Here is a 114,654-nt window from a genome sequence, read left to right as displayed (position 1 = left end):
CCCTAGACCCGGCGACCAGGCGCCTGCCCATGGCCGTGCGCCCTGCGGCACCAGGGCGAAAACTTGCGCCATGTCATACGGCCGTCAAGCGGGCGGCACTAAGATGATTCCGATGTTTGGGTTCAGTCAAAGGAGAGTGTCATGCTGAAGAACAAGGTGGGTCTGGTCACGGGCGCGTCGTCGGGCATCGGCCGCGCGATTGCGCTGGTGTGGGCGCGCGAGGGCGCCAAGGTGGTGGTGTCGGACGTGGATACGACCGGCGGCGAGGAAACCGTGGCGCTGGTGCGGCTGCAGGGTGGCGATGCGATTTTTGTGGCGGCCGATGTGGGCAAACCGCAAGATAACGAGGCGCTGGTGGCCAAGGCAGTGGCGCACTACGGCCGGCTTGACATGGCCTGCAACAACGCCGGCATTGGCGGCCCGCAGGCGCCGCTGGCCGACTACCCGCTGGATGGCTGGGCGCAGGTGATCAACATCAACCTGTCGGGCGTGTTCTACGGCATGAAGTACCAGACCGCCGCCATGCTCAAGACCGGGGGCGGCGCCATCGTCAACATGGCGTCCATTCTGGGGGCGGTGGGTTTTTCCGGCTCGCCGGCCTATACCGCGGCCAAGCACGGCGTGCTGGGGCTGACCCAGACCGCCGCGCTGGACTACGGCCCGCAGGGCATTCGCGTGAACGCGGTGGGGCCGGGGTTCATCCACACGCCCATGATCGGCGCACTGGAGCAGAACGCCGCCGTGAACGCCATGCTGGTGGCGGCGCACCCCATCGGCCGCCTGGGCCGGCCGGAAGAGGTGGCCGAGCTGGTGGCCTGGTTGTGTTCGGACCGCGCGTCCTTCGTCACCGGTTCCTACTACCCGGTGGACGGCGGCTACCTGGCGCGCTGACGCCACAGACCCCTTGGCCGCGGGTGAGCGGCGGCTTGTTCCTACAATGGCTGGCATGAAGATGTCGCGTTGGATCGTCAAGGCCTGGCTGTCATGGTGGGTGTTGCCCGCGGGGCTGGTGGGCGCGCAGGGGGCAACCCCGGCGCCAGATCCCTGGCCGCAACAGCCGTTCTTGGGCATCGATTCAGCCGCCCATACCGATGAGGCTGGCTACATCGTGCTCACGCCGGACGAACGGCATGCGGTCACGGCCTCTTATGACGGTACTTTGCGGGTGTGGGACGTCCAGACCGGCGAGCTGCGTCAGCGTTTCTTTTTTCCCAAAACGTCGGCCAACGGCGCACGTTTGCGCGGGCTGGCCATGGCGCCGGACGGGCAGCGTGTGGCGGTGACGGGGTACGACCTGCGCCACATCATCATGATCCTGTCTTTGCAGACCGGGCGGGTGGAGCGGGTGATCCAGGCGCCTGAAGACACGGCGTCGTTGGCCTGGTCGCCGGACGGTCGTTTTCTGGCGGCGGGCAAACCGCGCGGGGTGTCGGCGCGTGGCATTCGTATCTACAACGTGGACAACGGCGCCGAGGTGTTTCGCGATACGGACTATGACGAATCCGACGTGACCGGCCTGGCGTTTCGCGCAGATGGCACCTTGTTTGCCGCCACCTCCAGTGGCCGGCGCAACAGCACCGTCAAGCTCTACCGGCCCGAGCGCGGGACGTGGCACCTGGCGGCCAGCAAGGTGCCGCGCTGGGGAGACGCCAGCAGCCGCTGGGACGCGGCTGGCAAAACGATTCTGGTAGGAGCGCGCACCCGGCTGGATGGCGAGACTTTGAATGAGCTGCCGCACGACCCCGACCGGCGCGGCACCCCGAGTTCCATGGGGTTCTCGCGCCTGGCGCAGTCGCCCGATGGCAAGTATTTTTTTGGCGCGACCTGGTCGTTCCATCACGCGCACGGTTTCATGCGCCGTTGGAGCGGCGGCGGGCGCAGCGACAGTTTTGTGCAGTTGCAATTGCCCGATCCTCGGGTGGCCGATCTGGCCGTGACGCGCAAGGGTGAGGTGGTGTATGTGTCCGACCGCGGTGCGGTGGGTCTGGTGGGCGGCGATTTCAAGCTGGCCTGGCGGGTGGCGCACGACACGCCCAACCTGGAAAACCGACCGCAGGCCTTGAAGGTCACCGATGCGGGTTGGGTGGCCTTGCCGGTGGCCACGGCTGAGGGCGACCGTGAGGTGGCCTTCAACCTGGCCTCGCCGGAATTCGCGCCGTTGTCACGTGTGCGCGAGCGCTGGAATGCCCCCGCCACCAGTGGGCGCGGCGTGAAGGTGCTGGCTTGGGAGGGCACCCGTGATGGCACGGTGAACGATGTCCGACTGCCTTTGAAGGGCAGCAACGAACGCTCTTTGTGCGTGGCCGTGCATTCCACCGATGGCACGGTGGCGGTGGGCAGCAACCGCGAACGTTTGTACCGGGTGTCGGCCAAGGGGGAGCGCCTGTGGGTGACCTACCTCGGTTCAGACGTGACGGCAGTGAACCTGATCGAGCCGCGAGATCTGGTGGTGGCCACCACGTCCAACGGCATGTTGTGGCTGTTCCGCTGGTCGACCGGTGCGCCGGTGATGGCCTATTACCTGCAGCCGTTGAGCCGGCGCTGGCTGGCCATCAGCAGCCAGGGCTATTACGAGGCCAGCACCGGTGCCGAAGACCTGGCCGGCTGGATCGTCAACCCCAGCGACAACCGTGTGGCCGATTTCATGCCCATGTCGCGTTTGCGCTCCACGTTGCTGCTCAGCGGCCTGGGCCGCCAGGCCTGGGAGAGCGGCAAAGAGGACGAGGCCATTCGCCTCTTGCTGGCCCAGCGCAGTACGGCGCAGGGTGATGCGGCATCGCCCAAGGCTGCGCCGGCGACCCGCCCGGACGCTCGCCCGAGTGTCCCGCCGCCGGTGGTGGCGGCCAGCCCCCGGCCCGCACCGCCTGCTGCGGCGCCGACGCAAGATAACGACGACGAGGCTGATGCCGTCAGCGCGTCCGAAGCGGGCGCCCCGCTCATTGCGGCTTCGGCCGTGCGCCTGGAGGCCTTGCCGCCACGCATCGAGGTGATCTCACCCGGTTTCGAGTTCAGCTCCGAGAAGCGGCAGGTGCGTGTGCGCTTCAAGGCCGTGTCGGCCGCGCAGGCGCCGGTCACGCATCTGCGCACCACGGTGGTCTCGGCTTCGGCCACCAGCAAGCGTGAGGAGGCGACCACCATGGCCGCAGGGGACGAGCGGGAGTTGGTGATCGATGTACCGGCCGAGGATGCCGAGATCCGTCTGGTGGCGGAGAACCGCTACGGCGCGTCGGTGCCCACGCTGATCCGTATGAACTACACCGGCCCCCGCCAACAGCTGGGCAAGGGCAATCTGTTCCTGCTGGCAGCGGGGGTGTCGCGTTATGACAATACGGCCTTCAACTTGGGTTTGCCGTCCAAGGATGCACGTGATTTTGTGGCGACCCTGCAGGGCCAGCGCGGCGCCAGGTACAACGAGGTGTATGTCAAGCAGTTGCTGGACAAGGACGCCTCCAAGAAGGGGGTGGAAGCCGGGTTCCAATGGCTCAAGCAGAACGTGACGGCGCAGGACACGGTGATGGTGTTTTTTGCCGGTCACGGTTTGAACGAGGGGTCGGCCTATTACTTCATGACGCATGAGGCAGATCTGGACCGCCTGCCCCATACGGCGGTGCCGTTCAACACCATACGCGACACGCTGGCGGGCCTGCCGGGACGCGTGGTGATTTTTGTCGACACCTGTCATTCGGGCAATGTGATCGGCAAGACGCTGCCGCGTCGCGCCAGTGATGCCACGAACGCCATCAACGATCTGGCCAGTTCGGAAAACGGCTTGGTGGTGTTCGCGTCGTCCACGGGGGAGCAACTGTCGCAGGAGAACCCGGCCTGGGGCAACGGTGCTTTTACAAAGGCCGTGGTAGAGGGGCTGCGTGGGGCGGCCGATTTCAAGCAGCGCGGACGTGTGACCTACAAGGGGTTGGATGCCTATGTGGCCGACCGTGTGGACGAGCTGACCCGGGGCGAACAGACCCCGGTGACCCCGGTGCTGCAGGGGGTGCCCGACTTCACGCTGGCCGAACTGCGGCGCTGAAGGCGGTATGCGGCCCGCCTGTACGCGGCCGGGCCTGTGTCGTCTCTTTACACACTGAAACGCAAGTCACATCTGGGTGGTCGGCCAAGCGGTCTGGCAGTCGTTGTAGGTAGCAGGGGCTTGTGACACGGCCCCGCTTGATCCCTGAAAGGAAATGCGATGAAAGCCAAAACGTCCGTCAAAACCCTTGCCGCGTTTGCATGCGCAGCCGCGCTGACACTGGGTGCCAGCGGCGCGGCGCACGCGCACGGCGACAACATCTACTGGTCCATCGGCGTGGCCTCGCCCGGTGTGCAGGTGGGTGTGGCCAGCGCACCGCCGGTGGTGGCCTACCCGCCCGTGGTGTACATGCCACCACCGCGCCCGGTGGTCTACATGCCGCCGGCCCCGGTGTACTACGGCCCGCCGCCCGGCTGGCGCCATCACCACCACCGTGGCTGGGACCGTGGCTACGCCTATGGTGGGCGCGAAGGCCGCTGGGAAGGGCGCCGCGGCTGGGACCGCGATTGAGCGCGTGACCGAGCCCCGCGGGCCAGGGTTGGCCCAATAAAAAAGCCCGCAGGAAAGGAGCACCTGCGGGCTTAAGACCAGACCCTGATAAAGCATGGCCGAGGAGACAAACCGGCACCACCCCGAGGAGTGGGCCACCGGGCAGTTCGCCAAAACCGGGCCCGATGTTTTTATTAACGGCAGCTGGCGCGAAGACTTGAGGCCGCGCTTGAAAAACGTGAGGCCTGGCTTGCTTACATGGCCTTGAACAGGTGCGCGTAGAGCCGGCTCACGGCCAGCCGCGCCGTGCTGCCGCGCAGGCGCAGCCAGAGCTTGCCGGCTTCGTCGCGCGCCACGGCTTCAATGGCAGCCGCGCGCACCACGGTGCCGCGGTGCACCTGCCAGAAGGCCTGCGGGTCGAGCTGCGGCAGCAACTCCTTGAGCGGGGTGCGTAGCAGGTACTCGTGCTCGGCCGTGAGCACGCGCACGTACTTGTCGGCGGCTTCAAAGTACAGCACCTCGTCCACCGGCACCATGCGGATGGCCGTGCCCACGCTGGCCTGCAGCAGGCGCAGCGGTGCCGCGGGTACCGGTGCGGTGCCCGCCTGCGCGCCAAGCAGGTGGCGCAGCTGTGCCAGCGTTGCTTCAAAATTCATAGCGGCTGGCGCATGGTTGGCAAGGGCCAACTGCACTTTGGCCACGGTTTTCTGCAGCCGCTCGGGTTGCACCGGCTTGAGCAGGTAGTCCACCGCCTGCGCTTCGAAGGCCTGCACGGCGTACTGGTCGTAGGCGGTGACGAACACCAGCGCCGGAAAAGGCTTGGTCTGCGGCCCATCTTGCGGCCAGGCATCGGCCAGCGCAGCGGCGGCTTCCAGCCCGCTGAGGGCCGGCATGCGGATGTCGAAGAACAAGACGTCGGGTTGCTGTGCCAGCGCTTGTGCCACCGCCGCTTCGCCGTTGCCGGCCACCCCCAGCACCTGCAGCGCCGGCCAGGCGCGCGCCAGCTCGGCCTGCAGGGCCTGGGCCAGCAGCGGTTCGTCTTCGGCAATCAGGGCGGTGGGGTGGTTGCTCATGGTTTGCAAGGAAATGTGATGGTAGCCCTTGTTCCGCCTTCGCCACCAGCTACAAAATTCAGAGCAGCCTGCGCGCCGTACTCGGTGGCCAGCCGTTCGCGCACCTGCGCCAGGCCGAAGCCGGTGCCGTCGGAGCTGCCTTGGCTGGCGTCCAGGCCCAGGCCGGTGTCGATGACCTCCAGCACCAGCTGCGCGCCGTCGCGCCGCGCCTGCACGGTGATGCTGCCGCCCTCCACCTTGGGCTCCAGCCCGTGCGCGATGCTGTTTTCCACCAGCGGCTGCAGCAGCAGCGCCGGCACCGGGCAGGTGGCCAGTTCGGGTGGCAGGTCCAGCGTGTAGTGCAGGCGCGGGCCCATGCGCACGGCCATGAGTTCCAGGTAGTCCTGCAGGCGCTCGAACTCGGCCGCCAGCGGGTGCGTGCCCTGGCGCGAGGCACTGAGCGTGGCGCGCAGGTAGGCAATCATGCGGTCGAGCATGGCGGTGGCGCGCGGCGGGTCGGTGGTGATGAGCGCGCGCAGGTTGGCCAGGGTGTTGAACAGCATGTGCGGCTCGAGCTGCGTTTCCAGCAGGCGCAGACGCGCTTCGTCAGCCTGGCGGCTGGTCTCGTCCATCTTGCGTTCGAGGTAGGCGCTCTTGTGGCTGCTGTAGAAGTAGTAGGTGCCTGCGATGCCGGCCAGCGCGGTGATGAGGATGGAACTGCGTGTGAGGTTCTCGCGCACGCCGATGTCGGACTGCTGCCAGCCGAACAGGAAGCACAGGCGGTCAGCAATGCCGCTGCCCAGCAGGTAGCCGACGGCGATGCCGCCCACCACCAGCGCGATGCCTGGCCAGCCGTGGGGCCAGCCGGTCTCGGCGCTGGAGGGGAAGAATTCGCGCCCGAGGTCAATGATGGCCCAGGTGATGGAGGCGATGAACAGCGAGTAGACCACCGGCGGGCCGTAAGGCCGCTCGGGCATGAAGGTGTATTGCAGGGTGGCCACGACCAGCGCGAAGGCCAGCACCTGCAGGTAGGTGCGGAGTTTTTCGAACCAGTCGATCTTCATGGCGGGCCGTTCAGCGCCGGTCGGTCGTGCCTTGCAGGCGTTCGCGCTCTTTCTGCACCATGCGCTCGCGCAGGCCGCTTCCTTTGCCCAGCAGGAAGACAGAAAGGCCATGCAGTGCCAGCCCGATGCCCCAGCCCAGCAGCGGTGCCACCGACCAGGGCCGCGTGCCAAAGGCGTAACGGGAGATGGCAAAAAGAAACAGGTTCACCAGCACATACACCGCCGCATGGGCGTACCAGCCGAGCTTGGCACTGGCGCGTCGTTGCGCCAGGCGCTCGATTTCTTCAGGGGAGAGTGGTGAGGACATGCGCAACGATTCTAGGGCAGCAGGTGTTTTTGGAAGAAGCTGCTGATGTGCTGGTAGAGCGCGGGCAGCTCCGCCCGGTCGAAACCCGGCGGGTCGGCCAGCAGGCGCGCGACGCGGGGCGGCAGTTTGTCAGCTGGCGGCAGGGGCGCGAGCAGCGCGCCGTGGCCGCCAGTGGGTAGCAGGGCCAGCCGGGTGCAGCTGCTGCAGGCGGCCAGCACGGGGCCGCTGTGGAATTGCGGCAGCAGCCAGCGGTCTTGCCCGGCTTCGATCAGGGCCAGTGGCACGACCGGATGGGCCAGGCTGTCCAGGTCGAAGTCCACCGCGAAGGGCACGGCCGCGACGACGGCGCGGATGCGCGGGTCGGTGTGGCCGTAGAGAGTGTCGTCCTGCAGTTTGCGATGGATGATGAAGCGGGCAACGCTTTGCTTGAGACTGTCGGTCCAGCCGCCGGTGAGTTCGCTGGCCGCGCCGGTGCAGCCCACGAAGTCTTCGGCCAGGTGCGCGTCGCAATGCGCACGCAGGCGCGCGGGGGACCAGCGCCCGCCGGCCAGGGTGAGCGCGGTGTGGCCGCCGGCCGACATGCCGTAGACACCGACGCGCTGCAGGTCCAACAGCGGGGCGAAGCGCGGGTCGTGGCCCAGTGCGTCGATGGCGCGCGTGACTTCGAGCGGGCGCAGCTTCCAGCTTTCGGGGCCGATCTTGCTGAGGTCGCGCCAGTTGTCGCCGGCGTGTTCGGGCAGGGCCACGACAAAACCGGCGCCAGCCAGGTGCAGGGCCAGGTCGCTTTGCGACCAGGGTTCACCACCGGATCCGTGCGAGAGCACGATGAGGCGTCCGTTGCCGCGTTCGGGCACGCCTTGTGGCGCGACGGACAGCGTGAGTCGGGCGCGTTGCACAGGCTGGGCCGGGCTGCTGGAGGGGTAGAAGACGGTGACGGGGCCGTCACCTTCGCGGCCAGGCAGTTCGTCCAAGCCCACGGCGGCCTGGGTGGCCAGGCTGATGAGCGCGCCTGCGCCCAGGGCGGCCAAGCGCAGCAGAGGGAGCCAGAGGGTGTTTGTCATGGGGAGCCCCTTATTTACCACGGGTCGCGTCGGGTTGCCAGGCGTTGGCGTTCGCGCTCCACCAGGCGCTCATGCAGCTGGTGGCCGTGGGTGGACAGCAGCACGGCCAGGCCGTGGATGGCCAGGCCCAGGCCCCAGCCCAGGGCGGGGTAGACGGCCCACGAGCGTTCTCCGAGGCTGGACAGGCCGGCGAGCAGCAGGTTGACGAGGATGTAGATGCAGGCGTGGAAGTACCAGCCGAGCTTGACCTTGGCGTGGCGGTGGGCCAGGCGTTCGATCTCGTCGTGGCTCAGGGTGTTGGATGGTGTGTTCATGGTGGGTGGTTTCAGGCCTGGGTGGCAGGCGTCAACGTGGGGGCGGGGCTACGGTGGGCGGCCAGGACCAGGCGCAGCAGGCGCAGGGCGCGACCGGCGAACAGACCGGTGAACAGGCCATAGAGCATGGCGATGGGCAGGGCAAAGGCCAGCTCCTGCTGCAGCGCGGGGCGCAGCGCGAGGCCGACGCCGACACTGTATTTGGTGAGAAAGATGCCGAGGATCAGCAACATCGGTACCCAACTGCCAGGCAACTCAATCATGCGTCGGATGGCGTCGTAATGGGTGCCGCCCGTAGCGGGCAAGCGGGCCATGCAGGCGACGGCCAGCACAGTGCTGAGCAGCCAGCCGGCCAGCACGGGGACGGAGGTGCCCAAGGCCGAGATCGTGCCGTAGAACGACAGCGCGCCCATGGCCAGGGGCATGGCCAGCGTGCGGGTCGGACTGGTTTGGCGCGGGCGCGTCTGCGAGTAGCCCAGGATCAGCAGGCCGGCCAGCAAGGCCCAGACCCAGAAGGGTGTGCTGCCGAGGATGCCGGCCAGCATGCCGGGCCTGGCTGCGCCGGGCGATAGCAGGCCCAGCCACTCGCCCCAGAGCACCTGTCCCAGGTAGCGGCTGGGCAGCAGGGTGAAGCCGCCGGCCACCACGCAGGAGGCGACGTAGGTGATCTGCATGGTGCGGCGGTGGCCGGCGATGTTGCCGCGCGCCAGGTACCAGAAGGCGCCGAACAGGGCGACGAAGACGATCGGGATCAGCAGGTGGATGGGGCCGTAGCCGTAGATGTGCGGCAGGTTGTTGCCATGGATGAAGAGGGCCGAGACGGCGGTGGCGATCATCAGCGTGACCCAGGCATAGCCAAGGGCGCGGTGCAGGCGCGGGCGCTGGGTGCGGCCGCGGCGCGCCCACAGGGCAAAGGGGCCGATGACGGTGGCCGCCAGGGCGGCGCTGAGATGGATGGCGATGACGGGTGTCAGTTGCATGGTGTCCTCCAGGGGTGGGTTGAACCGTGGAGCGGACTGTGCGCGCACGGTGCCGGCGGTGCCAGCGCCGTGCGACGGAATGCAGCCGGCGCGGCGTGAAATGCCATGGGCCGGCGTGAACGGCGGCCAAGGGAGGGCAAGAAGGCGGCCAGGTTTGCCGCGTCTTTACATGGCGGATACCTGACTTGACGCGGGGACAGGGGCGCCCTTTCTACAATGGCCGCATGAAGAAAACATATCTCGTGGCAGGTGTGGCGGCGGCGGTGGTGCTGGGTGCGGCCGGCTGGTGGTGGTTTCAGCGCGGCGGCGCCGACGACGTGCAGTACCGCACCGGCAAGATCGAACGCGGGCCGCTGCAGGCGGCGGTGGCGGCCACCGGGGCGGTGAGCCCGGTGACGCAGGTGACGGTGGGTACCCAGGTGTCGGGCCAGATCAAGGAGATCCTGGCCGACTTCAATTCCGAGGTGAAGGCCGGCCAACTGATTGCCGTGATCGACCCCGAGACCTTTGAATACCGCGTGCGCTCGGCCCAGGCCGATGTGGACGCCGCGCGTGCCGTGGTGATGACAGCGCAGGCCAATGTGGCGGCCAGCAAGGCGCAGGTGTCGCGCGCGCAGACCGACCTGGCCGAGGCGCGCCGCACGCACGAGCGCAACCTGATGCTGGTGAGCAAGGAGTTCATCGCGCGCAGCGAGGCCGACAAGTCGAACGCGCTGGTCAACACCTCGCTGGAGGCGGTGAAAGCGGCCGAGGCGCAACTGGGCGTGACCGAGGCGCAGGTGAAGAGCGCACAGGCTTCCGTGGCGCAGCGCGACGCGGCGCTGGCGCAGGCCCGTATCGACCTGGCGCGCACGCGCATCACCTCGCCGGTGGACGGCATTGTGATCAAGCGCGCCATCGAGAAAGGCCAGACCGTGGCCGCCAGCCTGCAGTCGCCCGAGCTGTTCATCATTGCGCAGAACCTGCGCGAGATGCAGGTGGAGGCCGCCATTGACGAGGCCGACGTGGGCCGCATCCGCGGCGGGCAGAAGGCCAGCTTCACGGTGGACGCCTACCCCGGCCAGACCTTCGAGGGCCAGATCAGCCAGGTGCGCAAGGCCGCGACCAACGTGGCCAATGTGGTGACCTATGTGGCGGTGGTGACCTTTGCCAACAACGACGGCCGCCTGCTGCCCGGCATGACGGCCAATGTGCGGGTGGTGACGGATGTGCGCGAGAGCGCGCTGAAGGTGCCGAACTCGGCGCTGCGTGTGCGCATCACCGGCGTGGAGCCGGCACCGCAAGCGCAGGATGCTACTAAAAATGCAGCGGCTGGCGCAGCAGGGACGGGGGCTTCAGCCCCAAATGCTACCGAGAAACCGGCGGCCGCAGCCCCTGCGGCACCGGCGGCCGGCGGTCCCGCCACCGAGTTCCGCAACCGGCTGGTGAAGGAGCTGCAACTGGATGCGGCGCAGACCGAGAAGGTGGACGCCATCTATGCCGACGCACGGCCGAAGTTCATGCAGCTGCGCGACGTGCCGGAAGCCGAGCGTGCGAAGGCGCGCGAGCGCATCACGGCCGACATCCGCGCCCGCATCGGTGAGCTGCTGACGCCGGAGCAGAAGACCCGCTACGCCGCGCTGGTGATGGAGGCCGCGGGCCGCACCGTGACGCGTGGCCGCATCTACGTGATGGACGCCAGTGGCAACCCGAAGGCGCTGAATGTGCGCCTGGGCATCACCGACGGCACCAGCACCGAACTGCTGGTGCTGCCGAACTCGCCCGATGCGGCTGAGCTGAAGGAAGGCGCAACGGTGATCACTGGCACTGTAAGTGCCGGTTCCGCTCAAACGACGACGCGCCCGGCCACCACCGGCCCGCGCATGATGTTCTAGATATGGCTCTGATCGAAGCGCGTCAACTGACCAAGACCTACCGCATGGGCACTGCCAAGCAGCAGGCGGCGGGTGGCGGCATGACGGTGCATGCGCTGCAAGGCGTGTCGCTCGACATCGAGGAAGGTGACTTCGTGGCCATCATGGGGGCGTCGGGTTCCGGCAAGTCCACCTTGATGAACATCCTGGGGTGCCTGGACCTGCCCACCAGCGGCGAGTACCGGCTGGCGGGTGAAGAGGTGGAGGCGATGGCGTCCGACCAGTTGGCCTCGATCCGCAACCGGCGCATCGGTTTCGTGTTCCAGCAGTTCAACCTGTTGCCGCGCACCAGTGCGCTGGAGAACGTGGAGCTGCCGATGGTCTATGCCGGCGTGACGGCGGTGCAGCGGCGCGAGCGCGCGCTGGCCGCGTTGCAGCGGGTGGGGCTGGGTGAGCGTTGGCAGCACACGCCGTCGGAGCTGTCGGGCGGGCAGCAGCAGCGTGTGGCGATTGCGCGCGCGCTGGTGAACAACCCGCAACTGATCCTGGCCGATGAGCCGACCGGCGCGCTGGACAGCAAGACCAGCGAAGACATCATGCACCTGCTCAACGAGCTGAACCACCAAGGCATGACGGTGGTGATCGTGACGCACGAGCCCGACATCGCGACCTGGGCGCGGCGCAAGCTGGTGTTTCGCGATGGCCAGATCGTGGAGGACAGCCAACGCAGCCCGCTGGCCGAATGGCGCCAGACGGAAAAACATGCGCGCGTGGCCGGCACGGTGAGCGCGGCCGATGTGGGGCAACTGGCCGGGGCGGTGCAACCATGAACCTGCTTGCTGCTTTGCGCAGCGCCTGGCGCGCTCTGGCCGCCAACACGCTGCGCAGCATCCTGACCATGTTGGGCATCATCATCGGCGTGGCCGCGGTGATCACCATGATTGCCGTGGGCAACGGCGCCACGGCGCGTGTGCAGGCGCAGATGAAGGGGCTGGGCTCCAACATCATGCTTGTGCTGCCCGGCGGCGTGTCGCAGGCCGGTGTGCGCCTGGGCGCCCAGACGCGCCAGCGTCTGACGGAGGAAGACGCGCAGGCCATCGCTTTCGAGATTCCCGAGGTGCAGGTGGCGGCACCGACCTCGCGCACCAGCGGCCAGGTGGTAGCCGGTAACAGCAACTGGGGCACCACCATCTTCGGCGTGACCAACGACTACCTGGAGGCGCGCGACTGGGGCCTGGTGTCGGGCCGCTTGTTCGACCCCGCCGAGCTGGCCGGTTCGGCCAAGGTGGCCTGGATTGGCGCCACCGTGGCGCGCGAGCTGTTCGGCGAGCAGGACCCGGTGGACCAGATGGTGCGCGTGCGCGGTGTGCCGATGAAGATCATCGGCGTGCTGGCCACCAAGGGCCAGAATTCGATGGGACAGGACCAGGACGATGTGCTGATGATCCCCATCAGCACGCTGCGCAACCGCATCTGGGGTGGTGATGCCACCAGCCGGCTCAAGCGTGTAGGTTCGATCTCGGTGAAGATCCGCGAAGGCCAGAGCATGAAGGTGGCGGAAGAAGGCATCAAGGACCTACTGCGTCAGCGCTTCAAGGTGCAGGCCGGCGGCGAGGACCCGTTCATGGTGCGCAACCTGACGGAAATCCTGCAGGCGCAGGAAGAGGCCAGCCGCATCATGACGCTGCTGCTGGCGGCGGTGGCCGGCATCAGCCTGATCATCGGCGGCATCGGCATCATGAACATCATGCTGGTGAGCGTGACCGAGCGCACGCGCGAGATCGGCCTGCGCATGGCGGTGGGCGCACGCGGCAAGGACATCCTGGCGCAGTTCCTCATCGAAGCGGTCACGCTGTCACTCATCGGCGGCGCCATCGGCGTGCTGCTGGGCGCGGTATCGACCTGGGCGGTGGGCCGTTTTGCCGGCTGGCAGGTCAGCATGTCGATTGGCGCCATCCTGCTGGCGGCCGGCTTCTCGGCGCTGGTGGGCGTGTTCTTCGGCTTCTACCCGGCGCGACGCGCCTCCAAGCTGCTGCCGATTCAGGCGCTGCGCTACGAGTGATCGCCGTGTGAGACAGATGGGGCGGTATGGCCTGCCGGCATGGCCGCGGGCTCAGGTTTCTTCGGTTTGGGGCGGCGTTGCCGGTTTTTCCGGCGCCTCCTTGCCCCAGTCTTCCCAGCCCTCGCCAAAAAGTTCGACAGGGTGCTGAGTCCGGTCTGATCCATTGCCGCAGCGCATGGAGCTGGCGGGGCAATACAGATCGCACCCCCAGCAGATTCGCTCTGGGTTGGCCGGATTCGAGGGAAATTTCTTCACCATGGCAGATCGTTCAAGCGGCATCCATATGGGGCCGTTGCCAACATGCAGGCTACCGTCTTGAACGGCTCCAATCTACAGGATATGGTCTCAAAGTCAACACGCTCCGGCCGGGACAGCGAGCGGGCGCCGGCATCGGGTCTCCCGCAGCGATAATCCAGCATCTTTTTTCGGGAGTTTCCGTGGATATTGCGTTGCTGATCAAGGCCGCCCTCATGGGTGTGGTCGAGGGCCTGACCGAATTCCTGCCGATCTCGTCGACCGGCCACCTGATTCTGGCCGGCGCGCTGCTGGGCTTCGACGACGACAAGGCCAAGGTGTTCGACATCGCGATCCAGACCGGCGCCATCCTGGCGGTGATCCTGGTGTACTGGCAGAAGATCCGCGACACGCTGGTGGCGCTGCCGACGCAAAAGCAGGCACAGCAGTTCGCACTGAATGTGCTGATCGCCTTCGTGCCGGCGGTGCTGCTGGGCCTGCTGTTCGGCAAGGCCATCAAGGCGCACCTGTTCACGCCGGTGGTGGTGGCCAGCACCTTCATCATCGGCGGCTTCATCATCCTGTGGGCCGAGAAGCGCCAGGCCAATGCGGCCACGGCGCCGCGCATCCTCGACGTGGATGCGATGGGCTGGAAGGATGCGGTGAAGGTGGGGCTGGTGCAATGCCTGGCCATGGTGCCGGGTACCAGCCGTAGTGGTGCCACCATCATCGGCGGCATGTTGTTGGGCCTGTCGCGCAAGGCGGCCACCGATTTTTCGTTTTACCTCGCCATCCCCACGTTGATCGGCGCCGGTGCCTACAGCCTGTACAAGGAACGCGCGCTGCTGTCGATGGCCGATCTGCCGCTGTTCGGCGTCGGGCTGCTGCTCTCCTTCATCAGCGCCTGGCTGTGTGTGCGTTGGCTCTTGCGTTTCATCTCGACACACAACTTCAACGGCTTTGCCTGGTACCGCATCGTGTTCGGCATCGTGGTGCTGGCCACGGCCTGGACGGGTGTGGTGCAGTGGACTGCCTGAGGCCGTACTGACGCACAAAAAAGGCCGCTGCATGCGGCCTTTTTTGGGCTGGCAACTCGCCGAGCGAAATGGCGATCAGCTGAAAATTTCTTTGACCAGGGTAATGCTGGACTTGTAGAGGTACAGGACAAAAAGAATCAGATCAAGCACCAGCAGGGCATGGGCCATTGTTTCGATCGCCAGGTAGGTGAAGTGGCTGACGCCGCCCAGACTGACGATGGCGTCTGCCCCGATGTCCAAGGCGACCGCAATGGAGGCCAGGCAGACAAAGAGCAATGAGCCGAACAGCATGTGTTGCAGTTGTTCCTTGACCAGTTGGTTGTGGTTTGCCATGGCTGAAGAGACGAAGTAGTTGAATGCGGTGAAGGTTTGCTGGGGTCAGTGCCCGCTGTGCTTGAGCTCGCACACGCGCTGCAGGTTCAGCAGCGAGGCCTCGATGGCCGCGGCGGTGGCCACCGGTTGCTCCATCGGAAAGAGGTGTGAGCCGTCGAGCATCATGATGCGGCCCTTGGTGACCTTCTCGGTCATGGTCATGCCGACCTGGCGCATCTCCACCGAATGGCGACCGCCAATGAAGGCCACCGGGCACTTGAGCGGGTGGCGCTTGAGCAGCTTGTCCAGGTTGTCGGGGATGGTGTTGTAGATGGCGGTTTCCACCTCGCGGTCGAAGCTCAGCACGCGCTTGCCGTCCTCGTCGTGCATGCCGTGCTCCACGTAGTCGCGCAGCACCTGCGCGTCCCAGTGGGCGAAAGCCTTCTTGTGGCGGAAGTGTTCGAAGGCGGTGTCGGTGTCGGGCCAGCTGTTGCGCCGCTGGCGGCTCACGGCGCCGGGCGACACCGCGCCGATGATCTGCGTGGTCTTGGCCACGCTGACGCCGGTGGCACGCCAGCCGCCCAGGATGGGCGAGTCGATCAGCAGCACCGCTTGGGCCAGGTCGGGGTGGCGTGCGGCCGCCATCAGGCTCAGGAAACCACCGAGCGAGTGGCCGACCAGAAAGACCTGTTCGCCGGTTTTCTGCTGGTGCTCGGCCGCGAAGTCGGCCAGCTGCTGCACCAGGTGCGGCCAGTTGCTGGTGACCGGATAGCGCTCGTCATGGCCGAACTTGTCCACCGCCTTGACCTTGAAGCCGCGCCGGCGCAGTTCGCCGAAGAGCATGCGATAGGTGCTGGCCGGAAAGCTGTTGCCGTGCGAGAAGATGATGGTGGGCAGGTGATTGTTCATTTTTTGTCTCCCAATTTTTTCAGGACGTACAAGGCGTCCAGCGCTTCGCGCGGGCTCAGGGCGTCGGGGTCGATCTCGGCCAGGCGTGCCTCCACGGCGCTGGGGGTGCCCACGGCCTCGGCCGGTGGCGGAGCGAAGAGATCGACCTGGGCCTGCGACTCCGAGGCATTGGCCTCCAGGTTTTCCAGCGCATGGCGTGCGTGGTTGACCACGGCCGCCGGCATGCCGGCCAGGCGCGCCACCTGGATGCCGTAGCTGCGGCTGGCCGGGCCCGGCTGGATCTCGTGCAGGAAGACGATGTCGTGGCCCGACTCGGTGGCACTCACGTGCACGTTCACCGCGGCGTGGTGTTTGGCCGGGAACTCGGTGAGTTCGAAGTAATGGGTGGCGAACAGGGTGAAGGCCTGGGTCTTGTCGTGCAGTTGCGTGGCGATGGCACCGGCCAGCGCCAGGCCGTCGAAGGTGGAGGTGCCGCGGCCGATCTCGTCCATCAGCACCAGCGAGTTGGGGCTGGCGGCGTGCAGGATCTGCGCTGCTTCGGTCATCTCCAGCATGAAGGTGGACTGGGCGTTGGCCAGGTCGTCGGCGGCGCCGATGCGGGTGTAGATGGCGTCGATCGGCCCCAGGCGGCAGCTGGCGGCCGGCACGTAGGAGCCGATGGAGGCCAGCAGCACGATGAGCGCGACCTGCCGCATGTAGGTGGATTTACCGCCCATGTTGGGGCCGGTGATGATCTGCATGCGCTGCTTGACGCCCAGCCGGGTGTCGTTGGCGATGAAGGCGCCGCTGCTCGTCTCGGCCAGCCGCGCCTGCACCACCGGGTGCCGGCCCTGCACGATGTCGATGCAGGGTTCCGTGGCGAACTGGGGGGCGTTCCAGTCGAGCGTGAACGAGCGTTCGGCCAGCGTACACAGCACGTCCAGCGCGGCCAGCGCGCGCGCCGTGCGCGTGAGTGCGGGTACATGCGGCTGCAACTGGTCGAGCAGCTGTTCGTACAGCCACTTCTCGCGCGCCAGCGCGCGTTCCTGCGCACTCAGGGCCTTGTCTTCGAAGGCTTTCAGCTCGGGCGTGATGAAACGCTCGGCGTTTTTCAGCGTCTGGCGGCGGCGGTAGTCATCCGGCACCTTGTCGATCTGGCCCTGCGTGACCTCGATGTAGAAGCCGTGCACCTTGTTGAACTGCACGCGCAGGTTGGCGATGCCGGTGCGTGCGCGTTCGCGCGTTTCGAGGTCGAGCAGGAAACCGTCGCAGTTGGTCTGGATGGCGCGCAGTTCGTCCAGGTCGGCATCAAAGCCGTCATTGATGACGCCGCCGTCGCGCACCAGCGCGGCCGGTTCGGCCAGGATGGCACGCTGCAGCAGTTCGGCGCAGCCCTGCGGCGGCAGAAGGTGCTGGGAAATTTGAGCCAAAAGTGCCGTCTGGCCAGACAGGACGGGCGCGAGAAGCTCCGTTTTTTGTAGCGTCTGTTGCAGGGCCACCAGCTCGCGCGGGCGCACCTGGCGCAGTGCGATACGGGCCGTGATGCGCTCCACGTCGCTGCAGCCCTTGAGCTGTTCGCGCAGTTTCTGCCAGGGACCGGTGCGCAAGGCGGAAATCGCCTCCAGCCGCTGCTGCGCCGGCGCGCGGTCGCGTTGCGGCGCCAGCAGCCAGTTTTTCAGCAGGCGGCTGCCCATGCCGGTCATGCAGGTGTCGAGCAGCGAGAACAGGGTGGGCGCGTCCTCGCCGCGCAGGGTCTGCACCAGCTCCAGGTTGCGCCGCGTGGTCTGCGGCAGGTCGATCAACTGGTCGTTGCGTTGCACCCGCACGCCGTGCACGTGGGTCAGCGCGCGGCCCTGGGTGTGTTCGGCATAGGCCAGCAGCGCGGCGGCAGCGGCATGGGCCAGGGGCAGGTCGTCGGCGCTCCAGGAGGCCAGGCTGGCCGCGCCCAGCAGCTCCAGCAGCTTGGCCTGGCCCAGGGTGGCATCGAACTGCCACTCGGGGCGCAGGCTCAGGGAGACGGGGCTGGCCTGGCGCAGGGCCTGCAGCCGCTGCTCGAAGGCGGGCGTGACGCCGGCGCTGTAGATGAGTTCGCCCGGCGCGATGCGGGCGATCCATTCCTCCAGCGCGTCGGGGCTGCATTCGGCCAGGAACACCTCGCCCTGCGTGACGCTGAGCCAGGCTAGGCCGCAGCCGTGGCGCGGCCCCTGGTGCACCGAGAGCAGGAAGGATTCGGACTTGTCGCTCAACAGGGCGCTGTCGGTCAGTGTGCCGGGCGTGACCACACGCACCACTTTGCGCTCTACCGGGCCTTTGGATGCACCAACTTCGCCCACCTGCTCGCAGATGGCGACCGATTCGCCCAGCTTGATGAGGCGGGCGAGGTAGGTCTCGACCGAGTGGAAGGGGACGCCAGCCATGATGACCGGCTTGCCGGCCGACTGGCCGCGCTGGGTGAGGGTGATGTCGAGCAGGCGGGCGGCGCGCTCGGCGTCTTCGTAGAAGAGCTCGTAGAAGTCGCCCATGCGGTAGAACACCAGCGTCTGGGGGTACCCGGCCTTGATGGCCAGGTACTGCTGCATCATGGGGGTGTGACTTTCGAGTTCTTTCATCCCTTCAGATGGAAGCTTGCTTACACCGCCATGATCGTCTTTTTTCTTTGTCATTCAATTACTTGTCGAGACCCTGCCGTCGTCGCTCACCTTCACTTACCGTCAATTGACCTCATCTGTCAGCAGCAGTGACGGGGACCAGATGGGGACGATTGTCTCTGACTGCCGGCTGTGATAGATTTTAATCCCCATTAAAATAATAAAGTCAATAAAATCAAAGACTTGGCTCAAAAAATCAGTCCCCAACCCAGCCTGCAGTCGATCTGAGTTTCATAGGCCATGCAGAAAGACCAAGAAACCTTCGTATCCGAACCCTCGGGTGTCCCACCCAGCCAGCACAAGGACAAGGATCGCAGCCCATCTTGGCGGGCAGAGTTGAACGACAACTACTGCAAGCTCAGGCGGCTGGAGCTGCCCCCTACCGGTTACGACGAAAAGGGCAAATTGGTCTTCGCGGCAAAGCCTGTCGCATCTTCGCAACCCTACATCTTATGGGACGTCTCCCGAGACGCTCCGCCCGGTTTTGGACTGAAGGTGGGCAGGAAGAAGGTCTACATCCTGCGCCGCAAGGTCATGGGCAGGTCGATGCTCGCCACCGTTGGTAACTTCGCTGACTTCAATCGCATCCAAGACGCCCGAGCAAAAGCGGCGGAGCTGGCCCGAGCGATGATCGAAACGGGCCAGAACCCCAACACTCTGGCTCGGCAGATCAATGCTGCTGAGGTAACACTGCGCCAAGTGATGGCCGCTTATCGTGAGCACTGGACCACGCGGACACAAAAGCCAGCTAGATCCGAGTCCCTAAGGGTCTTTGATCGAGTGGCACGCCGGCACGAGGCTTGGGGCTGGGCCGATCGAAAGGTGAGAGAGATCGACGACAAAGAGATCGCCAAGAAATTCTTGGAGACCCACAAGGCGACCCCGACTGCAACGGAGCAGGCCTTCCAGTGGCCTGCCCGGGCGATCGACTGGTTCATCGAGAACGAGAAAATTAGGGCTGAGGCGCAGGATCGCGAGCCCGCGCTCAAGGGCAATCCGTTCAAGACCCTGGCTCTCAACCGCTTCTACCGAACCAAAGAACAAATCGAGCAGGAGCGTCAGGAGAAAGGCAAGCGAAATCCCCTTCGACCCTCTGCGGACTTAGGGCCATTTCTCGAAGCGTGCTGGTCTAAGCGCCTTGTGAATGACAACATGACCGGCATCCACTACTTGATGCTCATGCTGCTTTGGGGGTGCCGCAAGAGCGAGCATGCGTGCCTTGTGTGGGGTGAGTTGCTGGATGAGATTGGCGAGACTGGTAAAGGGAGGAGCACAACCAGCCATGTCTGGCTCAAAGATCATCCGGATTGGGGGCCATACGTCTTTTTCTATAAGACAAAGAACGGCCGCTCTCATCGGTTGCCGATCACGCCGATGGTCTTGGAGTTGTTAAGGCAGCGCCAGCGCTGCGCTGCAGATGAGGTCATCCGCCGTGGCTTCCATGCAAAGTCCCGACCGTTCGTATTTCCTGCGCGCAGCAGGTTCTCGAAGACGGGGCATTACATGGACGCGACCGACCTGCTCGACGACCTGCGCGAAGAGATTGGCTTGGAAAAGCTCAACCGGCACGACCTGCGCCGCTCTTTCGGCGCGGTGATGACTTCGCTGGGCATCGACGAGGTGATCAAAAGTCGTTTCCTCAACCATGCCCGCGCAAACGTGACGGATACCTATACGCAAGCAGAGTGGCAGTTGCTGCGGGAATCGATGATGAAGATCGAACAAGCGATCCTCTCCAAAGCTCCGAACGTGTACAACGCCCTCAAGCCAGCGGATTGGCCGCCACTTCCTGCGCCCGCACCGCATGTCTGCCGTCCACCGAAACCCCGAACGGGACGACCGCGCAAGATCGGCAATCCTCAGTGATGATGCTGAGACTGATGGTCCCGATTAATCACCCCTCCGACTCAGGGCTCGGAGTGCGCCTATCATTTACATCGTACGAAATTCATGCAGCATGCCCGTGTAAGCAGACGATTCAAAACATGCTGCAAAAGCAGAAAGTTTCGGAGATTTGATCGTGGCTCGCAAAGATAAGGAAACGCTGATTCGAGATTTGGAAGTTCTCAGGGCACTTCATCTTTTGCCAGATCTTGCCGCTCTGACACCTGAGGAGGCCGCTGTTCTGTTGCGTGTGTCCTCAACGACGTTGGAGCGTCTGAGGAGGGACAAATCGGGCCCTGCTTACATACAGGGCGGCACGAAGGGAGCGAAAGGCACAAATCAGAAGATCACTTACTTCAAAGCAGATCTTATTGCATATCAGCAAAGCCTGAAAGTCCAAAGCAGTATGTCTGCCGCTGTACGAAAAGGACAGGCCTTCCTCCTTCCATACGCGAAGCCCATACCAAAGCGGTCAAATTTTGACCTCGTCACAAAGCGCCCCTTCTATATGATGAGTGGCGAATTGGAGGTTTTTCGATGCGTATTGAATGTGCCAATGTCCGAATTCATCGATAGCCTTGGGCAATTCAGGATTGCTTGGTTAAACCCGGTTCATGCTGCGATGTTGAGTTGGGGGGATTCGGGTTCAAAGGCGATTTACGTTGAAGAGATTCAGGGTGCTCTTGAGCAGACCATGAAAATCTTGAAGTCAATGTGACTTTTGTCCTCAGACGAACCCCATCGACAGTTTCGTCTGCGTGCGAAACAGTGTGGTCAGGTCGTCCAGCACGAGGTAGTTCCGGCCCGCTGACATGGCCGCTCCGACCGCCAACTCAAGCCGGACCTTCAACGTCCTTGGCGTCTGATCTCCGATCAGCGGCGCCAACTCCCGAGGTAGGCGTGTCTGGAAGTGGATTTCCAACTCCCGAACGGTCGATTCCAACATTCGTTGGGCGATGCTGAACATCGCATTCCCACTGGGTGGTTCAATCTCGTAAACCAGGACCCTGCTGAGAATGGGCTCCGGGATACGGCGGATGTCGTTCGCGGTCAGGATCCATCGAATCAGCGAAGCGTCGAAGACGATGCCTGGCAGTGACTGGTCCTCAAACACACGCGCGGTTTCCTCCTCAAGCAGGGTGTACAGCGGACCCATTGGGTCGTACCGGTCGGTCGAAACTTTGTCGATCTCGTCCAACACAATCACAGGGTCTGCAACGGGTGGACGCCCCGGGAGACCATACGCGATGGCGTTGAACAGCTGGGAGGGTTGTGAGTTGGACCAGAACGTGCTGCTGCCTGCCAAGGCGGCCCCGTTCGTCGCGCTGGCCATGTCAATGTTCAGACATCCCGTGCCCAGCATTTCCGCCAAGCGGCGCGCGAACGCGGTCTTGCCTACCCCTGGAGGCCCAACCAGCAAGATCGGAGGCATACGGACACGCCGGGCACCGGCGGCGATCAGGCTCAGATGCGGCTGCACCACCTGATCCAACACCGCGGTAAATCCTGGAAACTCACCCCGAAGTGTTTCCAAATCCTTGAGCCATGAATGATCCGGTTGGCTCCTCGGGCGCGTGGTCCCGTAGGCCAGGATCTTCTTCAGCGCCGTCTGCATCTTCTGGCGGGATTCGCCGTCGATCGGCAGTTGTTGAATCAGCGCAGCCGGATCGGTTAGCCCCGGATCAAACACTTGCACCGTCCTGCGATCCACATCCTCGTCGATTAGCGATCGCACAAACGCTTCCATTGATGCCTCTCCCTCCGCATTCGTCTCCGTCCCCGCTTCGGTACTTGGCTCCAACGGCTCGGCCTGGCGATACTCGTCTGGCTGCGCGGATTTCGGCATCCAAGGAAACATGAACTCGAGATTCCGAACCAATGGCAGCAGAGACTGCCTTTCGCGCCGGGACAGTGCTGGGGTCGTGTGCACTTTGACTCCCAGCCAGAGCGGACCCCTGCGCAGTTCCAAGGCGAATACAGCTCGTCGACCGCTCAGGTGAATGGCCAGACTGACGGCCAGCATCTGATAGGCCTCGAGCGTCAAAGCATCATCCCCATCCGGTAAGACCACCGACAGCTCCGGAAACCGAGGGATTGGCAGCTTCATTGTTGCGCTCCTTGCAGTGGTCCAACGACCAAGGGAACGCAAGCGCCGGCGAGCAGAATCAAAACGCTCGCCACCAGAACCTCCCGTGATCCGCCGGCCAGGGCGTAGATCACGGTGCCCAGGCAGGCGATCACGTTGAGGGCGTGAGACTGCCAAGGTAAATGCCGCAGCAAGGCGGTAAAAGTGGGGTAGCGAAGCCCCTCTTCAACGCAGAGAGCTGCGCGCAAAGCGCTGACGGCGCCAAGGCATACCGCCAAAGAATCAAGGATCGGGGACACAAAAACTCCTGAAGCTGATCTCAACCGGGAGAGCCATGCCGTGATAGCACAGATCCAAGTAACGAATTCAGTTCAGGGTCTTATGAAATGAAAAACGGCAAGCCCGACCAGGTCGACACGAATCAACCCCTGGTGTTGCTGAGACACCTTGGCTGGGTTGAAAGACGTGACGCTTAGATTCATGTCCGGAATCGTACGCAAGTGAAGGCTGGATGTCGAATGTCTTGTGGTGACCAGGCCGCGTTGTAATTTGCCCCGCCATCGAAATTCATGTAAGCCGCCTGCAATGACCATCTTCCGATGGGAAATGGTGGAGGTGTCGTCCGTCACAACGGTTACGCGACTCCATGGGCAGCCATCCAGTCCCTGGCGCCAACCCCAACCTCCCAGCTTCAGGAATCCACAGCTTGTTTCAGAAGTCGAAGCGCATCACGGAGTTGGGACTGGAGCTGGGCGGTCCTCTTTCGTTCGGCGACCAACGCATCCACCAGAGCGTTGTGCTCCACCACCAGTGCGTTGTACGAATCCACAGATACCCCTTGAGGGACTTCGGGTTGCCAGCGGTAGTAGCTCAACAGCGGACGCTGCGGCATGGTCAGTCGGTTCAACCCCGCCTGCAGACCCACCATTCCGAGCTCGACGCCCTGCATTGCATTCAAGTAGCCCATCGATGAATCTCCAGAATCTATTGGACGGCCAAAGTGGCCGAATGATCGGCCTGTTTGGTCATGTAATCGGTCCACCCGGCACAACGAAAGGACGAACCAATCCATTGATCGGCTGAAGGTGTACATCAATTGGCCACAAACGTCAAAAACTGACAGCTACAGTCGACTGGCTGTGATGTCCAGCTTCGGATAACAGCAAAGCGGGTCGGAAAAGGAGGGGTATTGACCGGTGAGGTATACGGTCAGATGCATGTGACGTACTGGTTCAACCGAATACGCCGTACCTCAAAACCCGAGGGGCTTGTACCCTGCCTGATGACTCGGCGGGGTAGTGGTGAACCCTACAATAACCACTCTGCCTGGGTACAGCCAAACCTCACAGTAACGTCACCATAGAGCAAAAGCGGATCGCTCAATCAGTCTGGTCGCGATTTTTGGGCGATTGAGCCGGGTGACCTGAGGTCAGCGGATGTAACCGTGCGCGATGATTCGGTTTCGTTCGCGAAATCACCTCGCATTGTGCACAGGTCACTTGCGCTGTGATTGGATCAGAAGCTTCAGGCCAAGGGCCCCGATGGCCACAGAGGGCGATGTGATGCCCCGCGGCGACGAGGTGTGTTTCGCTGTCGAATCCCGTCGCGACGTCGAAATCGCCTGTCTGTGTACGACGGGTCATACTGGCGCCAAAGCTTCGCATTTCGCGCACGGTGTCATCCGCCACCGCGAGGATCTCCCGCGAAAGCGTCAGAGTACCGGTTGCGTAGTCCTTCGACACCGAAGCCACCGGTACGTCCGCAGGTGTGATGTCGCGGATCACGAACCGGCGTCCCATCCAAGCGCCATGGAAGACGAAGCCGCCGATTCGGGACGGAAGTTCTTGGAGAAGGGCGGCAATCTTTGTCGCACCTTTGGCAGTCATCGCGTCAAAGGCCTTAGGCATGACTGTGTCCTCCGATTCCAGGCGCCTTCCGGGCCCGATGGTGAGCTTCGTGCGCGTGCTTGGCATCGATGTCGAGCGCTCGATCGTTAATGAAGCGGATTTCGTCTTCGGTGTAACCGAAGAGAAGCTTCGCGATGAGTCGACTGACCGTCAAAACCAGATCATTAAGGTGGGGCAGTCCCGTCGCATCCACCTCGACGTCGGCCAATCCATTCCTCTGTGGCAGTGCAGCCGGTTCTTGTGCCATGACCTCTTTGAGCTGGCCTCTCAATCTCATCAGATCAATAGCCAACTCACTGTTGTCTGAGCACGACTTCACGTTGTTGCTCAGGTCCTGGAAATCTTCGAACCCATGGCGCTGAGCCAGTTGATCGATATCTGCTTTTGTGATCCGTTTCATGAAACGCTCCCAAGAATCGCTGAGATCAGTCGTGGGACGGACCAGCTCAGCTGCAACTATTCTTGATCACCAAAGCAGTGTCCTCCTGCACAAGTTTCAGTTAAGGACGTTTTTCTTCAGGTGCCAGTTGTCGACAAAACGTCCTTAGATGCACACGTTGCTCAAAAAATGAAAAATCGGTTGGTAACATTTCTCCGTGGTTCGAAAGAAGTCGAATCAACCGTCAGGTTCATAGGTCAAGGAGCATCAAGCCATGCAAGAAGTGAAAGTTGAGGTCCATCGTTTTATTGCCAATGACGACTACGCTGCCAAAGTTGCCTTTGGAGGTGATGGTGGTGAATGTCTGATTTCTCCTGCTTGGCTGCGCGATCAATACCCCAGCTTCGATCAGCTGAAGGCGGACGGGGAAGTGAACGCCGACGGATCGGTGACCATTGGTTACGCGGTCGAGGTTGACGCTGAAATTCGTCAGCTCGTGTACAAAAATGGTACGGAGAATACGTATATCGACTTCGAGGTCGAGCGCGCAGGGAGGTTGGGCTTCGAAGAAGTGGATGTGTACGAAATCCGCGTTACTGAGTCGATGCACAACGAAGCGAAAAGGGCCGTGTGGAATGCACTTCGGGGATCAGCCGCTATCCGCAATCGCGGCGACGCCGATGTCCTTGAGGCAGCCATCCTCGCCTGGTACTGGAACCCCGATCGTGAAGAATGCGCCCGAATACTCGATGCGATTGAATACACTGTCGCCAACGACCGCGGAGCGATCGGTGAAGCTGATGTGTCTGGGTGGGAAGAGGCCACGGGCTATAGCGGCGCTGACTGACGAAGCAGCAAGAGATCACCGGTGCGACGCCAATACCAGCGGAATGAACTTCGGTGGCGAACCCCGCCTCGCCCAAAATAGTGGGGCTTGAAAAGGCGGCGTACCGATGTTCTGGCACGCCGCCCTTGGTCTGAGGATTCACTCCTAACTCTGGAGTTTGTCCGCGAGGTGACGCCATTGAGCGTAATACTTCTCGAGCATCGGTGTCCCAGTGGATAGATTGAAGGCGCTGGTGCAAGCCGCTGCCACGTCAAAAAGCTGTCTGCTTGAAAACCTGAAGACATCCCAGACATCGCCACCAAATACCGGTGTCGCAATCACTGCGTGCACATGGATGTGCTCCGTATCGCCGTGCGCGACAAAAACAGCCGGCTGAGTCCTGCCCCACCCCAGAAAATCCAAGGCATCACGCGCAATGCGGATCGCGTTGGTCGCTGAAGATGCGTTTCGTCGCGGAGACTGGTGGTAGTCCGCCGGGTTTCGAATCTCCGGTGATGCGATCGGCGCAAAGGCGAAGACGACATGCGCGTACCAGTCGCGCGGCCGAGGCCGTCCCACACATGCTTTAAGGCCTTTACACCCCTCAATGCCCGCACACCTTTTTTGGCACACGCCTGCTTCGCGGACATAGAAATCGAATTGGTTGGCTAGGTCATCGGCAGCGGCTTCAACATCATTGCCCCAGGGCATCTGATTGAGAACAAGGTGATCAAGCTGCGGGGGGCCGAGCAGTCGATTCGATGCCGCATCTGCATCCGCTTTGGGCGTAAACAGATACTTGAACAGCCGACGCAAATCAGCCGGCCGTCTGGGCGACTTTCGCTTGAACCTGATGATCTTGATCAGCACCCGTGGTCCTCGCGCAATTTGGCCAAGTGCAATCGAGCATCCAGATGAATCCGTGCAGCCTCTTCGATCAGTTTGGGGTCTGTCGGTGCCTTGATCAACTGCTCCAGAAGAAAACCGAGCGCCAACAGCTGATTGGAGATATCCACAAGCTCTGCGGGTGGGACGATGGTTCTGTTTCGTGAAACCGCATTGCGGGCCCTGGGGTCCCAGACGTCGTCTTTGAGGCACCTCTGAACCGCTCCTGTCAGGAGATCGGAAAGGCTCGAATCGTGACGCTGTGCGGCCATTTCGAGCTTTTTGCGCATCTGCTCTGCAACGTTGAAGTTCAGTTTGACCTTTCGCACACCCCTTTGACGGGGTTGGCTGACCCTTCTTTTTCTGGGTGATGCAGGTCCCTGCGGGCTGCCAGGTAACTCCTTTGCCGTTCGTTTTTTGGGTGTCTTGGGCTCAGTCATGGCGCTTTTTGGATTTTCTCTTGTCGTTCATTCTTGATCCTATATATCTTGCCATGTATCGACTCAGCGACCCCATTGCGGTGGAGTCGATGACATGGTTCAGATCGGATCTGTCTCATGCATGTCGATGAGCGCTGAGCAGGGAGGTTCGACCCGATGCACAGCTTCGCGGGGAGGTGGGTATGCATTGAAGACCTCGTGGGCCGCCCGCAGCGTTGAATCTGGGTCATGAATTAGGTTCACCGACTTGGCTACCTGCGCCGGCACGGGGTTGTGCGCAAATCAGCGTTTTGTTATGCTGCGCAGCACCCCGCCATTTTTGGGATATTCCATGGTCCGCTGTCACCTGTCGACCCTCATGGGGCGCGACAAGCTTCGAATCTCTGACGTTTCGCGCCTGACCGGCCTGAACCGCAGCACGGTCACGTCCCTGTACAAAGAGACGGTGACGCGTATCGATGTGGCCGCTATCGATGCTCTGTGCAGCCTGTTCCGTTGCTCCGTGGGCGAACTCTTTGAGCACGTGCCCGACCCTGATGGGAGTGCGCCATGACTCTCAGCGCATCCCGATGGCATGTGATCGCGGAATCCAGCTTTGCCTGGGAGCGTGAGGCGCTTGAGTGGCTGCGGGCCAATTTGCCCGACCGAGATTCCTGGCACGTCTGGACCAACTTTGAGTTCATCGACGACGAAGGCAAAGTCAACGAGGTCGATGCACTGGTGCTTTCGCCAGCAGGCCTGTTCCTGGTCGAGATCAAGAGCCGCCCAGGGGTACTGCGTGGTGATGCCCACAGTTGGACGTGGACCACGGACGGCCGCAGCTTTACCTACGACAACCCCCTGATCCTGGCCAACCGCAAGGCCAAACGTTTGGCCAGTTTGCTGCGGCGTCAACCAGCCATCGTGAAGGCCAAGGTCAGGTTGCCGTTTGTCGAGCCTGCCATCTTCTTGTCCTCGTCCAGCCTGGCCTGCCAGTTGGAGGGCCTTGCCAAGACGGCGGCATACCAGAGGGGGCGGCCAGGGGCGCTGGACGACCCGGGCATCGTCGGGGCCCTCAGCAATGGCATCACCTCGCGCGCCACAACCCCTGTTGACTCCACCCAGGCTCGCGCCATCGGCCGGGCGGTGATTGAGGCCGGCATTCGCCCCTCCAACAAGCATCGCCAGGTCGGTGATTACAAGCTCACCAAGCTCATGGCCGAAGGCGATGGCTTTCAGGATTGGGAAGCCAGTCACGTCAGCGTAGACACGATACAGCGTCGTGTGCGCATCTACACCGTCGCATCTGCGTCGTCGCCGGAGGCTCGTGCTGCCCGGCTTCGCCAGGCGCGTCGCGAATTCGAGGTGCTCGAGGGGATCGACCACCCCGGCATCCTGCGCGTCAATGACCTCAAGGAAACCGAACTCGGCCCAGCGCTGATCTTTGATCACGATCCCAAGGCCGTTCGGCTGGACCACCTGCTGCGGGAGAGAGGCAAGACCCTCACGATCACGCAGCGCCTACAGATGGTCCGCGACATCGCAGAGACCCTGAAGTACGCCCACTCCAAGCGCCTGTACCACCGTGCCCTCGGGCCGCAAAGCATCACGGTCCATGGCTTGGACAGCGGCGCCATGCAGCTGCGGCTCATGAACTGGCAAACCGCCTCTCGCAACGTCGGCGGCTCCAGTTCGCCCAACACCGTCCACCGAACGACCGGGACCCAACACGTTGAGGACTACGTCGAGGATCTGGGCCTGCTGTATCTGGCCCCCGAGACCACACGGGCCGACCCTGCCCAGGGGGCCAGCCTGGACGTCTTTTCCCTGGGCTGCATCGCTTTCTACATTTTCAGTGGCCAGCCACCGGCCGAGTCCACTCTGGAGCTGTCGGAAAAGCTGCGAGTAGGCCAGGGCCTGCGCTTGTCCGACACCATGGACGGCTGCGGCGCCAAGCAGCAGGATCTGATCCAGTTCGCCACTGCACCGGACCTGCTGGCACGGTACGACACGATCCAAGGCTTTTTGGACGATCTGGATGCGGTCGAAGATGAGCTGACCGCGCCTGATCCTGAGACGACGAAAGATCCGAGCATCGCCAGCACGGGTGACCGGCTGGAAGGCGGATTCACGGTTATCAAACGCATGGGGCGGGGGTCATCCAGCGACGTCTTGCTTGTCCGCCGCGACGACAGCGACGACGAATCCATCCTCAAGGTCGCGTGCGACATCGCTCACAACGACCGTCTGGTTGCTGAGGGCGAAGTCCTTGCCCGCCTGCACCACCAGAACATCGTTGCCCATCGCGAGACCCTCACCGTCTCTGGGCGTACTGCCCTGCTGCTCAAGAGCGCAGGTGCCAAGACGTTGGCCGAAAAGCTCAAGGAAGAAGGGCGCCTGTCCTTGGACATGCTGCAGCGCTTTGGTGAAGAGCTGATCGAAGCGGTGAACTACCTCGAGTCCGAAGGGGTGGCGCACCGGGACATCAAGCCCGAAAACATCGGGATCGCTGAGAGCCGCACGCGAAAACTGCAGCTCGTCCTGTTCGACTTCTCCCTGTGTCGCACGCCGGCGGAAAACATCACTGCCGGCACCCACCCCTATCTGGACCCCTTCCTGTCCCTGCGCCGGCCGCCGCGCTGGGACCTCTACGCCGAGCGTTTCGCGCTGGCTGTCACGCTGTACGAAATGGCCGTGGGCCAGCCGCCGGTGTGGGGTGACGGACAGACGTCTCCGGCCATGCTCGACGTTGAAGCCACCATCGAGCGCGATGTCTTTGATCCCGTGACGCGTGAAGGCTTTGCGAAGTTCTTCGAAAAGGCGTTGCGGCGCGATTTCCGCGAACGTTTCGACAACGCAGAGGAGATGCTCCGCGCCTGGCGGGACATCTTCGCCGCGCGAAGCACCGTTCACCCGAGTGATTCGCCAGCGGAAACGGGCCTGGCCGCCATCGCTCCTACGGCGACGCCTCAGACCACGATGGCCGAGCTGGGCTACAGCCTCGAAGCCCAGGATGTCCTGGAGCGCATGGGCGTTCACAACGCGCGCGAATTACTCGCTGTCGATCGTGTTCGATTTCGATACCTCAAGGGCGTCGGCGACAAGATTCGCAAAGAGATTCGGCTCACGGCGAAGGAGCTGGCCCGCCTGCGGCCTGACCTGACCCAGGGCCGCAGCGTTGCGCACGACGCCGACGAAGAAGTCGAAGGCGCAGTCAGCGTCAACGAATTGGCCGCCCAACTGTTGCCGCGCCGCCCGGCGGGTGATGACCGCCCCGAAGAGGCTGCCTTGGCGCATTACCTGGGTCTGGACGACACCGTGAAGGCCGGCACCTGGCCCAGCCTGGGTGATTCCGCTCAGGCCGGTGAAGTCGATCGGGCCACGTTGACCGCCACCCTGATCAAGGCGCGAGAGCGTTGGCTCAAGACCCCGGCTTTCACCGAGCTGCGGCAGCAGATGGACTCGCTGGTGCGCAGCCAGGGCCATGTGATGAGCGCGCAGGAAGCCGCTTTGGCCCTGCTGGCCTTGCGAGGCTGTGCCTCGCAAGACGACACCGAGCGGATGCGCCAGGCCACGGCTGTGCTGCGGGCAGCCATTGAGGCGGAGGCGCATCTCGATCAGCCCCGTTTCGAAGCCTTCGACCACCAGCCCTATTTGCTGATCGCCAGCGCCGCCCCTTGGGCCGAGTATGCGCGCCAACTGGGCACCGCGGCCGATGCCTGCGCGTTGGCAGACCCCTTGCTGCCGCCGGCCCGCGTGTTGGAGATGCTGGAAGGCGTAGCCATGCCGTCCCCGGACCAGTTGGATGGCGTCACCCCCATGCCACTCACGCCAACGCGCCTGCTGCGTCTGGCAGCGTCTGCCTCCCGCAAGGCGGCCGTCTCCAGCCGGCAGGAAATGTATGCCCGCGGCATGGCGCCCATTCAGGCGCTGCGACAGTCCTTGGGTGCTCTGGTGGGGGCTCCGGAGCTCAAGGTCAAGGACATTCAGGATCGGGTGCGTGGCCGCTACCCAGAGGCCTCCCCACTGCCTGATCGGCCTGCGCTGGATCGCCTGCTTGAAGAGGCCGGCGCACCGTTGACCTGGGACATCACCGCAGCGGGCGGCCGGGGCGCTTACCGCTTGGCCACCCTGGGCAGCGCCCAGACCGCCGGCACCACCACCCAGTTCTCTAGGCACGCCACGCTTCAAACCCTTCATGTGATGGGTGATGGCGACGCCGCCGAGGCCGCCGCAGTCGAAGAACGCTTGATTCGGTCGCTGGATCAGGGCGGGCTTTTGGTCCTGACGGTGCACCCGCGGATTGCGCGGCATGCCGAAGCTGAGTTGCTCCGCCGCTTCGGTGAATCCGACCCGCCATCGGCCAACCCCATCAAGCGGATCAACTTCGATGCCCTGCTGCTGTCGGCACTGCGCGAACAGGCCCAAGCCCTGAAGGTGGACTGGAATGTCGTGCTCCAGGCGGACGCCGCCGACCGAGGCAGCCGCCATTGGACGAACCTGCAGCGCCTGGTGCAGCGCACCCTGCCCACCTTGCGTGCAGCCTTGCTCAACAGCCCGTCACCCGTTCTGCTGGTCTGCGCAGGGCTCCTGGCGCGGTACGACCTGATGGCCCTCGTCACGGAGCTGGAGTCAAACGCAGGCCGCCCAGGGCAAACGCCCACTGTGTGGCTGCTGCTGCCCACCAGCAACCAAGGGCTGCCCGTGATCGACGGTGTGGCCGTGCCCCTGGTCAACAACATCAACAACACCCGCACCCTGGCCTTGCCGCAGGCGTGGGTGGAAAACAAACACAGAGCGAAAAACGGGCTGCTTGCGAGCAGCCTCGTTCGTTCGTCCGACTCCTGAAAGACCCTGACGTGATCAACGCCACCCCACTGCTTTCGGATCTGACCAAGCTGCTCAAGCGCCTGGAAGGTGATTTGCTGGAACGGATCGAGCAGACTCCAGAGCTGAAAACCAGCCTGCAGACCGAATGGCAGGCCGCGCGCGATGCAGACCGTTGCGCCGAAACCTTCGAAACCTGGGCTGACCAGGTCATCACCCAGGCCGGCGTGCACTGGCTGCTGAGCTGCGTGTTTCTGCGTTTCATCGAAGACAACCAACTGGTCGATCGGCCCTGGCTGGGGGGCACACCCGAGTCGGGGCGCCTGGAGCTGGCGCGAGACCGGCATCACGCTTACTTTCAGGCCTACCCGCAGGAAAGCGACCGCGAATACCTGCTGGCTGCCTTCCGTGAGGCCGGCACGCTTCCCGGCCTGCACACCTTCTTTGACGAGGCCCACAACCCGGTTTTCCGCTTGGGCATCAGTGGTGACGCGGCCATGGCCCTGCGCCAGTTCTGGCAGCAGGTGGACCCCAGTACGGGCCTGCTGGTGCACGACTTCACCGATCCGTCCTGGAACACCCGCTTCCTGGGTGACCTTTACCAGGATCTGTCGGAAGCCACGCGCAAGCGCTACGCCTTGCTGCAGACGCCCGAGTTTGTAGAGGAGTTCATCCTTGACCGCACGCTCACGCCCGCTATACGGGAGTTCGGCTACCGCGAGGTGCGGATGATCGACCCCACCTGCGGCTCTGGCCACTTCTTACTGGGTGGCTTTCACCGCATGTTGGCCGAGTGGCAGCGCAATGAGCCTGGCCGCAACCCGGTAGACCTGGCGCAGAAAGCGCTGGACGCTGTGGCGGGGGTGGACCTCAACCCCTTTGCCGTGGCCATTTCGCGCTTCCGGCTGTTCGTGGCTGCGTTGCAGGCCTCCGGTGTTCACCGCCTGGTCAACGCCCATGACTTCAAGGTGCATGTGGCCATCGGCGACAGCCTGCTGCACGGCACTCGTTTTGGGTTGACTCAAAGTCAGGAATTGTTTGATGCGGCCGAGAGCCATGCCGAAACTGGACTGGCCCACGCGTACGCCAGCGAAGACTTGGCCGAAGTGCAACGCATCCTGGGCCGTCAGTACCACGCGGTGGTGGGTAACCCGCCATACATCGTCGTAAAGGACGCGGCGTTGAACGGGGCCTACCGGCAACGCTACGCCAGCTGCCACCGACAGTATTCGTTAGGGTGTCCGTTTACTGAGCGTTTCTTTGAGCTGGCGGTCACGGGACGCGGCATCGGCAGGCAGGCAGGCTACGTCGGACTGATCACCGCGAACAGTTTTATGAAGCGCGAGTTCGGCAGCAAGCTTATCGAGCAGGTGCTGCCGAGGGTGGACTTAACGCACGTAATCGATACCTCGGGAGCTTATATCCCCGGCCACGGCACGCCCACTGTCATCCTTTTCGGCCGCCACCGTGCTCCAGTGGACGATGTGGTCCGGACAGTGATGGGCATCAAGGGCGAACCAAGCACGCCGGAAGACCCGGCGAGCGGATTGGTGTGGTCGTCCATCGTGGGGCAGGTCGATCATGCCGACTCCGAGAGCGAATTCATCAGTGTGGGAGACACACCACGGGCTACGTTTGCTCAACACCCGTGGAGCATCGGTGGCGGCGGTGCCGGGGAAATACGCGAGGAGATCGAGGCACGCGCGATCAGTCGCCTCGGGAACGTCGCAACTGAAATGGGGTTTGGCGTCGTTACCAGAGAGGACGATGCTTTTGTCATTGGGGAAGGTGCCTTACGGCGAATGAGGATACATGCCGAATTCGCGCAACCTGCTGTCGATGGAGAGAGCGTTCGCGATTGGTCGATTGGCAATGTTGCACACGCCTTGTGGCCGTATCGACAGGTAACCTTTGAAGCCTATCGGTCCCCCGAAGTTAATCGGGCACTTTGGCGTTACCGCACCGGACTGTCCGAGCGTGTCGCCTATGGAAAGACGCAGATCGAGCGCGGTCTGGAGTGGTTCGAATACTCAATGTTCTTCAAGAACCGCTTCGTGGTGCCCATGACCATTTCGTTCGCCGAAATCGCCACCCACAACCACTTCGTCCTCGACCGAGGCGGTAAGGTCTTCAAGCAGACGGCGCCTGTGATCAAGTTGCCTGCCGGCAGCAGCGAAGACGAGCATCTGGGCCTGCTCGGGTTGCTCAACTCATCTGTCGGATGCTTTTGGCTAAAGCAGGTGTGCTTTCCCAAAGATGGTCAGGGCCAGATGTGGGAGGAAAGGTTCGCATTTAACGCCACCAACGTCGCTGAGTTTCCTTTGTGTGAGGGGCGGCCTCTGACGATTGCGCGCCGCATGGACGGGTTGGTGCAACAGCTCAAGTCTCTGGAGCCCGCCGCTCTGTTGGCTGTAAGCCAACTGCCGACACGCGCCAGTCTGGATGCGGCGCGTGCGCGTACCCTCCAAGTGCGGCAACGCATGGTCTTCGAGCAAGAAGAGCTGGATTGGCATTGCTACCGTCTGTATGGGCTTTTACCGGCCGATGTGAATGTTGACCAGGCGGAGCACGGTACCGCTGTGGAGTTAGCGCTTGGCGAAAGAGCGTTTGAGATCGTGCTGGCCCGTCGAATGGCCGCTGGTAGAGAAACCAGCAATTGGTTCGAACGACACGGCTCAACGCCCATTACTGAGATTCCGGCGCGCTGGCCCGACTCTTACAAGCAGGTGGTTCAGCGCCGCATCGAACTGATTGAGCGTGATCCCACATTGCGGCTGTTGGAGCGGCCGCTTTACAAGCGGCGCTGGAGCTCTCCAGAGTGGGAAGAACTTGAGCAGACTGCTCTGCGCAGCTGGCTGCTGGACAGACTGGAAGCACCTGCTCTTTGGCCAGCTGGCGCAGAGCAACCGGCGCAGCTCACCAGCACCAGCCGGCTGGCCGAGGCCGTGGTGCGTGATGCGGATTTCATGCAGATCGCTGCCTTGTATGCCGGTCATGCGGACTTCGATGTGCCGCAATTGGTGGCTGAGTTGGTCAGCAGCGAAGTTGTTCCTGCCTTGCCTGTGCAGCGGTACACCGACACTGGCCTGCGCAAGCGTGCGCAGTGGGAAGACACCTGGGCATTGCAGCGGCGCGAAGACGCAGGTGAAAACGTCGGCAAGATTCCCGTGCCGCCCAAGTACCAGAACAAGGACTTCCTGAAGGCTGACTTCTGGCGCCTGCGGGGCGGTCTGGACGTACCCAAAGAGCGTTGGGTGAGCTACCCCGGCTGCGAACGCGGGTCAGACGGCAGCCTGGTCATCGCCTGGGCCGGCTGGAACCACCTGCAGCAAGCCACCGCCGTGGCCGGGTACTACATGGACATGAAGGACAGCGAAGGCTGGGAGCCAGCGCGCCTGCAACCCCTGCTGGCCAGCCTGCTGGAGCTGGTGCCATGGCTGGAGCAGTGGCACAACGAACTGGACCCCGTGTTCGGTGAGCGCATGGGCGACTACTACCGCGGCTTCGTGACCGAAGAGGCGCGTGGCTTGGGCTTCACGCTGGACGACCTGCGCGCATGGAAGCCAGCGATGACTGCGGCCAAGCGTGGGCGCAAAAAGGCTGCCGCATGAAAGTGACACCGATTTATCAACGCCGCACACCCGTGGCGGGACCGACTGACCTGCAGATGCAATGCGTCGAGACCAAGAGAAACAGGCCGCTGAAAAAACAATGGAGGAGCTGAAGAATGCCGCTGATTAAAGATCTCATCTCGATCCCGGAGCGGGTGCACCAAGGTGACTTCGTTCTCCAGCTGTCCAAAGGTGTCACCGAGCCAGAGCAGACCCTGCGGGACTACGTTGTCACACCGCAGTTGGTGGACGCGTTCGCCAACGCCCTGGGCTTCATCCAGCAGGCGGTGCAGACCGGGGGCAGCAAGGCCGCCTATCTGCATGGCAGCTTCGGCTCGGGTAAGAGCCACTTCATGGCGGTGCTAAACCTGCTGCTGGCTGGCAATGCGCAGGCCCGCGCAACCCCTGAGCTGGCTGATGTGGTGGCACGCCATGGATGGACCGAAGGGCGCAAGTTCCTGCTGGTGCCGTATCACATGATCGGTGCGCGCGACATGGAGTCGGCCATCCTGGGGCAGTACGCTGAGTTCGTCCGCAAGAAGCACCCGGACGCCCCGGTGCCGGGCTTCTATTTGGCCGAGGGAATGTTCAAGGATGCCCGTGACCTGCGCGAGCGCATGGGTGACGACGCCTTCTTTGCCAAGCTGAACGAAGGCGCCAGTGGCGGTGGCGATGGCGGCTGGGGTGCCTTTGAGAGCGGATGGGATGCTGTCTCTTTTGAGGCGGCCATGCTGGAGCCGCCCAACGGTGAAGAGCGCGCGCGTCTGGTGGGGGACTTGATCACGCAGTTCTTCTCGGCCTATCGCACTCTGGCGGGCAGTGGCGAATCGTACGTTTCGCTGGATGACGGCTTGAGCATCATGAGCCGGCATGCCAAGGCGCTGGGTTATGACGCAGTCATTCTGTTCCTAGACGAGCTCGTCTTGTGGTTGGCCAGCCATGCGGCAGACGTCAACTTCGTCAGCCGCGAAGGCACCAAGCTGGTCAAGCTGGTGGAGGCCACCAACGCTGACAGGCCTATTCCGCTGATCAGCTTTGTGGCTCGGCAGCGTGACTTGCGTGACCTGGTGGGTGAGAACCTGGCTGGCTCGGTGCAGGTTCAATTCAGCGACGTGCTGAAACACTGGGAGGCGCGCTTCCATCGCATCACCTTGGAAGACCGGAACCTGCCGGCCATTGCTGAGAAGCGTGTGCTACGGCCGGTGGACGAGGCCGCACGGCAGACCTTGCAGGGCACATTCGACGATCTGCTTCGGATGCGGCAAGACGTTCTTCAGACTTTGCTGACCACGACCGCTGACCGGGACATGTTCCGCAAGGTCTACCCGTTTTCTCCAGCACTGGTGCAGACCTTGATTGCCGTGTCGGCGGCTTTGCAGCGTGAGCGCACAGCACTGAAGTTGATGCTGCAGTTGCTGGTGGACCGTCGCGACGATCTGGAATTGGGGCAGCTCATCCCCGTGGGGGACCTGTACGACGCGATTGCCGAAGGAGACGAACCGTTCAGCGAAGGCATGCGTCTGCACTTTGAGAACGCCAAGCGCCTTTACAACCAGCGTCTGTTGCCCATGCTGGAGCGACAGCACAGCGTGACCTGGGAGGCGATTAAGCTGGGGCAGGCCGACCCGGCGGCGGCCAAGAACCTGCGCAACGATGCGCGGTTGCTGAAAACCTTGCTGCTGGGTGCCCTGGTGCCCGAGGTGGAGTCGCTCAAGGCGCTGACAGCCCAGCGTCTGGCGGCCCTGAACCACGGCACTTTCCGCTCCCCCATTCCGGGGCGGGAAGCGCAGGACGTGCTGCGCAAGTGCAGGGATTGGGCGAGCGAAATCGGCGAGATCAAGATCACCGAAGACCAGAACCCGATCATCTCCATCCAGGTGACGGGCGTTGACATCGAGCCGATCCTGCGTGCGGCTGAAGCCAACGACAACCCCGGCAACCGCCGAAAGCGCATCCGCGAGGCCTTGTTCAAGGAGCTCGGGATTGAGGACACGGGTGACCTGTTCAGCACCTACGAGTTCAACTGGCGCGGCACGCGGCGAGAGGTCGAGTTGCTGTATGAGAACGTGCGTGAGATGACGGACGACCGTCTGCGCGGACGCTCAGGCATTTGGACCGTGGTGCTGGACTTCCCATTTGATGAGGCCAACTTTGGCCCAGCTGATGACCTGGCCCGCCTTGCTGCGTATCGAGGTGGCGACACCAAGACACTGGTGTGGATCCCCTCGTTCCTGAGCAATAAAGCGATGGCGGACCTGGGGCGCCTTGTGGTGCTGGATTACATCCTTCAGGGCGAGCGCTTTGAAACTTACGCCGGACATCTGTCTTACGTAGACCGCGTGCAGGCGAAGGCGCTGGCACGCAACCAGTTGGACCAACTGCGCATCAAATTGCGTTCCCAGTTGGAGGTGGCGTACGGCATCAGCACCGAGCCGCGAGATGCGGTCAGCAACCCGCTGACCGCGGACCAGCAGTTCCGCTCGCTCGACCCTACCTTGTCACCGCGCCCGCCGGTCGGTGCTGACTTCAAGTCGGCCTTCGAGAGTCTGTTGGGCCAATTGTTTGCGCACCAGTATCCGGCCCACCCGGAGTTCGATACCGAAATCAAGCCGGTGGTGATCCGCAAGATCTGGCCGGAGGTTCAAAAGGCCATCGAATCGCCTGGCCAGCGCGGACTGGTTCAAGACGCCGGCCTGCGTAAGCTCGTTCGGTCCGTCGTCAACCCATGCCAGCTCGGGCAGATGGCGGAGACGCACCTGCTGATTGAGCCGCACTGGCAGTCGCGCTTTTCCCAGGCCCACGCGCGAGACGGGGGCGGCCCGATCACGGTGGCCAAGTTGCGCCAGTGGATCGACACCCCTGCACCGATGGGCCTGCCGCTGGAGTTGCAGAACCTCATCATCCTGGCCTTCGCGGCATCCACCAGCCGGCGTTTCACCATGCGTGGGGGGCCTTACGAGCCGTCAGTGGACAGCATGCCGGATGAGCTGGAGTTGCGGGAGCAGTCCTTGCCCTCTGCCGGCGACTGGCAGCTTGCGCTGCAACGTGCATCCAGCCTGTTTGGCTTGACGCTTGGTCAGACGCTCAACGCAGCCAATGTGGGCAAGCTGGTAGACGAGATCAAGCTGAAAGTTGGAGAAAATCGAGATGCGGTGACGCGCCTGGTGGTGCAGGTGCGTGATCGTGCAGTCCGATACGCAGGCGGCGCCGCTGGAGCGCGCCAACAAACGGCGGAGTCTGCCCAGTCGCTTCTGGCCGCTTTGGCGTCGGCTGCCGATTCGGAGTTTGTTGCTGTGCTGGCGGGGGCCGATTTGCAGACTTCCGAGGCTGCTGTTGGCCGCGCTCTGGGTCAGGCGAAGGCTTGTGCCGATGCGCTTGAGCTGGGGAGCTACTGGCAGTTGTTCGATGTGGTTTTGAAGCTCAGTGACAACCGGGCGGAGGCGGCCCAGGTGATCGGGCGGCGGCTGGCCGAGGTCCTCACCAGCGATGAGCATGTGCTCGCGCTCAAGGGTCGGCTGGAGGAATTGCACCGCGATGCGATGTCTTTGCTGGCCGCTGCTGCGCCCGCGCCAGCTCCGGCTGCGGTGCCTGCTCCGGTGCCTGGTGTGCCCGTACCTGCTCCGGCGCCGGTCACGATCCCACCCGTGCCTGCCAATCTGGCGCCCGAGGTGGTGGCGGAAAAGCAGCAGCTGAATCTGACCGCATCTGAAGCCGTTGCGGCCCTGGAGGAACTGAAGGCCCGCGTGACCAGTGAGCGAGATCTGGAGCTCACGCTGAGCTGGCGCCTGCAGCGCAAGGGCACGCAGCTATGAGTTTGTCCACGCCTCAGATCAAAGCGCAGCTGGAGCGCGTGCTGGACAGCGATCCGGCAGCGCAGGCGGTTGCGATCCGAGCGACGGCAAAACAGGCCTGGCCGGACTCGATCAGTCCGTTGGGAAGGCCGTTTGCGATTCGGTGGTGCGAATCGTCGCTGGCGATTCGCGAGGCTCTGTGCGAACTGGAACAGCATAAGCATCCGACCACCGGCATGGTGGTGATCACTCCACTGTCCACCCATGAAGTAGCCGAGGACATTGCAGCCCGTTTGGCCCGTGCCCGGGTGTTTCAGCCGGAAGGATGGGACATCGTCCGCGTGATGTTCCAGGCAAAGGAGACGGACGCGCGTTTGGGCCGGTTTGCCTGGATGCCTCAAGCCCTGATCGACGGCGCGGCCCAGGGTGATTACCAGCCAGTGGCCAACGGTTTTTTGGACTTGGAGACGGCCTGGCGTGAGGTTTTAGCCCGATTCCTGGGGATCGAGGTGGCTCGACCAGACGCAGTGAGTTTGCTTACCTGGTCATTGAGGCCCGAGGCTGAGGCCAGGCTGGGGCCTTTGCCGGCTGCGATGCGGGCATCCATCTTGAGCTGGCTTGCGGAGACATCCGGCGCTGCTGGCGCCATGGTGTTGGGGTGTATCCAGGCTGGACGTACAGGGGATGCACTGTCCCTGGGACTGGTCAGTGGTGTGATCTTCGCCCCCGACGGCGAAGGGCAAACGGCCTTGGGTCAGGCGGCCATTCGTCTGGAGCGGTTCGTCAATGACCAGCACGTGGGCGTCAAGGAAGGCCGTGAGTGGGCGGAGGCTGCGGAGCGGGTCGTGCGCAGTCTCGGTGTGGAGGGCTGTCGTGCGGCACTGGATCGCGCCGATGCCTTGCTCCAGGATCTTCGGATCTCGGAGTTTGCGCATTTGAGCGATGTCCTGCCGTTGGCGTTGGATCAACGCCTGACGGACTTTGCGGTGGCGCTGAGTACCCATGCAGCGGAGCCCACCGAAGCGAACCTGCAGCAGGTGGAGTTGCATGCTGACCGTGCCTTGAGGCACATGCTGATGAATAGCCAGCTTCCCCGCAAGGAGCGTGTCGAAATGGCGCGGCGCCTGGCTCGCTGGCTCATCAGTCCGATGCCTTCAGGGGCGGCGTTGCCGGATGCCGTTGAGTGGCAAGCGGACGAGGGGGCTTATGTGGATTGGGCCCGCTTCAGGTTGTTGGGTGGGGATGAACTCAGCGAATTGTCCGAGGCCTATGCTGCCTGTCGCCGGGCAGCGATTGCTCGGCGGGATGGATTCGCCAAGTCTTTTGCCCATGCGCTCGTGCAGTGGAACACTCAGCCCCCCGCTAACAGCGGTCGAGTTGTCCTGCTCGAGCAGGTTTTGGAGCGTGTGGTCGCCCCGATTGCGGCAGTTCAACCCACGTTGCTGTTGGTGATGGATGGTTTGAGCAACAGCATCTTCCGCGAACTGTTTGCACGGGCATCCACTCACGGCTGGACTGAATTGGTGCCGACCGCGCAGGGCATGCCGTTCGTTGGAATGGCGGCTATCCCGACGATCACCGAGGTCAGTCGGACCAGCTTGCTGTGTGGGCGGCTGACCACCGGTAACCAGGCGCAAGAGAAGCCCGGATTTGCGTCGCATCCGGCGCTGATGGCTGTCAGTCGAGCGGAACTTGCCCCCAAGCTCTTTCACAAGGGGGACTTGGCCGACGGCGGAAGTCTTGCATCGGAAGTTCGTTCGGCCATCGCTAACCCGAAGCAGCAGGTTGTCGGGGTGGTCTACAACGCGGTGGACGATCATCTCAGCGGGCCTGATCAACTGAACCAGCGATGGGCATTGGAGGATCTGCGACTGCTGTTGCCCTTGTTGCGCGAGGCGCGTGAAGCCCGTCGCGTGGTGATCATCACTGCGGACCACGGTCATCTGCTGGAAGATGGCACGACGCAGATTCCGGGCGGGGAGAGTGATCGCTGGCGCTTGGGACGTACCGCCGCCTCACCCCAAGAAATGGCCGTCAGCGGGGGGCGCGTGGTCACCAGCGATGGCTCGAATGCGGTGGTGTGCCTTTGGGGGGAAAGCAGCCGGTATGCGGGCCGCAAGAACGGCTACCACGGCGGCCTGTCACCGCAGGAGTTGACGGTGCCCTTAAGCCTGTTCGCTCCCCTGGGCTCGAACCTCCCGGGCTGGAATCCCGCTCCACCCACTCAACCGGATTGGTGGGAACTGCCGCCATTTCTACAGCCCAAAGGCGCAGTCGCTGTGGCAGCTCCGCAAGCCAAGCCCACACGCAAGAAGACGGTGCCGACAGAAGCGCAGCCAGGGCTGTTTGCCGCTGTCGATTTGCCGCCGTCAACAGCTGACAGCGCCCCCCAAGACTGGATTGGGCTCCTGCTGGCCAGTCCGATTTACGCCTCGCAGCGACAACTGGCAGCACGTGTCGCGTTGCCCGACGACAAGATGAGGCTGCTGCTCGAGGCGCTGTCGGAACGTGGTGGAAAGCTGTCTCGGACGGCCTTGGCAAATCGGCTGTCGCTGGCCGAGGTTCGGATGGGTGGGCTGCTGAGTGCCGTGCGACGGATGCTGAACGTAGACCAGGCACCGGTGCTCACCGTTGATGAGACCGCAGGATCAGTTGAACTCAACATGACCCTGCTGCGCCAGCAGTTCAGGTTGCCTACGCAGGGGGGATTGTCATGATCAGCGCAGCTCGACGGGAAGACATCGTCAGCGCTCTGCGCCGTGGCACTGTGCCCAACAGTGGCCTGGATGCGCTTGCCGTTGGGATTGAGACGTTTGCGTCCACCCTCAATGAAGAGCTCGATTTGGTGGCGACAGGCCGCGGAGGATTTAAGGCTGTCCGCGGCGAGTACGGCACTGGCAAGACCTTTTTCGGCCGCTGGCTGCAGGAGCGGGCGCGCAGCAAAGGGTTCGCCGCAACAGAGGTACAGATCAATGAAACCGAGACACCCCTGCATCGGCTGGAAACGGTCTATCGGCGCCTGGTAGAGCACCTCGGGACGGCCGACATGGCCAGCGGTGCTTTCAGAAGCGTGATTGACGGCTGGTTTTACGCGCTGGAGCAGGATGTTCTGGCGGACCCTTCGGTAGACCCGGACGATGCGCAAGACCTTCTGAAGCGGACGGATGCGCTCATGGAGGCGCGCCTGAGCACCATCAGCAAGACGGCACCGGCGTTCTCCGCTGTGCTTCGAACCTATCGCCAGGCTTTGGCGAGCAACGACGGCATGCTGGCCGAGGGTCTGATCAGCTGGCTGGCAGGTCAGCCTAACGTGGCGGCCAGCGTCAAGCGTGCCGCAGGTATCAAGGGCGATTTGGACCACTTTGGGGCCAGCAACTTCCTGGTTGGCCTGCTCACGATCCTGCGTGACAGCGGCTTCTCTGGGTTGGTGCTGGTTCTCGATGAAGTAGAGACCTTGCAGCGCATGCGTACCGACACTCGCGAAAAGGGGCTCAATGCTCTGCGGCAGTGGATCGATGAGATTGATGCGGGTCGCTACCCTGGGCTCTACCTGGTCATCACCGGTACACCTGCCTTCTATGACGGTCCACAGGGCGTACAGCGGTTGGCCCCCCTGGCGCAGAGACTGCATGTTGACTTTGGCACTGACCGGAGGTTCGACAACCCCCGCGCGGTGCAGATCCGACTGGCGCCGTTTGACCATGCAGCGCTCTTGTCCGTCGGGCGCCGCGTGCGTGACATCTACGCGGAGGGGCGGGCGAACGAAACTCGCCTGCGATCGGTTGTCGATGACGCATACCTGGACACCCTCGCCCGTGCCGTGGCGGGGGGGCTCGGAGGCAAGGTCGGCGTGGCACCGCGGCTGTTTTTGAAGAAGCTGGTGGCAGACGTTCTGGATCGAGTGGACTTGCATCCGGACTTTGATCCGCGGCAGCACTATTCGCTTACGCTTTCCGAGAGCGAAATGTCCGCGTCCGAGCGTGCGGCGGCCAGTGCGAATTCCGTGGACGACATCGAGCTGTGAGCGAATTCGAGCAGCTGCACCCATCCCTTCAGTACCACGTCGTCAACACGCTGGGCTGGAGTACCCTGCGTCCCACCCAGCTGGCGGCCATTGCGCCGATTCATGCCGGAGCACACTGCCTGTTGCTGGCACCTACGGCGGGCGGAAAGACGGAGGCGGCAGCCATCCCGATCCTGTCCAAAATGTTGAGAGAGTCTTGGGCGGGCACCAGTGTCTTGTACATCTGCCCCATCAAGGCGCTGCTCAACAATCTTGAGCAGAGACTGACCCATTACGCTGGACTGGTGGGTCGAACAGTAGCGGTTTGGCACGGCGACGTTTCGCAGTCGCGGAAGATGAAGGCGATGAAAGAGGCGCCCGACATTCTTCTGACGACGCCGGAGTCCATTGAGGCGATGCTGATTTCCGTGCGCGTGGATCGGCCAACCTGGTTTGGCAATCTGCGGGCCGTTGTGGTGGATGAGCTGCACGCCTTTGCCGCTGATGATCGGGGGTGGCACATGCGTTCGGTACTGCAGCGGCTAGAGCATTACCTGCCGCAACCGCTGCAACGAATCGGTCTGTCTGCAACGGTCAGCAACCCACAAGAGCTTTTGCAATGGTTCGCGCCAGTGGGGGCGCGGCAGGTTGTCGGTACCGCCACCGTAAGCACCGATGCCGATGTCACGATCGATCACGTAGGCAGCCTCGAAAACGCAGCAACGGTGATTTCGCGCCTCCACCGAGGTGAAAAAAGGCTGGTGTTTTGCGATTCACGCAGCAGCGCAGAACAGCTGAGCAGTATGTTGCGCGCCAAGGATGTCCGGACCTTCGTGAGCCATGCATCGCTGAGCGCGGCGGAGCGCAAGCAGGCCGAAGCGGCATTCGCTGAAGAAAAGGACTGCGTGATCGTTGCGACATCGACTCTGGAGTTGGGCATCGACGTCGGAGATTTGGATCGTGTGATTCAGATCGATTCGCCGTCCACGGTGTCGTCCTTCCTTCAGCGCATGGGGCGAACCGGGCGGAGGACGGGCGGTGTGAGGAACTGCTTGTTCCTCACGACGAACCAGGATGCTTTCATGTTGGCTTTGGGAGTCACTCAGCTGTGGTCCCAGTCTTGGGTCGAATCGGCGCGGCCTCCGGATGAGCCCTGGCCCATCGTTGGGCAACAAATCCTCGTTTCCACACTGGAGCACGGTGAGTGGCCAGCCAGCGATGTCATCGCACTTTTGTCGCGCTGCTTCCCTGAGTTGCCTGAAGACGGCTTTCAGTTGATGGTGACCCATATGGTGCAGCAGGGGTACCTGGATTCCAGCGAGGGGCTGTTGCGTATCGGTCCCCAGGCTGAGCGCGACTACGGCCGTGGGCATTACCGAGACCTGTTGGCGTCATTCAGTGGGGCGCAACTCCTGACTGGCCGGCATGGCAGTGCCGAGGTGGGCTACATCGACCCCACGGTACTTACTGGTGATGAACCTCAGCGGCTCTTGCTCTTGGCGGGTCGAAGCTGGACGGTCAAAGAAATCGAGTGGTCCAAAAAGATCGTCTGGCTGGAGCCGGCGAAAGAAGGCGGCAAGGCTCGGTGGATGGGCGGTGCCCGCAGCCTGAGCCGTGAGGTTTGCCAGGGCATTCGGGCTGCCCTCATTCACGGAGTGCCGCCCGCAGTCCACCTCTCGTTACGTGGCAAGTCCGAGCTTTCTGCGTTGCAGGAGGAACTGGCGTTGTCTCCAGACGCCGACTTCATGACCAGAGCTGAAGGCAATCAGGTTCGCACCTGGACCTTTGCCGGCACAAAGCAGAACCGGACCTATGCCCGTACCGCTTCGTCTGCGGGGAGGAAGGTCAAATTTGACGCGCTCAGCGTTCAGGCGCCGGCAGCCTTACTGGCTTCCCAGACCAGCAAGGAGTCAGGTGCCCAGCTGACCTTGGAGGATGTCGCGCAGCTGGCCGATGGAGTCAAGTTTGCAGACTGTGTGCCTGCAGACCTCCTCTCTCGCACTATTGCTGCTCGCTTGTTTGTGTCCACGCTCTAGTCAGTCGAAAAGCATCACCGTCACTGACCTTGGCGTCGTTAGTCAGTCTTGCTTTGATTTGTGGGATAATCATCTTAGTCCAAAGTGGACATGATTTTTATCTATATAAATCAACAAGTTACAGAAGTGATGGGCGAAATGAAAGAAGAGCAGGCGGATTTAGCCCAGATGGTGCGTCTGGCTCTGGCCGAGCAGACGGAAGATGTGCGCCTGTTCGCAGCACGGCTGGTCCGCAAGTACCGCGGAACGGCGCCCGACTTGGCTGAGCAACTCGAGCTGTTCCTGAAGTCGAAGCCGGCACGCAGCGTCTCACCCATGCGCAAGTTCTCGCCTTCGCAGCCGACAGCTCAAGCCCTGCCGGTCGATGATGAATCCCGCCTCTCGCTCTTGAAACTGTTTAAAGACGAACCGACGAGAGACGCGCCGCTGCTATCCAGTGACGTTGAGGAGACCTTGGGGCAGCTCGTTGCCGAGCGGCGACAGAGTGATCGGCTGCTTGCCATGGGACTGACCCCGACCCGCTCCGCCATCTTTGTCGGACCGCCCGGGGTCGGTAAGACGCTCACGGCACGTTGGTTAGCCACGCAGCTGAAGGTGCCGCTGTACGTGCTAGATCTGACTGCCGTAATGAGCAGTCTGCTGGGTAAAAGCGGTGCCAACCTGCGGGCGGCTATCGACTTTGCAAAGCGCGAACCCTGCGTGCTGCTGTTGGATGAGATCGACGCCATTGCCAAGCGTCGCAGTGATGACACCGACGTGGGCGAGCTCAAGCGCTTGGTCACGGTGATCCTGCAGGAGGTCGACGAATGGCCTGCCAGCAGCGTGTTGCTGGCGGCCACAAACCACCCGGAGCTGATCGATCCGGCGTTGTGGCGCCGTTTCGATTTGGTGGTGGAGTTCAAGACGCCTGATGAGCAGGCCGTTAAGGAGGCCATCAAACGATTCCTAGGGCCGGACTACGCCCTTTTTGCGCGCTGGATTGACATCCTGGTTTTTGCATTCGCGGGGCACTCGTTTAGCGATATCGAGCGCGATGTGCAGCGTTTCCGGCGAGCTGTGGCCCTGGGCACGACTACCGATGCCGATCTGGTCGAGGACTTCATAAAGGCGCGCGCACTGGCACTCGATAGGCAGGGCCGCATCGATCTTGCCGTGATGCTGGCCAGGCAGACTCGCCTGTCCCAACACGCCGTCTCCGACATCACGGGCGTGAGTCGGGACACCATTCGCAAGTACACCAACGATATCCCTGCGCCCCGGAAGAGCGTACGAGCGAGAAAGGCTAACGCATGAGCCAAGCCAATTTCCTGATCGGTCGGGGTGAGCTGCTGACCCACGACATCGTCGGACCGCGGCGCATGCCCGGCAAGGCCGAGGTCTACACCTTCGCACAGGCGCGAGAACTGTTGGTTCCTCAGTTCCGTCGTACTGCCCAGGCGCTGGATGAACTGCCAGCTGACGCTTGTCCGGGCGACTTTGTCGTGGCGCGGTTGATGATGAATCCCAGCTTCATCGCTCGCTCTTACTTCCCGAGCGGGCTGTTGCGTAGCACGGGGCTGGAGTCCATCGGCAGCCGTACCGTCAAGGTCAAGCCGCAGGCTTGGACCCGCAAGGGGCAGCCGCAGGAGACCACGACGACTGAGTTATTCGTCGCTGGCAAGCGTCAAGCTTTTCGCAACCTCTCGCAGTGGACGGAAACTATCGATGCTGAGTCTGACGAGGGCAGTGATCTAACTCACATTGAACAGTTCGCTGCGTTTGCCCCGGCCGAGCGCATCGTTAGTCTGGGCGGCCCAAAGGATCGATTCTTCGAAGTGGGTCTTCATCTGCTGCCGGACGAAGACCCGGGGCTTGTTCAAAAGGCATTCGTGAAGTTTGCCCAACGTGCGGGCGTTAAGACCCACAGCGAGTTTGATTTCGTCGCCGGCAACCTGTGGTTCGTTCCGGTCGAGGGGAAGCCAAGCGATGTGGAGGACTTGGCGCGATTCGCTTTCGTTCGTGTGATCCGGCCGGTGCCTAAGCTGCGCGGTATCCGACCTTTACAGCGTAGCGGTGGTCCTTCGGTTGGGTGTAGCCTCCCCACCGAACAGGCCCTTTCGTCTGAGCCTCGCGTTGCCATCCTGGATGGCGGCTTGCCAGATCATCACCCGATCGGTCCTTGGTTGCGCTCGTACCGAAAGCTCGACGAGGACGCTGAGGATGCTCCGCATGGCGCGGAGCATGGCTTGGGAGTAACGTCGGCCCTGCTGTTCGGACCGATCCAGCCTAACGGTAGTGCTGCCAGACCGTTTGCCCCAGTGGACCATTTGCGTGTACTCGACCAGGAATCGAACGGCGAAGACCCGTTGGAGCTTTATCGCACGCTCGGTCTCATCGAGCAGGTTCTTCTGTCGCGGTCTTACGAATTCATAAACCTGAGTTTGGGGCCTGAGCTCGAAGTAGAGGATCAAGAGGTCCATGCCTGGACGTCTGTTATCGATGACCTGCTGAGTGATGGCGACACACTTATGACCATCGCCGTGGGTAACAACGGGGAGCGCGACCGCGCACTCGGGTACAGCCGTGTGCAGGTTCCGTCGGATTGCGTGAATGCGCTCGCGGTTGGTGCGGCCGATGACACCGGCTCAGGTTGGGCGCGCGCACCTTACAGCGCGATTGGTCCAGGCCGTAGCCCTGGCGTTGTTAAGCCGGACCTGATGGCCTTTGGTGGCAACCCGGCGTCCAAATACTTCCATGTCCTTGCGCCGAGTGCAAAGCCAGTCCTGACACCACAGCTCGGTACCAGCTTCGCTGCGCCGTACCTGCTACGCAGTGCAGTTGGCATCCGTGCGATTCTGGGCGCTAACCTGACGCCTCTTGCGATCAAGGCCTTGTTGGTCCATGCGGCCGATCCTGGCAAACATGACCCAATCGAGGTGGGCTGGGGCAAGATTCCGGAGGACACCTTCGACATCATCACCTGTCCGGATGGTGTGGCCCGAGTGGTCTACCAAGGAGAGCTCAAACCCAGCAAATACCTGCGTGCCAGCTTGCCGCTGCCGAAGGAGGGTTTGACGGGCAATGTCCGCTTGAAGGCTACCTTCTGCTACGCATCTCCCACCGATCCCCAGGATGCTGCGGCCTACACCAAGGCCGGTCTCGAAATTGTCTTCCGTCCCAACGACGAGAAGGTCAAGGACGGCAAGAGCAATGCCGACACCAAGGGCTTTTTCGACTTAAAGAAGTTTGCCACTGAGCAGGAGCGCCGGTCTGATCAGGGCAAGTGGGAAACCGTGCTCCACGGCTTCAAGACCTTCCGAGGGGCGAGCCTCAAGAACCCTGTGTTTGATATCCATTACAACGCCCGAGATGGTGGCGGCCGGGCCACCGGGGCTGAGAAGATCCGATATGCACTGATCCTCTCCGTTGAAGCCCCGAAGCACGCCGATCTCTACAACGACATCCTGCGCGCTTACGCCAAGACTCTCGTGCCGATCCAGCCGCAGGTGTCCTTGCCGATCCGCGTTCGATGACCGCGAGCGAAGTAGAGCAGGCATAGGACGGACTGACGACACGGAGGAGATCGATGCCGGAACCGTTGAAGAGCAGAGACAGACACGGGTCTCCGTTCAATCGGCCGCCCGAGATTGAGGCCTGCTTAACAAAGCTGGAGTCGCTTGATGCCTCGGCCCGCCTGCAGGCCTTTGCCATTGGATCGAGGAAGAGTACGGGCTATGTGCCGTCGGAGGCGCTGACGTATTTTCTGCGGCGCGCCCACGCGACGGGCTCAAAGAACGAGTTCAAGCAGATTTTCGGAGTGCTCATGAAGCGAGTCGGGCAGTCTTTGATTGCAACGGTTTCGGACTCCCGCATGGCCGGGGCGCAAGGCATTCGAGATGAGATCATGGGCCGATTCGCAGAGCGAATCGCCAAGGACTGCAACGGCCGTTTCGTCATGCTGGACTTCTTTGAGGTGCGGTTTGATCTGGCGTTCGCCAGATTCCGGAAATCTGTGCTGCGGCAGATTGGCCCCTTGTCGGTACTCACAGAACCTCTGGCCGCGGATGGAGAAGCGGGTCAGGAGATTTCTCGGGAGGTCGAGGAGGCGGCGGCCGACTTCCTGGGAGGGGACCCACAGAAAATTGACGACCCAGCTTTCCGGTTGGAGTTGAGCGCCGCGATTGATGCATTACCAGACGATCAGAAACGGGTCGTGGGATTGCTGCAGCAAGGCTTCCAGATCGACTCGAAGGACCCCAACATCATGACTATCGCGAAGATGCTCCAGTGCGATGAGAGAACCGTACGCAATCGCCGCGACCGCGCGTACAAGACCCTCAAGACTGTTCTGCAGGGTGACGCATGAGTACAACAAAGCCTTTCGCTGCTGACGAAGAGTCTGTGCTGATGGCGTTCTCTATGGAGCCCAGCCAGGGGCGGGAGACGCTTGAGCGCTACATCAGGGAGTACCCACAACATGCGACCGCGTTGGTCGATTGTTCGATCGATCTGCTTCATGAGCTTCCAGCAGCCGATGTTTCGGCGACCGAAGTGCCGGACAGCTTGGTGGACACGGCCTGGCAGCGGTTCGAGCGAGCTGTCCAGCAGCACGACGCAGAGGTCGCGAATCCGTTCGCCAAGCTGAATACCAGCAGCTTCAAATCACTCGCGCGCAGCCTTGATGTCAGCAATCTCTTTCTGATGCGCGTGCGCGATCGGGCCATCCGTGCCACCACCATTCCATCCCGATTCATCGAGAACCTTGCGTCGGAGCTGGGTACCACCGTCCAAGCTGTAGGCGCATACCTGCAGGGTCCGCCGGGCATGGTTTCTGGTCCCGCGCTTCGGTCAAGTGTGAAGCCAAGCATTGGCGAACAGATCACCTTCGACCAGGCGGTCGCGACTTCACAGCTTACGCCGGAGCAGCAGGCGACGCTGAAGGCGTTGTCGGACTGAGCGATGGACGCCACCTAGGCCGTTAGCCGGGAAGCAGAACGCGTGCACCGTGCGAACGTCGCGGCCGGCGTCGATCATTGTCAGCCTGAATGGAATAGCTCACGAAGCCGGTGTCTGCGCCAAGACCGGTAAGAAGCGCTCGAACGCTATCGATGCGATCGAGCGAGTGGGTACAAGAAAAAGTTTGACCGGCCTTTCCGGTTTGTGTTGGGACTGCGATTGACTGAGTAAGAGGGCCAGAAATCCTGCAATCCCGCAGGTGGGGCTCCCCAAGAAAGGCAATCAAATGCAAACCCAAACCCACAGCGGCGATGACCGCACCGATGTCGAAGATGTCGCCGCGGCGATCCGCGAAGGCCGAAGCCTGCGCGCGGCGGCGCTCTATCGGGTTGTCGTCCTGGACCATCAGCTCCACGAGCGTCAAGTCGATCTCGCCGACCCGGTGCCGACAGCGCGCCAGATCCTCCAGACCGCCGGCGCGCGCCCGGTCGATGAGCACAGCGTCTACGCGATCCTGACCTCCGGCGACTTTGAGGACTTGCGTCTGGACGAAACCTACGATCTACGCGCCCGCGGCGCGGAGCGTTTCGTCATCTTCCAGACTGACCGCGCGTTCAAGTTCACGATCGACGACCGCCAGCTGGAGTGGGGCAAGCCCAGCATCAGTGGCCGCGTGCTCAAGGCGCTGGCCGGCGTCCCGCCGGAGACCTACGACGTTTACCTCGAAGTGCGCGGCGGCGGTCAGGACGTCCTGATCCGCGACGGCGACCTGATCGACCTGAGCAAGCCGGGCATCGAGCACTTCATCACGCTGATCCGAGACACCACGGAGGGCCTGCTCGCGCTGCCCGACGCGGACGAGCGCTATCTGAGCAGCCATGGCGTGGTCTTCGAGATGGTGAGCGACGGCGCGCACACGGGCGTCATCTTCAAGCAGCTACCGCTGCCTGCCGGAAAGTTCACCCATGCCGCCGCGGACGTGCTCGTTCTCCTGCCGCCCGGCTATCCCGATGTCGCGCCGGATATGTTCTATTGCGACCCCTGGCTGACGCTGCAAAGCGTGGGGCGCTATCCAACCTGCGCCGACCAGGCCCACGCATTCCAGGGCCGCAACTGGCAGCGCTGGTCGCGCCACAACACGGCGTGGCGCCCGGGCATCGACGGCCTGCACACCATGCTCAAGCGCATCGAGCACGCCCTGACGGAGGCGAAGTGATGTCGCCGGCTGCTCTGGACATCGTCCTACTGGAGCCGCACGAGGCGGCACTGCGCTCGCTGCTGCATAGGGAGAACGGGGCCGAGGCGTCCGCCTATGTGCTCTTCGGCAGGGCCGACATCTCAGCGGACCCCTGGTCGGGCCAACCTCGCACCAGGCTGATCTCGCACGAGGTCATCCCCGTCGCGGCCGATGAGATGGTCTCGGCATCGCCGGTCCATGTCACATGGTCCACCCGCGGCTTCATGCGTGTTCTCGGCATCGCGAAGGAACGCGGCTTGGCTGCGGGCTTGGTGCACACGCATCCGAGCGACGCAGCGTTCTTCTCTGACCAGGATGACCGAAACGAGGAGGAACTCGCCCGGACGACGTTCAACAAGGGCGTTTCCGGCCTCGCCAGCATGGTGTTCGGCCGCGATGACGCTATGGCGGGCAGGCTCTGGATCGCACCCGGCGAGACGGTCACGGCATCCTCGATCTCGCTGGTAGGCAGCCAGATCAAGATCGCGCGCACGGTGGCTGCAGCTGATGAAGAGCAGTTCCTGGCGCGGCAGGCCGCGCTCTTCGGCCGCGGGTTCAATCCTGTCGTGCGCGCGTTGCGGGTCGGCGTCGTAGGGGGCGGCGGCACGGGCAGTGCTGTCGCGATGCTTTTGGCGCGACTCGGTGTCGGCTTCTTGGGGCTGATGGACAAAGACACCATCGATGTCACCAACCTCAACCGCGTGCATGGCTCGCGTGCCGCGGACGTTGCCGCCGGCCTGGCCAAGGTGGACATCCTCGCGCGCGAGATTCGCGCGGCCGGCCTCGGCACCCAGATCGTCACCAAGAACGAATGGGTCGGCCACCCTGATCTGCTCGACCTGCTGCGCTCCTGCGATGTGCTGTTCGGTTGTACCGACGACCATCAGGGGCGGTTGATGCTCAACCGCCTGGCCCACTACTACGGCATCCCGCTGATTGATGTAGGCCTGCGCATGCGCGCGGCACGCAGCGGCGCGGACTACGACATGACGGGCCGCGTGTCGACGATTCGCCCTGGCAATCCCTGTCTCATGTGTCTTGGGGTGGCCGATCCGCTCCGCGCTGCGGCCGAAGGGCTCCGGCGCAGCGACCCGGCCGAGTTTGAGCGGCGTAAGGCGGAAGCGTATGTGGATGGCGGCGGCGATCCCGCGCCCGCCGTGGTCACGTTCACAACGGCTATTGCCTGCGCCGCCGTCGATGAGCTTATTCAGGGCTTGACCAGCTTCCGAGGCTCCCAGGGCATGACGCACAACAGGATTCGCCTGTTCGACCGCGTGGAGGATCGTTCCATGACCTGCCGGCCTGTCGCCTCGTGCCCGGTTTGTGCCAGCCAGGCGACGTGGGGGCGCGGTGATGTCAACCCATTTCTTGGCGTGATCTGATGCCCATGAAGCTACTCATTGCACATGCGCTACGCTGGCTTGGCTGGCTGGACTATGACCTGCTCGTTATTCCGGTGGCACAGCACCCGGGCAAGTCTCCCGTGCCGCCCGGCGAACTTTGGTTGGTTACCGACACCGGCGTCAAGAAGTGGGCGTGCATGAGCTGTCCAGGCGGTTGCGGGGTCCAGATTTCGCTTTCGCTCAACCCGGATCGACGGCCGCGGTGGTCGATCGAAACGGACTTTTGGGGTAGGCCGACGCTCTCCCCATCTGTTCATCAACAGCGGTCATGCTCCTGCCACTTTTGGATAAAAAATGGAGCTGTAGAGTGGTGCAAGAAGGCAGCGTCAGACGCTGATCATTAAATGTGAGTTCACTTTCGTGGCCCTCTAAATCAGCGAAATCTGCGAATTTACAGTTCAGACAAGCACTTGCTTTTGATTCTGGGGCTGCGAGGGCAGCGGAAAAATCCCCTGGTGCATCAAGCTTTCGCCAAGCTATAAAGCCGGAGCGGCGCCCCTGGTGCACCGTCGTTGCGTTCGACGGTCTGCACGGTGATCTTGGGGGGCGTGCTGGCCAGCAGTGTCTCAAGGCTCGCATCGATCATTGGCTTGGAGACCTTTCCCCGGAAGCATTCGGAGTTGATCTGACTGCGCGTGGCTTGTCCGCGTTCACGCAAGAATGCCAATACCCGGGCCGAGAGTTCCAGCGCCCGTGCAAGCTTCGCCTCGTCAGCGGCACTGACAAACACATATCGCGCAGATGCAGTGGCGAACTGCATCCACGCCATGGCTGCATTGATGTGGTGCACGTCGATGCGGGTTTGCAAGTCCGTCAACGCAAACAGCATGGCCAAGCGCAGCAGCATCGGCGCACGCCGTTCCAGCATCGCGTTGACGATCTCACTCCCCTGATCCTCGTTGAGGTCAGTCCGGTACAACTGGGCGTAGCGCCACTGCGCCTGGGCGGACAACTCCATCCGCAGGTGGTCTCGGCGAGCTGGCTGGGCGGACCCTGTGAATCTTAGGACTTCTATTACCCTACCGGCCAAAGCGTCCACGATCGTCTGTGGTGTCGGCTTTGGGAAGGGCAATATTTGTGACCGCTCTGCCCAGATCATCAAGAACCGATTGGCAAACCCATTGGTCAGTTCGCGAGCCGTCAGCATGCCTGTCAGCTCCGAGGGCGAGATGGCGCCGCTGAGGCACACGTGGGGATGGCTGGCGTACATGCGGTTGGACTTTGTGGCGGGCTTCAGGCTGACGCCATCCCAGCAATCGCGCAGGGCAGCGGACAGTGTGTTTCCCTCACGGCGCCCCTGGTGCAGCACATTCGCGAACTCCGATTCGACCACCCACAGTCTTTTGTCATCGATGGCCGGGACCTCCTGTTTGCCTCGCTGGTAGCCATCGTGCATCAACGCCACAAGACCTTCGCGGCTGGACAGACCCCCTCTGTGAATCTGGGGCGCCAGCCTGTCGTCAAGGCCACGCAGTGCCTGGTCGATTCGCAGGACCAACTGCACCGCATCGCCCTTACGGCCTCGGCCAGATCGGCCAATGTGCAGGCAAAAAAGCCGGGGGTGATGCCATGTGTTGCCGATCGGTAAGTAGACCCCGCGGCCAATGGCGCAGGACAGATAGGCCATGAAATTGGCGGCGATGGCGTAGGGGTTAGTTTCCGTGCCTTCGCCGCCAGCGCAGGCCACCTCGCCAACCAGACCGTACAGACATGACCGGTGTGGGTGAGGAGCGTTCCGATGCAACCCCACGTCCGCAACGGCGAGTGTTGACTCGTCTGCGGTCTGGCCCTGATCGGGCTCCGCGCCGTCCGCTGGGTGCATGTCCGACCCCGGCATTCACTACTTGTCCAGGGCCGTGGCTTGGACGATCCCAGAAAACTCTCGCAGGATGTCCTGGTTGTTTTGCGATAAGAAGCGGATCACGGCCTCGTTGTCCAGCAGTTTCGTCAGGTAGCCCCTGGCCAGAACCAGGTTGAGGACGTCCTGCCCATAGGACTGCTCGACCAGCTTGAACTGGCTTTCCAGGTTGGCCATTTCGCGCTCCATCTTCGCCATTTGATCGGGGGTCACGCCCTTGACCTTCTTGGCGCCACCCTCGTTGACCAGCATGTTGGGTGGTGTGGCCGCCAGCAGTGCTTGGGCGTAGGAGACGGTGATGTTGTTGGTGGCCACCATCAGTTCGACGCATTCGACCTGGCGGGTCGGCTTGAGCTTGCGCAGCACTGGGCTCAAGTTGGCCGAGAAGTGCTTGTCCCGAAGCAGTCGGACCGCCTCGGCACAGATCCCGTCCAACAGATTGATCTTCTTGGTGATGTGCTCCAGGTCCAACTCGAGTGACTTCGCCAAGCGCTCGGGCGTTACGCCCCGGTCGACGGCGCGCCGGATCATGAAGTGCTCCTGGATGGTCGACAGCCGGTTGATCCGGTTGTTGTAGGTGTAGCTTTCGTCGTCCTTGGCGATCAGGCACGGCGCGTTGGTGAACCCGAGTTCCTGCAACGCGAGCATCCGGATGTGTCCATCGAGCAGCAGGTGCATGCCGGTGGCCTTGTCTTCCTTGGCAATCGTCAGTGGTTCGATCAGACCCACGGTATCGATGGACGAGATGATCTGTTTGAACTTGCGTGAGCTCATCAGCCCTTCGGGCGCCTTCCGGGAGGGCAGTAACTTGTCAAAGGCCACCGTGATCGGATCTGGGATGAATCCCAGCTTGCTTTGGGTCATGCAGCGCCTCCCGCGGGCCAGACGCGCTCGGCTATGTACTTGGGCAGACTGTCCAAGCCTTCGGCACGCAGCAGATTGGTGAAATTCTCATTGGCCATGAGTTGGCGCATGGCTTCAGCGACGAAGAGCAGTCGCTGCTGGGCGAATTCCGCCTTTTTGACCATCAGCTTTTGCCGTTCGACCTCGTGCTGGTAGGTCCGAATCAGGCTGGAAGAGGTCACATCCTGCACTTTGCGCGGCGCTCCCCTGGCAATGGTCCGCCCCAGGGATCGACGTTTTTCGATGACTTTGCGCGCCTGGATCAGGTGGTTGCCTCGCAACTGGCCGTTTTCATACGCCTCTTGCAGGGCAGCCTGGATGTCCTTGTCGTTGCTGCCGGCTCCAGCGATGGCCAGGGCGGCGTTGAGAGGGATGCGCCCGCTTTCCACAGCGATCAACAGTCGCTCCTCGCCATTCTTGAGCAACTGCAGGATTCCGTAGACGTAGTCTTGGCCAAGTCCCGTCTTCTCGGCGATGGCCTTTTTGTCGTAGCCCTGGTCGCGCAGTTGCTCAATGCCTGCCAGCAACTCTAAGGTCCGGCCCTGGCGGCGGGCGATGTTTTCAGCGAGGCTCATGATGAAGCCTTCTTCGTCGCTGACGTTGACGACCATGGCCGGGATAGTCGTCTCGCCCAGGGATTTGAATGCCTTCAGCCGGCCTTCGCCGCAGATCAGTAGGAATTTCTCCTGGCCATCGGCGTCCTTGCGGGGCGTGACGGTGATCGGCTTCTTCAAGCCGATGTTTTTGATGTTGCCGACGATGTCATCGAAGATCCGGCTGTTGCGCTCACGCGGGTTGAGGATCTCGATCTTGTCGATCGGGATCATCTGAAGGTTGCTGGACGGGTGCTCCTTGCTCATGCGGCCCTCCTGACGCGGGTGCGCTCAGCCATACCGTGGAGATAGTCCAGGCTGTCGAAGCGGTAGCTCTCAAATTCGATCCCGTTGTGTTCAGCCAGGCTGATGCGCGGCAGGCCGAAATCCAGACGCGGGAGCAAGTAGTAGTCCAGCGGGGTTTGATTGGGCTGGTCCAGGCGTACGGCCACCGTGATGTCCGGTGCCAAGCTGGTGTCGAAACGCACTTTCCAGCGCAGGCGTCCGTTGTCGTGGGTTTGACACCGGGCCAAAACGACCGAGATGCTGAACTCCCGATTCACCATCAACAGGTCGGTGGCCGGGTCCCGCACCACCGTGCCGCCCAGTTGTGCGATGGTCCGTTCCGTCTGCCCGATGATTTCCGGGTGAAGCTTGCGCAGGAACTTGTTGACCTCCAGGAACTGGTAGTCCCGATCGGGGGTGAAGCCCACCGCCTCATACGCCCGGATCAGGCTGCCGAAGCGGTGGATGTACGCGGCGGCCGACGGCATCCCTTCGGCTTCGTCGATGATCAGGCCCGACAAAAAGCCACGGTGTTGATAAAGATTGCGCAGCTTTTCGATCAACTCCTCGCTGCTGAACCGGTACGCCCGCGCCCGGATGATGCCTTGAGCCATGTAGAACACCTCCGGCGGCACGATCGCCTCGAACGCGCCTTCCTTCTTGATCCACATGTCCGGCTGGTTTGTGATCCGGTGCTTCTTGAGCTTGAAGGAGATGCGGTTGTAGACGTTGTTGCCGATGTACTTCTCGTTGGTCAGCACCTCGCGCACCGTGGATCGGGTCCAGTCGCGGTTGAGGTCGGTTCGAATCCCCTGGACATTGAGCCGGGCGGCGATTTCTGACTCCGGTAGGCCGTCATCAATGAACCACCGGTAGATTTGGTTGACGGTCTGAACTTCAGGATCCGGGCCTGGCATCAGGATCACCCGATCCGTCTGCAGGCTTTTATGCTCACCGCGCGTCAACTCACCTTTGACGGAGCCGCTTTGGTCAATCAGAACCCGGCGCAAGCCATACCCGGCCGGACCGCCTTGGCGGTACCCCAGTTCGATCAGCCGGCACTGACCGGCGAACACCTTGGCCGACAGTTCCCGGCTGTACTCGCCTGCCATCGCCCGCTTGACACCCTTGACGATGGTGGACACCGGTGAGCCATCGTTCTCGAACTGCTCGGCCACGTAGGTGACGTGGATGCCCGCGCGGCGACAGATGTACTCGTAATAGGCGCTTTCGTCGGCATCCTGGAATCGTCCCCAGCGACTGACGTCGTACACCAGCACCATCTGGAAGTCGGCAGCGCCCGACTCCACGTCTTTGATCAGTTGCTGCAGCGCCAGCCGCCCGCCGATGTTCAGGCCGCTTTTGCCTTCGTCGGCATAGGTCCGCACGATGTCGATGCCACGCTGCGCGGCGTACTCACGGATCTTGTCGGCCTGGTTTTCGGTCGAGTATTGTTGGTGCTCGGTCGACATCCGGACGTACTCTGCGGCCCGGAAGAGGGCCGGCTGGTCCGGTGTTTCTGGTTTGATTTCTTCTGGCAGCATAGGACCCGATCGCACAAAGTTGTGTGGGTGCTCTCGGGTCTGCCGTCCACTTCATCGATCGTTGTGGCGCCAGCGTTGGCCGGCGCCAATGTACCGTTGAGGCGTTTGCCATGCAGGTGCTCGGGAGCTCATTTGCAGGCAACGTTAATGCCCGGCATGTGGGATGACCATCACGTCCTCTCTTTGCACGCGTCCTTTTTGCAGAGGCAGTCCGCGCACGCAGGGGTGATTTCTGCAATCCACGCGTCACTCTTTACAGACGCGTCCTGCCGGAATTTGATCCAGTACAGACCTGAGAGTGGGGTGCCGGTGGCCACCATGACCGTCGAAACGGGCGGCGAACTGGTCTTGTCCGCCTGGCTCCTGTACGTCCGCCAGTAACCGGGATTACGATCCAGCCACGCACGCTGGCTGCGTAATTGGTTGTCGCGGTAGTCGGGATCGGACTGCATCTTGTCGCGTTGCCAGCGCAGACGTCGTTCGCGCTGACAGGCCGGTGCTGAGCAGAAGGCCTGATCGCGGACCTGGGGACGGGTGGTGAACGGTTGGCCGCAGCAGGCGCAGATCTTGGTGGGCATCGAGTTTCTCCATACGAAAATTCGTATGGAACCCCCAGACGACTTTGCCAAAGCTGATACCTCGCGCAATGTGCCGAGAGCTTCTGCTGAGCTCGTGAGCGCCAGGGCTTGGCGTTCCTCAAAATGCGTCAGCGGGATGTATGAGAGGCTCCCTCTGTCCGTGGAGCCCGGTCAAGATAACCTGGCGCGCGATGTACCCTTACCTTCAACGGGGGCCCTCAAGGACGTTGAGACCGATCAGGCGCGACCTGTAGAGTCAGGTAGATCCGGTGCTGTTGCCTGCTGGAGGATCGATGGGGTGCGTATTCCACGCGATGGCGGACACGATTCCATGCTGATGGCGGACAGTGTTCCGGCGTGATGGCGGACACCGTTCCACGCTGAAGGCGGACAGCATTCCAAACTGATGGCGGACACCTGCGGGGTGTTCTGAGTGACCCGAACGCGGCATACGCTGCCCGGTTCTTTTTTTGACCGGAACCAGCGATGCCCACACCCAGGGTCACCATGAGCAAACTACGACACACTCTGCAACTGCTGCACGGCGGTGCCTTGAGCACCCGTCAAATCGGTGCCGCCCTCGGCATCTCCAAATCCACTGTCAGTGAGATAGCCAGCTACGCGCGCGTGGCCGGCGTGGACTGGGCACTGGCCCAGAGCCTGAACGACGACGAACTCCAGGCCCGGCTTTACAAGCCACCCGTGGCGCGCGAGTCCCGTCACCTCGAACCCGACCACGCCCATATCCACCGCGAGCTGCGCCGCCCCGGCGTGACCCTGCAGCTGCTGTGGGAGGAATACCAGCAACAGCACAGCGGTCAGGCGTACAAGTACAGCGCCTTCTGCGAGAAGTACAAGGCCTGGGCCCGGCGCCTGCAGCGCTCCATGCGCCAGACCCACACGGGCGGTGACAAGCTCTTTGTGGACTACGCCGGCCAGACCGTTCCCGTGGTGGATGCCGACACTGGCGAGATACGCCACGCCCAGGTCTTCGTGGCCGTGCTGGGCGCATCGAACTACACCTACGCCTGCGCCACCGCCAGCCAGAAGGCCACCGACTGGGTGGCCAGCATCATTGGCGCGCTGGAGTACATCGGCGGCGTGCCCCGCCTGCTGGTGCCTGACCAGCCGCGCGCCCTCATGGCCCGCCCCGACCGTTACGAGCCCACCGCGCACCGCCTGCTCGAAGAGCTCTCGGCGCACTACAGCCTGGCTGTGATGCCCGCGCGCCCGGCCAAGCCACGCGACAAACCCAAGGTGGAGGTCGCCGTGCAGGTGGTCGAGCGCTGGATTCTGGCCAGGCTGCGCCACCAGAGCTTCTTCAGCCTGGCCGAGCTCAACCGGGCGATTGCCGCCTTGCTGGTGGACTTGAACCAGCGCGCGTTCAAGAAGCTGCCGGGCAACCGCACCAGCGCCTTCGCCGAACTCGACCGGCCAGCCCTGCGTCCCCTGCCGCCGGTGCGCATGCCCATTGCGCGCTTCAAACCCGCCCGCGTCAACATCGATTACCACGTCGAGCTCGATGGCCACTACTACTCGGTGCCCCACGCGCTGGTGGGCGAGCCGGTGGAGTTGCGCATCACGGCCGGCACGGTCGAAGTCCTGCATGGCGGCAAACGGGTGGCCGCCCACGCCCTCAATCCCCGCCGGGGTGCACACACCACCACGCCCGAGCACATGCCGGCCTCGCACCGGGCGCACCTGCAGTGGACGCCGGCCAAGCTCATCGCCTGGGGCGAGCGCGTGGGTGCGGCCACCGCCGCCGTGGTGCGCTGGCAGATGGAGCACCGCCAGCATCCCGAGCAGGGTTACCGCTCCTGTCTGGGCCTCATGCGCCTGGGCCGTGAGTACGGGGCTGACCGGCTGGAGGCCGCCTGTGCGCGGGCGCAGTCGATTCGCTCACCGTCCTACAAGAGCATCGCCTCCATCCTGGGCTGCGGCCTGGACCAGCGGCCGCTGGATGCACCGATGGCCGTGCAGGCGAGCCTGCCGCTGCACGAGAACGTGCGCGGGCCGGGCTACTACCACTGACACCGCGATACAGACAAACAAAGCACCAACGACCATGCTCAACGAACAGACCTTGAACCAACTGCGTGCCCTGCGCCTGGACGGCATGGTGGCCGCCCTCAGCGACGCGGCCACCCACATCACGGCCAGCGAGCTGCCCTTTGAACAACGCCTGGCGCTGCTGGTGCAGCGCGAGGTGGACTGGCGTGACAGCAAACGCCTGGAGCGCCTGCTCAAGGCCGCCCGTTTGAAGGTCTCCAGTGCCTGCCTGGAGGACATCGACTGGCGCGTCAGCCGGGGCCTGAGCCGGGAGGTCATCACCAGCCTGGCCGGCGGGGACTGGCTGCGCCATGGCCACAACGTGCTGGTCACCGGCGCCACCGGGTGCGGCAAGACGTGGCTTGCCTGCGCACTGGGGCAGCAGGCCGCGCGCCTGGGCTTCTCGGTGCTCTACACCCGCGCGCCACGGCTGCTGCAGGAGCTGCACGTGGCCCACGGCGATGGCAGCCTGGGCAAACGGCTGGCGCAACTGGCGCGGCTGGACCTGCTCATCTTGGACGACTTCGGCATCGCGCCGATTGCCGCGCACGAGCGAAACGACCTGCTGGAGTTGCTGGACGACCGGGTGGGTGCGCGCTCGACGCTCATCACCAGCCAGTTGCCGGTGACGGCCTGGCACGCCTGGCTGGACGAGCCCACGCTGGCCGACGCCATCCTGGACCGCATCGTGCACGGCTCACACAAGATAGCCCTCAAGGGCGAGTCGATGCGCAAGCTCACCAAGGCCGTCTGAGCCGGCCGCGCCGACCGCCATTCCACGCTGATGGCGGACACTTCGGCTACGATTTGAGCGTCACTCAGGACACCCGCGCAACGTGTCCGCCATCGCCTGGAACGCTGTCCGCGATGGAAATGGAATCACTGTCCGCCATCAGTGGAATGCGCAATGGGGTATTCGCGTCGCCGCTCGAATTCACGGTACTGCTGGGATACTTCAGCGTCCTTGTAGTTGCCTGCGACGGCATCGTCTGTCCCCTTGCCGTCGAGGCCTGGCAAACCGCCGATCATGCCGCCCCAGGCTTCGCGTTCTTGGTTCTCACCAACGAATTGCAGCAGGTACTTGTCCAGGATACCTTTGCCCGGCGTGGCGATCTCGGCGCTCAATGAGGTCAAGTAGTCAGATTTTTTTGTGCGGTGCCATTCAATGCAGAAACCGGCTCGATGGCATAACTCGCTGTGGACCACCAGCATGGTGCGGCCGTTGCCATCCAGAAACGGGTGACCATAGGCGAAAAGGCCCATCACCTCGCCGGGACGCTGCCGCAACAGGCGCTTGTCGCTCCCGATGCGCAATCCTTCCTGCACCGCTCGTCTTGCATCTGCAGGATGGCAGAACCAGGTCCCACCCTTGGTCACGGCGATATCCGGTGCCGTGACAGCACGATCCTGACCTGCCCACGGATAGAAGCCCTCAAAGAGGATTCGATGGACGGCGAGGAAGTCTTCATAGCGCAAGGCACTTCGCCGTCTCGCCAAGTACGCGATGGCTTCGTCCAAACCGACCCGGAACATCTCATGTTCCAGTTGCTGGACGATCTGCGGATCCTTCTCGGAAAACTTATTTCGCAGGTAGCCAGCTGTCTCGAAATCCTTGAACGGATCAAACACTCTGCTTGTGCTCCCGCAGGTAGTTCACGAGCAATCCTGCCACCTCATCCTTGGTCAGCCTGCCTGCACGTTTAAGAGCGACCAGCAAGTCCTGCACCGGGCCGGAATGAACTTCGTCCCCGGCTAGGCGGGTCACCGTCTCGGCCCACTTATCGACAGCAGTCGGCGTATACCTGACCCCGTAACGGCCTGCAAGCTGACGCACATAGGTGCCCACATTTGTGGTCGGAAACTTCGATGTGTCCCCAGGCTTCATTCTTAAGGTCGTGAAGGTCCTGCGATTTCGATTGTTGACGTATTGCACGGTACTCTGGCCCAGGGCCAGCTTGCGGGAAACGCGGCGGTCACCTGTGTCCAGTACCAGCGAGCCCTTCGTGTCAGTAGTCACTTGAGCCTTTAGCTTGAGAGCCACCTCACGAGCCAGCGTCTCTACATCTACTGCCGGCATCACCTCGCGCGTGGATTCATCCCGCAGAGCCTTCGCGTAAACGCCTGCGCCCAAGCGGATCAGTTCCCCGTCGCGCTGAAGCGCCTTCAGCGCTTCTGAAACCTGCGATGCACTACCCAGCGGCGCGAGTTCAGCGCGCAGTACGACGTGGCCGGAGCGGCGTCGAATTGACTGGCGCATCCGGTCTACAAGCTTCATCGTGGAACCCATTTTTTTATTTTAACACCTTCAGTCTTATTTGGTGAAAAAAACCAATGGATTCAATGGGTTGGGAGTTCAAAATATGCCGGCCGTCAGGCAATTTGTGCAGGCATGACTCTAGAAATGAAGCAGGCTGACATCGAGCTCACCCTCCGGTGCAAACCATCGCGGGATCCCTCGAAGCATGGAGCTGATCCAGATATCTTTGCTGACCGCGCTGGCGAAGATCACGCAGCACCGTCATTTGTCGTCATGTGTCTCCAACGGCAGGGTGGCGCAGCAGGGGATCGATCAAACAGACTTCATAAGAAGTTGATTTGCGACAACAACTTAGAAATCACGCCCATGTACTGCTGCATCATGGGGGTCGGGGTATCCAAGGGCGTGCCTGACTGTTTGCGATTGCGGACTGGGCACTGACTGTATCAGTTCGCCCCTGTCGCATTGGGGCAACTCCGGGGGTGAAGTCGCCCGACAGCGCGGGCGCATGGGGTAGGATGCGCGCTGCCGAGAATGAACAAGGAACAAGCGACCTTTTCCAGGAAACGACGCAGGCACCGCGAGTGGCTGGCGTTGGGCTTGGTCTTTCTGCTGGCGGCCGTGCTGCTGGGCCTCATGCTCTGGCACGACTTCCAGAACACCAGCCATACCGAGCGCGACCGTCTCCAGGTGCAGGCCCGGGTGGTGGACGAATACCTGGAGCAGCTGCTCGGTGGCGTCAACAATGCCTTGCAGGGGGTGCGCGAGGAAGTCCCGCTCTGGAAAGGTGCCGAATTCAGCGCGCGCGCGACCAAGCGGCTTCAGGCCCTGACCGAGGCCATGCCCGGCGTGCGTTTCATGAGCATCGTGGACCGCCGTGGTGTCATCGAGGCCAACAGTGTGGAGTCGCTGGTGGGGGCCGACCGCAGCGAGCGTGAGTTTTTCACGATACCGCAGGCCAGGCCGGATCCGCACATGCTCTACATCTCGGAGCCTTATGTCGGGGCGCGTGGTGTCACCAGCCTCATGGTGGGACGGGTGATGCTGGATGCCGACGGCAGTTTTGCCGGCATGGTGTACGCCAAGCTCGATCCGGACTTCTTCGGTGTCGTGATGCGTTCCGTGCTTTATGCCGCCGACATGCGCTCGACCCTGGTGACGCAAAGCGGGCAGCCGTTCCTGCAGGTGGGCCGGGGCGTGACATCGGATGCCCCGGAGTCAGGCCGCATTGACAGCCTGTTCGCGCAGCATCAGATCAGCGGCATGACCAGCAATTTCTATCGGGGCCGCAGTGCGGAGGCCGCGGTCGACAGCCTGGTGGCCTTGCGGACGATCCGGCCGGCCCGTTTTCAGGTCGACAAGCCCCTGGTGGTGCAGGTCAGCCGCGATGTCTCGGCCGTTTATCTGCCCTGGTTCCAGCGCATGTGGCTGTCGCTGCTGCTCTATGTGGTGCTGGCCGTGGTGTCCATGATGGGGCTGCACCAGTTCCAGCGCCAGCGCCGTGTGCGCGAGCAGGACGTTGTCGAGCAGGACAAGGAGCGCCGCGCCAATGCGGAGCGGCTGGAGCTGGCCTTGAGCGGCGCTGCGCTCGGCCTGTGGGACCGCAACTTTGTCACCAATGTGCGCACCTACAACGCGCGCTGGAGCCAGATGCTGGGTTATGAAGCCGGCGAGATCGATCCGAGCGGTGCCATGTGGCAGGAGATGCTGCATCCGGACGACCTGATGGCGGCCACCGATGCCCTGGGCGAACACATCCGTGGCGAGACGCCGTACTTCGAGTCCGAGCACCGCCTGCGCCACAAGCACGGGCACTGGGTCTGGATCCTGGCGCGCGCGCGCGTGGTCGAACGCGACGAGGCGGGCCTGCCGGTGCGCATGGTGGGTACGCACATGGACATCACCGAGCGCAAGCGGGTGGAAGAGGGCATGCGCGAAAGCGAGCAGCGCTTCCGCAGCCTGACCGAGCTCTCCTCCGACTGGTACTGGGAGATCGATGACCAGTATCGCTTCACCCGCATTGACGGCAACCTGGAGGCCAGCACCGGGCTGGCACGCTTCGACGACATCGGCCGCACCCGCTGGGACATTCCTGCCCGCAACATGAGCGAGGCAGCCTGGGAGGCGCACCGCGAGGTGTTGCGCGCACGCGAGGTGTTTCGCGAGCTGGAGCTGGAACGGGTCGGGCCGGATGGCGTCAGCGTCTGGATCTCGGTCAGCGGGGCGCCCATTTTTGATGACAAGGGCCGCTTCCTGGGCTACCGGGGGGTCGGGCGCAACATCACGCAGCGCAAGCAGGTGGAGCAGCGCATCGAGCAACTGGCCTTCTTCGATGCCCTGACCGGCCTGCCCAACCGCCGCATGCTGACCGACCGGCTGACCAAGGCGCTGGCCACGGTGGCGCGCAGCCGCCGCCACGGCGCGCTGATCTTCATCGACCTGGACAACTTCAAGGACCTGAACGACACCAAGGGCCATGATGTCGGCGACCTGCTGCTGCGCCAGGTGGCGCAGCGCCTGCGCGACTGCGTGCGCGAGATCGACACCGTGGCACGCCTGGGCGGCGACGAGTTCGTGGTCATGCTCGAGGAGCTCAGCCCCTACGCGGGCGAGGGCGCATTCCAGGCCGAGGCCTCGGCCAAGAAGATCCTGGCGGCCATCAACCAGCCGTTTGAACTGCTGGGCCATTTCCACCACAGCACACCCAGCATCGGCATCGCCCTGTTCCATGACCAGCTGCAAAGCGTGGACGAACTGCTCAAGCGTGCCGACCTCGCCATGTACCAGGCCAAGGCGGCAGGCCGCAATGCGCTGCGCTTCTTCGATCCCGGCATGCAGGCCGCGGCCTCGGCGCGGGCGGCGCTGGAGGACGATCTGCGCCAGGGCCTGCAGCGCCAGGAACTGCGGCTGCACTACCAGCCGGTGGTGGACGAGAACGGCGCCACCATCGGTGTGGAAGCGCTGGTGCGCTGGCAGCATCCCGAGCGTGGCCTGATCCTGCCGGGCGAGTTCATCGACCTGGCGGAGAAGACCGGCCTGATCATCCCGCTCGGCCAGTGGGTGCTGCAGGCTGCCTGCCAGCAACTGGTGGCCTGGTCGGTCGATGTGGCGACACGCGACCTGAGCATTGCGGTCAACGTGAGCGCACGCCAGTTCCGCCAGAGCGACTTTGCCCAGCAGGTGCTTGAGCTGCTGCGCACCTCCGGCGCCAACCCCTACCGCCTCAAGCTGGAGCTGACCGAGAGCATGCTGCTGTCCGATGTGGAGGACGCGGTGCGCAAGATGCGCGAGCTGCGCTCCATCGGCGTGGGTTTCTCGCTCGACGACTTCGGCACCGGTTATTCCTCGCTGGCCTACCTCAAGCGCCTGCCGCTGGACCAGCTCAAGATCGACCAGTCCTTCGTGCGCGATGTGCTGACCGATCCCAACGATGCGGCGATCGTGCGCACCATCCTGGCGCTGGCGCGCAGCATGGACCTGATGGCGGTGGCCGAAGGGGTGGAGACTGAAGGGCAGCACCAGTTCCTGCTGGACAACGGCTGCTGGGCATTCCAGGGCTATCTGTTCGGTCGCCCGGTGCCGATCCATGAGCTCAAACTGGTGTCCGCCGAGCAGATCGGCTGAAGTGACGAAGCGTTCGGATACCATGGGTCTCGGCCGGGGGGCATTCCTCTTGCCGAGACACTCATCTTGGGCCATCCTCTGAGCACGCATGGAACCTGACGACGATATCGAGGAGATCAAACGCCTGCGCGCTGCGCTGGATGTGGCGCGGCTGCGTCTGCTCAACCTGGGCCAGAGTGAAGAAGCTGCGGCGCAGGACCTCGCCGAGATGGAGAAGCGCCTGCGTTCCGAGCGCTTGTTCGCGGTCGCATTCCAGGAAAGCCCCGAGGCGCTGGTGTTGTCGCGCCTGTCTGACGGCCTGCTGGTCGACGTCAACCAGGAGTGGCTGAACCTGACCGGCTACACACGCGAGGAGGCGATCGGCCATACCGTGGTCGAGCTGCGGCACTGGACCGATGCGCAAACCCGGCAGAAGGCGCTGACGCCGCTGCTCACACAAGGCCGGCTGCGCGGTCTGGATGCGACCGTGTTCCTCAAGGACGGGGCGCCCTGCCTGGTCCGGCTCAGCGGCTCGGTGATCGAGGTGTTCGACGAAAAGCTGATCCTCATGCGCGTGAAGGACATCACGGCCGAGCGCATGGCCGAAGAGGCCCTGCGGGCCGGCGAGATGGCGCTGGAGCGGGCCAACGAACAGCTCAACGCCCAGCTCGAACTTTACGAATTCACCGAACGGCTGGCGCATGTGGGCCACTGGACGGCCAGCCCGGATGGCCAGACCATCCACTGGTCCGATGGCCTGCTCAAGGTGGCCGGCATGACCCGCAGCCCGGACATGCCCATCCAGGAGTCGCGCAGCTACACCCATCCGGATGATCTGCCTGCTTTCCTGGAGGCGCGCCAGCGCATGGATGGTGAGGTGTTCGAATACCGCTGGTGTCATCCGGATGGCCGGGTGCTGTGGCTGCGCACGCGCATGCACCGGCAGTTCCGGCGCGATGGCAGCAGCACCGATTTCGGTGTGGTGCAGGACGTGACCCAAGAGCACCAGGCGCGGCAGGCGCTGCAGGAACGGCTTGACTTCATCCAGAAAATCACCAGCCGCATACCCGACATGGTGTTCCAGATGTGCACGCAGGCCAATGGCCGCATGACATTTCCCTTCGCCAGCGATGCCCTGTTCCGCATGTTCCAGATCCGGCCCGAAGATGCGCGGGAGGATGCCTCGTTTGTGTTCGCATTCATTCACCCGGACGATCTGTCGGGTGTCCGGGCCTCGATGAGGTTATCCGCTGTGGACGGCGGCACCTGGCACCACGAGTTCCGCGTCCGCCTCCAGGATGGCAGTGTGCGCTGGTTGCTGGGGAATGCGGTGGTCCATGTCGAAGGTGAGGGCGATATCGTGTCCTACGGCGCGCTCACGGACATCACCGAGCGCAAGAAATCCGAGATGCAGCTGCAGGAGAGCGAGGCGCGGTTCCGCAGCCTGACCGATCTCTCTTCCGACTGGTACTGGGAGATTGACGAAGAATTCCGCTTCACCCGCTTCGACGGTTACCGCAAGGGCAAGTCGGCCACCACGGCACAGGCCAGCATCGGCCAGACCCGCTGGGAGATCGGGGCGGTGAACATGACCGAGGAGGACTGGGAGGCGCACCGCCGGGTGCTGGCGTCTCACCAGCAGTTCAAGGATCTGGAGCTGCAGCGGCTGGATGCGGATGGGCAGTCGTACTGGATTTCGATCAGCGGCACCCCGATGTATGACGCCCAGGGACGCTTCCGGGGTTATCGCGGCATCGGGCGCGACATCAGCACGCGCAAGCGTGCCGAGGACGAAACCCAGCGCCTGGCCTTCTACGACACCCTGACCGGCCTGCCCAACCGGCGCCTGCTGATGGATCGTCTGTCGCAGACGATGGCCATCAGTGCGCGCAGCCACCACCATTGTGCGCTGCTCTTCATCGACCTGGACAACTTCAAGGACCTGAACGACTCGCTGGGGCACGACGTTGGCGACCAGTTGCTGGAACAGGTGGCCAGCCGCCTGGTGATGTGCATCCGCGAGGGCGACACCGCCGCCCGCTTCGGCGGCGACGAATTCGTGGTGATGCTGGAAGGGTTGAGCGAGGTGGCAGACGAGGCGGCCAGCCAGGCCGAGATCGTGGCCGAAAAAATCCTGGTGTCGCTGAACCAGCCCTACGAGCTGATGGGCAAGCAGCACAGCAGCACGCCCAGCATCGGCATTGCGCTGTTTTCCGGCCATGAGCCCGGGGCCGACGAGTTGCTCAAACGCGCCGACGTGGCCATGTACCAGGCCAAGGCGGCCGGTCGCAACACACTGCGCTTCTACGACCCCGAGATGCAGGCGGCCGTGATGGCGCGCGCAGCGCTCGATGCCGACCTGCGCCAGGGCCTGCAGCGCCAGGAGCTGCGGCTGCACTACCAGCCCGTGGTCGATGTCGAGGGACGCACCACCGGCTTCGAGGCGCTGGTGCGCTGGCAGCACCCGCAGCGTGGCCTGGTGGGGCCAGGGGAGTTCATCGACCTGGCCGAGCAGACCGGCCTGATCCTGCCGATCGGCCAATGGGTGCTGCAGGCGGCCTGCCAGCAGCTGGTGGCTTGGGAGGGGCAAGCGGCCACACAAGGGCTGACGCTGTCGGTCAACGTCAGTGCGCGCCAGTTCCGGCGCAGCGATTTTGTGGCCCAGGTGCTGGCCGTGCTGCACGACTGCGGTGCCGACCCGCAACGCCTGAAGCTGGAGCTGACCGAGAGCGTGCTGTTGTCCGATGTGGAGGATGCCATCCGCAAGATGAGTGCCCTGCGCTCCTGCGGCGTGCGTTTCGCGCTCGATGATTTCGGCACCGGCTACTCCTCGCTGGCCTACCTCAAGCGCCTGCCGCTGGACCAGCTCAAGATCGACCAGACCTTTGTGCGCGATGTGCTGGAGGATGCCAACGACGCTGCCATCGTGCGCACCATCCTGGCGCTGGCGCACAGCATGGACCTGATGGCGGTGGCCGAAGGGGTGGAGACCGAGGGGCAGCGCCAGTTTCTGCTGGCCAACGGCTGTACCCTGTTCCAGGGCTACCTGTTCGGCCGGCCGGTCCCAATCGAGACCATCGCGCTGCCGGCCTGAGCCGGCAGCGTCAGTCCAACACGTCTCTTATTCGAAGGCGCTCTGGTCGCGTTCGTCGTCTTCGGCGGGGGCCGACGGGACCGTGAGGGTGGTGACGTTGGCCGCGGCCTGGCGTGCAGCCGCCTTGTCGCCGGCGCTGGCGAACTTGCTGTACTTGTTCAGCAAGGGCACCAACTGGCCGTAGATGCGCGGGTTGCCCGCCAGACACTCCTTCTGCTCCAGGAAGTCGGACTCGCCGGTGAAGTTGCCGACCAGGCCACCGGCCTCGGTCACCAGGAGCGAGCCGGCTGCCACGTCCCAGGGCTGCAGGCCGGTCTCGAAGAAGCCGTCGGTGAAGCCGGCCGCCACATAGGCCAGGTCGAGCGCGGCCGCACCCGGGCGGCGCAGGCCGGCGGTGCGCTGCATGACTTCGCTCATCATGGCCAGGTAAGCGGGGAAGTTGTCGCCCTTGCGGAAGGGGAAGCCGGTGGAGATCAGGCTTTCCTTCAACTGCGTGCGTTTGCTGACGCGGATGCGGCGGTCGTTCATGTAGGCGCCGCGACCCTTGGTCGCAGTGAAGAGGTCGTTGCGCGAGGGGTCGTAGATGACGGCCTGCTCGACCTTGCCCTTGACGGCCAGTGCGATGCTGACGCAGTAGACCGGGAAGCCGTGGATGAAGTTGGTGGTGCCGTCCAGCGGGTCGATGATCCAGACGAATTCCGAATCCTTGGCACCGTGCGTGCTGCCGGTTTCCTCGCCCAGGATGCCGTGGCCCGGGTAGGCGGTCAGCAGGGTTTCGATGATGGTCTGCTCACTCGCGTGGTCCACCTCGGTCACAAAGTCGTTCACCTGCTTCTGCGACACGCGAACCGCCTCGACATCGAGGGCCGCGCGGTTGATGATGGCGCCGGCGGCGCGGGCGGCCTTGATGGCCACGTTGAGCATGGGGTGCAGGTTGGTCGACATAAATTGTGTGTGAGGTTTGCGGGACAGACCCGGAGGGGGCTGCCTTCAACGGACGAAGAGCGGGAGAGGTCGGTCCGGCGATGCGGGCGGCGACAATAGGGCGATTTTACCCGTTCGCCCAGATTCCGATGCCAATACCCTCATTTCGCACCCGTTTTGTCCTGATCCAGACCAGCCACGCCGGCAATGTGGGGGCGGCGGCGCGCGCCATGAAGGTGATGGGTTTCGACGACCTGGTGCTGGTGGCACCGCGCTGGGCTAATGTGCTGCGCCGCGAGGAAACCATCCAGCGCGCCAGCGGCGCGCTGGATGTGCTGGAGAAGGCGCGCATTGTGGAAACGCTGGACGAGGCGCTCGACGGCATGACCCACCTGTGCGCCACCGCCATGACACCGCGCGACTTCGGTCCGCCCACGCGCACGCCGCGCGAGCACTTCGATTTGCTATTAAAAAAGGAGCGTTTGGCGCATGAACCACAAGGCCAGGAGGCCGAAAAGACTTCGAATCTCGAGCCAGGGCAAGGCATCGCCTTCCTGTTCGGTTCCGAGCGCTTCGGCATGCGCAACGAGGACGTCTACCGCTGCCATGTGGCCCTGAGCATCCCGACCAATCCCAAGTTCGGTTCGCTCAACCTGGGCGCGGCATTGCAGGTGATTGCCTACGACTGGCGGCTGGCCTTGGGCGGTTATGGCGTGCAGGCTGCCACGGCGCCGCCGGTGCTGGCCGACGTGCCGCAGGTGGCTGGCATGCTGGCGCACCTGGAGCAGGCGCTCACCGCCATCGGCTTCCTCGACCCGGCGGCCCCCAAGAAGTTGATGCCGCGCCTGAACGCCCTGTTCAACCGCGCCGAGCTGACGCAGGAGGAAATCCATATCCTCAGAGGTGTTGCCAAGGCCATGCTGGAGACGGCAGAGAAGGCGAAAGGATAGACTCAGGCCTATGTTCTCCCGCCTCCGCTCCGACATCCAGTGCATCCTCGACCGCGACCCGGCCGCCCGCAGCGGCTGGGAGGTGCTGACTTGCTACCCCGGCCTGCATGCGCTGCTGTTCCACCGTTGGGGCCACTGGTGCTGGAACCACGGCCTGAAGTGGCTGGGGCGTTTCATTTCGCACCTCAGCCGCTGGCTGACCGGCATCGAGATCCATCCCGGGGCGAAGATCGGCCAGCGCGTCTTCATCGACCACGGCATGGGCGTGGTGATCGGCGAAACGGCCGAAGTCGGTGACGGCTGCACCATTTACCACGGTGTCACGCTGGGTGGCACCTCGCTCTACAAGGGCACCAAGCGCCACCCGACGCTGGGCCGCGATGTGGTGGTGAGCGCCGGTGCCAAGGTCCTGGGCGGCTTCGAGGTGGGCGACGGCGCCAAGATCGGCAGCAATGCGGTGGTGATCAAGCCGGTGCCGGCCGGCGCTACCGCCGTGGGCATTCCGGCGCGCATCATCCCGTCCAAGGCGGGTGAAAGCGCCGACGTGACGGCGCCGGAGAAGAAGTTCACCGCCTACGGCATCACGCAGGAAGACGACCCGCTCTCCCAGGCCCTGCGCGGCCTGATCGACAACGCCTCGTCGCAGGAGCACCAGATCGCGCTGCTGTGGCAGGCGATCGAAAAACTCTCGGCCGGCAAGCCGACCGCGGAGTGCGTGCCCTGTGACGCGGCGCGCGAAGAGCAGTTCGAAAAGGACAAGCTCAACCAGTTGGTCGGCAAGTAGACCGGTTGCCCTTCAGAAGAAGTTGAGTACCCAGATCGTATCGATCAGGGCAATCGGGAGCAGATAAAGCGCAAAGGCGGCCAGGCGGCGCAGTGCCGTGGGGCGCAACAACCGCGCTCCCAGCCAGGCAGAGAAGCTGCTGCCCAGCACCAACAGGACGACGCGCACCGGCGCCACCCATTCCAGCGACACCCGTTCGGCCTTGAGGTGGCCCAGTGTCAGCATGGACAGGCCGAGAAAAATGCCCATGCCGGCCAGCGGAATCAGCGCCAACGACAGGCGTTGCCAGGACAGGTCCGGCGCGGCGGCCATGCGTGCGGCCAGCCGGATGCAGGCCAGCACGATCAGTCCCACAGCCACACCGCCACCCAGGATGTAGGCCAGGATGCAGAAGCCGTCGAGCCAGGTGAACAGGTCGTTGGCTGCGGGGTAATGCGTCAGCAGCCACCAGGGCGCATCGTCATTCAGCGGCCACAGGATGTCGTGCTCGACCAGCCAGTTGGCGAGCAGGGACTTCATCTGCACCAGCCAGCGGCTGGACGACCAGAGGAAGGCCGCGGTGGCGATGCCCAACACGCCAAACAGGAGGGTGAACGCCTCTTCGGTTCGAACGTCGCGGTTGCGGGTGGCGAGGATTTCCTGTGCCGGCGAGCGTGCGGCCAGTTGCACAGCATCGCGGTAGCCGCTGCAACGGCCGCAGGCATGGCAGGCCGAGGCGCTTTTCATGTGGCGGATGTCGATCAGCGGGGCGCAGTTCACCATGGGCCGGCGCTCGGGGCTGGCCTTCCAAGCCTGCTCTTCGACGCGGAAGTGCACCGGGGCGATCTTGGCCAGCAAGGAGAACACGCCGTTGGCCGGGCACAGGTAACGGCACCAGACGCGTGAGCCCCGGCCGTAGACCAGGCCCACGGCCACGGCCGCGACACTGGAGCCGCCCAGCACCAGCAGCGCGGCCTGCGGGTATTCGTAGACGCTGACCAACTGGCCATAGACGGTAGTGCAGACGAAGGCCACGAAGGGCCAGCCGCTCCAACGGATCCAGCGCGGAATGGGGCGCCCCAGGCCGTGGCGGCTGGCGAGTTCGGTGAGTGAGCCTTCCGGGCAGAACACGCCGCACCAGATGCGGCCCAGCAGCATCATGCTCAACATCACGAACGGCCACCAGATGCCCCAGAAGATGAACTGTGCGAACAGGCGCAGGTTGTCGTAGAGGTGCGCGTCTTCGGGCGGCAGCGGCATGAAGGCGGGAATGACCAGTAGCGTCAGGTAGGCCACGACGACGAACCACTGCAGCGCGAGGATCGTGCGGCGGTGAGCCTGCATGGCTTGCCCCACCCGCGCCAGCCAGCCCGGGCGGGGTCGGCCGGCGCTGCCTGCCGGGTAGAGGGTGATGGGGGCCTCACGCATGGCGGTTCAGGCGGCGCTGCACCAGCAGAACGCTGCTCCAGTAGACGGCGTAGAGGGCCACCAGCATCAGCGAGGGGCGGGCGCGGTAGCCGGTGAAGGCCGAGACCATGGCACCCAGGCGGCTGGTGTCGTCCAGCAGGGCGCTGCTGTCCCAGACCGGATCGATCAGGGTCGGCAGCCAGCCCATGCCGATGAGGCGCTCCATGCCCGCCACCAGCAGGGCGATGGCCAGCAGCAACAGCAGGAAGCCGCTGATGCGGAAAAAACGGCGGTAGTCGAGGAAGCGCAGCCCGCGGTTGACCGCCCAGGCCGTGGCCAAGGCCAGCAACAGGCCGAGCGCGGCACCCATTGCCAGTTGTCCGGAGTCCGGGCTTTCCAGACCCATGCCGTAGAGGAAGATCACCGTCTCGGCGCCTTCGCGCGCGATGGCCAGCGCCGCCACGGCCGCGATGCCGAAGGCACCGGACGATGCCGCGGCGCGGGAGATGTCCTGCTCCAGGCTTTGCTTCATCTGGCGCCCGTGCTTTTGCATCCACAGCACCATCTGCACGATCAGGCCGGCTGCGATGAAGAGGATGGCGGTCTGGAACCATTCCAGCGCCTCGCCGGTGAGTTCACTTTGCACGCTCAGCATGGCCCAGCCCAACGCCAGTGCCAGCCCCAGGCCGGCCACGACGCCGCTCCACAGGGCGCGCAGGCCCGGGCCGGCGCCGCCGTTGCGCTTCAACCAGGCGTGCAGGATGCCGATGACCAGCATGGCCTCAATGCTTTCCCGCCAGACGACAAATAGTGAGTTACCCATGACGTGCTTTCATTTCGCGACAAACCGGCCCTGGGCCGTGTCGGGGTGGAAATCGCCGAAGAACTTGTAAGTGCCTTGCTTGAGCGGCTGGAAGATCAGAAAGCTGGAGGCGCCCGGCGCCAGCACCTTTTCCTTGCGCAGCTCGATGCTTTCGAACTCCTCGGGGCCCGGCCCCTCGTTCTTGATCAGCAGGCGGAACTTGGTGTTTGCCGGCACTTCCACTGTCTCGGGGTAAAAGCGGCCCGCCTTGATGGTAAGGTTGAAGCTCGGCATGTCCTGGGCCTGCAAAGCCAGGGGACTCAGCAGCAGTGCCAGTGTCATCAATGCAATACGGCAATGGTTCATGGTGGGGCGGTGCATCGTGTTGGTCAGAAGGTGAGTTGTGCGCGCAGGCCGATCAGGGCAATCGGTGATGCCCCGGGTGCCGCACCGGGCTGGCCGATGTACTGGAAGTCAGGCGAGAGCTCGAACTGCTTGTTGATGCGGAAGCGGTAGTAAAGCTCGACGACCTGTTCGCCGTTGCCGGCGGCGAAACCATAGTCCGTGGTCGTGATGGCATCGCGGGCAAAGTCGGAACTGGTCTTCAGCCAGCCCAGGGCCAGGCCAACCGAATCGCCGGCACGCCCCCAGCCGTAGCCGGCCAATTCGCCGCCGAGTGTCAATGCGCTGGAAAAACGTGCGCCACCACCGACGATGTGCTGGCTGTAGCGGCCGAAGAGTGTGGTGGCATCGCCCACGCGCTGGTCCAGCGACAGACCCCAGCCGCTGCGGGTGCGCGTCACGCTGTCATAACCCGCGGCCTGGCCGTTCTGCCAGTAGTAAAGGCGGTAGTTGCCGGGGTTGCCGTCCCAGCGCAACTGGGTTTCAGCCTGCGCCAGGACTAGCGGTGCGGAGAAGAACTGCTGGTAGTTGGCGCCGCGCCCGGCGCCGAACACGCCTAACGACAGGCGCCAGGCTTCGCTCTTGCTGCGGTTGTTCAGATAAGAGACGCGAAAGCCGGGCGAGAAGCCGTTGGCATCAACGCCGATGTCGCCACCGGCATCGAGCAAGGCGTTGTGAACGAACACGGTGTTGAGGAACTGGCGCGTCTCGTCGTTGGCCGCTGCGTTCTGGTCGAAGAAGACGAAGGGGTCCATCTTGCCGAAATTGATCTCCAGCTTCTCGCGCGAATGCGGCTGGAAACCGCCGAAAGGCAGCGGAATGCTGGCTTGGTACCAGGCCTGCCCCAGCACGGCGACCGAGTCGTCCGGCTGCGCCGAGAGAACGCGGAAGGCGCTGGCATTCGGCTTGGAATAACTCGTCATGCCGTTGAGCCCCGAGCCTTGCCCCATGCGGAACTGGGCGAAGATCCGGCTTTCTGTGTCGCCCACCTTGGGCAGCGGCAAGGTCACGAAGGCATCGGCGCGGTAGTTGAGCTGGCCGTTCTCGGTGCCGGCTGGCGAGTTGACCGCCGTGCCGTTGGGATGCTGCGCTACGGTGGTCAGGCTGATGCCGGCGGTCACGCCGTCGAGTGATTCGATGACCCGCGCGGCCTTGAGCGTGTTGAGCGACTGGTATTCCACCGCTTTCAGGCGCGAGGTCAGTTCCGGCTCGTTCTCGCTGATGCTCTCCGATTCCAGGCCCTTGTCGATCTTCACCTGCGCCTGCTCGAGCTGTTGCACACGCTGCTCCAATGCCGGGGATGGCGCCACGGGTGCAGCGGCACGTGCCTGCTGTGACTGCAGCTGCTTTTCAAGTTCGCTGTTGCGCTTTTCCAACTGGTCGAGCCGCTGGCTCAGCTTCGTCAGCAGCTGCAGCAGTTCTTCCTGAGACGGTGCAGCCCAGGCCGGTACGGCCAGCAGTGCGGCGCAAGCCAGGACCAGTGATCGGGTCCGCGCAGGGACGGCCGGGCGGCGCATGTTCAGTAGCCGCCTTTTTTGCCAATGCCGGCGTAGACAAAGTCGTATTCGACATCAAAAGGCTTGAACCACGGGCGCACGCCGGTTAGGCGGTCGGTATGACGGCCGAAATGGGTGTGGGCGTTCGCCGACGGCGGCAGCACGGAGATCTTCACGTGGTACTTGCCGGGGCCGAAGATCTTGACGTTGTCGCCATAGTGCGGGCCGTCATTGGCGACCATGGGCATCAGGTCACCGCTGACCTTTTGTGTGGAGCCCACTTTGCTGACTTCGTACTTGACGACCAAGTAGGGAATCCAGGCGCCTTCCTCAAAACCGTTCGGGTTGTTGGCCAGGGCCTTGATGTCGGCTTCGAGGTGGATGTCCGACTCCTCGGCCTTGCGCATCATGCCGTCCGGTTCCATGGTGACGGGCTGCAGGTAGACCGCGGCAATCTCCATTCCGACACGCTGGTGGGGGGTGCCGATGGGGTATTCCACGGCCCCGGCGTGCAGGGCCAAGGAGGCGGTGAGGATCAGAAGCAGGCGCTGGAGGTGGGTGGCGGTCATGATGGTGCCGATCTTTAAAAGGATTAGTAATCTTAATGATAGTAATTATTATTAACAACAACAAAGACCCCGATCTGATCTAGATCAGAAGCTGGTGTCGTCAGGGTGGGCGCGGGCGCTGACCGAGCAGCACATTGACGGCCAGGCCGGCCATCACCAGGGCTGCTGCCGCGAGCTTCCAGGCCTGCAGCGGTTCGCCCAGCAGCAGGGCGGAGGCGCCCATGCCGAAGAAGGGGATCAGCAGCGCCATGGGCGTGATGGTGGCGGCCGGGTGGCGCGCCAGCAGCCAGCCCCAGGCGCCGAAGCCGAACAGCGTGTTGCCCAGCGCCTGCCAGAGCATGGCCGCCCAAGCCGCCAGGCTGGCGCGCGGCAGGGTTTCGGTGATGGCGGCGGGGCCTTCAAACCACAGGCTCAGGCCCAGCAGCGGTGGCACGGCGAACACACTGCTCCAGACCATGAAACCCAGCATGTCCACTTTGCCGATGCTGCGCGACACCACGTTGCCGCAGGCCCAGCACAAGGCGCCCCCCAAGGCCAGAGCCAAACCGAGTGGCGTGACATCGTGGCCGGCCTGGGCAAAACTCTGCCAGGCAATCAGGGCAAAACCGAGTGTGGCCAGGGCCAGGCCGGCCAACTGCGCCGGTCGCATGCGCTCGTGCTGCAGCCAGGCCACCAGCAGCAGTGTGAAGAAGACCTGCGATTGCATCAGCAGCGAGGCCAGGCCGGGTGAGACGTCGGCCCGCATGGCCAGGAACAGCAGCCCGAACATGAAACCGATGAACACGCCGTAGCTGACCAGGTAGCGCCAGGCCACGGCGGGTCGTTGGATGAACAGCAGCCAGGGCAGGGCACTGAGCAGGAAACGCATGGTCGCCAGCAGCAGGGGCGGCAGTTCGGTCAGCCCGAACTTGATGACCACGAAGTTGGTGCCCCAGACCGCGACGACGGCCAAGGCCAGGAGTAGGTGTGAGACGGGCACAGGGTGGTTGCTGGGGGGCGTTGCGCAAGTCCTGCCCACCCGGCGGGTGCACGACTCGCTCAACTCAGAACATATTGTGCCATCCGGGTGTAGAGGGGAATGCCGAGCAGGATATTGAGCGGAAAGGTCACACCGAGCGACAGGCCGAAGTACAACGCGGGCTGGGCCTCCGGAATGGCGTGGCGCAGGACGGCCGGCACGGCGATGTAGGAGGCGCTGGCAGCCAGCACCATCAGCAGGATGGCGTTGCCCAGTGGCACGTCCAGCGCCCAGGACAGGGCCAGGCCGAGGCTGGCGTGCACCAGGGGGGCCAGCAGCGCATAACCAAGCAGCCAGGCCGGCTGCTGGCGCAGCTGCCCGAGGTTGCGCGCCGTCAGCAAGCCCATGTCGAGCAGGAAGAAGGCCAGCATGCCCTTGAACAGGTCGCCCGAGAACGGTTGCATCGCGGCCTTGCCGCTTTCGCCGGTCAGGATGCCGACCAGCATGGCGCCGAGCAGGAGCAGCTGGGCACCGTCAGTGAACGATTCACGCAGGATGGCTCCCAGGCGGGGGGGCTTGGCCGGCTGCAAGGCCGCAACGCCGGCACCGGCGCAGACCAGGGCCGGCTGCTCACGTTGCCGCAGTGCATTGGCCAGCACCACCCCGAAGATGATGGCTGGGGATTCCATCAATGCCATGGCAGCAGCCATGTGGCCACCGAATCCGATTTGCTGATTCTCCAGAAATTGGGTAGCGGTGACAAAGGTCACGGCACTGACAGAGCCGTAGGTGGCCGCAATGGCGGCGGCGTCATAGGGGGGCACGACATGCTTGAGCACCTGGTAGCTCAGCAGGGGGACGGCCATGGCCAGTGCGACCGCGCAGCCCAGGCTGGTTGCCACCTCGCTGGTGAAACCGGAATGGGACAGCGCGAAACCGCCCTTGAGGCCCAGGGCCATCAGCAGGTACAGGGAGAGGAAGCGCGCGATCGGCTGCGGGATTTCGAGGTTGGATTTGAGGGTGCCGGCCAGCATGCCGAACACGAAAAAGAGGATGGCGGGGTCGAGCAGGTTTTGCATTGGGTTCTCCAGACAGGGTGATCGTAGAAAAACCGGCATGCAAAGTAAAATCGATAATCAAACACATTGATATAGAGTTTTATTTATGAATGTCACGTTTCGCCAGCTGCGCCTGTTCCTCGCCTTGGCCGAGACAGGCAGCGTCAGCGCCGCGGCGCGCGCGATGCACGTCACGCAACCAACCGCGTCGATGCAGTTGCGCGAAATCAGCGAGTCCGTTGGCTTGCCGCTTTATGAGGTCGTCGCGCGCCGCGTCCATCTGACGCAGGCGGGACTGGAGCTGGCGCAGACCGCCCGAGCGATGGCGGCCGAGTGGGATGCCTTCGGCCAGAAGATCGACGGGCTCAAGGGCTTGACCCGTGGCCGGCTCAAGGTGGCGGTGGTGAGCACGGCGAAGTACTTCATCCCGCGCCTGCTCGGCAAGTTCTGCAGCCGGCATCCGGAAATCGACATTTCGCTCGAGGTGCTCAACCGCGACGGTGTGGTGGCGCGGCTGCGCGAAAACCTGGACGACCTGTACATCATGTCCCGCCCTCCGGCCGACATCGACCTTGAGGACCGCGTTTTCCTGCCCAACCCGCTGGTGCTGATCGGCAGTGCCTCAAGCCCGCTGGCCGGCCAGCGTGGCGTGACGCTGCCCTCGCTGCGGGAGGTGCGGTTCATCCTGCGTGAACAGGGCTCGGGAACACGGCTGGCGATTGATGACCACTTCCGCAAGCAGCGCTTCAAGCCGCAGCGCCTGATGGAACTGGGCAGCAATGAAGCCGTGCGCGAAGCCGTGGCAGGTGGCTTGGGTGTTGCCGTCATTTCCGTACATGCCCTGGCTGAGCGGCCCGCCTCGCAGGGGGTGGCCATCCTGGATGTGCGGGGGTTCCCCATCCAGTCTCAGTGGCACATCGTGCACCCCAGCGGCAAGCGCCTGTCACCGATTGCGCAGGTGTTTCAGGCGCATCTCGTGGCGCAGGCCGGACACCTGGGGCCGAAGCAGGCCCGCTAACAAGCGGGCGGCGGCTCAGGCCGGCTTCGGACTCCGGATCGCCGACTTCGGCCGGAAGGCCTTGCAGACCTCGTCGTTGGTTTCCAGGTAGGGGCCGCCGATCAGGTCCACGCAGTAGGGCACGGCGGCAAAGATGCCGTCCATGACCGACTTGCCGTTGGCGTCCTTCAGGCCTTCCAGCGTTTCGGCAATCGACTTCGGCTGCCCCGGCAGGTTGATGATCAGGCTCTTGTCGCGGATCACCGCCACCTGACGCGACAGGATGGCGGTCGGCACGAATTTCAGGCTGATCTGGCGCATCTGCTCGCCGAAACCCGGCATTTCCTTGTGCGCCACGGCCAGTGTGGCCTCCGGCGTGACGTCGCGCAATGCCGGGCCGGTGCCGCCGGTGGTCAGCACCAGGGCGCAGCCGGCGTCCACCAGCTCGATCAGTGCGGCGCTGATGGTGGCCTGCTCGTCCGGGATCAGGCGTGGTTCGAAGGTGATCGGGTTTTTCAGCGCGCGGCTCAGCCAGTCCTTCAAGGCGGGCAGGCCCTTGTCTTCGTAGGTGCCGCTGGAGGCACGGTCACTGATGGAAACGATGCCGATCTTGACCGGATCGCAGGATGAATCACTCATGGTCGTTGTCCGAAGAAGCGTCAGGGGTCGAAAGCTGTTCACGCACCAGCTGGAATACCTCGCGGTAGGCGCGGCCCTGGCGCGGTGCCAGGCCCTGCGAGACGGCCGCCTTGTCGGCCGGCTTGGCGTCCTTGCGTGCCTGGCGCACCAGGGCGCGCAACTGCTGGGTGTCGGTCTGCGGGAAGTTGTTGATCCACTGCGCCACCGCATCGTCGTCGGCAATCAGGCGGTCGCGCCATTGTTCGGCCGCATGCAGCAACTGCGTTTCACGCGCGGAAGGCGCACGCTGCTCGGCCAGGGCGGCATGGATGGCCTCGATGACGACGGGGTCCAGCAGGCGCATGAGCTTGCCGATGAACTGCATCTGGCGGCGCCGGCCTTCGAAGTTGGTGATGCGTTTGGCATCGTTCAAGGCATCGCGCAGCTTGTCCGACAGGTCGAGCCGGGCCATCAGGTCGGCGCGCAGCGTCAGCAATTCCTCGCCGAGCTTTTGCAGCTCGGCGCTTTCGCGTTTGAGGTCGGTCTTGCTGATCTCGGTGTCGCCCTTGAGCTCGCGTTTGAGCTCCAGGTCGAGTTCGCTGCCTTCGGCGACGAACTGGCCTTTGACGTAATAGCCTTTTTTGGGTTTGCGTGACATGTCTGGGGGAATCCGGTGGGGCGCGGTCGAGGTGCGCACGGCCAAGTATCATAGCTCCCGCTATGAACAAACCCGACCCTCGCGCAGAAAGCGGCTTCAGCTACAGCCGCGCCTTCTTTGAAGACCTGGTGGACACCGCCCTGGCGCATGCCAAAAAACTGGGCGCCACCGATGCCGGCGCCGAGGCCTCCGAGGGCTGCGGCCTGAGCGTCTCGGTGCGCAAGGGCGAGCTGGAAAACGTGGAGCGCAACCGCGACAAGTCGCTCGGTGTCACGGTCTACGTGGGCAACCGCCGTGGCAACGCCAGCACGTCGGACTTCTCGCGCGCTGCCATCGAACAGACCGTGCAGGCCGCCTACGACATCGCCCGCTTCACCGCCGAAGACCCGGTGGCCGGCCTGCCGGAAGAACAGGACATCGTGTCGCCGTCGGCCGCCAGCAAGAACCTGGACCTGTTCCACCCCTGGGCCATCAACAGTGCCCAGGCGGCCGAGCTGGCGCGCGTGACCGAAGAGGCTGCCCTCAAGACCGACCGTCGTATCACCAACAGCGAGGGCGCGGCGGTGTCGGCCCAGCAATCGCACTTCTTCAGCGCCCACACGCACGGTTTCCGCGGCGGTTATGCCAGTTCGCGCCATTCGATCTCCGTCTCGCCGATTGCCGGCAAGGGCGACGACATGCAGCGCGACTACTGGTACAGCTCGCAGCGTCACCCCGATGACCTGGCCTCGCCGCAGGCGATTGGCCGTTACGCCGCCGAGCGCGCCCTGAGCCGCCTGAAGGCGCGCAAGATCAGCACACGCGAAGTGCCGGTGCTGTTCGAGTCGCCGCTGGCCGCCGGCCTGCTCGGCGCGCTGGTGCAGGCGCTGAGCGGCGGCGCGCTGTACCGCAAGAGCTCCTTCCTGCTCGACTCGTTGGGCAAGCCGGTGCTGCCGAAACACATTGACATCCTGGAAGATCCGTTCGTGCTGCGCGGCAAGGGCAGCTCGCCGTTCGACGAAGAGGGTGTGCGCGTCAAGGCGCGCTCGGTGGTCGAGGCCGGGCGCGTGCAGGGCTACTTCCTGAGCAGCTACTCGGCGCGCAAGCTCGGCATGAAGACCACCGGCAACGCCGGCGGTTCTCACAACCTGACGCTGACCTCGCGTCTGACGCAGGCGGGCGACAACCTGGACGCCATGCTGGAGAAACTTGGCACCGGCCTGTTTGTCACCGAATTGATGGGCCAGGGCGTCAACTACGTCACCGGCGACTACTCGCGCGGTGCCAGCGGCTTCTGGGTCGAAAAGGGCCGCATCGCCTACCCGGTGCATGAGATCACCATCGCCGGCAACATGAAAGACATGCTCAAAGGCATCCAGGCCGTGGGTGCCGATGCCTACAACTACGGTGCCAAGACCGTGGGTTCGATCCTGCTGAGCAAGATGAAGGTGGCGGGTAGCTGACCGCCTCTTGGCAAGAGGTTTCTTCCCCTCCCCAGTCCCGGCTGGACAGGGGGAGGAAACAGCCCTTGTGAGGGAAAATCAGCCGGCCAGCGCGGCCTTGACGGCGGCCGACACCTGGCCCATCTCGGCCTTGCCGGCCAGGCGGGTCTTGACCACGCCCATGACCTTGCCCATGTCGCCCGGACCTTTGGCACCCAGTTCGGCCACGATGACCTTGACTTCGGTGGCCACTTCCTCGGCGCTCATGCGCTGCGGCAGGTAGGCTTCCAGCACCTTGATCTCGGCGCTTTCCTTGTCGGCCAGGTCCTGGCGTGCCGCCTGCACGAAGGCGGCGACCGAGTCCTTGCGCTGCTTGATCAGCTTGTCGACCACAGCCACCACAGCCACGTCATCGAGCGTGATGCGTTCATCGACTTCCTTCTGCTTCAGTGCGGCCTGCAGCAGGCGGATGGTGCCCAGGCGTTCGCTGTCCTTGGCGCGCATGGCGGCCTTCATGTCTTCGGTGATCTGGTCTTTGAGTGACATGGTCATTCCTTCAATCAGTTGAGGGCAGCGCTGGCGACGGTATTGCTGCGGTCTGTCCTGCAAGGTTATTGGCACAGAAAAAACAAAACCCGCGCCTGGCGTCCCGAGCGCGGGTTGTGGATGCTCTGAGGTCTCGGACCCCGGCGCGATCAGTACAGCTTCTTGGGCAGCTGCATCGAGCGGATGCGCTTGTAGTTGCGCTTCACAGCAGCAGCCTTCTTGCGCTTGCGCTCGGCGGTCGGCTTCTCGTAGAACTCGCGTGCGCGCAGGTCGGTCAGCAGGCCCAGTTTTTCAATGGTGCGCTTGAAGCGGCGCAGGGCCACGTCAAACGGCTCGTTTTCTTTAACACGAATGGTCGTCATTACGTCTTGATTTCCGAAATGTGCGGTCAGAGGGTGGACAGGAAGATCGGGCCTGCACGCCGTGTACCGCGAAGTGCCCCGCCTGTAACTAGTATTGGCCGGCGGGGCTATGCCAGCAAAGTCCAACATTATAGCGGTTTGGCCAGCGCCGGCAACCCGCCCGGTTTCCAACCAAGGCCACGCGTGGCGTGGCCTGCCCCCGGATGGGGGCAGACGGCCAACACAAAGTGAGGCCGTCCGGGGGAGATGCCTTAATGCGCCCCTTGGGCGACGGCCATGCCGCAGGCATGGCCGCTCGCCCATGCCCACTGGAAGTTGTAACCGCCAAGCCAACCCGTCACGTCCACCACCTCGCCGATGAAGTACAGCCCGGGCTGCTTCTGCGCTTCCATGGTCTGACTTGAGAGTTCGCGCGTGTCCACCCCGCCGGCGGTGACCTCGGCCTTGGCATAACCCTCGGTGCCGGTGGGCGTGAGCTCCCAGCGCGCCAGCCGGTCGGCCAGCGCGGCCAGGGCCTTGTCGGTGGCCTCGTTCACCGGGCGCTGCCAGGCGGTGTCCTGCTGTACCCAGGCGTCGGCCAACCGGCTGGGCAACTGGGTGGCGAGTTCGTTGACGATCAGTTTGCGCGAGCGCGCCTTGGCCTCCTGCAGGAACTGCAGCAGGTCCTGCTCGGGTGCCAGGTTGATGCGGATCGGGGTGCCGGGTTTCCAGTAGCTGGAGATCTGCAGCACTGCCGGGCCCGACAGGCCGCGGTGGGTGAACAGCAGGTCTTCCAGGAAGGCCATTCTTTCTTTCTTCGTACCCGTCTCGATCTGCACCGGCAGCGCCAGGCCGGACAGTCCGGTGTAGGGCGCCCAGGCGGCGCCGTCGAAGGTAAGCGGCACCAGGGCCGGGCGCGGCTCGATGAGTTTCAGGCCGAACTGCTTGGCCACTCGGTAGCCGAAGTCGGTGGCGCCGATCTTCGGAATCGACAGGCCACCGGTGGCCACCACCACGGCGCGGCACTGGATTGTGCCTTGGTCACTATCGATTTCATAGCTGCCAGCGCTTTTTCCATCAGGGCTGGAGGCTGAAAACCGGATGGCTTTGACGCCACAGGGCTGCCAGCGCGTGACGCCGCCCGCCTCGCACTCGCGCAGCAGCAGCTGGACGATGTCGTCCGCCGAGCGGTCGCAGAACAGCTGGCCCTTGTGTTTCTCGTGGAAGGGAATGCCGTCGCGCTGCAGCAGCGCGAGGAAGTCCTGTGGTGTGTAGCGGCTCAGCGCCGAGCGGCAGAAGTTCGGGTTGTCGCTGATGAAGTGCTTGTGCGGCGCGCGCACGTCGAGGTCGCGGTTGGTGAAGTTGCAGCGCCCGCCGCCGGAGATGCGGATCTTCTCCGCCACCTTGGGGCTGTGGTCGAGCACCAGCACCTTGCACCCGCGTTGGCCTGCTACCCCCGCACAAAACAGGCCGGCCGCACCAGCGCCGATCACCACGACATCGAATTTCTGCATGGCCCGAGTTTATGGGCTGATCCGGCGCGTGAGCAGCTGCGTACTAAAGGTCCAAGCGAGGAACGCCGTGGAACCGGCTTTGCCGGTCCACTGGCGTTGCCCCCTGCAAAGGGGGGTGGCGCAGCGACACGAAGTGCGCGCAGCCTGGGGGTGTTTGTTTCACGCCGCCAGCTTGTTGCGGTCGGCCAGCAGCATGGCCTTGCGTGTCAGGCCGTCGATCTCGCCGGTGATGTTGGAGAGCACGGTGGCCACCACGGCGAACTCGCGCCCGTGCTGGCCGGCGCGCGCTGCCATGACCTGGGCGTTGAAGCTCACCACCTTGGCTTCCTTGGCCACACTCTGAATGTCGCCCACGATGCCGCTGAGTTCACGCATCATGGCGTCGGACTTGGCCTTGGTGATCTCGTCGAAGGCGGTGGTGGCGGTGTTGAGCGCCGCCAGCACCTTGTCGGTATGGCTCACCAGCTCGGCCAAGGTGTCGGCCTGGTGTGCATTACGGTGTGCAATGTGGTCCAGCGTGGTGCGCACCAGGTTGATGAAGGCCTCGATCACGTGCGCCACGCCTTGGGCACCGTGGTAGGTCGCTTCGATCTTGCGCGCGCTGCTGGCTTCCAGGTGGCGGGGTGTGCCCTGCAGATGCTGCTGGCTTTCGGTGAAGACCTGCAGAGATTTGCGGGCCTCCTCCAGCTTGACGGCATCACCCTGTGACGCCAGCACGGTCTGCAGGATCATGCGCTGCGACAGCATGCGCTGGCGTGCCGCCAGGTTGACGAGCGACAGGCCGGCCACCGTGGTGGCGACTGCAGTTGCCGTGGGGAGAGTGGGTGTGACAGCGACGGAAAACTGATGGTTCATTGTGGACTCCCGCTTCAAGGCGGGGCCCAACGACCCCGCTCAGGTTCCCCAAGCAAAGGCCGGGCCAGTTTCCTGTTGCTGCAGTTGCAGCAGGCCCTGCAGTACGTCGCCCACCACGATGACGCAGGGGCTGCCCAGTTCTTCGCGCACCAGCGTGGTGTGCAGCTCGGCCAATGTGGTGACGGCGTGGCGTTGCGTTGGCAGCGACGCATTCTGGATCAGTGCCACTGGTGTGCTGTCGGGCAGGCCAGACAGCAGGCCGTGCTCGATCTGCTGCGCACCGCTGACGCCCATGTAGATCACCAGCGTGAGTTTGGCCGTGCGTGCAGTGGCGGCAATCGCGCGCCAGTCCGGCCCGCTGTCGCCGGGTTTGGCGTGGCCGGTGAGGAACAGTACACCGTGCGCGTGGTCGCGGTGGGTGAGCGGCACACCGAGCGAGGTGACGGCAGCCAGACCGGCGGTGATGCCGTTGACCACCTCGACCTGAATACCGGCCTCCTGCAGGTGTTCCACCTCTTCGCCGCCGCGGCCGAAGATGAAGGGGTCGCCGCCTTTGAGGCGCACCACGCGTTCACCTTCGCGCACCGCGGTGATCATCAGTTTTTCGATGAAGGACTGCGGCGTCGACTTGCAGCCGCCGCGCTTGCCCACGTGGACGATGCGTGCGGTCGGTGCAGCATGGGCGACGATGGCCTCGTTCACCAGGTCGTCGACGAACAGCACGGTCGCGTTCTGGATCGCCTTCAGCGCCTTGAGCGTGAGCAGCTCCGGGTCGCCCGGGCCGGCGCCGACCAGGGTGCAGCTACCGAGGGCTGAGCCAAGTGAGGAAAAAGAGGGCTGGGTCATGGCGGGCTCCAGGAGCGGGTTAGATCTGACGGATCAGACGCAAGATGTGTTCCACCTGCACCGCAATCGGCGCCGGCACTTCGTTGCGGCCGGCCAGCACTTCGCGGATGTAGGTCGCGGTGGCCGCGGCCTCGGGGCTTTGCGGCAGGCCGGGCAGGGCCAGCAGCGAGCCGCTTTGTGCTTCCTGCAAGGTGCTGCGCTGGCCGGCGATGAAACCGTCCATCTGCGGCATGCGGCGCGCATCGGCCACGGCCTCGCCTTCGGTGCCGCGTAGCAGCAGCGCGTTGGCCTGGATCAGCTCAAAGGTGGCAGCCATCGAATGGGCATATTCCGGGTGCGTGTAGCTGCTGACGATCAGCGCTTTGCCGGCCACCGGGTTCATGAGCTTGACCAGGCTGTGCGCCGGGTTGCGCAGGCCCACCACGCGGCGCACTTCCAGCAGGCGCTGCAGGCCGGGGCTCAGCAGGGCCGTGGGAACGAACTGCACCTCGCCGGGCGCTATGTTTTTGATAGCTGTTTGCGCAGGAACAGCAAGCGCCAACAGCACTTCCGATGTATAGACACGCGACGACTCGGTCGGCGTGCCATGCACCAGCACGCTCAGGCCTTCGCGTGCCAGCAAGAGGGCCAGCAGCGGCAGCAGGCCGGGCAGCTTGCGCGCGCCGTTGTAGCTCGGCAGTACCACCACCGGTTGCCGGGCCGGCACGTGCTGCAGACGCGTGTGGGTGGCATCGAGAAAGCCGGCCATCTCTTCGGGCGTTTCGCCCTTGATGCGCATGGCCAGGCAGAAGGCGCCAATCTCCAGGTCGCTCACCGTGCCGTCCAGCACCTGGCCGAACAGATCAGCCGCCTGCGCGCGCGACAGCGACCGCGCGCCTTCCTTGCCGCGGCCGATTTCCCGGATGTAGTTGCCAATGCCCATGGATGGAGATTTTGAACCCGTTGTTATAAATTTTGGTAATAAGTTGATTCACGCGCCATGCCCAGTTCAAGCCGCCTGTTGCAAGGGCATAGAGGCGCGCACCAGGCGCTGCAGCTCGGGCACGCAGGAGCCACAGTTGGTGCCACAACGCAGCGCCTGTTGTAGCTGGGTCAGCCGCTCGCTGTCGCTGCCGCCGCAGTGCGCCAGTTGCGTATGGATCGCGCTTTCGCTGACGTTGAAGCAGGTGCAGACTTGGCGGCTGCGCGGCGCCAGCGCCACCGGGGCGGTGGCACTGCCTTGAAGCAGCGCACGGCCAAAAGCCTGGGCCGGCAGTTCGTCCTGCAGCAGGGTCTTGAGCCAGGCCTCGGCACGCGTGTCGCCGGCCAGCAGAAAACCTTCCACGGTGGCCTGCTCCGCCGAACGCTGCAGTCGCACGGCACGACGCTGGCCGCGCTTGGGGTCGGCGTAGTGCAGCACGCTGGCATCGTTCAGATCCAGCAAGGCTTCCACCTCAGCCAGCAGCTCAGCCGGCGGGGCTTCATGCGCGGCAGCGCGCAGCAGCACACCCGTGCGGTCGCGCCCGAACGGCACACAGCTGGCAAAAGGAAAACGCAGCATCAGGCGGCGCAGCGCTTCGCGTGTGCGCAGCGCGCTGTCGGCCGGCAACCAAGCCATGGCCAGCAGCGTCCAGGGCAGCTCGGCCTTGAGGATCTTGACCGCCGCGTGCTTGAGTTCGGGCTGTTTGGCATCGGGGCAGAAGGCCGAGGTGGTGAGCGCGTTGACGCCGGCCAGCGGTTGGCCGGTGCTGCTTTGGCCGCTCAGGTACTCCGGTCCCCAGTGCATGGCCATGAAGGCCTGGCCGGCGGCCACTTCCGCGCTGGCCTGCAGTGGCACCACGATGGAGCCGCGTTTGCTGGTCACGTGCACCAGATCACCTTCGGCCAGGCCGCGGCGCGTCATGTCCTGCGCATTCATCTGCACGCTGGGTTCGGCCACGTGGCCGAACAGCCGGCCCAAGGTGCCGGTGCGGCTCATGCCGTGCCAGTGGTCGCGCAGGCGGCCGGTGGTGAGCGAGAACGGGTAACGTGACTCGCGCGGCTCGGCCACTTCTCTGTAGACGGTGTTGGCAAAACGGGCGCGGCCGTCCGGTGTGGGGAAGACACCGTCTTCGTACAGGCGCGCCTTGCCAAGTTGCCGGCCGAGGGCCGGCAACGCGGTCGCGTTACCGTTCGTCTTGTGGCCTTGGGCCGTGTCTGCAGGACACGGCCATTGCTGGGGTGCTGCTTCGAGCAACGTGTAGCTCAGGCCGGTGATGTCGAGGTCGCGGCCGCGCGTGGAGGCGCGGTGTTCGTTCCAGACCGACTCGGGCGTTGCGTAAGCAAAGAGTTCGTTGCGCGGGCCGATGCCGCGCGCCTGCAGGCGGCGCGCGAAGTCCACGACGATCTGCCAGTCGTGACGTGCCTGGCCCGGGGCCGGCACGGCCGCGCGCACGCGCGAGATGCGGCGTTCGCTGTTGGTGACGGTGCCGTCTTTTTCACCCCAGGTCGTGGCGGGCAGCAGCAGGTCGGCAAAGTCGCAGGTGGCAGGGGTGGCAAAGGCTTCCTGCACCACCACGAACTCGGCGCGCTGCAGGGCGCGGCGCACGGTGGCCTGGTCGGGCATGGAGTGGGCCGGGTTGGTGCAGGCAATCCACAAGGCCTTGATCTCGCCGTCGGCCGCGGCTTGGAACATCTCGACCGCGGTCTTGCCCGGTTTTTCCGGCACCGAGGGCACGCCCCACAGCGCGGCGACTTCGGCGCGGTGCTGCGGGTTGGCCAGATCACGGTGGGCGCTCAGCAGATTGGCCAGGCCGCCGACCTCGCGCCCGCCCATGGCATTGGGCTGGCCGGTGAGCGAAAAGGGGCCGGCGCCGGGCTTGCCGATCTGGCCGGCGGCGAGGTGCAGGTTGATCAGCGCGGCGTTTTTGGCGGTGCCGCTGCTGGATTGGTTCAGGCCCTGGCAATACAGGCTGAGCGTGGCACCCCGCCGTTGCGGGTCGCCGCTGGCACCGGTGGCAAACAGCCGCGCCGCTTCGTACAGCGTCTGCTTGTCGATGCCGCAGGTCTGCGCTACCAGGTAAGGCGTGTAGTCCTGCAGCGTGGTCTTGAGGGTCTCGAAGCCGCTGGTGTGGGCGGCGATATAGCTGCTGTCGAGCCAGCCTTCCCACAGCATGATGTAGAGCAGGCCGTTGAACAGCGCCACGTCGGTGCCGGGCTGGATGGGCAGGTAGAGATCGGCGCTGCCGGCGGTGTCGGTGCGGCGCGGGTCGGCGACGATGATCTTGAGATTCGGGTTGTTGCGCTTGGCTTCCTCGATGCGGCGAAACAGGATGGGGTGCGCCCAGGCCGCATTCGAGCCGACGATGAACAGGCAGTCGGCGTGGTTCACATCGTCGTAGCAGGCCGGCGGCGCGTCGGCGCCCAGCGTCTGCTTATAGCCCGCCACCGCGCTGCTCATGCACAGGCGCGAGTTAGTGTCGATGTTGTTGCTGCCGATCAGACCCTTGGCCAGCTTGTTGAAGACGTAGTAGTCCTCGGTCAGCAGCTGGCCGCTGACGTAGAAGCCCACTGCGTCGGGGCCGTGCTCGCGGATGATGTCGGCAAAGCGCGTGCTGGCAAGATCGAGCGCATCGTTCCAGTGGATGGGTTGCGGCGCCGCGTCGCGCTGCAGGCGTTGCATCGGCTGCAGCAGCCGGACCTGCTGCGTGATCTCAGGGCTGGCGGTCAGGTGCAGTGTCGAACCTTTCGAGCACAGGCGGCCGAAGTTGGCCGGGTGCGCCGGGTCGCCGCGCACGCCGGTGATCTGGTCACCCCGCGACTCGATGATGACACCACAACCTACCCCACAGTAGGGGCAGGTTGATTTGGTCTCCTTGACGGCGCCAGGGCTCATGCGCAGGCGGTCTTTCTCTGGCACGGTCCGGCCACCGGGGGCTGGACGTCGATCGCCAGCGTAGCGAGTTCCTGTGCATCGAGCTGCACCACACCGTCGGTTACCTGCACGGCAAAACGTGGTGTACTGCCTTCATCGGGTGCCCTGGCGCAGCCGGTGTCGAGGCCGATGGTCCAGTTGTGCAGCGGGCAGGCCACATGGGTGCCGAACACGATGCCCTGGCTCAGCGGGCCGCCCTTGTGCGGGCAGCGGTCGAGCAGGGCAAAGACCTGGTCTTGGTCGTTGCGGAACACCGCCACGTCCATGCCCTGCGGGCGCGCCACACGGCGCGAACCCAGCACCGGGATGTCTTCCACGCGGCAGATGGTTTTCCATTCACTCATGACTCTCTCCTTTTCTGTGCGCCTGCAATGAGCGAACTGCTACGCACGAACTGTTCCAGGCGGGGAACGCCGTGGAACCGGCTTTGCCGGGCCACTGGCGTTGCCCCCTTGAGGGGGAGGCGGCGACAGCCGCTTCGGGGGTGTTTCTCCTCACGCTGAAAGTTTTTCGAACTGGCGCGTGTCGACCGTGGCTTTGTCGAATTCGAACCAGGGATCAGGCTCGCCGTCGAGTGCGAACTGCAGCCGCTCCCACAGCGCCTTGCGGCCCTCGTGGTCGTCGAGGATCTTCTTTTTCACATAGTCCAGGCCGACGCGGTTCACGTAGTGCACCGTGCGCTCCAGGTACCAGCCCTCTTCGCGGTAGAGCTGCATGAAGGCGCCGGTGTACTCCAGCACTTCTTCCGCGGTCTTGAGCTTGGTGAAGAAGTGCGCCACCTCGGTCTTGATGCCGCCGTTGCCGGCGATGTGCATCTCCCAGCCGGAATCGACGCCGATGATGCCGACGTCCTTGATGCCGGCCTCGGCGCAGTTGCGCGGGCAACCCGACACCGCGAACTTCACCTTGTGCGGCGCGTACATGCGCCACATGGCGCGCTCCAGGTCCTTGCCCATCTGCGTGCTGTCCTGCGTGCCCATGCGGCACCACTCGCTGCCCACGCAGGTCTTCACCGTGCGCAGCGCCTTGGCGTAGGCGTGGCCACTGGGCATGCCGATGTCGCGCCACACCGCCTGCAGGTCTTCCTTCTTCACGCCCAGCAGGTCGATGCGCTGGCCGCCGGTCACCTTGACGGTCGGGATCTGGTACTTGTCCACCGCATCGGCAATACGGCGCAGCTCGTCGGCCGTGGTCTCGCCGCCCCACATGCGCGGGATCACGCTGTAGGTGCCGTCCTTCTGGATGTTGGCGTGGCTGCGTTCGTTGATGTAACGGCTTTGCGGATCGTCCTTGGCTTCCTTGGGCCAGGTGCTGATCAGGTAGTAGTTCACGGCCGGGCGGCAGGAGGCACAACCATTGGGTGTCTTCCACGCCATGAACTTGAAGACGTCGGCAATGGTCAGCAGCTTGTGTTCACGGATCGCATCACGCACCGCCTGATGGCCGTGCTCGGTGCAGCCGCACATGGCCTTGGTCTTGGGTGTGGCCGAGTAGTCGCCGCCGGCGGTGAACATCAGGATCTGCTCCACCAGCCCGGTGCAGGAGCCGCAGGAGGCGCTGGCCTTGGTGTGCTTGCGCACTTCATCCAGCGTGAACAGGCCTTTTTCCTTGATGGCCTTGCAGATGGTGCCCTTGGTGACGCCGTTGCAGCCGCACACCTCGTCCGTGTCGGCCATGGCGGCTGCCTTGCTGTGGCCTTCGTGGCCGGCGTCGCCGATGTTCGATTCGCCGAACATCAGCTTGTCGCGGATGTCGGCCACCGGGCGGCCGTCGCGCAGCAGCTTGAAGTACCAGCTGCCGTCCACCGTGTCGCCGTACAGGCAGGCGCCGACCAGCTTGTCGTCCTTCAGCACCAGCTTTTTGTAGACGCCGCCGGCCGGGTCGCTCATCACGATCTCTTCGGTGTCGTCACCGCCCATGAACTGGCCGGCAGAAAACAGGTCGATGCCGGTGACCTTGAGCTTGGTCGAGGTCAGCGAGCCGGTGTAGCGGCCGATGCCGAACTGCGCTAGGTGGTTGGCCAGCACCTTGCCCTGCTCGAACAGCGGCGCCACCAGGCCGTAGGCAATGCCGCGGTGCGCCGCGCATTCGCCCACCGCATAGATGCGCGCGTCGGTGGTGGTCTGCAGCGTGTCGCTCACCACAATGCCGCGGTTGACGTGCAGGCCCATGGACTCGGCCAGTGCCGTGTTGGGGCGGATGCCCACCGCCATCACCACCAGGTCGGCCGGCACCTCGCTGCCGTCCTTGAACTTCACGGCCTTGACGCGGCCTTTTTCGCCACCGACCAGCTCCTGTGTCTGTGCGCCGATCAGGAACTTCATGCCGCGTTCTTCCAGCGACTTCTGCAGCAGCCGGCCGGCCACGTCGTCGAGCTGGCGCTCCATCAGCCAGGGCGAGACATGCACCACGGTCACGCTCATGCCGCGTTTCATCAGGCCGTTGGCAGCCTCCAGGCCCAGCAGGCCGCCGCCGATCACCACCGCATGCTTGTAGCTGGCAGCGGCGTCGATCATGGCCTGCGTGTCAGCAATGTCGCGGTAGGCCAGCACGCCAGCCAAGTCCTTGCCCGGGATGGGCAGGATGAAGGGGTTGGAGCCAGTGGCCATGATCAGGCGGTCGTAGGGCGCACTGATCGTTTCACCGGCGGCGTTTTTCGCGTGCACCAGACGCTTGACGCGGTCGACCTCGGTCACGGTCCAGCCGGCATGCAGGGTGATGCCGTTGTCCTGGTACCAGGCCCAGTCGTTGAGGATGATGTCCTCCAGCTTCTGCTCACCGGCCAGCACCGGCGACAGCAGGATGCGGTTGTAGTTGGGGTGCGGCTCGGCACCGAAGACGGTGATGTCGTACAGGTCGGGTGCGATCTTCAGCAGCTCTTCGAGCGAGCGCACGCCGGCCATGCCGTTGCCGATCATCACCAGCTTCATCTTGTTTTTGGGGTTGACGCTCATGTCCATGATCACGCCACCTTTTCTACGTGGGCTTGCCGGGTGTAGAGGAAGTCGATCACCGCCTTGCGGCAGTTGATGTAACGCGGGTCCTCGGCCAACTGCACCCGGTTGCGCGGGCGCGGCAGGTCCACGGCCAGCACCTCGCCAATGGTGGCGGCCGGGCCGTTGGTCATCATCACAATCTTGTCGGACAGCAGTACCGCCTCATCCACGTCGTGCGTCACCATCACCACCGTGCTCTTGGTGCGCGCCACGATCTCCAGCAGTTCGTCCTGCAGTTTGGCGCGCGTCAGTGCGTCCAGGGCGCCAAAGGGCTCGTCCATCAGCAGCACTTGCGGCTCCATGGAGAGGGCGCGGGCGATACCGACGCGCTGTTTCATACCGCCGGAGATCTCGCCCGGGCGTTTCTGCGCCGCGGCGGTCAGGCCCACCAGTTCAAGGGCCGCGTCGGTACGGGCCTTGAGCTGGGCCTTGCTTTCGGCTGGGGCGCCGGTGCTTTTGCTGGCGGCGCCGAAGACCCGTTCCACCGCCAGGTAGACGTTTTCGAAGCAGGTCAGCCAGGGCAGCAGCGAATGGTTCTGGAACACCACCGCACGGTCGGGGCCAGGGCCGGCGATCTCGCGGTTGCCGCACAGCAGGGTGCCGGCGGTGGGGGTGGTGAGGCCGGCAATCAGGTTGAGCAGCGTGGACTTGCCGCAGCCCGAATGGCCGATCAGCGCCACGAACTCGCCCTTGGCAATCGTCAGGTTGATGTCGCGCAGCGCGGGGAACAGGCCCTTCTTGGTCTTGAAGGTCTGCTCGACGCCCTGGACCTCGATGAACTTGGATGTGTGGGATGCATTCATGACGTTCTCCTTTTCTTTCCGGGAGCCACCGTGGAACCGGCTTTGCCGGACCACTGGTGGCGCCCCCTTGAGGGGGTGACGCGCCCTTGGGCGCGGCTCAGGGGTGGGTTAAGTCTTCACCTCTTCGAACGTAAAGGCGCTGGCGAGCTTGATCAGGGCGTACTCGAGCAGCAGGCCGACGATGCCGATCACGAAGATGGCGATGATGATGTTCTTGACGTTGAGGTTGTTCCACTCGTCCCAGACCCAGAAGCCGATGCCCACGCCGCCGGTCAGCATCTCGGCCGCCACGATCACCAGCCAGGCGGTGCCCACCGCCAGCCGCACACCGGTCAGCATGTAGGGCAGCACGGCGGGGAACAGGATCTTGGTGGCGATCTTCCATTCCGACAGCTTGAGCACGCGCGCCACGTTCATGTAGTCCTGCGGCACGCGCTGCACGCCGACCGCGGTGTTGATGACCATGGGCCAGATCGAGCAGATGAAGATGGTCCAGATGGCGGCCGGGTTGGCGCCCTTGAACACCATCAGGCCGATCGGCAGCCAGGCCAGCGGCGAAACCGGACGCAGCAGGCTGATGAGCGGGTTGAACATACGGCTCAGGAACTCGAAGCGCCCGATCAGGAAACCCGCCGGGATGCCGACCACGGCTGCCAGGCCGAAGCCCAAGGCAACACGCTCCAGCGACATCAGCACGTTCCAGCCCACGCCCTGGTCGTTCGGACCCTTGCGGTAGAACGGATCGCTGAAGACATCCAGCGCCTGCTTGAAGGTCTCGGTCGGGCTGGGAATGCCGCTGCCGCTGCTGAGCGTCACCAGCGCCCAGATGCCGATCAGCAAGGCCAGGCCCAGCACAGGGGGGATCACACGCAAGGCCAGGCCGCGCCAGTCGTAGCCCATGGCCTGCACGGCGGCAGGCACCGGGGGGTCAGAGGGTTTTGCAACCCTGGCCCTGGTGGGGTGTGCGGCAGGCGCTACGTTTTCTGTAGCGTTCGAGGGGTGGAGCGCGACGCAGCCAAGCGGGGTTCGCTCCACCGGGGTATGAAACACGGCACTGACCATGATGGATTCCTCTCAGACCTTGACTTTGAAGCTGTCGGCGTATTTCTTCGGGTCCTTGCCGTCCCAGACCACGCCGTCCATGAACTTGGAAGAGCGCATGACGTCCTTCGGCACCGGCGCCTTGGCGGCGGTGGCGGCCTGCTTGTAGAGATCGATCTGGTTGATCTGCTTGGCCACACCCAGGTAGTCCGGGTGGTCCTTCAGCAGTCCCCAGCGCTTGTGCTGGGTCAGGAACCACATGCCGTCGCTCAGGTAGGGGAAGTTCACCGCACCGTCGTTGTAGAACTTCATGTAGTTGGGGTCGTCCCAGGTCTTGCCCATGCCGTCCTGGTAGCGGCCCAGGATGCGCTGGTTGATGGCGTCGACGCCGGTGTTGACGTAGCTCTTGTCGGCAATCGTCTCGGCCATCTTGTTCTTGTTCGACAGGCTGGCGTCGATCCACTTGCCGGCTTCGATGATGGCCGCCGTCACCGCACGCGCGGTGTTGGGGTACTTCTTGACGAAGTCGCCCGTGGTGCCCAGCACCTTCTCCGGGTGGTCCTTCCAGATGTCCTGCGTGGTGGTGGCGGTGACGCCGATGCCGTCGATGATGGCGCGGTGGTTCCAGGGCTCGCCGACGCAGAAGCCGTCCATATTGCCCACGCGCATGTTGGCCACCATCTGCGGCGGCGGCACGGTGATGACCTTGGCGTCCTTCATCGGGTTGATGCCGTTGGCCGCCAGCCAGTAGTACAGCCACATGGCGTGGGTGCCGGTGGGGAAGGTCTGGGCGAAGGTGTATTCGCGTTTCTCGCTCGCCATCAGCTTGGCCAGGCCGGCACCGTTGACGGCGCCCTTGTCGGCCAGCTTCTTGCTCAGCGTGATGGCCTGGCCGTTGTTGTTCAGGGTCATGAGCACGGCCATGTCCTTCTTCGGGCCGCTGATGCCCAGGTGCACGCCGTACACCAGGCCGTAGAGCACGTGGGCGAAGTCAAGTTCGCCGTTGACCAGCTTGTCGCGCACGCCGGCCCAGCTGGCTTCCTTGCTCGGGATGATCTTCACGCCGTACTTCAGGTCGATGCCCAGCACCGAGGCCATCACCACGCTGGCGCAGTCGGTCAGCGGAATGAAGCCGATCTTCACTTCCTTCTTCTCGGGGGCATCGGAGCCGGCGGCATAGACGGCGGCGCGCAGGGCGGGATCGATGCCGACAGCACCCACGGCGGCGGTCTGCAGCACGGCGCGGCGGCTGAGTTTGGCGTTCAGAAGATCAGGCATCACTAGCTCCTAGAGTCGACGAAGAAAACAAAAAAGGCGTCCTCACGCGGTGGGCACGTCATGACGACGGTGCCTACCGGTGGGGACGCCTTTGTCCTTTGTCGGCCGCCTCATCCGCCGTTGGATGGGGCTGCCGGCAGACCGTTAGTGGTCTTGTGTCTTCTTATGCAAGGGGCGTGCCAGCATTTGAATGCGCTTGATTGCTATTGATTTGATAGCTGGTAGCGCAATGTTCACAAGGGGTTGATGCTGTTTTGTCTTGATTTGCTGCAGTCGCACCGATTTTGTGCGGCGCACCAAAACAGTCACAGCAGGTCGGCCACGTCCAGCATGCGCTGCGCCACCTCGGCCAGTTTCAGGCCCTTGTCCATGGCCGTCTTGCGCAGCTTGGCGTAAGCGTCCGCTTCGCTCAGGCCCTGGCGCTGCATCAGCAGGCCCTTGGCACGGTCGATCAGCTTGCGCTCCTTCAGCTCGGTGCTGAGTTCGTCCAGCTCGCTGCGTGTCTCGGCCAGCGCCTGGTGCAGCGCCTGTTCGTGCTGGAAGCGCACCAGCGCCACATCCAGAATGGGGCGGATGCGTTCGGGCGACAGGCCGGCCACCACATAGGCCGTCACGCCTGCGGCCACCGCCTCGCGCACATGCGAGGTATCGCTGTCGTTGGTGAACATGACGATCGGGCGCGGCGCCTCGCGCGTGGCCATCACCACGTGCTCCAGCGCATCGCGCGCGTCGCTTTCGGCGTCGACGATCACCATGTCGGGTTGCAGTTGCGCCAGGCGATCGGCCAGAAACACGTCGGCCGGCAGGGTAGCCACCAGGTTGAAGCCGCTTTCCAGCAGGCCGATGCGCAGGCTGCGCGAGCGCTCGGCCTGGGCGATGGCATCGTCGTCATTCGGGTCGCTCACGGCCAGATCTGGGGCCACCACGACTATGCGCAAGGGTTCATGCATGATGCATTTTCTTGCAAGAATCGCGCCGGGGTATTCGCGCGGCATCCTTCAGGCGATCCGGGCCAGCAGGGGGCTGGGCGGGCAGACGCCGTTGCCTTGGGCGTAGTCGATGCCCATCGCCCGCAGGATGTCGAGGATGGCATCGTTCTCCACATGCTCGGCAACGGTCTTCTTGCCCAGGATATGGCCGATGCGGTTGACGGTTTCCGCCAGGGCCAGATCGATCTTGTCGCGCTCGATGTTGCGGATGAAACCGCCGTCGATCTTCAGGTAGTCGACCGACAGGTTTTTCAGATAACCCAGCGAGCTGTTGCCGATGCCGAAATCGTCCAGCGCAAATTCAATGCCGATCGACTTGCATTGCCGGATGAACTGTTCCGTGGCTTGCAGGTTGTTGATGGCGACGTTTTCCGTCAGCTCGAAACAGATGGTGCCGGCACCCGGCTGGTAGCGCTCGATCTGTTGCCGGATGAAGTCGAAAAAGCCCTCGGTATTGATCGACGAACCCGACAGGTTGATGCAGCAGGTCAGGGGCCCACCATTCCGCGCGTCGACCAGCTGGCGGTAGTGGCTGAACACCTGACGGATGACCCAGCGGTCGATCTCGGGCATCAGGTTGTACCGCTCGGCCGCATTCAGGAAACCCTCGGGTTCGATGAAGCCGCCATGGCCGTCTTCCATGCGCAGCAGCACCTCGAGGTGCGCGTTTTCGCCTGCCGCCGGGCTCAGGTTCAGGTAGGTCTGCTGGTACAGCACAAAGCGGTCCAGGTCAAAGGCCTCGCGGATGCGGGCCACCCAATCCGACTGAACCCGTCGTTGGGCCAGTTGCTTGTCGGTGTGCAGGAAAACACGAATCCGGTTGCGCCCCTGGTCCTTGGCCCAGTAGCAGGCGCTGTCCGCTTCGCCGATCACCTCCTCGGCACTCAGGTGCTCGGGGCTGATCACGGTCAGGCCGATGCTGACGCCGACCGAAAACACCTTGGACTCCCAGGTCATGCGGAAATCCTTGATGGCCGCCAGCAGGTCGGCGGCAATCCGCTTGGCGTGATCGATCTCGCAGCCATGCAGCAGCACGCCGAATTCATCGCCGCCCAGCCGGGCCAGCGTATCCGAGTCCCGCACGCACGAGCGCAGCAGATGGGCGAGCTGGATCAGGAACTGGTCGCCCGCCGTGTGGCCGCCGGTGTCGTTGATCACCTTGAAGGCGTCCAGATCCAGAAAGCAGATGACATGGTTTTCGCCGGACGCCTGCACGCCCAACAAGGCGGCTTTGACACGGCTTTCAAACTCACGCCGGTTGAAGAGCCCAGTCAAGGCGTCGTGGGTCGCCTCCCAGGCGCGTTGTTCGGTGAAGGCGCGGGTCAGGCTGACGTCGCGCAGCACCAGCACGCCACCGGTGATCACACCCATCTCATCAAAGATCGGTGCCGCATATTCCTCGACCGCCACGACGGACTGGTCCGGTCGGCACAGCTCACTGCGGCCCTGGCCGGCAATCACGGCCTGTTTCGCCATTGCCTGTGCCAGCGGGTCGTCCAATGGATCGTGGGTCTTGTCGTCCCGCAGGCGCACTACCGCCGCGATCGCCTGTCCGTCAACCTGTGCCAGCGTGATGCCGAGCATGTTTTGGGCGGTCAGGTTCACGTAGCGGATGCGGCCCTGCGCATCGGTCCGGATCACGGCGTCACTGATGGCCTGCAGCGTGGTCTCGGTCCGCTCCTTCTCGTCGTACAGCTCCTTCAGGATGCGTCGCAAGGCCCGCAAGGGCAGGGTGCGCACGATGAGGAAAACCAGTGCGCCGAGCAGCATGCCGTACACGGTGGCATAGACGGCGCCGTGGACCAGGCCGCGCAGCGAGGCGCGCACATCGAGCCGGCCCACCACGTGCCCGGCGTCATACAGCGGATAACTTTGGGTCAGGGTGGGGGCAGCCGGTGGCAGGCCGCTGCGATGGATCAACTGGTCGACGCTGTCGAAAACTTCAACCTGTTCGCCGGCCAGTGGCACCGGCTCCCGTGTGATCAGGCCTTCCAGCCGGTTCTTCGCGAACATCCAGGCATCGGGGTTTTCGGCAATCAGGCCGCTCAGGGCGGTGGCCTTGACTTTGGCTTTGAACTCAAGCTCGCGGTTGACATCTCTCAGTACGGTGAGGCTGTAGCCCAGGGGCGCGCTGATGACCGCCAGCACCGCGACACCAACCGCCAGACGGGTGATGACGCGCGCGATGCGATCTGAGCGGGCCTGCATGCGGCGCTGCTCAGGGCAGCCAGTGGCCTGTTTGCGTCAGGATGTCCCGGCCGGCGGGTGATCGGACGAACGAGATGAACTGCTGGACCGCCGGCGACGGCGTCGACTGCGTGATGAAAAAGAAATGCTTGGCCATGGGGTAGCGGCCACTGGCGCCGTTGTGCACCGTCGGCTCCACGCCATCCAGGGACAGGCTGCGCATCTGACGCCCCTCGGACAGGATCAATGCCAGGGTGGAGACGCCGATGGCGCCGGGCACGCTTTCGATCTTGTCGGCTGCTTCCTGGTCCGTCATGGCATAGGGCAGGCCCGGTCGCTTTTCGGCAACAGTGAGGGCCTGCTCGATGGCCGGTGACAGGGCTCTGAGCTGACGTGTGTTGTCGTCGCCCGGTTGCCGCAGAACCGGGCGAATCGTGATGCGGTCCGGCCATTGGGCCAGCTTACCGGTGTAGATGTCGGCCAACTGCTCACGGGTGAGACCGGTGACCTTGGTTTTTGGGGAGACCGCCAGTACGGTTGGCGTGCGCGCGTACTCGGTGGCGACGAGGCCTTTGCTGCGCTCTTCCTCGGTCAGCGTGCGGGAACTCAGGCCGATGTCGATGGCCCGCTGGGGCACGCCCAGCAGCGCGCCGCTGCTGCCAAGGCTGCGCAAGACGGTGACTTTCACGTCCGGGTATTTCCGGCTGTAGGCGTCGCCCAGCAGTTGCATGGTGCCCAGCGCATTGCCGGTGCCGCCGATCTTGATTTCCGTCGCCGTGGCCGTCCCAATCATGACGACGCAGGCACCCAGTGATGTGAGCCACACCCGAGCAGCATTTTTGAGTCTCAAATGCATGGATTTCCTTCGAGAACAGGACCAACGTCCCGAAACTGCGTTCATCTTCCCAGCTTATTTTGCGCAGGGCAAATTCCTTGGGATGAAACTTGATTCAGGTCAATATTGCAGGACGGCGGTGAACGTTGTGACACGTCCCTGGGCAACCGGAAGAGGCGTTGCCAGGGACGACTGCTGCCTCAGGCACTCAACCATCTGGCGGTGGCAGTTGGCCAACCAGGACCAAGTTGGTCAAGCGATTTTCTTCAGAACCTCGATCATCGTCGGGGTCAGCTGCTTGAACAGTTCCGCGTTGTAGGAGGCGCAGTACGGCACGCCATCCACGTTGCCGTAGTGGATGCTCGGATCGATGGAGTCGTCCTGCTGGCGTGTGGGGTCCATGCTGTCGACTTTGAGACGGCTACCGGGGAAATACACACGGTTGGGCTCGTTCTGTCGCAGGTTGTTCCGGGCAATCTGATGCTCGGCAATCGCGTACTTCCGCGATGTCGCGGCTGGCGTGCCTTCGGCCACTTCCGGGTCCACATTGACCGCCACGATGGACACCGTGTAGTCGCTGTTCAGATAGATCTCGAAGGTACGAAACTGCTGTGGAAAATGCTGCAGGGAGGAGGTCTCAACCTGCCAGAAACTCTTCTCAGGCACGAGCTGGGTGCGGGCTTCATCGCTGTAAGCGGGCAGCGCCTTGACCGTGTTCAAGTGCCGGTGGCCAGACATCCACATCAGCAGGTTGGGCGTGTCCTGCAGTTTGCGGATCAGGTCGGGCAACTTGACTGCGTTGTCCATGACCGCATGGGGATCATTCTGGGATGGCGATGCCTGTCCTTTGGGGTTCCACCACTCCATCAGGCTGCCACTGGCTGCCACGGCAATCGGTATGTGCGCGGCAATCACCATCAGCTGATTGTTGGCCTGCCCGGCGTCGAGCTCAGCCTGCAGCCACTTCCAGCGCACCTCGTCCAGGAAACCGTGCCCGTGAATGTCGTGGGAGCCATCCGTTTCCAGCTGGGTGTTGTCCAGCACGATGATCTTGAGCGGAATGTCCGACTTGGGAACGAAGCTGTAGCAGGCGAACCCGTTCTGACTGCGGCGCAAGGCCTCCGGCACCAGGTCAAAGCCATGGCCCTTGGGAAGGGTCGTGGTGTTGAAGAATTCCGCTATCCATTCGCTGCGCAGCAAGGCGCGCCGGTCGGGGTCGGCCGCCACTTTGGGGGGCGATTTGAAGTCTTCCGCCTTGCCCGTGTAGCGGATGGCACCATAGGGACTGGCACCATCGATCACACCCATGTAGAAGGTGTTGCCCGCGATGCCGGTGACCGGGTCATTCAGGGTTGCTTTCGAGGTTCCCGACAAGCTGGTGTTCAAGTCATACACCACCGGCGGCAATGCCATGGGCGTGGACTTGGACGCGTTGGGGATGAGCACATCGCCAACCGCCCAGACCTGATCGCTGACGTAGCTCTCGCGGATCTTGAGGGCAGGGTTTGCATCTACCGGCGCAGAGCCGATGTAGAAGTGATCGTGATTGCCCAGCGTCTGGTACCACGGGATGGATTTGTTGAGCCCGGCCGCCTGGAAAGGCCGCTGGAAATCGACCGTGTCCTCGCCCAGATGCGCGCCCGAACTCGGCCTGATGGGCTTGCCGTCGATCACGTCGAGGTACCAGCGCAATTCGTTGTACCGGCTGCTGTCGCATACATCGCCCAGCGAGATACCGAAGTCGAAGGGGCTCCGCTCATGCAGCGCATTGGCGGTCTGGATGGCGGCGTCGAGCAGTTGGGTGGTGTACATCATGACGGGCGAGTAGATCGAGGTCATCTCGCCTCCGTGGGCTGAATCAGCTTGCTGGATATAGATCAGCTGGTTGGGCGCCTCCTTGTCCGTGATGTGGATGTCGGTCATGGCAAAAAAATTCGCCAGCCGCTTGCGCTTGGCAGGCGCAGCGTAGTTGCCCGCGTTGGCCAGCAAGTCATAACGTGGCACGACAGGAAGACCGCCGGCGAGCCGATACTTTCCGTAGCCGTACCTGTCGTAGTCCTGAACGTGGCTCATCTCCGTGGCATGCAGGCCCTTGTTCGATTTGGGTTTGTCGATGGGCGTCGCAGAAAAGTCGAAGGCCAACATCTGCTCGGTCGTTTTCTTGACCTTCCTGCCATCGATCGGATAACTGCGCAGCTGATGGTTGCTGCCGCCATAGGCCGTTGAGAAAGTGGTTCCGGAGAGCCCGGCCACGACACCGAAAGAGTACTTGACGAATTGGCGTCGGTCCAACCCCGTACTGCGCGTTACGGCACCAGTTGTGGGCCTGGTCGAAGTTGTCTGGGGGGTGTCGGGTTTCATTCTGTTTTTCTTCAATGGGAGGTATTCGAGGTGCAGCGCCGAGAGCTTTTTTATCAAATTAAACCACTTGGGCATTCTGTCACCATCGGAAGAGAATTAGAAGGAATGGAGCCGATGGCCCAAGGGCAACGGACGTATCCCGCCTCACTCCGCGTAGAATTCCAATCGCTCCGGGGTGCAACCCTGCCGGTAATGGCAGCGTGGCTGAGATGGTGACACCGAACCCGCGAACTTGACTCGGATCATGCCGACGTAAGAAGAGCTGTCAGGAACAAGCGTCCCGCCCTGCCACCCCTTTCGGAGCACCCGTGCGAAGCACATCACCGGAAGAAGGGCGAACGTGAACGACACCTCCACAGCAATGCAAGCCAAGGCCAGCGGTCTGGATGACGCGCTGGTGGCCGATCTGCTGGCCTTCATCGCGCAACCCGGCTCGACCGACGATGCCTTCAACGCACTCGCCCTGCGTCTGTTCGCCCACCAGTTCCAGCACAACGCACCTTTTCAGCGCTACTGCCAGCAACGCGGCCGCACGCCGCGCACCGTGAAAAACTGGCGTGACATTCCGGCCGTGCCGATCAATGCCTTCAAGGACCTCACGCTCAGCTGCGTGCCGCCAGATGCCTGCGAGCGCGTCTTCATGACCAGTGGCACCACGCGCGGCGACGTGAAAGGCCGGCACTACCACCCGCATCTGCAGGTGTACGACCTGTCCATGACACGCAACTTCCGCCAGCGTTTCATGGCGGGCGCTGAACGCATGCGCATGGGCCTCCTGTTCCCGGACGAGCAGCTCATGCCCAACTCCTCGCTGGCGCACTACCTGGCGCTGGCGCTGCACGCGTTCGGTACGCCCGAGAGTCGTTACTTCATGGACCAGGACGGCCTGCAGCTCGAAGACCTGTGCGAGACGTTGCGGCAGGTGCAGCGCAGCGGCGAACCCTTCGCCTTGCTGGGTGCCAGCTACAGTTTCGTGCACCTGATGGACGCCTTGCAGGCGGCTGGCTTGCAGTTCCAGTTGCCGGCGGGCAGCCGCCTGCTCGACACCGGCGGCTTCAAGGGCCAATCGCGCGAGATGGACATGGAGGCGTTCTACGTCCAGCTCTCGGCCACCTTCGGCGTCCCGCGCAGCCAGTGCATCAACATGTACGGCATGACCGAGCTCAGCACCCAGTTCTACGACGACGGCAACGCCGTGCTGCCTTCGCCCAAGTCCGGCCCGCACTGGATCCGTTCGCGCCTGCTCGACCCCCTGAGTGGTCAGGAAGCCCCCTTCGGTGAGCGCGGCATTTTGGCGCATTGCGACCTGGGCAACTTCAATTCCGTCACCACCATCCTGACCGAAGACGTCGGTGTGGCGGTTGATGACGGCTTCCTGCTGCTGGGCCGTGCCCAAGGAGCGCAGGCCAAGGGCTGCTCGATTGCGGTGGACGACTTCCTGCGGGCGGCGCAGAGCGGAGCCGCGGCATGACGCTGAAAGCCGTCGCGGCTTACCTGCCGGGCTTGCCAGCCGAACAGGTGCAGTGGCAGACGCTGCGCTTTGGTGTGGGCGCGGATGGTGTCGAAGTCGCTGTGCCGCATTTGACGCCGGCGCAGCTGACAGCCCTGGCCGCGCACGTGCGCGAGGCCGGTCGCCAGCAGCTCAAGCGCGTGCCGGTGTCGCAGATCATTGCCGCCATCGACCGCGCCGTGGCTCGCCTGCTGGATGCCAACGACCCCTACCGCGTCGAGGCCGATCGGCTGCTGCCCCTGGTGAGCGGCTTCGATGCCGAGATGGTGCGCCTGGGGCTCAACGCCTATCTCAAGACCTTCCGCGCGCCGCAGCTGCAGCGCTTTGTGGCCGAGGACTTCGCCAACCCCAAGCTGCTCGACGAATTCCAGCCCGTGGTCAAAGGCGGCATGGCGCGCGCGCTCGGCCCCGAGCTGCTGATGCACGTCTGGGCCGGCAATGTGCCGGGCCTGCCGCTGTGGAGCCTGGTCTGCGGCCTGCTGGTCAAGGCGCCGGCCATCGGCAAGGTGGCCAGTGCCGAGCCGGTGTTCGCCGCGCTGTTCGCACGCCTGCTGGCCGAGGTCGAACCGCGCCTGGCCGATTGTCTGGCCGTGCTCTGGTTCAAGGGCGGCGATACGGTGAGCGAAAAAACCTTGTTTGCCGAAGCCGACACGGTGCTGGCCTACGGCGGCAACGACACGCTGGCTGCCTTGCGCCAGCAGGTGCCGGTGGGCACGCGCTTCCTGCCGCACGGCCACAAGCTCAGCCTGGGCCTGGTCTCCAGCGCGGTGCTCGACGCCCAGCATGCCCAGGCAGCAGCGCGCCAGGCGGCGCTCGATGTGGTGCGCTACGAGCAGCAGGGCTGCTACTCGCCGCATGTGTTCTATGTGGCGCGTGGCGGCCGTGTCACGCCGCGCGAGTTTGCACAACTGCTGGCGGGTGAACTGGCCGCGTTGCAGCACAAGTTCGCGCGCCGCACGCTGACATTGGAAGAAGCGACCAGCGTGGCCGGCTGGCGCGAGCGGCAGGAACTCAAGGGCTTTGCGCAAACCGGTGTGGAACTAATGGGCGATGCCACGGTACCGTGGTGCGTGGCCTATGCGGAGGTGGCGAGTGCGCTGCAGCCCTGTGCCCTGAACCGCACGGTGCAGGTGCAGGCGGTGGCGCGGCTGGACGCTGCCATGCCTTTGATTGCCGCGCAGCGTGACATTCTGCAGACGGTGGGGCTGGCCGCGGCGCCGCATGAGTTGTACGCCCTGGCGGAAGCGCTGGGGCAGGCCGGTGCCACCCGCATCTGCGCCCTGGGTGCCATGACGGCGCCCGAGGCCGGCTGGCACCACGACGGGCGCTTCAGCCTGCTGGATCTGGTGCGCATGGTCGAACTGGAACAGTCGGCAGAAACGGCGGCGGAAGATTTCGCGCCGTACAAGGATTGAGGACGATGGCCTTCCTCGACATGCAAGGCGTGAGCTACACCTACCCCGGCTGGCCGCCGGTGGTGCAGCGCGTGGACTGGGACATCGCGCAGGGCGAGTTCCATTGCCTGGTAGGGCGCAGCGGCTGCGGCAAGACCACGCTGCTCAAACTCGCCGCCGGCCTGCTGCAGCCCGACGAAGGCCGGGTCAGCCTGCAGGGGCAGGCGGTGCGCCAGCCCGGGCCGGGCACCGGTTTCGTGTTCCAGGCCCCCACGCTGCTGGACTGGCTCACCGTGCTGGACAACGTACTGCTGCCCGTGACCTTGCAGCGCAAACCGACCGTGGCCGACGTGGCGCGCGCCGAGCAACTGCTGACGCAGATGGGCTTGGCCTCGCATGCCAACCATTACCCGCGCCAGTTGTCGGGCGGCCAGCAAAGCCGGGTGGCGATTGCGCGCGCGCTGGTGCTGGAGCCGGCGATTTTGTTGATGGACGAGCCCTTTGCCGCGCTCGACGCCATCACGCGCGAGGAACTGCAGGACGAGTTGCAGGCCATGTGCCGCGCGCGCGGCACCTCGGTCTTTTTCGTCACGCACGACATCGCCGAGGCGGTGTACCTGGCCGACCGGGTGGCGGTGATGGAGGGCGGCCGCATCCGGCACGATGTCCGCGTTGAACTGCCGCGCTCGCGCAGCCAGGACGTGCGCTACAGCGCTGCCTTCAATGCCCTCTGCGCCGAGCTGCGCCAGGCCATGGACGCGGAGGTGGCTGCTTGAAATACCCGCGTCTTCTCGCTTTCGCACTGCTGCTCGGCCTGCTCGCGCTCTGGGAAGCCGCCGTGCCGGCCTTCCGCTTCTCCGCGCTCGTGCTGCCTGCGCCCAGTGCCATCGGTGCAGCCCTGTGGCGCGGCTTTGCCACCGGCTACTTCTGGCCGCACATCGGGCAGACCCTGCTGGAGCTGGCGTTGGGTCTGGGGCTGGGCGTGCTGTTGGGTTTTGCCGGCGGCGTGCTGCTGGGCGAATCGGCCGCGCTGCGCCGCGTGCTCATGCCCTATGTGGTGACCAGCCAAGTCATCCCGAAGCTGGCGCTGGTGCCGCTGTTCATCGTCTGGCTGGGCTTCGGCACCGCGCCCACGGTGCTCATCACCGCGCTGATCTGCTTCTTCCCCCTGCTGGAGAACACACTGACCGCCGTGGCGCAGGTGGATGCGGCCCGGCTCGAGCTGTTCCGCATGCTGGGCGCGAGCCGCTGGCGGACCCTGTGGCGCCTCAAGATTCCGGCCGCCTTGCCCACCATCCTGGCCGGCCTGCGCGTGGCCGTGGTGCTGGCGCTGGTGGGGGCCGTGGTGGGCGAGTTCATCGGTGCCAGCCGCGGCCTGGGGGCGCTCATCATCGCCTCGCAGGCGTCCATGGACACGGCGCTGATGTTCGCGGCGCTGGTGCTCATCACCGGCATCGGCCTGCTGCTGTACGAAGCCGCGCTGCTGCTGGAGCGCCGGTTGCTCCGACCCTATTCCAACCCCAAGTCAAACTGAACCCGAGAGAGGACACGAGGATATGAAACGCAACACCCTGCGCATGCTGGCCGCCATCGCGCTGGCCACCCTGGGCACCGGCACGGCCCTGGCCCAGGACCCGAAACTGGAGAAGGTCACCATCGCCGGCTGGGGCGGTCCGATTTCCGAGATCACCAACATCCTGGTCGAGCCCGACAAGGGCTTCTTCCGCGCCCGCGGCATCGAGCTGGTCTACATGCCCGGCGCGGGCGGCGGCGACGCGGTGCGCAACCTGCTCAGCGGCCAGGCCGACGTGGCCTTCACCGATCCCGGCTCCTTCTACGGCGGGCTGGACAAGGGCGAGAAGCTGCGCGCCATCTACGACATTTACCCGCAGAACGTCTTCAACGTGGTCTCGCTCAAGAGCGCCAACATCAGCAAGCCGGCCGACCTCAAGGGCAAGAAGATCGGCGTCTACAGCCTCTCCAGCGGCACCCTGACCAATCTGCAGCTGCTGCTCAACCAGGCCGGTCTGAGCACCAAGGACGTGACCATCGTCGTCACCGGTCTGCTGAACTTCGCGCCGCTCATGCAGGGCCAGGTGGACGCCACTGCCGCCACCGACACCGGCCTGCTGGTGGCGCGCGCCAAGGGCGTGGGCGACGTGAACGTGATGGAGGTGCGCCACTCGCTCAACCTTTCCAGCGATCTCTTCATCGTGCGCGAGGACACTTTCCAGCAGAAGAAGGACCTGCTCAAGCGTTTCCTCGCTGCCTACCGCGACAGCGCGCAGTGGATGATCGACCACCCCGAGGAGGCCGCCAAACTCGCCGTCAAGCGCGCCATCAACGGCCAGAACGAAGCTGTGAACCTGGAGGTGATCAAGCTGCGCAACGCCACCAGCGTTTCGCCGCTGACGCAGCAAAAAGGCCTGGGCGCCATCGACGTGGACACACTGCAGAAGGGCGCCCGCGCCTGGAAGCAGATCGGCCTGATCGAACGCAACCTGGACATGAAGGCCGTGGTCAGCCAGGACCTGCTGCCGGGCCGGAAGTAAGCCATGAATTTTCAGGGCCAGGTCATCCTCGTCACCGGCGCCAGCCGCGGCATCGGTGCGGCCATTGCGCAGGCGTTTGCGGCCGAAGGCGGCTTCGTGATCGTCAACTACCTGCGCAACGAGGCCGCGGCCGAAGCGGTGGTGGCGCAGTGCAAGGCTGCCGGCGGTGACGCTTGGGCGATTCGTGCCGATGTCAATGATCCGGCGCAGGTGCAGGCCATGGTGGCCCAGGTACTGGCCGAAGTGGGGCGCATCGACGTGCTGGTGAACAACGCCTTTGCGCCCTACCGCTTCGACCCCGAGCAGCGCAAGCGCTTCTGGGAGCTGGACTGGAGCGACTACCAACGCCAGGTGGACGGTGCCGTGCACGCCACCTACAACGTCTGCCAGGCCGTGCTGCCGCACTTGCGCCAGCGCGCGCAAGGCAGCATCGTCAACCTGGCGAGCGACTTGGTGGCGCGGCCGGTGGTGCCGTACCACGACTACAGCACCGCCAAGTCGGCGCTGGTCGGCTTCAGCCGCAACCTGGCGGCCGAACTCGGGCCGCTGGGCATCCGCGTCAACTGCGTGGCGCCCGGCCTGGTCTACCCGACCGACGCCAGCCGCGCGACCAAGGAGGACGTGAAGGAGGCCATCGTGGCGCAGACGCCGCTGCGTCGCATCGCCACGCCGGCCGACGTGGCCGGGCCGGTGCTGTTCCTCGCTTCCGACTGGAGCCGCTTCATGACCGGGCAGGTGTTGATGGTGGATGGCGGGCTGGTGATGCGCTGAGGCGGCGCCGGGTTCCAGGCACCCGGGCTGCGCTGGCTCAAGTCAAAAGAATGGCAGGAACAGGTCCCTGAGCTTGCGGAGCGCAAGCAGTTCCGTGGGAAGGTAGTCCCCATCGGCGTCCCAGTCGCAGTAGATCAGGCCGGTCACCTTGGGGTTGGCGATCGGCACGATGACAAACTTGGTGACGTGGGGAAAGAGGCGCCGGTAGTCCGGGGGCAGCGCCGAAGGCCGCAGCTTGGCGGCATCGTTGATCGCAATGTCGACGTTGTTCTGGATGGCCGCATGAAAGGCCGTGGGCTTGAATTCGGCCGACACACTGAACTCCGAGCGCAGCGCGGCCACGCGCTGGCCCAGGCCGGCACGGATGACGAAGTCGCCTTTGGCGTCGCGCGCCAATAGCAGGCAATGGCTGGTCTTGAGCACATGGTGGATGCTGCTGAACATGGCGCCGGCCAGGGCCTCGGGCGTGTCCCATTTCTCGGCGGCTAGCTCGTGGTAGAGCGCCTCCAGCGCCATGCCGGCCGGAATGTGTTGCGGCTGGCTGAGGACGGTGGCACCCACATCGTCCAGCTTGCGCTGGATGAGCAGGCGCAGACGAGATTTATCCACGTCAGGCAACGCCAGCTGCTCGGTCAACTGCGCGAGTTCGTCCACTTTGCCGTCGAGAATGAGGTGGGAGGCGGTGCTGGCCAGGCGGGCCGCCTGCACAACCGTGCTGTCGCCCGTGCCGTCGATGATGCCCATGATGGAGTCGGGCAGGTTCCAGCGCTTGGCGACTTCGACCCCGAGTTGCGGTAGGGTCATGCCCAGCACCAGGCGGGCGGCCTGCTCGGGATCGGTGCCGGCGACGATCCGGGCTTGGACCCGGGTCATTTCATCGGGCAGGAACCTGGCGGCGACCAGGCGCCCCAGGTCAATCATGAGGCCGGCTACCGAGAGGTCTTCCGAGCGGTCCGGATAGAGGCTGCGCGCCAGTTCGGAAGCCAGCAAGGTCTGGGAGAGGTGCCGGTCGTCCCGGATTTCGGCTTCGCTGGCCATGGCGGTGCTGATCACCACATGTAGCAGGGAGTCGGTGCCGAGGATCTGCACCGCCGCGCTCACCGACGAGGCCTCCTTGGCAAAAGGCGCGTACATGATGGAGTTGGCCAGCTTGAGCACCTTTTGCGTGAGCGCGAAGTCCTCGCTGATGTACCGGGCCAGCGTGTGGTGATTGCTCTTTTCATTGCGCAGGGTCCCCAGTACCGAACTGACGATGCCTTCCATCGCCGGGATACCCTTGGTGCTGCGCATCGCGGCAAACAATTTGTCGACGGTGGGGTGGCTCATGACGTGTTCTTGTTATGCGTGCTATCCAGAAGCCCGAGCAAGGCTTCTGCCTCCATCGGCCGCCCCAGCAGGTAGCCCTGAACGAAATTGCAGCCGGCACTTTTCAGGAAATCAAATTGTGCCTGTGTCTCCACCCCTTCGGCCACGACGCGCAAGTCGATGCTATGCGCCAGATGGATCATGGCCACGATGAGCTTGCGGTCCGGGTCGCCCGAGGCGGAGACCGGGTCGAGTTTCGCGACAAAAGATCGGTCGATCTTGATGCCGGAGACCGGAAAGCGCGTGAGGTAGGCCAGGCTGGAAAAACCGGTGCCGAAATCGTCGATCGCAATGCGTATGCCCTGCTCGCGCAGGAGGGCAAGCGACTGTTCGGTCTGTTGCCGGCTTTGCATGAGGGTGGACTCGGTGATTTCCAGCACCAGCTGGGTGGGGTCGATGTCGAGCTCCTGCACCGTGTTCATCACCGGCACATGGAAGTCGTCTTCCCCGAACTGCAGCGGAGAGACATTGACGGACATCGAGAATTTCGGACTGAGCTGCTGGAACTGCCGGAGGTGCTGGCACGCATAGCGCAACGCCCATTTGCCCAGCACGGGCATCAGGCCGACTTTCTCCGCGATCGGGATGAATTCGGCTGGCGAGACCGGCCCCAGCGTCCGGCTGGTCCAGCGCATCAGGGCTTCGGCGCCCACGATCCGGCGTTGGATGTCGAACAGCGGCTGGTAGACGAGTGAGAACTCCCCTTCTTCAATGCCCTCGTACAGGGCCGCCTGGATAGAAAAGTCAGAGTTTCCGCTCTGCGGGGCATAGACGCTGAAGCGGTTCTTGCCATCGCTCTTGGCGCGGTGCATCGCAATGTCGGCGTTGTTGAACAGGCGGGAGTAGTCCGCGCCGTGGCCAGGGAACTCGGCCAAACCGATGCTCGCGCCCAGATAGGCCTGTTGTCCGGCCACGTGGTAGGGGCGGGCGATGGCGAACAGCACTTCCTGCATGAGGGCCTGACTAGCGTGCGCGTCCTTGTCCGGCAGCAGCATCACAAACTCGTCGCCTCCCAGGCGGGCCACGAGGTTCGGCGGGAGGGTGAGGCGGGTCAGCCGCTGAACCGTCTCGGCCAACACGGCATCGCCCGCGTGGTGCCCGAGGTTGTGATTGACCCGGTTGAGGCCATCGAGGTCCAGCAGGCCCAACACAAAGGGACGGTTGCCCTGGGCAATGAGCGCCTCCACGGCCTGCTGCAAAAAGGTGCGATGGGCCAAGCCACTCAGTTCCTCGCGCCCGGGGACGGCAGGCAGCGCGGCCATGCCTCCGATCCAGGACGAGATGTCGATCATGCACACGACGAACTGCTGTGCCTGCGGAAGGGCATAGACCCGCAGGTTCACCCAGCAGGGGTGCTCGCCCCTGAGCAGGCGCGCATCGCAATTCAAGAGCTGATGCCCGGTGGGCATCTTGTGCTGGAAGGTGGATATGTCGTCCGGGTGCAGGAGATCAAGAAAGCTGCGCGGCAGTTGATCCCCCGGGCTCATTCCCAGCCAGCGCTTGCCGGCTTCCGACACGAACTGGATCTGAAATTCCGCATCGATGCGGAACGCGGCGTCCAGCACGCGATCCAGATTGGTAGAAGGAAACGAGCCATGCATAGGGCATCAGTGTATTACCGGCAGGACCGTCTGGACGATCCCGTCATCGGGAGACGGCGGTGAGTTCCGGAAGGGCTCTACACTTGACCCTATGTCAGATACCGCGCCCCTGATTCTGGGCATCGAATCCTCCTGCGACGAAACCGGCGTCGCCCTGGTGCAAGCCAATGGCAGCCCGGTGCCGCAGTTGTTGTCGCACGCGCTCTTCAGCCAGATCGAGATGCACCAGGCCTATGGCGGTGTGGTGCCCGAGCTGGCCAGCCGCGACCACATCCGCCGCGTGCTGCCGCTCACCAATCAGGTGATGGCCGAGGCCGGCAAGTCGCTGCAGGACATCGACGTGGTGGCCTACACGCGCGGCCCCGGCTTGGCCGGCGCGCTGCTGGTGGGCGCCGGTGTGGCCTGCGCGCTCGGTGCGGCCCTGGGCAAGCCGGTGCTGGGCGTGCACCACCTGGAAGGGCATTTGCTGTCGCCGTTCCTGAGTGCCGACCCACCCGAGTTCCCCTTTGTCGCCTTGCTGGTCTCGGGCGGTCACACGCAGCTGATGCGGGTGGACGGCGTCGGACGCTACGAAATCCTGGGTGAAACCATTGACGATGCCGCAGGTGAGGCCTTTGACAAGTCAGCCAAGCTCATGGGCCTGGGTTATCCCGGCGGGCCGGCCTTGTCCCGTCTGGCGGAGCAGGGTGATGGCACCGCTTTCAAGCTGCCGCGCCCTCTGCTGCACAGCAGCAACCTCGACTTCTCTTTTGCCGGCCTGAAAACGGCGGTGCTGACGCAGGCGCAGCGTCTGGGGGCTGAGCTGGAAGTGCGCAAGGCGGATCTCGCCGCCTCAACGCAGGCTGCCATCGTCGAAGTGCTGGTGAAGAAGTCGCTCGCCGCACTCGATGAGACGGGTATGAAGCGCCTGGTGGTGGCCGGCGGCGTGGGGGCCAACCGGCATCTGCGCGAGCAACTGAATGCCCAGTGCGCCAAGCGCAAGGTGCGCGTGCACTACCCCGAACTGCACCTGTGCACCGACAACGGTGCCATGATCGCCATGGCCGCGGCCATGCGGCTGCAGGCCAGCATGCAAGAGGCCAGCCGGGCCTACACCTTCGAGGTCAAGCCACGCTGGCCGCTGGATGCGATCAGCCAGTCTGTGTGAGATTGTGGTCGTGCGGCTACGTGTCGCAACGGTTTGGAGTCCAGGTCTTGGCGAACTTGTTCATGGTTCTTCCGAAGCCGCCCGCGGAAACACGACTGGTATAAATCAAGCACTTACAACACATTAAGGGAGGGCGGCGTGAACTCGGTCAGTAAGACAATTTTGACGTCCATATCAAGTTGGGGCGCTCAATGACAGCCGCCGCACTGAGATACTTGATCGTTCTCACGATGCTGTTGTGTTGTCAGGTGTCTTGGTCCGCAGGCTATGTGGTCGAGAAGGCACTTCAATCTGACTTAGGAGAAATCCAAGTCGTACGAAGCATCTACAGCGACGGGACCAACGGCCCACCCTCTACGATCTTGCTAAACGGAAAGGCAATATTTAGAGCCGACTCCAAAGAGCCTTACCTGGAACTACACGGGTTATATAGATTTAGCGGTGGACAGGCGGTACTGATCAGTCAAAACTGTGGCGGCTCAGGATGTCGCGTCGATCCACTATTTTTCATTGTGCTCAGTAAAGAGTCGAAGCCTTTGGTGGTCACAAACAAAGACTTCAATTCAGAGACCTACTTTATTCAGGCAAAAGAGGAGTCTGGAAAGATCATTGTCGACTTAGGGTTTTTTCGGCAAAAGAAGAAAGTTGCGGTATTGGATTCTGGGTACTTGTCGGTCGTACTTGTAGAGGTTTCTAACCAGAAGCTTACTGACGGCCAATGTGGCTCTTTGTACAAAGCTGCAGATGCATGTGTCCGGGATCATTCATCAAAATTGGGGTGCTCAAGCTATGCCAAAGCAGACTTTTCCGCGGGCGGTTTTTGGGGCTCCAACTCTGAAGTGTGGGCTGTTCGCAATGTGTCACATTACCCAGGATTCAATCGTGACGGATTCATCCAGGCTTGCGGCTCCGCGTGCACTACCGGCACCTTAGTGCCTTACGAGGCATTTCGGGACCAGGCATGTATACAACTTGCCCCAACCCGTCATTCTTCCGAGCCAACTGCCGGAAGTGCAGGTCGCTGAATTCATACGTTGAAGCCATGAAAAAGGCCGCGAATTTCGCGGCCTTTTTCATGTTGTCGAACAGACTCAGTTGATCGTCAGCTTGGTGACTTTGCTCTCCGGCTGCACCTTGGCCAGCTTGAGGGTCAGCACACCGTTTTCCAGCTTGGCAACGCTGGAAGCCGCATCAATGTCCTGTGGCAGTTCGTAAGCGGCCTTGTACTGGCGCGCGGCTTCCGGCAGGCTTTCCAGGCGCACCACATTGCCTTCGATGCCGATCGACAGCTGCTCGCGCGTCACGCCCGGCACGTCGAAGCTCAGGGTGTAGGCCTTGTCGTCCTGTTCGATGCGGCAGCTGTTGGTCTGGGCGATCGGGGCCTGCAGGGCAGCGTCGAAGAAGCGGTCCAGCGAGCGCATGGAGGGGGCGAAAGCGGAACGGCGGATGACGGGGGCGAACAACATGATCGAACTCCTGGTTAAGG

93 protein-coding genes and 1 riboswitch are annotated in these 114,654 nt (G+C 63.7%); of the genes, 40 read left to right on the top strand and 53 right to left on the bottom strand.

The genetic code is table 11. The annotated features are described in order from the left end of the window. Positions 1-141: 141 nt before the first annotated feature. From CDE01S_RS05985 to CDE01S_RS05975, 3 genes are all read left to right on the top strand, one after another. Positions 142-891 (top strand): SDR family oxidoreductase, encoded by a 750-nt coding sequence (locus tag CDE01S_RS05985; protein ID WP_066704947.1) that lies wholly within the window; start codon positions 142-144, stop codon positions 889-891. 55 nt (positions 892-946) lie between these two features. Continuing rightward, positions 947-4,027 carry a caspase family protein gene (locus CDE01S_RS05980; protein ID WP_169802244.1) on the top strand — a complete coding sequence of 1,027 codons (3,081 nt, stop codon included), beginning with the start codon at positions 947-949 and terminating at the stop codon, positions 4,025-4,027. A gap of 159 nt (positions 4,028-4,186) precedes the next feature. Then, the gene (locus CDE01S_RS05975; protein ID WP_066704943.1) at positions 4,187-4,537 is read left to right on the top strand and encodes a hypothetical protein; all 351 of its coding nucleotides are present in this window, start codon (positions 4,187-4,189) and stop codon (positions 4,535-4,537) included. A 233-nt stretch (positions 4,538-4,770) separates the two neighbouring features. Here CDE01S_RS05975 and CDE01S_RS05970 read toward each other — a convergent pair whose 3' ends face one another. Genes CDE01S_RS05970 through CDE01S_RS19235 form a run of 6 tightly spaced genes read right to left on the bottom strand, consistent with a single transcriptional unit; the run spans position 4,771 to position 9,294 of the window. Beyond that, positions 4,771-5,589, bottom strand: a complete 819-nt coding sequence (locus tag CDE01S_RS05970) for a LytR/AlgR family response regulator transcription factor (protein ID WP_066704941.1) — start codon at positions 5,587-5,589, stop codon at positions 4,771-4,773. Then, entirely contained in the window at positions 5,586-6,632 is a 1,047-nt protein-coding gene (locus CDE01S_RS05965) for a sensor histidine kinase (RefSeq protein WP_066704939.1), read from the bottom strand. Before CDE01S_RS05965 ends, CDE01S_RS05970 begins: the two co-directional genes overlap by 4 nt. A gap of 10 nt (positions 6,633-6,642) precedes the next feature. Continuing rightward, the gene (locus tag CDE01S_RS05960) at positions 6,643-6,939 is read right to left on the bottom strand and encodes a 2TM domain-containing protein (protein WP_066704937.1); all 297 of its coding nucleotides are present in this window, start codon (positions 6,937-6,939) and stop codon (positions 6,643-6,645) included. Positions 6,940-6,950: 11 nt separating this feature from the next. After that, positions 6,951-8,000, bottom strand: coding sequence for an alpha/beta hydrolase family protein (locus tag CDE01S_RS05955; protein ID WP_245636117.1), 1,050 nt, complete (start codon positions 7,998-8,000; stop codon positions 6,951-6,953). 14 nt (positions 8,001-8,014) lie between these two features. Then, positions 8,015-8,314 (bottom strand): 2TM domain-containing protein, encoded by a 300-nt coding sequence (locus CDE01S_RS05950; protein ID WP_066704936.1) that lies wholly within the window; start codon positions 8,312-8,314, stop codon positions 8,015-8,017. A gap of 11 nt (positions 8,315-8,325) precedes the next feature. After that, positions 8,326-9,294: a DUF6622 family protein gene (locus CDE01S_RS19235; protein ID WP_084382763.1), complete on the bottom strand. Its 969-nt coding sequence runs from the start codon at positions 9,292-9,294 to the stop codon at positions 8,326-8,328. A 224-nt stretch (positions 9,295-9,518) separates the two neighbouring features. Between CDE01S_RS19235 and CDE01S_RS05940 the strand changes: the two genes are divergently transcribed. From CDE01S_RS05940 to CDE01S_RS05930, 3 genes are read left to right on the top strand one after another with little or no spacing between them, the layout of a single operon-like run. Beyond that, a complete protein-coding gene (locus tag CDE01S_RS05940) occupies positions 9,519-11,168 on the top strand; it encodes an efflux RND transporter periplasmic adaptor subunit (protein WP_066704935.1) in 1,650 nt (549 codons plus the stop codon). Positions 11,169-11,170: 2 nt separating this feature from the next. Further along, the gene (locus tag CDE01S_RS05935) at positions 11,171-11,977 is read left to right on the top strand and encodes an ABC transporter ATP-binding protein (RefSeq protein ID WP_084382762.1); all 807 of its coding nucleotides are present in this window, start codon (positions 11,171-11,173) and stop codon (positions 11,975-11,977) included. After that, the gene (locus CDE01S_RS05930; protein WP_066704932.1) at positions 11,974-13,209 is read left to right on the top strand and encodes an ABC transporter permease; all 1,236 of its coding nucleotides are present in this window, start codon (positions 11,974-11,976) and stop codon (positions 13,207-13,209) included. The genes CDE01S_RS05935 and CDE01S_RS05930 overlap by 4 nt, the downstream gene beginning before the upstream one ends. Positions 13,210-13,260: 51 nt before the next feature. On the opposite strand, the gene CDE01S_RS18110 is transcribed toward CDE01S_RS05930, so the two are convergent. Beyond that, on the bottom strand, positions 13,261-13,467 hold the full coding sequence (locus CDE01S_RS18110) for a DUF3079 domain-containing protein (protein ID WP_084382761.1): 207 nt from the start codon (positions 13,465-13,467) through the stop codon (positions 13,261-13,263). Between the two features lie 179 nt (positions 13,468-13,646). On the opposite strand from CDE01S_RS18110, the gene CDE01S_RS05925 reads away from it, so the two are divergent. After that, a complete protein-coding gene (locus CDE01S_RS05925; RefSeq protein WP_066704930.1) occupies positions 13,647-14,480 on the top strand; it encodes an undecaprenyl-diphosphate phosphatase in 834 nt (277 codons plus the stop codon). Between the two features lie 75 nt (positions 14,481-14,555). Here CDE01S_RS05925 and CDE01S_RS05920 read toward each other — a convergent pair whose 3' ends face one another. From CDE01S_RS05920 to mutS, 3 genes are read right to left on the bottom strand one after another with little or no spacing between them, the layout of a single operon-like run. Beyond that, positions 14,556-14,813, bottom strand: coding sequence for a hypothetical protein (locus tag CDE01S_RS05920; protein WP_066704929.1), 258 nt, complete (start codon positions 14,811-14,813; stop codon positions 14,556-14,558). Between the two features lie 45 nt (positions 14,814-14,858). Continuing rightward, a complete protein-coding gene (locus CDE01S_RS05915) occupies positions 14,859-15,689 on the bottom strand; it encodes an alpha/beta fold hydrolase (protein ID WP_066704963.1) in 831 nt (276 codons plus the stop codon). Positions 15,690-15,697: 8 nt separating this feature from the next. Then, the gene (gene mutS, locus CDE01S_RS05910; protein ID WP_066704927.1) at positions 15,698-18,289 is read right to left on the bottom strand and encodes a DNA mismatch repair protein MutS; all 2,592 of its coding nucleotides are present in this window, start codon (positions 18,287-18,289) and stop codon (positions 15,698-15,700) included. A 279-nt stretch (positions 18,290-18,568) separates the two neighbouring features. On the opposite strand from mutS, the gene CDE01S_RS05905 reads away from it, so the two are divergent. Continuing rightward, on the top strand, positions 18,569-20,194 hold the full coding sequence (locus CDE01S_RS05905; protein ID WP_066704925.1) for a tyrosine-type recombinase/integrase: 1,626 nt from the start codon (positions 18,569-18,571) through the stop codon (positions 20,192-20,194). 154 nt (positions 20,195-20,348) lie between these two features. Then, a complete protein-coding gene (locus CDE01S_RS05900) occupies positions 20,349-20,930 on the top strand; it encodes a helix-turn-helix domain-containing protein (protein ID WP_169802243.1) in 582 nt (193 codons plus the stop codon). 9 nt (positions 20,931-20,939) lie between these two features. On the opposite strand, the gene CDE01S_RS05895 is transcribed toward CDE01S_RS05900, so the two are convergent. The 5 genes from CDE01S_RS05895 to CDE01S_RS05875 all read right to left on the bottom strand — a co-directional run bounded on the left by CDE01S_RS05895 (position 20,940) and on the right by CDE01S_RS05875 (position 24,605). Further along, entirely contained in the window at positions 20,940-22,319 is a 1,380-nt protein-coding gene (locus tag CDE01S_RS05895) for an AAA family ATPase (protein ID WP_066704921.1), read from the bottom strand. Next, on the bottom strand, positions 22,316-22,597 hold the full coding sequence (locus CDE01S_RS05890; protein ID WP_066704919.1) for a hypothetical protein: 282 nt from the start codon (positions 22,595-22,597) through the stop codon (positions 22,316-22,318). The genes CDE01S_RS05895 and CDE01S_RS05890 overlap by 4 nt, the downstream gene beginning before the upstream one ends. Positions 22,598-22,989: 392 nt before the next feature. Continuing rightward, the gene (locus CDE01S_RS05885; protein ID WP_066704917.1) at positions 22,990-23,265 is read right to left on the bottom strand and encodes a hypothetical protein; all 276 of its coding nucleotides are present in this window, start codon (positions 23,263-23,265) and stop codon (positions 22,990-22,992) included. 412 nt (positions 23,266-23,677) lie between these two features. Beyond that, positions 23,678-24,205 carry a hypothetical protein gene (locus CDE01S_RS05880; protein WP_066704915.1) on the bottom strand — a complete coding sequence of 176 codons (528 nt, stop codon included), beginning with the start codon at positions 24,203-24,205 and terminating at the stop codon, positions 23,678-23,680. Then, entirely contained in the window at positions 24,198-24,605 is a 408-nt protein-coding gene (locus tag CDE01S_RS05875) for a hypothetical protein (RefSeq protein ID WP_066704913.1), read from the bottom strand. The genes CDE01S_RS05880 and CDE01S_RS05875 overlap by 8 nt, the downstream gene beginning before the upstream one ends. A gap of 253 nt (positions 24,606-24,858) precedes the next feature. Between CDE01S_RS05875 and CDE01S_RS05870 the strand changes: the two genes are divergently transcribed. Then, entirely contained in the window at positions 24,859-25,431 is a 573-nt protein-coding gene (locus CDE01S_RS05870; RefSeq protein WP_066704911.1) for a hypothetical protein, read from the top strand. Between the two features lie 144 nt (positions 25,432-25,575). Here the strand turns inward: CDE01S_RS05870 and CDE01S_RS05865 are convergent, their stop codons facing one another. Beyond that, the gene (locus CDE01S_RS05865) at positions 25,576-26,280 is read right to left on the bottom strand and encodes a relaxase/mobilization nuclease domain-containing protein (RefSeq protein ID WP_066704909.1); all 705 of its coding nucleotides are present in this window, start codon (positions 26,278-26,280) and stop codon (positions 25,576-25,578) included. Continuing rightward, positions 26,274-26,735 (bottom strand): hypothetical protein, encoded by a 462-nt coding sequence (locus CDE01S_RS05860; RefSeq protein ID WP_157077053.1) that lies wholly within the window; start codon positions 26,733-26,735, stop codon positions 26,274-26,276. The genes CDE01S_RS05865 and CDE01S_RS05860 overlap by 7 nt, the downstream gene beginning before the upstream one ends. A 331-nt stretch (positions 26,736-27,066) precedes the next feature. Here CDE01S_RS05860 and CDE01S_RS05855 point away from each other — a divergent pair, with 331 nt between their 5' ends. The 14 genes from CDE01S_RS05855 (at position 27,067) to CDE01S_RS19145 (ending at position 52,901) form a co-directional block, all read left to right on the top strand. Next, entirely contained in the window at positions 27,067-27,288 is a 222-nt protein-coding gene (locus CDE01S_RS05855; RefSeq protein ID WP_047351115.1) for a helix-turn-helix domain-containing protein, read from the top strand. Continuing rightward, complete coding sequence (gene pglW, locus CDE01S_RS05850) at positions 27,285-31,562, top strand: BREX system serine/threonine kinase PglW (protein ID WP_066704905.1); 4,278 nt, start codon at positions 27,285-27,287, stop codon at positions 31,560-31,562. Before CDE01S_RS05855 ends, pglW begins: the two co-directional genes overlap by 4 nt. 11 nt (positions 31,563-31,573) lie before the next feature. After that, positions 31,574-35,152, top strand: coding sequence for a BREX-2 system adenine-specific DNA-methyltransferase PglX (gene pglX / locus CDE01S_RS05845; RefSeq protein ID WP_066704903.1), 3,579 nt, complete (start codon positions 31,574-31,576; stop codon positions 35,150-35,152). A 116-nt stretch (positions 35,153-35,268) separates the two neighbouring features. Beyond that, positions 35,269-38,964: a DUF6079 family protein gene (locus CDE01S_RS05840; protein ID WP_066704901.1), complete on the top strand. Its 3,696-nt coding sequence runs from the start codon at positions 35,269-35,271 to the stop codon at positions 38,962-38,964. Beyond that, positions 38,961-41,660, top strand: coding sequence for a BREX-2 system phosphatase PglZ (gene pglZ, locus CDE01S_RS05835; protein WP_066704899.1), 2,700 nt, complete (start codon positions 38,961-38,963; stop codon positions 41,658-41,660). Before CDE01S_RS05840 ends, pglZ begins: the two co-directional genes overlap by 4 nt. Next, a complete protein-coding gene (gene brxD, locus CDE01S_RS05830) occupies positions 41,657-42,967 on the top strand; it encodes a BREX system ATP-binding protein BrxD (RefSeq protein WP_066704897.1) in 1,311 nt (436 codons plus the stop codon). The genes pglZ and brxD overlap by 4 nt, the downstream gene beginning before the upstream one ends. After that, the gene (locus CDE01S_RS05825) at positions 42,964-44,982 is read left to right on the top strand and encodes a DEAD/DEAH box helicase (protein ID WP_066704895.1); all 2,019 of its coding nucleotides are present in this window, start codon (positions 42,964-42,966) and stop codon (positions 44,980-44,982) included. Before brxD ends, CDE01S_RS05825 begins: the two co-directional genes overlap by 4 nt. Before the next feature lie 90 nt (positions 44,983-45,072). After that, positions 45,073-46,275 (top strand): AAA family ATPase, encoded by a 1,203-nt coding sequence (locus CDE01S_RS05820; protein ID WP_245636116.1) that lies wholly within the window; start codon positions 45,073-45,075, stop codon positions 46,273-46,275. Further along, on the top strand, positions 46,272-48,494 hold the full coding sequence (locus CDE01S_RS05815; protein ID WP_066704890.1) for a S8 family peptidase: 2,223 nt from the start codon (positions 46,272-46,274) through the stop codon (positions 48,492-48,494). The genes CDE01S_RS05820 and CDE01S_RS05815 overlap by 4 nt, the downstream gene beginning before the upstream one ends. A gap of 53 nt (positions 48,495-48,547) precedes the next feature. Beyond that, on the top strand, positions 48,548-49,327 hold the full coding sequence (locus tag CDE01S_RS05810; RefSeq protein ID WP_066704889.1) for an RNA polymerase sigma factor: 780 nt from the start codon (positions 48,548-48,550) through the stop codon (positions 49,325-49,327). After that, on the top strand, positions 49,324-49,917 hold the full coding sequence (locus CDE01S_RS05805) for a hypothetical protein (RefSeq protein WP_066704888.1): 594 nt from the start codon (positions 49,324-49,326) through the stop codon (positions 49,915-49,917). Before CDE01S_RS05810 ends, CDE01S_RS05805 begins: the two co-directional genes overlap by 4 nt. A gap of 286 nt (positions 49,918-50,203) precedes the next feature. Further along, the gene (locus tag CDE01S_RS05800) at positions 50,204-51,133 is read left to right on the top strand and encodes a multiubiquitin domain-containing protein (protein ID WP_066704886.1); all 930 of its coding nucleotides are present in this window, start codon (positions 50,204-50,206) and stop codon (positions 51,131-51,133) included. Continuing rightward, entirely contained in the window at positions 51,133-52,536 is a 1,404-nt protein-coding gene (locus tag CDE01S_RS05795; RefSeq protein WP_066704885.1) for a ThiF family adenylyltransferase, read from the top strand. The genes CDE01S_RS05800 and CDE01S_RS05795 overlap by 1 nt, the downstream gene beginning before the upstream one ends. After that, entirely contained in the window at positions 52,536-52,901 is a 366-nt protein-coding gene (locus tag CDE01S_RS19145) for a ubiquitination-like system serine protease family protein (protein ID WP_369406356.1), read from the top strand. The genes CDE01S_RS05795 and CDE01S_RS19145 overlap by 1 nt, the downstream gene beginning before the upstream one ends. Before the next feature lie 116 nt (positions 52,902-53,017). Here CDE01S_RS19145 and CDE01S_RS05790 read toward each other — a convergent pair whose 3' ends face one another. The 5 genes from CDE01S_RS05790 to CDE01S_RS18100 all read right to left on the bottom strand — a co-directional run bounded on the left by CDE01S_RS05790 (position 53,018) and on the right by CDE01S_RS18100 (position 58,318). Next, positions 53,018-54,379, bottom strand: coding sequence for a DUF3987 domain-containing protein (locus CDE01S_RS05790; RefSeq protein WP_245636115.1), 1,362 nt, complete (start codon positions 54,377-54,379; stop codon positions 53,018-53,020). A gap of 18 nt (positions 54,380-54,397) precedes the next feature. Further along, a complete protein-coding gene (locus tag CDE01S_RS05785) occupies positions 54,398-55,279 on the bottom strand; it encodes a plasmid partitioning protein RepB C-terminal domain-containing protein (protein ID WP_066704884.1) in 882 nt (293 codons plus the stop codon). Then, entirely contained in the window at positions 55,276-56,178 is a 903-nt protein-coding gene (locus CDE01S_RS05780; protein ID WP_066704882.1) for a plasmid partitioning protein RepB C-terminal domain-containing protein, read from the bottom strand. Before CDE01S_RS05780 ends, CDE01S_RS05785 begins: the two co-directional genes overlap by 4 nt. Next, entirely contained in the window at positions 56,175-57,740 is a 1,566-nt protein-coding gene (locus CDE01S_RS05775) for a recombinase family protein (protein ID WP_066704880.1), read from the bottom strand. The genes CDE01S_RS05780 and CDE01S_RS05775 overlap by 4 nt, the downstream gene beginning before the upstream one ends. A 170-nt stretch (positions 57,741-57,910) precedes the next feature. Continuing rightward, positions 57,911-58,318, bottom strand: coding sequence for a hypothetical protein (locus CDE01S_RS18100; RefSeq protein ID WP_084382758.1), 408 nt, complete (start codon positions 58,316-58,318; stop codon positions 57,911-57,913). 486 nt (positions 58,319-58,804) lie between these two features. Between CDE01S_RS18100 and istA the strand changes: the two genes are divergently transcribed. Further along, positions 58,805-60,349, top strand: coding sequence for an IS21 family transposase (gene istA, locus CDE01S_RS05765; RefSeq protein WP_066704875.1), 1,545 nt, complete (start codon positions 58,805-58,807; stop codon positions 60,347-60,349). Positions 60,350-60,383: 34 nt separating this feature from the next. Beyond that, on the top strand, positions 60,384-61,121 hold the full coding sequence (gene istB, locus CDE01S_RS05760) for an IS21-like element helper ATPase IstB (RefSeq protein WP_066704873.1): 738 nt from the start codon (positions 60,384-60,386) through the stop codon (positions 61,119-61,121). Positions 61,122-61,246: 125 nt separating this feature from the next. Here the strand turns inward: istB and CDE01S_RS05755 are convergent, their stop codons facing one another. After that, on the bottom strand, positions 61,247-61,996 hold the full coding sequence (locus CDE01S_RS05755) for a Fic/DOC family protein (RefSeq protein ID WP_066704871.1): 750 nt from the start codon (positions 61,994-61,996) through the stop codon (positions 61,247-61,249). Beyond that, the gene (locus CDE01S_RS05750; RefSeq protein WP_084382757.1) at positions 61,989-62,654 is read right to left on the bottom strand and encodes a hypothetical protein; all 666 of its coding nucleotides are present in this window, start codon (positions 62,652-62,654) and stop codon (positions 61,989-61,991) included. Before CDE01S_RS05750 ends, CDE01S_RS05755 begins: the two co-directional genes overlap by 8 nt. Before the next feature lie 504 nt (positions 62,655-63,158). Between CDE01S_RS05750 and CDE01S_RS05745 the strand changes: the two genes are divergently transcribed. Both CDE01S_RS05745 and CDE01S_RS05740 read left to right on the top strand, forming a co-directional pair. Beyond that, complete coding sequence (locus CDE01S_RS05745) at positions 63,159-66,248, top strand: bifunctional diguanylate cyclase/phosphodiesterase (RefSeq protein WP_245636114.1); 3,090 nt, start codon at positions 63,159-63,161, stop codon at positions 66,246-66,248. Positions 66,249-66,336: 88 nt separating this feature from the next. After that, the gene (locus CDE01S_RS05740) at positions 66,337-69,321 is read left to right on the top strand and encodes a sensor domain-containing protein (RefSeq protein ID WP_066704867.1); all 2,985 of its coding nucleotides are present in this window, start codon (positions 66,337-66,339) and stop codon (positions 69,319-69,321) included. 27 nt (positions 69,322-69,348) lie between these two features. On the opposite strand, the gene CDE01S_RS05735 is transcribed toward CDE01S_RS05740, so the two are convergent. After that, complete coding sequence (locus tag CDE01S_RS05735; protein WP_066704864.1) at positions 69,349-70,266, bottom strand: inositol monophosphatase family protein; 918 nt, start codon at positions 70,264-70,266, stop codon at positions 69,349-69,351. A gap of 128 nt (positions 70,267-70,394) precedes the next feature. Between CDE01S_RS05735 and CDE01S_RS05730 the strand changes: the two genes are divergently transcribed. Both CDE01S_RS05730 and cysE read left to right on the top strand, forming a co-directional pair. Next, on the top strand, positions 70,395-71,195 hold the full coding sequence (locus CDE01S_RS05730) for an RNA methyltransferase (protein WP_066704862.1): 801 nt from the start codon (positions 70,395-70,397) through the stop codon (positions 71,193-71,195). Between the two features lie 10 nt (positions 71,196-71,205). After that, a complete protein-coding gene (cysE, locus tag CDE01S_RS05725) occupies positions 71,206-71,979 on the top strand; it encodes a serine O-acetyltransferase (protein ID WP_066704858.1) in 774 nt (257 codons plus the stop codon). Positions 71,980-71,991: 12 nt separating this feature from the next. Here cysE and CDE01S_RS05720 read toward each other — a convergent pair whose 3' ends face one another. From CDE01S_RS05720 to CDE01S_RS05690, 7 genes are all read right to left on the bottom strand, one after another. Beyond that, entirely contained in the window at positions 71,992-73,386 is a 1,395-nt protein-coding gene (locus CDE01S_RS05720) for a 4Fe-4S binding protein (RefSeq protein WP_084382756.1), read from the bottom strand. Continuing rightward, positions 73,379-74,188, bottom strand: a complete 810-nt coding sequence (locus CDE01S_RS05715) for an FTR1 family iron permease (RefSeq protein WP_066704856.1) — start codon at positions 74,186-74,188, stop codon at positions 73,379-73,381. Before CDE01S_RS05715 ends, CDE01S_RS05720 begins: the two co-directional genes overlap by 8 nt. 9 nt (positions 74,189-74,197) lie before the next feature. Beyond that, positions 74,198-74,533, bottom strand: a complete 336-nt coding sequence (locus CDE01S_RS05710; RefSeq protein WP_066704854.1) for a cupredoxin domain-containing protein — start codon at positions 74,531-74,533, stop codon at positions 74,198-74,200. A gap of 23 nt (positions 74,534-74,556) precedes the next feature. Next, positions 74,557-76,086 carry a carbohydrate porin gene (locus CDE01S_RS05705; RefSeq protein WP_066704852.1) on the bottom strand — a complete coding sequence of 510 codons (1,530 nt, stop codon included), beginning with the start codon at positions 76,084-76,086 and terminating at the stop codon, positions 74,557-74,559. 2 nt (positions 76,087-76,088) lie between these two features. Continuing rightward, complete coding sequence (locus CDE01S_RS05700; protein WP_066704850.1) at positions 76,089-76,634, bottom strand: iron transporter; 546 nt, start codon at positions 76,632-76,634, stop codon at positions 76,089-76,091. A gap of 100 nt (positions 76,635-76,734) precedes the next feature. Further along, positions 76,735-77,613, bottom strand: coding sequence for an EamA family transporter (locus CDE01S_RS05695; protein ID WP_066704848.1), 879 nt, complete (start codon positions 77,611-77,613; stop codon positions 76,735-76,737). A gap of 59 nt (positions 77,614-77,672) precedes the next feature. Further along, positions 77,673-78,671, bottom strand: coding sequence for a sodium-dependent bicarbonate transport family permease (locus CDE01S_RS05690; protein WP_066704847.1), 999 nt, complete (start codon positions 78,669-78,671; stop codon positions 77,673-77,675). 85 nt (positions 78,672-78,756) lie between these two features. On the opposite strand from CDE01S_RS05690, the gene CDE01S_RS05685 reads away from it, so the two are divergent. Beyond that, positions 78,757-79,668: a LysR family transcriptional regulator gene (locus CDE01S_RS05685; protein WP_066704845.1), complete on the top strand. Its 912-nt coding sequence runs from the start codon at positions 78,757-78,759 to the stop codon at positions 79,666-79,668. Between the two features lie 15 nt (positions 79,669-79,683). Here CDE01S_RS05685 and mog read toward each other — a convergent pair whose 3' ends face one another. Beyond that, the gene (gene mog, locus CDE01S_RS05680; RefSeq protein ID WP_066704840.1) at positions 79,684-80,286 is read right to left on the bottom strand and encodes a molybdopterin adenylyltransferase; all 603 of its coding nucleotides are present in this window, start codon (positions 80,284-80,286) and stop codon (positions 79,684-79,686) included. Then, positions 80,279-80,923 (bottom strand): ribosome biogenesis factor YjgA, encoded by a 645-nt coding sequence (gene yjgA / locus CDE01S_RS05675; RefSeq protein ID WP_066704839.1) that lies wholly within the window; start codon positions 80,921-80,923, stop codon positions 80,279-80,281. Before yjgA ends, mog begins: the two co-directional genes overlap by 8 nt. A gap of 62 nt (positions 80,924-80,985) precedes the next feature. Between yjgA and pmbA the strand changes: the two genes are divergently transcribed. Continuing rightward, complete coding sequence (gene pmbA, locus CDE01S_RS05670; protein ID WP_066704838.1) at positions 80,986-82,365, top strand: metalloprotease PmbA; 1,380 nt, start codon at positions 80,986-80,988, stop codon at positions 82,363-82,365. A gap of 78 nt (positions 82,366-82,443) precedes the next feature. On the opposite strand, the gene CDE01S_RS05665 is transcribed toward pmbA, so the two are convergent. From CDE01S_RS05665 to CDE01S_RS05590, 16 genes are all read right to left on the bottom strand, one after another. Then, positions 82,444-82,890: a GatB/YqeY domain-containing protein gene (locus CDE01S_RS05665; protein WP_066704955.1), complete on the bottom strand. Its 447-nt coding sequence runs from the start codon at positions 82,888-82,890 to the stop codon at positions 82,444-82,446. Positions 82,891-83,039: 149 nt separating this feature from the next. Next, positions 83,040-83,252 carry a 30S ribosomal protein S21 gene (gene rpsU / locus CDE01S_RS05660; protein WP_006296472.1) on the bottom strand — a complete coding sequence of 71 codons (213 nt, stop codon included), beginning with the start codon at positions 83,250-83,252 and terminating at the stop codon, positions 83,040-83,042. Between the two features lie 251 nt (positions 83,253-83,503). Further along, entirely contained in the window at positions 83,504-84,745 is a 1,242-nt protein-coding gene (locus CDE01S_RS05655; RefSeq protein WP_066704836.1) for a BaiN/RdsA family NAD(P)/FAD-dependent oxidoreductase, read from the bottom strand. Between the two features lie 159 nt (positions 84,746-84,904). After that, complete coding sequence (locus CDE01S_RS05650) at positions 84,905-85,600, bottom strand: methyl-accepting chemotaxis protein (protein WP_084382755.1); 696 nt, start codon at positions 85,598-85,600, stop codon at positions 84,905-84,907. A 39-nt stretch (positions 85,601-85,639) separates the two neighbouring features. Then, the gene (cobA, locus tag CDE01S_RS05645; RefSeq protein ID WP_066704835.1) at positions 85,640-86,446 is read right to left on the bottom strand and encodes a uroporphyrinogen-III C-methyltransferase; all 807 of its coding nucleotides are present in this window, start codon (positions 86,444-86,446) and stop codon (positions 85,640-85,642) included. Positions 86,447-86,465: 19 nt separating this feature from the next. Further along, on the bottom strand, positions 86,466-87,368 hold the full coding sequence (ybiB, locus tag CDE01S_RS05640; protein ID WP_066704834.1) for a DNA-binding protein YbiB: 903 nt from the start codon (positions 87,366-87,368) through the stop codon (positions 86,466-86,468). Between the two features lie 66 nt (positions 87,369-87,434). Further along, positions 87,435-90,299, bottom strand: a complete 2,865-nt coding sequence (locus CDE01S_RS05635) for a nitrate reductase (RefSeq protein ID WP_066704833.1) — start codon at positions 90,297-90,299, stop codon at positions 87,435-87,437. Then, complete coding sequence (gene nirD, locus CDE01S_RS05630) at positions 90,296-90,682, bottom strand: nitrite reductase small subunit NirD (RefSeq protein WP_066704832.1); 387 nt, start codon at positions 90,680-90,682, stop codon at positions 90,296-90,298. The genes CDE01S_RS05635 and nirD overlap by 4 nt, the downstream gene beginning before the upstream one ends. Positions 90,683-90,832: 150 nt before the next feature. Further along, positions 90,833-93,298 (bottom strand): nitrite reductase large subunit NirB, encoded by a 2,466-nt coding sequence (gene nirB / locus CDE01S_RS05625; RefSeq protein ID WP_066704830.1) that lies wholly within the window; start codon positions 93,296-93,298, stop codon positions 90,833-90,835. A 2-nt stretch (positions 93,299-93,300) separates the two neighbouring features. Continuing rightward, on the bottom strand, positions 93,301-94,137 hold the full coding sequence (locus tag CDE01S_RS05620; RefSeq protein WP_066704828.1) for an ABC transporter ATP-binding protein: 837 nt from the start codon (positions 94,135-94,137) through the stop codon (positions 93,301-93,303). A gap of 108 nt (positions 94,138-94,245) precedes the next feature. Continuing rightward, on the bottom strand, positions 94,246-95,199 hold the full coding sequence (ntrB, locus tag CDE01S_RS05615) for a nitrate ABC transporter permease (RefSeq protein ID WP_084382754.1): 954 nt from the start codon (positions 95,197-95,199) through the stop codon (positions 94,246-94,248). A gap of 12 nt (positions 95,200-95,211) precedes the next feature. Beyond that, a complete protein-coding gene (locus CDE01S_RS05610; protein WP_066704826.1) occupies positions 95,212-96,456 on the bottom strand; it encodes a CmpA/NrtA family ABC transporter substrate-binding protein in 1,245 nt (414 codons plus the stop codon). A 305-nt stretch (positions 96,457-96,761) separates the two neighbouring features. Next, complete coding sequence (locus CDE01S_RS05605) at positions 96,762-97,406, bottom strand: ANTAR domain-containing response regulator (protein ID WP_066704824.1); 645 nt, start codon at positions 97,404-97,406, stop codon at positions 96,762-96,764. A gap of 48 nt (positions 97,407-97,454) precedes the next feature. After that, positions 97,455-99,653, bottom strand: a complete 2,199-nt coding sequence (locus tag CDE01S_RS05600; RefSeq protein ID WP_066704822.1) for an EAL domain-containing protein — start codon at positions 99,651-99,653, stop codon at positions 97,455-97,457. A 10-nt stretch (positions 99,654-99,663) separates the two neighbouring features. Next, positions 99,664-100,482 (bottom strand): substrate-binding domain-containing protein, encoded by an 819-nt coding sequence (locus CDE01S_RS05595; protein WP_169802242.1) that lies wholly within the window; start codon positions 100,480-100,482, stop codon positions 99,664-99,666. Between the two features lie 237 nt (positions 100,483-100,719). Next, entirely contained in the window at positions 100,720-102,759 is a 2,040-nt protein-coding gene (locus CDE01S_RS05590) for a TIGR03768 family metallophosphoesterase (RefSeq protein WP_218016503.1), read from the bottom strand. A 230-nt stretch (positions 102,760-102,989) separates the two neighbouring features. Continuing rightward, positions 102,990-103,104, top strand: a riboswitch (TPP riboswitch). Between the two features lie 85 nt (positions 103,105-103,189). Between CDE01S_RS05590 and CDE01S_RS05585 the strand changes: the two genes are divergently transcribed. The 6 genes from CDE01S_RS05585 to CDE01S_RS05560 are packed head-to-tail and all read left to right on the top strand — an operon-like array spanning position 103,190 to position 109,055. Then, complete coding sequence (locus CDE01S_RS05585) at positions 103,190-104,299, top strand: LuxE/PaaK family acyltransferase (protein WP_066704819.1); 1,110 nt, start codon at positions 103,190-103,192, stop codon at positions 104,297-104,299. After that, positions 104,296-105,753 (top strand): acyl-CoA reductase, encoded by a 1,458-nt coding sequence (locus CDE01S_RS05580; RefSeq protein WP_066704818.1) that lies wholly within the window; start codon positions 104,296-104,298, stop codon positions 105,751-105,753. The genes CDE01S_RS05585 and CDE01S_RS05580 overlap by 4 nt, the downstream gene beginning before the upstream one ends. Before the next feature lie 5 nt (positions 105,754-105,758). Next, positions 105,759-106,508: an ABC transporter ATP-binding protein gene (locus CDE01S_RS05575; RefSeq protein ID WP_066704817.1), complete on the top strand. Its 750-nt coding sequence runs from the start codon at positions 105,759-105,761 to the stop codon at positions 106,506-106,508. After that, a complete protein-coding gene (locus tag CDE01S_RS05570) occupies positions 106,505-107,266 on the top strand; it encodes an ABC transporter permease (protein ID WP_066704815.1) in 762 nt (253 codons plus the stop codon). Before CDE01S_RS05575 ends, CDE01S_RS05570 begins: the two co-directional genes overlap by 4 nt. Positions 107,267-107,288: 22 nt before the next feature. Next, positions 107,289-108,284 carry an ABC transporter substrate-binding protein gene (locus tag CDE01S_RS05565; RefSeq protein WP_066704813.1) on the top strand — a complete coding sequence of 332 codons (996 nt, stop codon included), beginning with the start codon at positions 107,289-107,291 and terminating at the stop codon, positions 108,282-108,284. A gap of 3 nt (positions 108,285-108,287) precedes the next feature. Next, positions 108,288-109,055 (top strand): 3-oxoacyl-ACP reductase, encoded by a 768-nt coding sequence (locus CDE01S_RS05560; RefSeq protein ID WP_066704811.1) that lies wholly within the window; start codon positions 108,288-108,290, stop codon positions 109,053-109,055. 42 nt (positions 109,056-109,097) lie between these two features. Here CDE01S_RS05560 and CDE01S_RS05555 read toward each other — a convergent pair whose 3' ends face one another. Both CDE01S_RS05555 and CDE01S_RS05550 read right to left on the bottom strand, forming a co-directional pair. Next, entirely contained in the window at positions 109,098-110,381 is a 1,284-nt protein-coding gene (locus CDE01S_RS05555; RefSeq protein WP_066704809.1) for an HDOD domain-containing protein, read from the bottom strand. Beyond that, positions 110,378-111,985, bottom strand: coding sequence for a GGDEF domain-containing protein (locus tag CDE01S_RS05550; protein ID WP_066704807.1), 1,608 nt, complete (start codon positions 111,983-111,985; stop codon positions 110,378-110,380). The genes CDE01S_RS05555 and CDE01S_RS05550 overlap by 4 nt, the downstream gene beginning before the upstream one ends. 127 nt (positions 111,986-112,112) lie before the next feature. Between CDE01S_RS05550 and tsaD the strand changes: the two genes are divergently transcribed. Both tsaD and CDE01S_RS18435 read left to right on the top strand, forming a co-directional pair. After that, positions 112,113-113,168 (top strand): tRNA (adenosine(37)-N6)-threonylcarbamoyltransferase complex transferase subunit TsaD, encoded by a 1,056-nt coding sequence (gene tsaD, locus CDE01S_RS05545; protein ID WP_066704805.1) that lies wholly within the window; start codon positions 112,113-112,115, stop codon positions 113,166-113,168. 191 nt (positions 113,169-113,359) lie between these two features. Beyond that, entirely contained in the window at positions 113,360-114,193 is an 834-nt protein-coding gene (locus CDE01S_RS18435) for a hypothetical protein (RefSeq protein ID WP_157077051.1), read from the top strand. Positions 114,194-114,259: 66 nt separating this feature from the next. Here the strand turns inward: CDE01S_RS18435 and CDE01S_RS05540 are convergent, their stop codons facing one another. Continuing rightward, complete coding sequence (locus CDE01S_RS05540) at positions 114,260-114,634, bottom strand: Hsp20/alpha crystallin family protein (RefSeq protein WP_066704803.1); 375 nt, start codon at positions 114,632-114,634, stop codon at positions 114,260-114,262. Positions 114,635-114,654 lie beyond the last annotated feature (20 nt).

Source organism: Curvibacter delicatus NBRC 14919, assembly GCF_001592265.1.
In the GTDB taxonomy this organism is placed as follows: Bacteria; Pseudomonadota; Gammaproteobacteria; order Burkholderiales; family Burkholderiaceae_C; genus Hylemonella; species Hylemonella delicata.
This window is presented reverse-complemented; position numbering and strand designations above follow the sequence as displayed.

Bases quoted from the DNA above. Each gene is read 5' to 3' on its own strand.
- CDE01S_RS05985 (WP_066704947.1), top strand. From the start codon at position 142: ATGCTGAAGAACAAGGTGGGTCTGGTCACGGGCGCGTCGTCGGGCATC.
- CDE01S_RS05980 (WP_169802244.1), top strand. From the start codon at position 947: ATGAAGATGTCGCGTTGGATCGTCAAGGCCTGGCTGTCATGGTGGGTG.
- CDE01S_RS05975 (WP_066704943.1), top strand. From the start codon at position 4,187: ATGAAAGCCAAAACGTCCGTCAAAACCCTTGCCGCGTTTGCATGCGCA.
- CDE01S_RS05970 (WP_066704941.1), bottom strand. From the start codon at position 5,589: ATGAGCAACCACCCCACCGCCCTGATTGCCGAAGACGAACCGCTGCTG.
- CDE01S_RS05965 (WP_066704939.1), bottom strand. From the start codon at position 6,632: ATGAAGATCGACTGGTTCGAAAAACTCCGCACCTACCTGCAGGTGCTG.
- CDE01S_RS05960 (WP_066704937.1), bottom strand. From the start codon at position 6,939: ATGTCCTCACCACTCTCCCCTGAAGAAATCGAGCGCCTGGCGCAACGA.
- CDE01S_RS05955 (WP_245636117.1), bottom strand. From the start codon at position 8,000: ATGACAAACACCCTCTGGCTCCCTCTGCTGCGCTTGGCCGCCCTGGGC.
- CDE01S_RS05950 (WP_066704936.1), bottom strand. From the start codon at position 8,314: ATGAACACACCATCCAACACCCTGAGCCACGACGAGATCGAACGCCTG.
- CDE01S_RS19235 (WP_084382763.1), bottom strand. From the start codon at position 9,294: ATGCAACTGACACCCGTCATCGCCATCCATCTCAGCGCCGCCCTGGCG.
- CDE01S_RS05940 (WP_066704935.1), top strand. From the start codon at position 9,519: ATGAAGAAAACATATCTCGTGGCAGGTGTGGCGGCGGCGGTGGTGCTG.
- CDE01S_RS05935 (WP_084382762.1), top strand. From the start codon at position 11,171: ATGGCTCTGATCGAAGCGCGTCAACTGACCAAGACCTACCGCATGGGC.
- CDE01S_RS05930 (WP_066704932.1), top strand. From the start codon at position 11,974: ATGAACCTGCTTGCTGCTTTGCGCAGCGCCTGGCGCGCTCTGGCCGCC.
- CDE01S_RS18110 (WP_084382761.1), bottom strand. From the start codon at position 13,467: ATGGTGAAGAAATTTCCCTCGAATCCGGCCAACCCAGAGCGAATCTGC.
- CDE01S_RS05920 (WP_066704929.1), bottom strand. From the start codon at position 14,813: ATGGCAAACCACAACCAACTGGTCAAGGAACAACTGCAACACATGCTG.
- mutS (WP_066704927.1), bottom strand. From the start codon at position 18,289: ATGAAAGAACTCGAAAGTCACACCCCCATGATGCAGCAGTACCTGGCC.
- CDE01S_RS05905 (WP_066704925.1), top strand. From the start codon at position 18,569: ATGCAGAAAGACCAAGAAACCTTCGTATCCGAACCCTCGGGTGTCCCA.
- CDE01S_RS05895 (WP_066704921.1), bottom strand. From the start codon at position 22,319: ATGAAGCTGCCAATCCCTCGGTTTCCGGAGCTGTCGGTGGTCTTACCG.
- CDE01S_RS05885 (WP_066704917.1), bottom strand. From the start codon at position 23,265: ATGGGCTACTTGAATGCAATGCAGGGCGTCGAGCTCGGAATGGTGGGT.
- CDE01S_RS05880 (WP_066704915.1), bottom strand. From the start codon at position 24,205: ATGCCTAAGGCCTTTGACGCGATGACTGCCAAAGGTGCGACAAAGATT.
- CDE01S_RS05875 (WP_066704913.1), bottom strand. From the start codon at position 24,605: ATGAAACGGATCACAAAAGCAGATATCGATCAACTGGCTCAGCGCCAT.
- CDE01S_RS05870 (WP_066704911.1), top strand. From the start codon at position 24,859: ATGCAAGAAGTGAAAGTTGAGGTCCATCGTTTTATTGCCAATGACGAC.
- CDE01S_RS05860 (WP_157077053.1), bottom strand. From the start codon at position 26,735: ATGACTGAGCCCAAGACACCCAAAAAACGAACGGCAAAGGAGTTACCT.
- CDE01S_RS05855 (WP_047351115.1), top strand. From the start codon at position 27,067: ATGGTCCGCTGTCACCTGTCGACCCTCATGGGGCGCGACAAGCTTCGA.
- pglW (WP_066704905.1), top strand. From the start codon at position 27,285: ATGACTCTCAGCGCATCCCGATGGCATGTGATCGCGGAATCCAGCTTT.
- CDE01S_RS05840 (WP_066704901.1), top strand. From the start codon at position 35,269: ATGCCGCTGATTAAAGATCTCATCTCGATCCCGGAGCGGGTGCACCAA.
- pglZ (WP_066704899.1), top strand. From the start codon at position 38,961: ATGAGTTTGTCCACGCCTCAGATCAAAGCGCAGCTGGAGCGCGTGCTG.
- brxD (WP_066704897.1), top strand. From the start codon at position 41,657: ATGATCAGCGCAGCTCGACGGGAAGACATCGTCAGCGCTCTGCGCCGT.
- CDE01S_RS05820 (WP_245636116.1), top strand. From the start codon at position 45,073: ATGATTTTTATCTATATAAATCAACAAGTTACAGAAGTGATGGGCGAA.
- CDE01S_RS05815 (WP_066704890.1), top strand. From the start codon at position 46,272: ATGAGCCAAGCCAATTTCCTGATCGGTCGGGGTGAGCTGCTGACCCAC.
- CDE01S_RS05810 (WP_066704889.1), top strand. From the start codon at position 48,548: ATGCCGGAACCGTTGAAGAGCAGAGACAGACACGGGTCTCCGTTCAAT.
- CDE01S_RS05805 (WP_066704888.1), top strand. From the start codon at position 49,324: ATGAGTACAACAAAGCCTTTCGCTGCTGACGAAGAGTCTGTGCTGATG.
- CDE01S_RS05800 (WP_066704886.1), top strand. From the start codon at position 50,204: ATGCAAACCCAAACCCACAGCGGCGATGACCGCACCGATGTCGAAGAT.
- CDE01S_RS05795 (WP_066704885.1), top strand. From the start codon at position 51,133: ATGTCGCCGGCTGCTCTGGACATCGTCCTACTGGAGCCGCACGAGGCG.
- CDE01S_RS19145 (WP_369406356.1), top strand. From the start codon at position 52,536: ATGCCCATGAAGCTACTCATTGCACATGCGCTACGCTGGCTTGGCTGG.
- CDE01S_RS05790 (WP_245636115.1), bottom strand. From the start codon at position 54,379: ATGCACCCAGCGGACGGCGCGGAGCCCGATCAGGGCCAGACCGCAGAC.
- CDE01S_RS05785 (WP_066704884.1), bottom strand. From the start codon at position 55,279: ATGACCCAAAGCAAGCTGGGATTCATCCCAGATCCGATCACGGTGGCC.
- CDE01S_RS05780 (WP_066704882.1), bottom strand. From the start codon at position 56,178: ATGAGCAAGGAGCACCCGTCCAGCAACCTTCAGATGATCCCGATCGAC.
- CDE01S_RS05775 (WP_066704880.1), bottom strand. From the start codon at position 57,740: ATGCTGCCAGAAGAAATCAAACCAGAAACACCGGACCAGCCGGCCCTC.
- CDE01S_RS18100 (WP_084382758.1), bottom strand. From the start codon at position 58,318: ATGCCCACCAAGATCTGCGCCTGCTGCGGCCAACCGTTCACCACCCGT.
- istA (WP_066704875.1), top strand. From the start codon at position 58,805: ATGCCCACACCCAGGGTCACCATGAGCAAACTACGACACACTCTGCAA.
- istB (WP_066704873.1), top strand. From the start codon at position 60,384: ATGCTCAACGAACAGACCTTGAACCAACTGCGTGCCCTGCGCCTGGAC.
- CDE01S_RS05750 (WP_084382757.1), bottom strand. From the start codon at position 62,654: ATGGGTTCCACGATGAAGCTTGTAGACCGGATGCGCCAGTCAATTCGA.
- CDE01S_RS05745 (WP_245636114.1), top strand. From the start codon at position 63,159: ATGAACAAGGAACAAGCGACCTTTTCCAGGAAACGACGCAGGCACCGC.
- CDE01S_RS05740 (WP_066704867.1), top strand. From the start codon at position 66,337: ATGGAACCTGACGACGATATCGAGGAGATCAAACGCCTGCGCGCTGCG.
- CDE01S_RS05735 (WP_066704864.1), bottom strand. From the start codon at position 70,266: ATGTCGACCAACCTGCACCCCATGCTCAACGTGGCCATCAAGGCCGCC.
- CDE01S_RS05730 (WP_066704862.1), top strand. From the start codon at position 70,395: ATGCCAATACCCTCATTTCGCACCCGTTTTGTCCTGATCCAGACCAGC.
- cysE (WP_066704858.1), top strand. From the start codon at position 71,206: ATGTTCTCCCGCCTCCGCTCCGACATCCAGTGCATCCTCGACCGCGAC.
- CDE01S_RS05720 (WP_084382756.1), bottom strand. From the start codon at position 73,386: ATGCGTGAGGCCCCCATCACCCTCTACCCGGCAGGCAGCGCCGGCCGA.
- CDE01S_RS05715 (WP_066704856.1), bottom strand. From the start codon at position 74,188: ATGGGTAACTCACTATTTGTCGTCTGGCGGGAAAGCATTGAGGCCATG.
- CDE01S_RS05710 (WP_066704854.1), bottom strand. From the start codon at position 74,533: ATGAACCATTGCCGTATTGCATTGATGACACTGGCACTGCTGCTGAGT.
- CDE01S_RS05705 (WP_066704852.1), bottom strand. From the start codon at position 76,086: ATGCGCCGCCCGGCCGTCCCTGCGCGGACCCGATCACTGGTCCTGGCT.
- CDE01S_RS05700 (WP_066704850.1), bottom strand. From the start codon at position 76,634: ATGACCGCCACCCACCTCCAGCGCCTGCTTCTGATCCTCACCGCCTCC.
- CDE01S_RS05690 (WP_066704847.1), bottom strand. From the start codon at position 78,671: ATGCAAAACCTGCTCGACCCCGCCATCCTCTTTTTCGTGTTCGGCATG.
- CDE01S_RS05685 (WP_066704845.1), top strand. From the start codon at position 78,757: ATGAATGTCACGTTTCGCCAGCTGCGCCTGTTCCTCGCCTTGGCCGAG.
- mog (WP_066704840.1), bottom strand. From the start codon at position 80,286: ATGAGTGATTCATCCTGCGATCCGGTCAAGATCGGCATCGTTTCCATC.
- yjgA (WP_066704839.1), bottom strand. From the start codon at position 80,923: ATGTCACGCAAACCCAAAAAAGGCTATTACGTCAAAGGCCAGTTCGTC.
- pmbA (WP_066704838.1), top strand. From the start codon at position 80,986: ATGAACAAACCCGACCCTCGCGCAGAAAGCGGCTTCAGCTACAGCCGC.
- CDE01S_RS05665 (WP_066704955.1), bottom strand. From the start codon at position 82,890: ATGTCACTCAAAGACCAGATCACCGAAGACATGAAGGCCGCCATGCGC.
- rpsU (WP_006296472.1), bottom strand. From the start codon at position 83,252: ATGACGACCATTCGTGTTAAAGAAAACGAGCCGTTTGACGTGGCCCTG.
- CDE01S_RS05655 (WP_066704836.1), bottom strand. From the start codon at position 84,745: ATGCAGAAATTCGATGTCGTGGTGATCGGCGCTGGTGCGGCCGGCCTG.
- CDE01S_RS05650 (WP_084382755.1), bottom strand. From the start codon at position 85,600: ATGAACCATCAGTTTTCCGTCGCTGTCACACCCACTCTCCCCACGGCA.
- cobA (WP_066704835.1), bottom strand. From the start codon at position 86,446: ATGACCCAGCCCTCTTTTTCCTCACTTGGCTCAGCCCTCGGTAGCTGC.
- ybiB (WP_066704834.1), bottom strand. From the start codon at position 87,368: ATGGGCATTGGCAACTACATCCGGGAAATCGGCCGCGGCAAGGAAGGC.
- CDE01S_RS05635 (WP_066704833.1), bottom strand. From the start codon at position 90,299: ATGAGCCCTGGCGCCGTCAAGGAGACCAAATCAACCTGCCCCTACTGT.
- nirD (WP_066704832.1), bottom strand. From the start codon at position 90,682: ATGAGTGAATGGAAAACCATCTGCCGCGTGGAAGACATCCCGGTGCTG.
- nirB (WP_066704830.1), bottom strand. From the start codon at position 93,298: ATGGACATGAGCGTCAACCCCAAAAACAAGATGAAGCTGGTGATGATC.
- CDE01S_RS05620 (WP_066704828.1), bottom strand. From the start codon at position 94,137: ATGAATGCATCCCACACATCCAAGTTCATCGAGGTCCAGGGCGTCGAG.
- ntrB (WP_084382754.1), bottom strand. From the start codon at position 95,199: ATGGTCAGTGCCGTGTTTCATACCCCGGTGGAGCGAACCCCGCTTGGC.
- CDE01S_RS05610 (WP_066704826.1), bottom strand. From the start codon at position 96,456: ATGCCTGATCTTCTGAACGCCAAACTCAGCCGCCGCGCCGTGCTGCAG.
- CDE01S_RS05605 (WP_066704824.1), bottom strand. From the start codon at position 97,406: ATGCATGAACCCTTGCGCATAGTCGTGGTGGCCCCAGATCTGGCCGTG.
- CDE01S_RS05600 (WP_066704822.1), bottom strand. From the start codon at position 99,653: ATGCAGGCCCGCTCAGATCGCATCGCGCGCGTCATCACCCGTCTGGCG.
- CDE01S_RS05585 (WP_066704819.1), top strand. From the start codon at position 103,190: ATGCAAGCCAAGGCCAGCGGTCTGGATGACGCGCTGGTGGCCGATCTG.
- CDE01S_RS05580 (WP_066704818.1), top strand. From the start codon at position 104,296: ATGACGCTGAAAGCCGTCGCGGCTTACCTGCCGGGCTTGCCAGCCGAA.
- CDE01S_RS05575 (WP_066704817.1), top strand. From the start codon at position 105,759: ATGGCCTTCCTCGACATGCAAGGCGTGAGCTACACCTACCCCGGCTGG.
- CDE01S_RS05565 (WP_066704813.1), top strand. From the start codon at position 107,289: ATGAAACGCAACACCCTGCGCATGCTGGCCGCCATCGCGCTGGCCACC.
- CDE01S_RS05560 (WP_066704811.1), top strand. From the start codon at position 108,288: ATGAATTTTCAGGGCCAGGTCATCCTCGTCACCGGCGCCAGCCGCGGC.
- CDE01S_RS05555 (WP_066704809.1), bottom strand. From the start codon at position 110,381: ATGAGCCACCCCACCGTCGACAAATTGTTTGCCGCGATGCGCAGCACC.
- tsaD (WP_066704805.1), top strand. From the start codon at position 112,113: ATGTCAGATACCGCGCCCCTGATTCTGGGCATCGAATCCTCCTGCGAC.
- CDE01S_RS18435 (WP_157077051.1), top strand. From the start codon at position 113,360: ATGACAGCCGCCGCACTGAGATACTTGATCGTTCTCACGATGCTGTTG.
- CDE01S_RS05540 (WP_066704803.1), bottom strand. From the start codon at position 114,634: ATGTTGTTCGCCCCCGTCATCCGCCGTTCCGCTTTCGCCCCCTCCATG.